The organism is Laspinema sp. D2d (genome assembly GCF_025370755.1).
In the GTDB taxonomy this organism is placed as follows: Bacteria; Cyanobacteriota; Cyanobacteriia; order Cyanobacteriales; family Laspinemataceae; genus Laspinema.
The window spans coordinates 1-115,343 of record NZ_JAMXFC010000016.1 but is presented as its reverse complement, the minus strand read 5'-3'; the positions used below and the strand labels follow the sequence as shown (position 1 = coordinate 115,343).

The 115,343-nt window shown below is 47.4% G+C and carries 83 protein-coding genes and 2 tRNA genes (1 of these 85 running past the window's edge); 42 read left to right on the top strand and 43 right to left on the bottom strand.

The window, feature by feature from the left end:
* The 4 genes from NG796_RS12985 to NG796_RS12970 all read left to right on the top strand — a co-directional run.
* Nucleotides 1-160 carry the 3' portion of a GGDEF domain-containing response regulator gene (locus NG796_RS12985; protein WP_261207247.1) on the top strand. It extends 1,673 nt beyond the left edge of the window, so only the last 160 of its 1,833 coding nucleotides appear in the window; its start codon lies beyond the left edge, outside the window; the stop codon is at nt 158-160.
* A 774-nt stretch (nt 161-934) separates the two neighbouring features.
* On the top strand, nt 935-5,233 hold the full coding sequence (locus tag NG796_RS12980) for a PAS domain S-box protein (protein ID WP_261207246.1): 4,299 nt from the start codon (nt 935-937) through the stop codon (nt 5,231-5,233).
* Nucleotides 5,226-6,839, top strand: a complete 1,614-nt coding sequence (locus tag NG796_RS12975) for an ATP-binding protein (protein WP_261207245.1) — start codon at nt 5,226-5,228, stop codon at nt 6,837-6,839. The genes NG796_RS12980 and NG796_RS12975 overlap by 8 nt, the downstream gene beginning before the upstream one ends.
* Nucleotides 6,840-6,974: 135 nt before the next feature.
* Nucleotides 6,975-7,886 (top strand): carbohydrate ABC transporter permease, encoded by a 912-nt coding sequence (locus tag NG796_RS12970; RefSeq protein ID WP_261207244.1) that lies wholly within the window; start codon nt 6,975-6,977, stop codon nt 7,884-7,886.
* A gap of 136 nt (nt 7,887-8,022) precedes the next feature.
* Here NG796_RS12970 and NG796_RS12965 read toward each other — a convergent pair whose 3' ends face one another.
* From NG796_RS12965 to NG796_RS12955, 3 genes are all read right to left on the bottom strand, one after another.
* On the bottom strand, nt 8,023-8,247 hold the full coding sequence (locus NG796_RS12965; protein WP_261207243.1) for a DUF2283 domain-containing protein: 225 nt from the start codon (nt 8,245-8,247) through the stop codon (nt 8,023-8,025).
* A gap of 2 nt (nt 8,248-8,249) precedes the next feature.
* Entirely contained in the window at nt 8,250-8,504 is a 255-nt protein-coding gene (locus NG796_RS12960) for a DUF4258 domain-containing protein (protein WP_261207242.1), read from the bottom strand.
* Between the two features lie 181 nt (nt 8,505-8,685).
* Entirely contained in the window at nt 8,686-16,356 is a 7,671-nt protein-coding gene (locus tag NG796_RS12955; protein WP_261207241.1) for a translocation/assembly module TamB, read from the bottom strand.
* A 346-nt stretch (nt 16,357-16,702) separates the two neighbouring features.
* On the opposite strand from NG796_RS12955, the gene NG796_RS12950 reads away from it, so the two are divergent.
* The 3 genes from NG796_RS12950 (at nt 16,703) to NG796_RS12940 (ending at nt 19,358) form a co-directional block, all read left to right on the top strand.
* On the top strand, nt 16,703-17,071 hold the full coding sequence (locus tag NG796_RS12950) for a DUF3110 domain-containing protein (RefSeq protein ID WP_261207240.1): 369 nt from the start codon (nt 16,703-16,705) through the stop codon (nt 17,069-17,071).
* A gap of 195 nt (nt 17,072-17,266) precedes the next feature.
* Nucleotides 17,267-18,190: an N-acetylmuramic acid 6-phosphate etherase gene (gene murQ / locus NG796_RS12945; RefSeq protein ID WP_261207239.1), complete on the top strand. Its 924-nt coding sequence runs from the start codon at nt 17,267-17,269 to the stop codon at nt 18,188-18,190.
* A gap of 73 nt (nt 18,191-18,263) precedes the next feature.
* Nucleotides 18,264-19,358, top strand: coding sequence for a RuBisCO accumulation factor 1 (locus tag NG796_RS12940; protein ID WP_261207238.1), 1,095 nt, complete (start codon nt 18,264-18,266; stop codon nt 19,356-19,358).
* Between the two features lie 52 nt (nt 19,359-19,410).
* Here NG796_RS12940 and NG796_RS12935 read toward each other — a convergent pair whose 3' ends face one another.
* The 3 genes from NG796_RS12935 to NG796_RS12925 all read right to left on the bottom strand — a co-directional run bounded on the left by NG796_RS12935 (nt 19,411) and on the right by NG796_RS12925 (nt 23,711).
* A complete protein-coding gene (locus tag NG796_RS12935; RefSeq protein WP_261207237.1) occupies nt 19,411-21,228 on the bottom strand; it encodes a glycosyltransferase family 39 protein in 1,818 nt (605 codons plus the stop codon).
* Nucleotides 21,229-21,275: 47 nt separating this feature from the next.
* The gene (locus NG796_RS12930) at nt 21,276-22,625 is read right to left on the bottom strand and encodes a serine/threonine protein kinase (RefSeq protein ID WP_261207236.1); all 1,350 of its coding nucleotides are present in this window, start codon (nt 22,623-22,625) and stop codon (nt 21,276-21,278) included.
* Between the two features lie 132 nt (nt 22,626-22,757).
* On the bottom strand, nt 22,758-23,711 hold the full coding sequence (locus NG796_RS12925; protein ID WP_261207235.1) for a DUF4349 domain-containing protein: 954 nt from the start codon (nt 23,709-23,711) through the stop codon (nt 22,758-22,760).
* A 185-nt stretch (nt 23,712-23,896) separates the two neighbouring features.
* Between NG796_RS12925 and NG796_RS12920 the strand changes: the two genes are divergently transcribed.
* From NG796_RS12920 to NG796_RS12905, 4 genes are all read left to right on the top strand, one after another.
* Nucleotides 23,897-26,335, top strand: a complete 2,439-nt coding sequence (locus tag NG796_RS12920) for an ATP-dependent helicase (RefSeq protein ID WP_411268808.1) — start codon at nt 23,897-23,899, stop codon at nt 26,333-26,335.
* A gap of 864 nt (nt 26,336-27,199) precedes the next feature.
* A complete protein-coding gene (locus NG796_RS12915; RefSeq protein ID WP_261207234.1) occupies nt 27,200-40,027 on the top strand; it encodes an Ig-like domain-containing protein in 12,828 nt (4,275 codons plus the stop codon).
* Nucleotides 40,028-40,247: 220 nt separating this feature from the next.
* Nucleotides 40,248-40,337, top strand: a complete 90-nt coding sequence (petN, locus tag NG796_RS12910) for a cytochrome b6-f complex subunit PetN (RefSeq protein ID WP_015151762.1) — start codon at nt 40,248-40,250, stop codon at nt 40,335-40,337.
* 137 nt (nt 40,338-40,474) lie between these two features.
* On the top strand, nt 40,475-41,074 hold the full coding sequence (locus NG796_RS12905; protein ID WP_261207233.1) for a DJ-1/PfpI family protein: 600 nt from the start codon (nt 40,475-40,477) through the stop codon (nt 41,072-41,074).
* A 13-nt stretch (nt 41,075-41,087) separates the two neighbouring features.
* Here NG796_RS12905 and NG796_RS12900 read toward each other — a convergent pair whose 3' ends face one another.
* Nucleotides 41,088-41,324, bottom strand: a complete 237-nt coding sequence (locus NG796_RS12900) for a hypothetical protein (protein WP_261207232.1) — start codon at nt 41,322-41,324, stop codon at nt 41,088-41,090.
* Between the two features lie 135 nt (nt 41,325-41,459).
* Here NG796_RS12900 and NG796_RS26460 point away from each other — a divergent pair, with 135 nt between their 5' ends.
* From NG796_RS26460 to NG796_RS12875, 6 genes are all read left to right on the top strand, one after another.
* On the top strand, nt 41,460-41,621 hold the full coding sequence (locus NG796_RS26460; RefSeq protein WP_317619304.1) for a hypothetical protein: 162 nt from the start codon (nt 41,460-41,462) through the stop codon (nt 41,619-41,621).
* 63 nt (nt 41,622-41,684) lie between these two features.
* Nucleotides 41,685-41,900 carry a hypothetical protein gene (locus NG796_RS26455; protein WP_317619303.1) on the top strand — a complete coding sequence of 72 codons (216 nt, stop codon included), beginning with the start codon at nt 41,685-41,687 and terminating at the stop codon, nt 41,898-41,900.
* 3 nt (nt 41,901-41,903) lie between these two features.
* On the top strand, nt 41,904-42,125 hold the full coding sequence (locus NG796_RS12890) for a DUF167 domain-containing protein (RefSeq protein WP_261207231.1): 222 nt from the start codon (nt 41,904-41,906) through the stop codon (nt 42,123-42,125).
* A 36-nt stretch (nt 42,126-42,161) separates the two neighbouring features.
* Nucleotides 42,162-42,986, top strand: coding sequence for an ABC transporter permease (locus NG796_RS12885; protein ID WP_261207229.1), 825 nt, complete (start codon nt 42,162-42,164; stop codon nt 42,984-42,986).
* A 154-nt stretch (nt 42,987-43,140) separates the two neighbouring features.
* Nucleotides 43,141-43,917, top strand: a complete 777-nt coding sequence (locus NG796_RS12880) for a hypothetical protein (RefSeq protein ID WP_261207228.1) — start codon at nt 43,141-43,143, stop codon at nt 43,915-43,917.
* A gap of 38 nt (nt 43,918-43,955) precedes the next feature.
* Nucleotides 43,956-45,128 carry a DNA cytosine methyltransferase gene (locus NG796_RS12875; RefSeq protein WP_261207226.1) on the top strand — a complete coding sequence of 391 codons (1,173 nt, stop codon included), beginning with the start codon at nt 43,956-43,958 and terminating at the stop codon, nt 45,126-45,128.
* 78 nt (nt 45,129-45,206) lie between these two features.
* On the opposite strand, the gene NG796_RS12870 is transcribed toward NG796_RS12875, so the two are convergent.
* Together NG796_RS12870 and NG796_RS12865 are read right to left on the bottom strand one after the other, a co-directional pair.
* Nucleotides 45,207-45,560: a phage holin family protein gene (locus NG796_RS12870; RefSeq protein ID WP_261207224.1), complete on the bottom strand. Its 354-nt coding sequence runs from the start codon at nt 45,558-45,560 to the stop codon at nt 45,207-45,209.
* Between the two features lie 351 nt (nt 45,561-45,911).
* Nucleotides 45,912-46,751, bottom strand: a complete 840-nt coding sequence (locus tag NG796_RS12865) for an energy-coupling factor ABC transporter ATP-binding protein (RefSeq protein ID WP_261207223.1) — start codon at nt 46,749-46,751, stop codon at nt 45,912-45,914.
* 67 nt (nt 46,752-46,818) lie between these two features.
* Between NG796_RS12865 and NG796_RS12860 the strand changes: the two genes are divergently transcribed.
* Entirely contained in the window at nt 46,819-47,781 is a 963-nt protein-coding gene (locus NG796_RS12860; protein ID WP_261207222.1) for an ion transporter, read from the top strand.
* Here NG796_RS12860 and cbiQ read toward each other — a convergent pair.
* The 5 genes from cbiQ to NG796_RS12835 all read right to left on the bottom strand — a co-directional run bounded on the left by cbiQ (nt 47,776) and on the right by NG796_RS12835 (nt 51,011).
* Nucleotides 47,776-48,552 (bottom strand): cobalt ECF transporter T component CbiQ, encoded by a 777-nt coding sequence (gene cbiQ, locus NG796_RS12855; protein WP_261207221.1) that lies wholly within the window; start codon nt 48,550-48,552, stop codon nt 47,776-47,778. The genes NG796_RS12860 and cbiQ overlap by 6 nt on opposite strands.
* A gap of 88 nt (nt 48,553-48,640) precedes the next feature.
* Nucleotides 48,641-49,282 (bottom strand): cobalt transporter CbiM, encoded by a 642-nt coding sequence (gene cbiM / locus NG796_RS12850; RefSeq protein WP_261207220.1) that lies wholly within the window; start codon nt 49,280-49,282, stop codon nt 48,641-48,643.
* Between the two features lie 61 nt (nt 49,283-49,343).
* On the bottom strand, nt 49,344-49,928 hold the full coding sequence (locus tag NG796_RS12845) for a DUF4198 domain-containing protein (protein ID WP_261207219.1): 585 nt from the start codon (nt 49,926-49,928) through the stop codon (nt 49,344-49,346).
* Between the two features lie 62 nt (nt 49,929-49,990).
* Nucleotides 49,991-50,872 (bottom strand): DUF4382 domain-containing protein, encoded by an 882-nt coding sequence (locus NG796_RS12840; RefSeq protein ID WP_261207218.1) that lies wholly within the window; start codon nt 50,870-50,872, stop codon nt 49,991-49,993.
* On the bottom strand, nt 50,805-51,011 hold the full coding sequence (locus NG796_RS12835) for a hypothetical protein (RefSeq protein ID WP_261207217.1): 207 nt from the start codon (nt 51,009-51,011) through the stop codon (nt 50,805-50,807). Before NG796_RS12835 ends, NG796_RS12840 begins: the two co-directional genes overlap by 68 nt.
* Before the next feature lie 478 nt (nt 51,012-51,489).
* Here NG796_RS12835 and NG796_RS12830 point away from each other — a divergent pair, with 478 nt between their 5' ends.
* The 4 genes from NG796_RS12830 to NG796_RS12815 all read left to right on the top strand — a co-directional run bounded on the left by NG796_RS12830 (nt 51,490) and on the right by NG796_RS12815 (nt 54,532).
* A complete protein-coding gene (locus NG796_RS12830; protein WP_261207263.1) occupies nt 51,490-51,924 on the top strand; it encodes a bacterioferritin in 435 nt (144 codons plus the stop codon).
* Nucleotides 51,925-52,113: 189 nt separating this feature from the next.
* Nucleotides 52,114-52,548, top strand: a complete 435-nt coding sequence (locus NG796_RS12825; protein WP_261207216.1) for a ferritin-like domain-containing protein — start codon at nt 52,114-52,116, stop codon at nt 52,546-52,548.
* A 185-nt stretch (nt 52,549-52,733) separates the two neighbouring features.
* On the top strand, nt 52,734-53,729 hold the full coding sequence (locus NG796_RS12820) for an FTR1 family protein (RefSeq protein ID WP_261207215.1): 996 nt from the start codon (nt 52,734-52,736) through the stop codon (nt 53,727-53,729).
* Nucleotides 53,726-54,532 carry an MOSC domain-containing protein gene (locus NG796_RS12815; RefSeq protein ID WP_261207214.1) on the top strand — a complete coding sequence of 269 codons (807 nt, stop codon included), beginning with the start codon at nt 53,726-53,728 and terminating at the stop codon, nt 54,530-54,532. The genes NG796_RS12820 and NG796_RS12815 overlap by 4 nt, the downstream gene beginning before the upstream one ends.
* Before the next feature lie 311 nt (nt 54,533-54,843).
* On the opposite strand, the gene polA is transcribed toward NG796_RS12815, so the two are convergent.
* Both polA and NG796_RS12805 read right to left on the bottom strand, forming a co-directional pair.
* Nucleotides 54,844-57,765 carry a DNA polymerase I gene (polA, locus tag NG796_RS12810; protein WP_261207212.1) on the bottom strand — a complete coding sequence of 974 codons (2,922 nt, stop codon included), beginning with the start codon at nt 57,763-57,765 and terminating at the stop codon, nt 54,844-54,846.
* 135 nt (nt 57,766-57,900) lie between these two features.
* Entirely contained in the window at nt 57,901-59,244 is a 1,344-nt protein-coding gene (locus NG796_RS12805) for a pentapeptide repeat-containing protein (RefSeq protein ID WP_261207211.1), read from the bottom strand.
* 188 nt (nt 59,245-59,432) lie between these two features.
* Here NG796_RS12805 and NG796_RS12800 point away from each other — a divergent pair, with 188 nt between their 5' ends.
* A complete protein-coding gene (locus tag NG796_RS12800) occupies nt 59,433-59,996 on the top strand; it encodes a glutathione S-transferase family protein (RefSeq protein WP_261207210.1) in 564 nt (187 codons plus the stop codon).
* Nucleotides 59,997-60,263: 267 nt separating this feature from the next.
* On the opposite strand, the gene NG796_RS12795 is transcribed toward NG796_RS12800, so the two are convergent.
* The 3 genes from NG796_RS12795 to NG796_RS12785 form a co-directional block, all read right to left on the bottom strand.
* The gene (locus tag NG796_RS12795) at nt 60,264-60,401 is read right to left on the bottom strand and encodes a photosystem II reaction center protein K (protein ID WP_009768893.1); all 138 of its coding nucleotides are present in this window, start codon (nt 60,399-60,401) and stop codon (nt 60,264-60,266) included.
* Between the two features lie 160 nt (nt 60,402-60,561).
* Nucleotides 60,562-61,674 (bottom strand): tRNA guanosine(34) transglycosylase Tgt, encoded by a 1,113-nt coding sequence (tgt, locus tag NG796_RS12790; RefSeq protein ID WP_261207209.1) that lies wholly within the window; start codon nt 61,672-61,674, stop codon nt 60,562-60,564.
* Between the two features lie 146 nt (nt 61,675-61,820).
* Nucleotides 61,821-62,276, bottom strand: coding sequence for a hypothetical protein (locus NG796_RS12785; protein ID WP_261207208.1), 456 nt, complete (start codon nt 62,274-62,276; stop codon nt 61,821-61,823).
* 208 nt (nt 62,277-62,484) lie between these two features.
* Between NG796_RS12785 and cobS the strand changes: the two genes are divergently transcribed.
* Nucleotides 62,485-63,297 carry an adenosylcobinamide-GDP ribazoletransferase gene (gene cobS / locus NG796_RS12780; protein WP_261207206.1) on the top strand — a complete coding sequence of 271 codons (813 nt, stop codon included), beginning with the start codon at nt 62,485-62,487 and terminating at the stop codon, nt 63,295-63,297.
* A gap of 195 nt (nt 63,298-63,492) precedes the next feature.
* Here cobS and NG796_RS12775 read toward each other — a convergent pair whose 3' ends face one another.
* Nucleotides 63,493-64,842, bottom strand: a complete 1,350-nt coding sequence (locus NG796_RS12775) for a hypothetical protein (protein ID WP_261207204.1) — start codon at nt 64,840-64,842, stop codon at nt 63,493-63,495.
* A gap of 392 nt (nt 64,843-65,234) precedes the next feature.
* Between NG796_RS12775 and NG796_RS12770 the strand changes: the two genes are divergently transcribed.
* Complete coding sequence (locus tag NG796_RS12770) at nt 65,235-65,699, top strand: CAAD domain-containing protein (RefSeq protein WP_261207203.1); 465 nt, start codon at nt 65,235-65,237, stop codon at nt 65,697-65,699.
* A gap of 166 nt (nt 65,700-65,865) precedes the next feature.
* On the opposite strand, the gene NG796_RS12765 is transcribed toward NG796_RS12770, so the two are convergent.
* The 3 genes from NG796_RS12765 to aroA all read right to left on the bottom strand — a co-directional run bounded on the left by NG796_RS12765 (nt 65,866) and on the right by aroA (nt 68,835).
* Nucleotides 65,866-66,285, bottom strand: coding sequence for a hypothetical protein (locus tag NG796_RS12765; RefSeq protein WP_261207202.1), 420 nt, complete (start codon nt 66,283-66,285; stop codon nt 65,866-65,868).
* 461 nt (nt 66,286-66,746) lie between these two features.
* Nucleotides 66,747-67,376 carry a hypothetical protein gene (locus tag NG796_RS12760; RefSeq protein WP_261207200.1) on the bottom strand — a complete coding sequence of 210 codons (630 nt, stop codon included), beginning with the start codon at nt 67,374-67,376 and terminating at the stop codon, nt 66,747-66,749.
* Nucleotides 67,377-67,482: 106 nt separating this feature from the next.
* Nucleotides 67,483-68,835: a 3-phosphoshikimate 1-carboxyvinyltransferase gene (aroA, locus tag NG796_RS12755; protein ID WP_261207199.1), complete on the bottom strand. Its 1,353-nt coding sequence runs from the start codon at nt 68,833-68,835 to the stop codon at nt 67,483-67,485.
* Between the two features lie 138 nt (nt 68,836-68,973).
* Between aroA and NG796_RS12750 the strand changes: the two genes are divergently transcribed.
* Complete coding sequence (locus NG796_RS12750; RefSeq protein WP_261207198.1) at nt 68,974-69,465, top strand: hypothetical protein; 492 nt, start codon at nt 68,974-68,976, stop codon at nt 69,463-69,465.
* A gap of 91 nt (nt 69,466-69,556) precedes the next feature.
* Here the strand turns inward: NG796_RS12750 and NG796_RS12745 are convergent, their stop codons facing one another.
* The 3 genes from NG796_RS12745 to NG796_RS12735 form a co-directional block, all read right to left on the bottom strand.
* Nucleotides 69,557-71,116 carry a serine/threonine protein kinase gene (locus NG796_RS12745; RefSeq protein ID WP_261207197.1) on the bottom strand — a complete coding sequence of 520 codons (1,560 nt, stop codon included), beginning with the start codon at nt 71,114-71,116 and terminating at the stop codon, nt 69,557-69,559.
* Between the two features lie 44 nt (nt 71,117-71,160).
* On the bottom strand, nt 71,161-71,640 hold the full coding sequence (locus NG796_RS12740; RefSeq protein WP_261207196.1) for a hypothetical protein: 480 nt from the start codon (nt 71,638-71,640) through the stop codon (nt 71,161-71,163).
* A 228-nt stretch (nt 71,641-71,868) separates the two neighbouring features.
* Nucleotides 71,869-72,669: a M23 family metallopeptidase gene (locus tag NG796_RS12735; protein ID WP_261207195.1), complete on the bottom strand. Its 801-nt coding sequence runs from the start codon at nt 72,667-72,669 to the stop codon at nt 71,869-71,871.
* 1,287 nt (nt 72,670-73,956) lie between these two features.
* Between NG796_RS12735 and NG796_RS12730 the strand changes: the two genes are divergently transcribed.
* The gene (locus NG796_RS12730) at nt 73,957-74,514 is read left to right on the top strand and encodes a hypothetical protein (protein ID WP_261207194.1); all 558 of its coding nucleotides are present in this window, start codon (nt 73,957-73,959) and stop codon (nt 74,512-74,514) included.
* 298 nt (nt 74,515-74,812) lie between these two features.
* Here the strand turns inward: NG796_RS12730 and ychF are convergent, their stop codons facing one another.
* The 3 genes from ychF to NG796_RS12715 form a co-directional block, all read right to left on the bottom strand.
* Nucleotides 74,813-75,904, bottom strand: a complete 1,092-nt coding sequence (gene ychF / locus NG796_RS12725; RefSeq protein WP_261207193.1) for a redox-regulated ATPase YchF — start codon at nt 75,902-75,904, stop codon at nt 74,813-74,815.
* 287 nt (nt 75,905-76,191) lie between these two features.
* Nucleotides 76,192-77,541 carry a pentapeptide repeat-containing protein gene (locus NG796_RS12720; RefSeq protein WP_261207192.1) on the bottom strand — a complete coding sequence of 450 codons (1,350 nt, stop codon included), beginning with the start codon at nt 77,539-77,541 and terminating at the stop codon, nt 76,192-76,194.
* Nucleotides 77,542-77,632: 91 nt separating this feature from the next.
* Entirely contained in the window at nt 77,633-80,473 is a 2,841-nt protein-coding gene (locus tag NG796_RS12715) for a CBS domain-containing protein (protein WP_261207191.1), read from the bottom strand.
* Nucleotides 80,474-80,917: 444 nt separating this feature from the next.
* On the opposite strand from NG796_RS12715, the gene psbZ reads away from it, so the two are divergent.
* From psbZ to NG796_RS12690, 5 genes are all read left to right on the top strand, one after another.
* Complete coding sequence (psbZ, locus tag NG796_RS12710) at nt 80,918-81,106, top strand: photosystem II reaction center protein PsbZ (RefSeq protein WP_015151721.1); 189 nt, start codon at nt 80,918-80,920, stop codon at nt 81,104-81,106.
* Nucleotides 81,107-81,266: 160 nt separating this feature from the next.
* Nucleotides 81,267-81,869 (top strand): 6,7-dimethyl-8-ribityllumazine synthase, encoded by a 603-nt coding sequence (gene ribH, locus NG796_RS12705; protein ID WP_261207190.1) that lies wholly within the window; start codon nt 81,267-81,269, stop codon nt 81,867-81,869.
* Nucleotides 81,870-81,977: 108 nt separating this feature from the next.
* Nucleotides 81,978-82,049: transfer RNA gene (locus NG796_RS12700), tRNA-Gly, on the top strand.
* 345 nt (nt 82,050-82,394) lie between these two features.
* Nucleotides 82,395-82,802, top strand: coding sequence for a hypothetical protein (locus NG796_RS12695; RefSeq protein ID WP_261201355.1), 408 nt, complete (start codon nt 82,395-82,397; stop codon nt 82,800-82,802).
* A gap of 9 nt (nt 82,803-82,811) precedes the next feature.
* Complete coding sequence (locus NG796_RS12690; protein WP_261207189.1) at nt 82,812-84,080, top strand: glutamate-5-semialdehyde dehydrogenase; 1,269 nt, start codon at nt 82,812-82,814, stop codon at nt 84,078-84,080.
* Nucleotides 84,081-84,379: 299 nt separating this feature from the next.
* Here the strand turns inward: NG796_RS12690 and NG796_RS12685 are convergent, their stop codons facing one another.
* On the bottom strand, nt 84,380-85,189 hold the full coding sequence (locus NG796_RS12685; RefSeq protein WP_411268807.1) for an acyl-CoA desaturase: 810 nt from the start codon (nt 85,187-85,189) through the stop codon (nt 84,380-84,382).
* A gap of 303 nt (nt 85,190-85,492) precedes the next feature.
* Between NG796_RS12685 and NG796_RS12680 the strand changes: the two genes are divergently transcribed.
* On the top strand, nt 85,493-86,722 hold the full coding sequence (locus NG796_RS12680) for an aminotransferase class I/II-fold pyridoxal phosphate-dependent enzyme (protein ID WP_261207187.1): 1,230 nt from the start codon (nt 85,493-85,495) through the stop codon (nt 86,720-86,722).
* Between the two features lie 91 nt (nt 86,723-86,813).
* Here the strand turns inward: NG796_RS12680 and NG796_RS12675 are convergent, their stop codons facing one another.
* From NG796_RS12675 to NG796_RS12650, 6 genes are all read right to left on the bottom strand, one after another.
* Nucleotides 86,814-86,993, bottom strand: coding sequence for a hypothetical protein (locus NG796_RS12675; protein WP_261207185.1), 180 nt, complete (start codon nt 86,991-86,993; stop codon nt 86,814-86,816).
* A 262-nt stretch (nt 86,994-87,255) separates the two neighbouring features.
* Nucleotides 87,256-88,209, bottom strand: coding sequence for a succinylglutamate desuccinylase/aspartoacylase family protein (locus tag NG796_RS12670; RefSeq protein WP_261207184.1), 954 nt, complete (start codon nt 88,207-88,209; stop codon nt 87,256-87,258).
* Between the two features lie 142 nt (nt 88,210-88,351).
* The gene (gene rimK / locus NG796_RS12665) at nt 88,352-89,257 is read right to left on the bottom strand and encodes a 30S ribosomal protein S6--L-glutamate ligase (RefSeq protein ID WP_261207183.1); all 906 of its coding nucleotides are present in this window, start codon (nt 89,255-89,257) and stop codon (nt 88,352-88,354) included.
* A 535-nt stretch (nt 89,258-89,792) separates the two neighbouring features.
* Nucleotides 89,793-90,263, bottom strand: a complete 471-nt coding sequence (locus tag NG796_RS12660; protein ID WP_261207181.1) for an ATP-dependent zinc protease — start codon at nt 90,261-90,263, stop codon at nt 89,793-89,795.
* Nucleotides 90,264-90,275: 12 nt separating this feature from the next.
* Nucleotides 90,276-91,130, bottom strand: a complete 855-nt coding sequence (locus NG796_RS12655) for a pentapeptide repeat-containing protein (RefSeq protein ID WP_261207179.1) — start codon at nt 91,128-91,130, stop codon at nt 90,276-90,278.
* Between the two features lie 770 nt (nt 91,131-91,900).
* Nucleotides 91,901-93,106, bottom strand: coding sequence for a Coenzyme F420 hydrogenase/dehydrogenase, beta subunit C-terminal domain (locus NG796_RS12650; RefSeq protein ID WP_261207178.1), 1,206 nt, complete (start codon nt 93,104-93,106; stop codon nt 91,901-91,903).
* A 552-nt stretch (nt 93,107-93,658) separates the two neighbouring features.
* On the opposite strand from NG796_RS12650, the gene NG796_RS12645 reads away from it, so the two are divergent.
* From NG796_RS12645 to NG796_RS12635, 3 genes are all read left to right on the top strand, one after another.
* Nucleotides 93,659-98,746, top strand: a complete 5,088-nt coding sequence (locus NG796_RS12645) for a PAS domain S-box protein (protein WP_261207177.1) — start codon at nt 93,659-93,661, stop codon at nt 98,744-98,746.
* A gap of 149 nt (nt 98,747-98,895) precedes the next feature.
* Entirely contained in the window at nt 98,896-99,387 is a 492-nt protein-coding gene (locus tag NG796_RS12640) for a PspA/IM30 family protein (RefSeq protein WP_261207175.1), read from the top strand.
* A gap of 187 nt (nt 99,388-99,574) precedes the next feature.
* Nucleotides 99,575-100,945 carry a 16S rRNA (cytosine(967)-C(5))-methyltransferase gene (locus NG796_RS12635; RefSeq protein ID WP_261207173.1) on the top strand — a complete coding sequence of 457 codons (1,371 nt, stop codon included), beginning with the start codon at nt 99,575-99,577 and terminating at the stop codon, nt 100,943-100,945.
* A gap of 65 nt (nt 100,946-101,010) precedes the next feature.
* Here the strand turns inward: NG796_RS12635 and psb35 are convergent, their stop codons facing one another.
* The 5 genes from psb35 to chlG all read right to left on the bottom strand — a co-directional run bounded on the left by psb35 (nt 101,011) and on the right by chlG (nt 106,630).
* The gene (gene psb35 / locus NG796_RS12630; RefSeq protein WP_207088968.1) at nt 101,011-101,205 is read right to left on the bottom strand and encodes a photosystem II assembly protein Psb35; all 195 of its coding nucleotides are present in this window, start codon (nt 101,203-101,205) and stop codon (nt 101,011-101,013) included.
* A 252-nt stretch (nt 101,206-101,457) separates the two neighbouring features.
* Nucleotides 101,458-102,222 carry a hypothetical protein gene (locus tag NG796_RS12625; protein ID WP_261207168.1) on the bottom strand — a complete coding sequence of 255 codons (765 nt, stop codon included), beginning with the start codon at nt 102,220-102,222 and terminating at the stop codon, nt 101,458-101,460.
* A 341-nt stretch (nt 102,223-102,563) separates the two neighbouring features.
* Nucleotides 102,564-103,046 (bottom strand): DUF262 domain-containing protein, encoded by a 483-nt coding sequence (locus tag NG796_RS12620; protein ID WP_261207166.1) that lies wholly within the window; start codon nt 103,044-103,046, stop codon nt 102,564-102,566.
* 141 nt (nt 103,047-103,187) lie between these two features.
* Nucleotides 103,188-105,323, bottom strand: a complete 2,136-nt coding sequence (locus NG796_RS12615) for a transglycosylase domain-containing protein (protein ID WP_411268806.1) — start codon at nt 105,321-105,323, stop codon at nt 103,188-103,190.
* Between the two features lie 239 nt (nt 105,324-105,562).
* Complete coding sequence (gene chlG / locus NG796_RS12610; RefSeq protein WP_261207164.1) at nt 105,563-106,630, bottom strand: chlorophyll synthase ChlG; 1,068 nt, start codon at nt 106,628-106,630, stop codon at nt 105,563-105,565.
* A 478-nt stretch (nt 106,631-107,108) separates the two neighbouring features.
* On the opposite strand from chlG, the gene NG796_RS12605 reads away from it, so the two are divergent.
* Nucleotides 107,109-108,698 (top strand): MBOAT family O-acyltransferase, encoded by a 1,590-nt coding sequence (locus tag NG796_RS12605; protein WP_261207163.1) that lies wholly within the window; start codon nt 107,109-107,111, stop codon nt 108,696-108,698.
* A gap of 3 nt (nt 108,699-108,701) precedes the next feature.
* The gene (locus tag NG796_RS12600; protein WP_261207162.1) at nt 108,702-109,691 is read left to right on the top strand and encodes a hypothetical protein; all 990 of its coding nucleotides are present in this window, start codon (nt 108,702-108,704) and stop codon (nt 109,689-109,691) included.
* Between the two features lie 106 nt (nt 109,692-109,797).
* On the opposite strand, the gene NG796_RS12595 is transcribed toward NG796_RS12600, so the two are convergent.
* Both NG796_RS12595 and NG796_RS12590 read right to left on the bottom strand, forming a co-directional pair.
* The gene (locus NG796_RS12595; RefSeq protein ID WP_261207161.1) at nt 109,798-110,895 is read right to left on the bottom strand and encodes an ArsA family ATPase; all 1,098 of its coding nucleotides are present in this window, start codon (nt 110,893-110,895) and stop codon (nt 109,798-109,800) included.
* A 98-nt stretch (nt 110,896-110,993) separates the two neighbouring features.
* On the bottom strand, nt 110,994-111,191 hold the full coding sequence (locus NG796_RS12590) for a DUF2862 domain-containing protein (RefSeq protein WP_261207159.1): 198 nt from the start codon (nt 111,189-111,191) through the stop codon (nt 110,994-110,996).
* Between the two features lie 154 nt (nt 111,192-111,345).
* Between NG796_RS12590 and hisF the strand changes: the two genes are divergently transcribed.
* The 4 genes from hisF to NG796_RS12570 all read left to right on the top strand — a co-directional run bounded on the left by hisF (nt 111,346) and on the right by NG796_RS12570 (nt 114,930).
* The gene (hisF, locus tag NG796_RS12585) at nt 111,346-112,116 is read left to right on the top strand and encodes an imidazole glycerol phosphate synthase subunit HisF (RefSeq protein ID WP_261207157.1); all 771 of its coding nucleotides are present in this window, start codon (nt 111,346-111,348) and stop codon (nt 112,114-112,116) included.
* A 386-nt stretch (nt 112,117-112,502) separates the two neighbouring features.
* Nucleotides 112,503-112,808, top strand: a complete 306-nt coding sequence (locus NG796_RS26450; RefSeq protein WP_317619302.1) for a hypothetical protein — start codon at nt 112,503-112,505, stop codon at nt 112,806-112,808.
* A gap of 154 nt (nt 112,809-112,962) precedes the next feature.
* Nucleotides 112,963-113,035: transfer RNA gene (locus NG796_RS12575), tRNA-Ala, on the top strand.
* Nucleotides 113,036-113,640: 605 nt separating this feature from the next.
* On the top strand, nt 113,641-114,930 hold the full coding sequence (locus NG796_RS12570; RefSeq protein WP_261207155.1) for a Glu/Leu/Phe/Val family dehydrogenase: 1,290 nt from the start codon (nt 113,641-113,643) through the stop codon (nt 114,928-114,930).
* Nucleotides 114,931-115,343 lie beyond the last annotated feature (413 nt).

The following is a 115,343-nucleotide window of genomic DNA, read 5'->3' as shown; positions in this document are numbered from 1 at the left end:
AACCTCCGAAGAATTGGCGGTTTTGTATGAAAATCAATGCGATAATATTCAAGGGTATTTCTTTAGTCGCCCGGTAAAAGCAGAGGACTTTAAACGAATGCTCCAAGAAGATAAGCATTTGGAGCGTCAATCTTACAGTACAAGCCATTTTAAGGATTAGGGCAACACCGAGCAAGGGATCAATCCCTCGTCTAAACTCTTGCGTTCATTAGATGCGCGATCAATCGCCCTAACCCCTGGAGTAAACGCCAATCGGCTTTTTATATTTTTGCAATCCGTTTACTGTAAGGTTGAGGTGTAATGACCTCCCTTGTCAAGTTCCTACAGGGGTCACTATTTCTCAACCTATGGATGGAGAGATTGAACATCAAGAATAAGATTAACTGGGATTGATGGAGACTATTAGAAAACCCCAAGGGTCGAGATAGCGGTTAAAATCCCATTTTTTCCCCCGATCTCTGCTTATTTTGCCACAGATTAGGGCCAGAAATCCAATGGGTTGTTTGAGCCTACATTTCACAGGTTATCCGGAATCCGGTTGTCGGAGGTCTTTTAAACCCTACACTCTCAAGGGTGGGGTGATATGGATGAAGCCTGAGAAGCCCAGACTGAAGCGTAAAATCAATCTTTTACAACCGGATTTGGGATTAGATAGGGTCCTAACGAATTTAGGAGATTTCAGCCTCTATCGAAGGTCCTAATCAACCCTTTAATAAAAATTATTCTTAATAGTCCATCAAAATATTTTATAAGAGTTTTAAGGTCATAACGCTTATGGAATCAAATTTTTAGCGGTAACTACCCAAAAATCTATTGAAAATAGAATATAGATCTATAGAATGTGGGTCTAATCTATTTCATTCTGTACCCAGGTCCTAAGTAATCCATCAGTAGAAGACTCTACAAAGCGCTGCTGGTCTAAAACAACCCAAGTTTGCACCATTTCCTGAAGATGAGCGATCGCCTGAATATCCGATTGAATCTAAGCCTCGAATGCCACCCGTTGAAAGTTCCACCCAATTTCCCCTTAAAAAGGGCGATCGCCCTAATGAACCGAGCGCGATCGAGCTATGTTTTAGTCTTAAACCCTCCCTTAACCCATCCGCCAGAAACCGGCTATGGTCTCTTTACGGAGGAGGATTTCGTCACTCTGTTTGCTGATGGACTTAAGGAAGAATCCCGGCCCATTTCCTCAGTGTTGACCCAATCAATTATTCCGCTCAAAGTGACGGATTCGGTAGATCCATTTTCCCTCTTCTGTTATATGGAAGCGCATCAAATTCCCTATTTGCCAATCCAGGACAGTCAGGGAAAACTACTCGGCGTTGTCACCTATGAGAGTCTTCAGCGAGGGTTACAACCGAGGGAGTTGCGGCAACAGGGACTGGCCGGTGAACGGATGAGTCTGGCGATCGCCACAGCTTCCCCGACGGCTTCCCTTTTACAAGTGATTCAACTGATGGCAATTCATCGCAGCAGTTGTGTGGTGATCTGTCACCGGGAAAAGGAAATATCCAGCCCGGAATTGAACCCAGAGACCCGATTAAATCCCTCCTTTCCTATTGGCATGATTACGCGACGAGATCTAGTCCAATATCATGCCTTGGGATTAGATTTGGCAAATACTCCGGCATCCCAGGTGATGAGCCAACCCTTATTATTTGGAAATCCGAAAGATTCCGTCGAACAGATTCATGCTCAAATGCAAGAGGCTTGGGTCCGACATTGGGTGATTGTTACAGCAACTCGGGAATTAGTCGGGATTGTGACTCCCATTGAAATTCTCCAAGGGTGGAAAGAATGTCTTGAAGCGGAGGGCAATCAAGGGGTGCAAAGTCAGGGGATGGGGAAAGGACCGGCGACGGAAACAGAAGTACCACCGGGGAATTCTGAAGTTGAAACCAGCCACCCCGGAAGATTCCCGGACCAACAGAGACAAAAGTCCCCATTTCGTGAGGCGATCGCCTTTTCTACTGTTGCTTTACAACAGGCATTGGAACAGCAGCAAGCGGAGATTTTTCATCGGCAACTGGCCCAAAAATTACTCCAATTTAGTGAGGAACGATTCCGTCAGCTTGCCGAGACGATTGAGCAAGTCTTTTGGCTGGTTTCCAGTGACTTGAAACAGTTGATTTATATGAGTCCGGCCTTTGAGACGGTGTGGGGAATTTCCCGATCGCAATTAGAGCGTAAGGAAGCCGGGGAATCGGGGAATTATCTGACAATTTTGCAACAGAGTTTTTATTGGGAAGAGGGGCAACCGACTTGGGAGAATTGGCCCCAGCAGGTTCTGGCTGCGGGGGAACTGGAAAATCGGATTGTGCAGCCTGATGGCACTCTGCGTTGGGTGCATTCGCGAGGGTTTCCAGTTTATAACGATCAGGGCGAGGTGTACCGGATTGCCGGGATTACCACGGATATTACCCGTCGCAAAGCGGCGGAAGCGGCAAGGCGGGAGAGTGAAGATCGGTATCGTCAGTTAGTGGAAACGACGACGGATTGGGTGTGGGAAATCGATGCGGCAGGGATATACACCTATAGCAGTCCCAGAATTGGTCAGATTTTAGGGTATGAACCGGCGGAGGCGATCGGGCAACGCCTGGATACCTGGATCGTGCCGGAATGGGCGGAGGAAGAACGGCGCTGGGTTGAGCAATTGGCGACTCAACCGGAACCGTTTAGCTGCAAGGAACGGGTGAATTTGCATAAACAGGGAACAGTGGTGGTGTTAGAAAGCAGTGGGATACCGATTTTTGATGAGATGGGGAAATTAGTCGGCTATCGGGGAATTGATCGGGATATTACGGCGAGAAAGGAAGCGGAAGCAGCGCTGCAGCAGATTAATCAAGAGTTGGAACAGCGGGTGCAAGTGCAAACGGCTGAATTGCGAGAGTTAATTGGACAATTGCAAGGGGAGATTGCCCGTCGGCAAGAGGTTGAGTCGGCCCTCAGAGAGAGTGAGGAGCGCTTGGAGAGCATTTTGGGGTCTTTGAATGATGTGGTTTGGTCCGCTTCAGCGCAGACGGGGGAATTGTTGTATTTGAATCCCGCTTTTGAGAGAATTTATGGGCGATCTCGCCAGGAGTTTTTTGAACATCCGGAGTTGTGGCGGGGGGTGGTCCATCCGGACGATAGCGATCGCGTTCGGGAGTTTTTCGAGGCGTTACTGGTGCAGGGGTCACAAGATGTAGAGTATCGGATTATCAGACCCGATGGCGAGGTCCGATGGTTGGAGGATCGGGCTCATTTAGTTTATGATGCCACTCGCCAAGGGTTCCGCATGGATGGGGTGGCGCGGGATATTACGGAACGCAAACAAGCAGAAGAGGCGATCGCCCTCTCGGAAAGACGGTTTCATGCCATTTTTAACCAAACGTTCCAATTTATGGCCTTGTTGAGTCCCGAGGGGGTGATTCTGGAGATGAACCAGCGGGCATTGGATGTCTGGGGGTTAGCCGGGACGAATCCGATCGGGCGGGCGTTTTGGGAATGTCCCTGTTGGCAGCCTACGGATCCCCAGGAAGGGGGAGAGGGTCTGGGGGAGTCGGGGGAGGAACCTCAGTGTTGTTCGATTCAAGGGGCCAATCGGTTTCGTGGGGCGATCGCCCAGGCAGCGGAGGGAGAGTTATGGCGGGATGAGGTGGAAATTTTTGGACCCCAAAACCAACGAGTGACCATTGATGTCTCGATTAAGCCGGTACGAGATGAAGGCGATCGGGTGATTCAGTTGATTGCGGAAGGTCGAGATATCAGCGATCGCAAGCGCCTAGAAACGGAAATTTTTGAGCGGGAACAACTGCTGAATTCATTTTTTAAAGCCAGTTCCAGCGTTTCTCTCGGACTGGGAATTGTCAATGACCAAATGCAGTTTATCCAAGTCAACGAAGCCCTCGCTGAAGTTCACGGTTTATCTCCCCAAGAACATATCGGTAAAACCGTGAATGAAATTATGCCCGATGTCACCCACCAAGTTCAATCCTTAGTGGACGAATTATTGAAATCCGGGACGCCGATCCTCAACTTGGAACTCTCCAGTGAAAAACCCTGTGAACCCGGGGTTCTCCATCATTGGCTAACTTGCTACTTTCCTGTTCCCCTGAAAAATGGTCGGGCGCGAGGGGTGGGGTTTATCGTCCTCGACATCACTCAACGCAAAAAAGCGGAACAAGCGCTGCGTCAGATTCAAGAACGGTTAGAATATCTGCTGTGTACGAATCCGACAATTATCTATAGTTGTAAGCCTACCGGAGACTATGCCTTGACCTTTATCAGTCAAAATATCCTACGCCAGTTCGGTTATGAGGCGCAGCAATTATTAGATAATCCCAATTTGTGGTTTGAGTGCATTCATCCTGACGACGCAGAACGGCTTTTTGCCCATATCTTTCGTCTGCAAGAACGCACTCAGGAGATTTATGAATATCGAGTGAGACATCAAAACTCGACCTATCGTTGGGTTCGAGATGAACGGCGTCTGGTTTGTGATGCCCAGGGCAATCCTTTAGAGATTGTCGGTTCGATGTATGATATTACCGAGCAAAAAAAAGCCCTCGGACAACTTAAAGCATCCTTGCAAGAGAAAGAGGTCCTCCTCAAGGAAATTCACCATCGGGTGAAAAATAACTTGCAAGTCATTTCGAGCCTGCTTAACCTCCAATCCCGAAGCATTCAGGATTTAGAAACCCGGACTCTATTTCAAGATAGCCAAAACCGCATTCAATCCATCGCTTTTATCCATGAAAAACTGTATCAGTCTCGGGACCTCGCTCAGGTGGATTTTTCTCAATATATTCAAACCTTATGTATCCATTTATTTCGGTCTTATGGTATGAGTCCCCAGCGCATTAGCCTGGATCTTCAAATTGATGATATCTTTTTGAGTGTAGATACCGCAATCCCTTGCGGTTTGATTGTAAATGAACTGGTGTGTAATGCACTCAAACATGGATTTCCCCCGAATGGGACTGGGGCGATCGAGATTACCCTCCATCGCACCTTCCAAGAGGAGGATGATCACAGCAAACGAGATTTTATGATGAGGGTTCGGGACAATGGGGTTGGCTTTCCCAGTGAGATAGACTTTCGGAAAACCCGCTCTTTGGGGATGCAGTTGATTAATACTTTAGTGAAACAACTCAAAGGAACGATTGAGTTGGATCGCAGTAGCGGGACTGCTTTTCAGATTGTCTTTTCGGCCAAACATCATCCGTTGGGAGAGGAGAGACATGAGTAACGAGAAAATTTTGGTCGTAGAAGATGAAGGGATTGTTGCCTTAGATATCCAAACGATTTTAGAAGATTTAGGCTATCAGGTTCCAGTGGCGGTTGCTTCCGGTGAGGAGGCGATTCAAGCAGCGGCTGAAATCCAGCCGGATTTAGTCTTGATGGATATTCATTTGGAGGGCAGCATTGATGGGGTGACAGCGGCGGAACAAATCCGCGATCGCTTCAATATTCCCGTGGTATATCTGACAGCTTATAGTGATGAGGATACTCTCCAACGGGCCAAGCTCACCACCCCTTTTGGGTATTTAATTAAGCCTCTGGAAGCCCGTAGTTTAAAATCTACCATTGACATGGCGATTTATCGTCATCAAATTGAACAGGAACTTAAACAAAGTAAGGAATGGTTTGCTACCACCTTACGTTCCATTGGGGATGCAGTGATTGCAACCGATGAAATTGGACGAATTCGGTTTATTAATCCGGTAGCTGAAACCTTAACCGGGTGGAAACAAGCGGAAGCTTTGGGGAAGGATATTGGGCAAGTCTTTCGGATTACCCATGAAATGTCAGCCGCGATCGCCCAACGGTTAGGAACTGGAGAAGTCCCGACGGAAAATTTAGTAGAAGCTCCCAATGAACGAGTTTTAATTGCTAAGAATGGCAGCAAAATTCCTATTGATGATACCGTCGCCCCCATTGGCGGAGAAAATGATAAAATTATTGGCGCGGTCTATGTATTTCGAGATATTACGTCAAAAAAAGCCACAGAAGTTTTACAAAAAGAGAGAATTCGTTTAGAAACCGAAGTAAAAGAAAGAGCCTTAGCCGAAGCAGAAATCCGGCGTTTATTAGAAATAGAAACAGAATTAAGTGAATTTAAAAGCCGATTAATTACGACGATTTCTCATGAATTTAGAACCCCCATGAGCGTTATTTTATCCTCGGCTGAATTGCTGCAAGTTTATAGTGATACCTGGCCGGAAGACCGCAAAGAGACGCATTATCAACGGATTAAAACTGCCATTGAATATATGACAGGAATGATAGAAGATGTTACCTTAGTGGGGCAAGCCGAAAGCGGACATTTGGAGTTTCAACCGCATCCAGTCGAGTTAGTAGATTTTTGCACTCGGACAGTGGATCAAATGAAAGTAACAACAGGCGATCGGCATCACCTTCAATTAATCGCCCACACCGAAAAAATTTCCGCCCTCATGGACTCCCAACTCCTGCGACAAATCCTTAACAATTTATTCTCCAACGCCATCAAATACTCCCCCCAAGGCGGCGAAATCACCCTAGAACTTAGCACTGAATCCGAACCCGCCACAACCAATCTCCATCAGCCCTCCAGCCTCGTTGTCTTTCGGATTAAAGACCCAGGAATTGGTATTCCCCAACAAGACTTACAACAACTTTTTGAGTCTTTTCAGAGGGCTACAAATGTGGGTGCAATTAGGGGGACTGGATTAGGATTGGCGATCGTCAAAAAATGTGTAGAATTACATGGAGGGCATATCGAAATTGAAAGTGAAATCGACCGAGGCAGCACCTTTATCGTCAAAATTCCCCTCCAAACTCCATCCTACGATGTTATTTTAGCTGAAATATAAAACAGACTTTACTACAACCAGAGTTGGGATTAAACTCGTTCCTAGGCGGAATCTAGGAATCGAAAAAATGACGCTTCCCCTCCTGTTAACAACCCAACAATTATCCATTAAACCTCTCATTTCATTTCACCTTAAATGCTGAAAACCCCCCTATCTCAAATCCTAAAACCCAACTTTTCCTTGACGCCCTATTTATTTCTCTTCCCCGCCCTTTTTATCTTAGGATTAACCGTATTTTGGCCTGCCTTGCAAGCCTTTTATCTCAGCTTCACCCGCTATGGATATGATATAACCGAAGCCCCTAACTGGATTGGACTGGCCAACCTGCAACGCCTTTGGACCGACCCCATCTTTTGGGAAACCCTCCGCAACACCCTACTCTACCTCGCTTGCGTCGTTCCCATCCTCGTCATTGCACCCCTAGGACTTGCCATCCTAGTCAATGGAAAACTCCCCGGAATGAACTGGTTTAGAACTGCCTATTACACCCCAGTTGTTATTTCCATCGTCGTCGCTGGAATCGCCTGGAAATGGCTATATGCAGAAAACGGATTATTGAATCAAATCCTACAAACCCTGAAATTAGTTCAACCCGGTTCAGGCATTCCCTGGCTAACTATTCCCGAACTTGCACTCTTTAGCGTCATGGCCGTAACTATTTGGAAAGGGCTAGGATATTACATGATGATTTACCTAGCCGGACTGCAATCTATTTCTCCAGAATTATACGAAGCTGCTGCTTTAGACGGGTCCGATGGGGCAAGAAAACACTGGGATATCACCGTTCCCTTAATGACCCCCTATCTCCTCTTAGTTGCCGTCATTTCCTCGATTTCCGCCACCAAAGTTTTTGAAGAAGTCTTCATCATGACCCAAGGCGGACCGAGAAATAGTTCTAAAACTATTGTTTACTATTTATATGAAAACGCATTTGAAGAGTTGGAAATTGGTTACGCCTGTAGCATTGGGCTAGTCCTGTTTTTAATGATTTTCATTCTTTCAATTTTAAGATTCATCGTCCCCACTCATAACAGAAACCTGGACTAAATTTCCGTTTCGTAGTAACGATTTGAGTCGTTATCCCAAGCCTATGGGGTAAAACACCCATTACTGTGATCACATCCTCATATATATCTTTAACGGATAATTACTCAGCATTAGATTTGGGAACCAGGTTGAGTATTTACCTACCCAAATTTTCTACTGAGGAACCCGCCTCAATAGAATATTCCAGAGAACGGGGGTTGTCCAAACGCTTTGACGCATCTAAAATTTCCATACCCACCATATTTCCATCTGAGTCATAATCTATAATAACTCCAGGCTTTTCTTCGTCACTTTCTTCAATAACACTGGAAGTAAAAATAATTCGCAATGTATCAACTTCGGGATCATAGATAACTTTCATGACTACATCCAATATTTAGTAATTTTACTGGTGCGATAGGCGGTAATAACAACGGCTGGATCGATGTCATCTGCAACGATAACTCGAACCAAGTAGATTTTACTTCCGCCAAAATCTACTTGGGATTGATAGGCTTTTCTGCCCTCTTTTTCTTCAATGATTTGCTGAAGATTGTTTAAACCTGATTCTACCATATTTTGTTGAAGTCCTCGGCGCTGTAGTTCTTCTAAAGCATGGTTAGAGAATATGAAGTTCATAAGAGTCTAGCATAGGTTTGACGGTCACAGGCAGGTTTTAGGTGAAATGATTTTATTCTAGCTGAGATGTAGGGAAAATGGTTAGGTTAGTAGCTAAACAGTGAAGGCGTCCGCTTCTACCTTTTGAAAGCCTGCTATTCAACAAGAATCCATTCAGGTGAAGACTTATAGAGTTTCTTTCTTAAAACCGGCTTTCAAACTCGAATAGGGCGCGATTATTGTTATCAAAATCGGTAGAACCGCGTAATATTATTTGGTCGTTAATGCGGTAACGAATACTGAATTGATTGGGGCTGTCATCAATTAAAATACGTTCTAAAGAGGCGGATAGGTTGCGGGTGATATCGACTCCGGCTTCTACTTCTAAGGCAAAGCGATCGCCGCTGCGTTCATCGACGAGGGCGGGTCCGACGCGGAATTCACTCAGTCCTAATGCATCGCCGATCGCATCTTGGACGTCTCCGAGAAGGGTTGTGCCCGCAATATTAGCGAGGGCTAAGGTGGTATTTCCTTGTCCAAAGGTATTGATAAATCCACCCCCAATTAATCCTACAATTTCTTGTTCGGTTCTGGCGGGTTCGCTGGTGAGTTCTAAGTTGTCATTTAACTGGGATGCGAACCCATCAACGCGGGCTAAAACTCGCACGCTTCTGACTCGACCCACGTTGGTATCGATCGCCTCGTTGACTTCGGAGGAGGTGGCAACGCTGACTAAATTTCCCCGAACTTCTGGGACAGTTGCCATTAATCTAACATCCACATAAGGATCTAAGGTCCCCTCAAAAATAGCAACATTATCATAGCCGCGCATTAACCTAAATTGGGTCGTAAATAAGTTGATTTCTCCCCGTTCTAGGGTAATGGTTCCCCGTGGTATCAAGTCTTCTAAATAGCCATTAATGGTTAAATCCCCGACGGCTAAAAAACTTAATAGGGGAGGACTTTCAACTTGTAAATTTTTACCCAAAATAACTCGCAATTCATTAAATTCAAAGCCTGCTTCTGCCTCAGTTTCGGTTGTTGTCGTCGCTGTAGTAGCAGTGGCTTCGGGTTCGGTGGGTAAGAGAACTTGTCCATTAGACAGGATAATTTCACCGCCGATTTGGGGTTCTAAGGCAGTGCCTGTAATCAAAACTTGTCCCTGAACTCCGCCTTCATAGAGTCCTTTAAAATTCACGGCAAGTTCATTTAAGGAAACGGTTAAAGGATTATTGGCAACTTCGGTATCAATGGTACTTAGAGGAATCGATATGGGGAGGATTCCAGCAGCAGCAATGGTCCCGTTGCTGAAGACGCCTTGAATGCCTTCGACTAGGATGCGATCGCTCTCAAATCGGGCGGTTCCTGTAACATTAGTAATCGGTTCGGGTAAGGCAGCGGAGTTAATTGTGGCATTTTCAATCTTCGCCTCTCCTTGGGCGACTAACTCCTCTATTTCTCCACTGTCTGGGTTTAGGGTTCCTCTCGCTTGGAAGCTGACTCTACCCGTTCCATCCACCCATTCTACCTGTTGTTCTGAGAGGATATTTACCAGGGTTAAGCCTTCATTTTGGATGTCCACATCGAGACTAATCTCATCGTTTCCTGGGGCAGGAGGGAGAGGAACACTGGCGTTGACTTGGAAGGTTTCTGGGGCAATGCTGCTGAAATTGAGGCGGGAATTACTAAAGCTAAACCCCCCTCGGACTGAGGGAATATCTTCCCCATTAATTGTGCCATCGATTAAAGACACTTCACCGATCGCCTGGGGATTTACCACAGTTCCCGCTAGGTTGGCGCGGACATTAATTAATCCATCAACCTCAAAATTAGGAGGAAGTTCTACAAAATCCCGAATCAAATAAGCTGGTAACTGTTCAACCCGTAACTGTCCCGACTGGGTTTCTCCTCCGAGAGTCCCCGTAAAGGCGATCGTACTCCCTTCGGCCTCAATTCGCAAGGGCAGGAAAGTCACCGCCCCCTCAGCGACATTTCCGCGAATTCTGACGCGATTAATATCTAAAGTGCGGCCTTCTTGACGCACAACCTCGCCTCCAATAATTGCCGGATAGGGGGTTTGGGTAAACCAAGTTAAATTTTCTCCTTGGATATCAAACCCGCCCTCTACGCCCGTCTCGACAGAACCGGCAAAGGTAATCTCACCGCCGAGAATGCCTCGAATATCCACCCGTTCCGGGATGCCTGGGGCTTGTTGTGCCCGGGCGTTGAGTTGCACAAGCTGACTAATTTCAGAAAACCGTCGCAGTTGGGCAATCAGGGAGGTGTCCGGGAGTCCGACATCTACGGGTTGCACTGTTTCAGGAGTGGCATATTCCGGGCGTTGTAGCCCCCGTTGCAAGTCGGCGACGGTAAAAATTTGTAGGGTCTGAAGTATATCTTCAACTTGACCCCGGACCACTTCAATTCGCCCTTCAAAATTGGGGTCGTCATCCAAGACAGCCTTCGCTTGGATTAAATACTCACTTTGTCCAAACCGTAACGCCCCGCCATTTAAGGTCCCGACCCCATCGGCAAAGGAAATCTCACCGACGATTTCGTTAAACTGGACGACTCCAAGGCTAGGTTGGCGGATTTCGAGTTGGGCAGTTGCTGCCTGGGTATCTAGGTTAACTTGACCCTGGGTGAAGAGTAAACCCCCCACGGGTCCTTGTTCTGGGGGAATAACCACATTGAGAATGGCAAGGGGAAATTGTGAGATTTCAAAATTGAGGAGATTGCCGTTATCAATTGTCCCTTCAGCTACCGCTTCCCCTGCTTGTACTAAGAAGGATTCCGGGAAAAAGTTTTCATCCAGGGTAACGGAAATGGCATCCTGACTTCCCTCAATTGCAATTTGTACCTCATCGGAATTGACACGAATCGGTCCAGTTAAGACGGGTTCAAATTCTAAGGTAGACAGGGCAAATTGGTCGAGTCGCACATCCCCAATGACATTGATATCAAAGGGTGAAGGTTGGGGGGACTGAGGCGCAGTTCCGGTAATTTGTCCGGCAAAATTCACAGTTCCAGCAATGAAGGGTGGCAGGGGTTCCCCGGTTGCGGTTTCCGTGGGGAGGTTGGCAAGGGGTAGGGGTAATCCGGCTAGATTAAAGTCAGTGACATTCAGGTTAAAGTCAAATCCGGTGACTTGCGGGGCTTGAATTCCAGCGACATCTACGAACACTGTACCCTGGGCGGTTAATCCCGGGGCTGATATTTGGGAGACTTCTAAACGGTTCCCTGTCCATTGGAAAGCGCTGGTTAGGGGGGAAATGCTGGCGGCAAAGGGGGATAAAGGGGAGTTAGGACTCAGAGAGTCTAAGATGAGTTCTGCCTCTCCTGTGGCGCGAATATCGGCCAATTCAAAAGAATCAGCGGTTCCCGCGAGGCTGATGCTTCCGGTGGAGAGGGCGAGGGGTTCTTGCAAGTTTGGGGCAAAGGCATTTAGGGGAAGTTCTGATGCCTGTAAGACGGCATTCCAGGTTCCGCCATCTAACCCAAAGGTGCTGGTGACAGTTCCTCCAGCCACTCGTAATCGGGCATCTCCGGATACATCCAAATTCTGGGGTTGTAATTGGGCGATATTGCCATCGATGCGGAAGTCGGCATTGGCGAGTTCCACCCACACGGGTAAGTCTGGGGCGAGTTGATTGACTTGGATGCCGGTGGAGTTGACGAAGGCACTCACATTGCCGTTATTTAATGTAGCATCTGCTTGTATGCGACCGTTGGCAAGGGCGAGTTGTGCTTCGGCAGTGGCGGTGATTCCGGCAGGGGTGAAGGCGGTGATACTTCCGGCTAATCCCACTCGACTATCAGAGATTTGGAGGTTTGGGTTGAGATTGGGGGCGAATTGATTTAAGCCGAAGTCATCGGCGAGGAGGGTAGCCTGGAATTGTCCATTTCGCAGGAATCCTTCTCCGGTAACTGCGGCATTGGAGACGAGTAACTGGAATTGGGTTGTGGCATCCAGGTTAAGGGGGTTGAAGTTAGTGAGGTTGGCGCGAACGGTGGTTTTCGCCGAGGCGATCGCCACCGGAATCCCCAATTCCGGCGCAAACTGATTCCCATCAATGCCGGTGGCATTAATTACCGTTGTGAGTTGACCCTTCTGAACCGTACCCGTTCCGGTGAGATTGCCATTGGCAAGGGCGAGTTGTAATTCCGCCTGGGCATCAATGCCTTGAAGTTCCAACGCCTTAATCTGGCCCGATGCCGCCAATCGTCCGTCCCCAATCCGTAAGGTTTTGGGTAAATTTTGGGCCAATTGACTGCCCTGAATGTTTTTTGTAGTCACCAATGCGTTAAATTGTCCATTGCGGACTGTAGCAGTTGCCACGCCTCGGGCATCGGCTACATCCAGATTGGCATTCAAAGTGAGGTTTAAGGCCCGGGGTTCTAAGGTGGCAAGATTCCCGGAAACGGCCAAATTGCCCTGATTCACAACAACGGGGACAGGTAACGGGATTAAAGGATTAACAGCAATGCGATCGCCGGTTACCGTGGCGGAGAACAGTCCTTGATTTACACGCCCCTCCCCTTGCAGACTGCCTCCCGGGGTTTCTAATCTCACTTGCCCTGTAGCATTCACCGTCTCGGGACCGACATTGGCGAGATTCCCCCGCGCTATCACTTGACCCTGCTGGAGTTGGATTCCCGCCAGGTTTGGATTGAGTTGTGCTAAGGCTAATTCCGCCCCATTCACCGTCGCCTCAAATTGGCCGCGAGTCACCGTAGAACGGGCCGTGACTGTCCCTTCCAACAGTTGTACCTCACCTTCCAAATTGGCATTAATATCTTCCGGGGCAAAACTCCCAAACCGTCCCGTTGCCGTTATTCTTCCTCGTCCCAGCGTGATGGGAACCGCAGCATCCGTCGCCCCAGGAACACCGGATAAAGGACTACTCACAATTGACCCTCGAAAATTACCGTTTTGCAGTCTAGCGTCGGCCACTGCGGTTCCGTTAGCGAGATTCAATCGAAGTTCTGTGGTGGCATTGAGGGTATCGGGCGTGAGATTAGCTAAATTTCCGGCAATATTAACTCGACCTTGGGCAAGTTGGACCGGCAGGGGTAAGACACCGGGAAAGAGGCGATCGAGTTGCAGGTTATCCGCAGTGAGAGTGCCTTGGAGGTTGCCTCGGCGAACGGTAGCATTGGCATTCAGGGGAGCACCGGCAATATTGAGGTTAAATTGACCAGTCGCATTCACGCCGTTGAGTTCCAAAGTATCCAAGGTGCCCGTCACCGTTCCTTGACCATTGGCAACATTGACAGGACCCGGTAAGTTAGGACCGAGGAAGGGTTCTAAAGGAACATTGGACGCATTGAAACTGGCATCAAAAGCCCCATTCACCAATCGCCCATCCAGGGTAACCGGCGCATTTCCAACCCGTAACTGAATTTGCGTCGTGGCTAAAATATCCTCGGGATTTAAACTAGGTTCAACTCCTGATAAGTCTGCCGAGAGATTCACCCGCCCGGTTGTGAGAACCACCGGCAGGGTTTCCGGTTGGGGAAGGAAAGGCGCTAAGGGGATTTCCGAGGCATTGAGGGTGGCGATTAATTGACCGTTGTTGAGTTGACTGTTGGCGGTGAGGGGATTTCCGCCTACATTCAGTTGCACTTGACTGTTAGCCGCGATCGCACTTAAGGCCAAATTCTCCAAATTCCCCGACAGATTCACCCGTCCTTGGGCGATCGCCACCGGGACCGGCAGGAGTCCGGGGGCCAGGGAATCTACGGTGAATCCTGCCGTAGTCGCAATGACCTCAAACTCCCCCTTATTTAATCCCGCATCCGCATTTACTGTTCCCCCGGGAGTCTGTAACTCACCCTGGACGGTTGCTTGGAGATTGTTCGGGTCTAAAGTTCCCGCCAAAGTGCCACCCAGGGTCAGATTCGCCGTGGGTAGGGTTGTGGGAACTGCCAAATTAGGGATAAATGTTCCTAAATTCACTTGGGAAGCTTTGACATTCGCCTGCCATTGGCCGTTATTCACTGTAGCATCGGCAGTGAGAGTTTCCACCCCGGGAGTCTCCACCGAGGACCGGGCGATCACGGCTAGTTCGTTGGCATTGAGGTCAAGGTTGCCTTCTGCTTGAACTCGGGCGGTTAAAATCGCTGGAATTGCAGGAGGGGCAGTCGGTCCCGGTGTCCCGAGTTTAGTGAGATCCACTCCTTGGGCGTTGACAAAGGCACGCCATCGGTCATCGGTGAGACTCCCATTGGCTGTCACAGTGCCTCCAGCGACTTGAAAGCGGGCATTGGGAACGACCACCGTATCGGAGAGAACAATAATTTCCCCTTGACCGGGATAGGTTGCTTGAGGTAACTCCCACTGAATTAACGTGGTCGGACTTTCTGGGGATCCGGTAATTTTAGCCGTGGCATTGGCCGAACCGAGGACAAGGGGGAGGGGGGATTCTAGGTAAGGTTGGGCGATCGCATCGGCGGGAATATTTCGCGCCTCAATTTCCAAAGCGAGGGCCTGCATGGGTTCTAGGGGAATAATCCCCTTCCCAGTAATTTGGCCTCCCGCTAACGGTTGGGCCAGAAATTGGTTAACCGTGAGGGTACTTTGTTCCACGGCAATGGTCACATTGGCTTGCAGTACCCCCAACAGCACTTGGTCCACGGCGATCGGTTGCGTATTCTCCACCGCAGCATTCACAATCGGCGCTTCCAAGCGTCCCGTGAGTTGGATTTCCCCGGCCAATTCCCCTACAATATCTAAGGGGACATCGAGTTCCAAGGTCTTAATAAACTCCTCGGTACTCACGGGCAAAATTTCAATTCCTAACTTGTATTCTCCTTCTCCGGCGGTATCAATGACCCCTTGAGCCTTAGCGGGAATTGTCCCATAAAAAGCACTGGCATTTTCAAACCCGACACTTAACTCGGAAAAGCGCAATAAACCCCGCCCTTGAGTCAGGTCTTGGGGTAACCCCACTAACTGTCCATGAATATCCCAAAAACTGGCAACCCCTTGCCATCCAAATAACTCTTCATTACTCAAATGAATTGTCAAATTAGCATTTAATCTACCTTGATAGGCCACCAAGGGTAAATTAGGAATTAACGGGATCACATCTGGGGCATTCAGATTATTTCCCTGAATTCGTAAGCGCGTTTCTGTGCTTTCTAGTTGGGTTTCTCCACTCACCACCAAGTTGGGATTAGGACCGCGTTTCCCTTGAATTTCTACCCGGGGATTGGCCCGGACTTGATAGGCTACCCGAGTTTGGTCATCCAAAAACTTAGCATCCCCTTCGACATTTTCGATCGCCAGGGACCGAGGCGGGGGTACCGTTTCTAAATTTTCAATTTCTGCCCGCAGTCCCGGAGAAGGCACCAACACCAAAAGTCCCGACTCGAAGCGAATCGCGTCTACCTGAATCTTGATTGGACCGGGTTCATCATCACTGGGATGCAGGGTGGTTTCTAACCATACTCCGTCCCGATTTTGTTCCAAATAAATATCCGGTGCAACCAAGTTAATATCTAAAGCAAGGGTGCGACTTTGTAAGAACTTCCAGAGATTAAAGGAGACCTCTACCTTTTCAATCGTGGCGCGATCGGGATCCGTGGAAGTCGCAGGAACACTGGATTTCCCCAGGTTAATAGTAGAGAGGGAGAAGCCGGTGACCGGACCCACCGCAACCGGGCGCTTAATGAGCTTCGTGAGTTCTTCGCTAACCAGGGGGGAGAGTTTATTCATCACGAAATACCACCCATAGACCGCACCGGCGGCCCCCCCAACAAGCAAGAGAGCACCGACAGTCAGGCTGGTCTTTTTGAGTAGCGGACCCCAGGGACGGGAGGGAGTCCGAGGATCGGGCTTAGGTTGGGGAGAGTTGGGGGAGTGGGTCATCTGGTGATATCAACAGCGCTTAATCTACATACACTGCGAGACTTGATGGTTTCGCCGGAATAAACTGCGTAAAATCCAAATCCCCCAATTTTAACGGAAGACTTTCGCAGGAAATGGGTGATTTCTATCCCAAGGAGTCAAACCCAGGAGACTTGAGACTCATCCGATGTAGCTTTAGACTGGGTAAAGACTCGGGTTGATTCGGGCAAAGAGTGGGAGGGTTGATTTTTTACTTTAATCTAAGGGGTTTCGTCTGCCGTCTACCTAGAGGATAGTCCCTAGACAGATCGCGCTCGCCCCGTCTTAAAGATAAACTACTCAAAGTTTAGAAATATCGTTTGAGCTTATGCGAGTATTCGTGTTACTCTTTAATCCCCGCACGGAGAATGAAGGGATCCACACCTTACGGATTGGCGATCGCAACACGATCCTGATGTTTGAGTCGGAAGATGACGCCACCCGTTATGCCCTGTTATTGGAGGCCCAGGATTTTGCTAGTCCCATTCCTGAACCCCTCGACTCAGAGGAGATTGAGGAATTTTGCCGGGATGCGGGGTATGACTCCAAACTGATCCATGAAGGAGAGTTAGCCATTCCCCCAGAAACGAATCTGGATGAACTGGACTGGCAACCGGAGACCCCGAAACCCGAGGATGATAATTTGCCCCAGTCAGAACTCGATCGCATTCGTCGGCAGTTGGAAGGATTGCTCTAAATCGGTACTTTTTTCGTTCAGGGTAGCGCCTTCTGCGCTCCCTGCTCTATCAGGGGAGGGCCGGTCAAAGGCTTTCCCCGGGCCGATCGCCATTGGGTGAGGGAGATTAGCGCTGTTTTGGTCCAAGCCGCCTCCCGAACCCCATCCTAAGTGCCCATCCAGAATTTCTAATTATTCACTACCTATGGCTTAATCATGACAAACTTGGAGGAACGGGGACATCTACTTACAGAGCAGGTGAATCCCAGTAGCGCAAATCTCGACCGACTCAGTTCCCTGGAATTGGTGGATCTATTTAACCAGGAGGATGCCAAAACCTTAGCGGCGATCGCCAGCGCCCGGACTCAACTCGCCCAAGCGATTGACCTCGCCGCAGACAAACTCCGGCAAGGCGGACGTCTCTTTTATATTGGGGCCGGGACCAGTGGACGTCTCGGAGTCCTGGATGCTGCCGAATGTCCCCCCACCTTCTGCACACCCCCGGAAATGGTCCAGGGGATCATTGCTGGGGGTGCGGGAGCTTTAATCCGCAGTTCTGAGGACCTAGAAGACCGGGCCGAAGATGGGGAAGATGCGGTAGTCCGCCGCCACCTCACGGACTTAGATGTACTCGTGGGCATTACCGCAGGGGGGACCACGCCCTTTGTCCAAGGGGCGTTACAAGCGGCCCGTCGTCGGGGGACCAGTACAGTTTTTATCGCCTGTGTTCCAGCCGAACAGGTGGAGGTGCCGGTGGATATCGACATTCGCCTGCTGGTAGGGCCGGAAATTTTAGCCGGTTCCACCCGGTTAAAAGCGGGAACGGTGACCAAAATGGCCTTAAATATCCTCTCAACTGGGGTAATGGTCAAGCTCGGAAAGGTCTATGGTAACCGCATGGTTGATGTTTCGGTCACCAATAAAAAGCTCCAAGACCGCGCCTTGAGAATACTGGAAGATTTGACCGGATTGAGTCGCCAGGAGGCGGGGTTTCTGTTAGAAAAAAGCGGGAGATCGGTCAAACTAGCCTTAATCATGCATTGGACTCATCTCAACAAAGAAGAGGCTCAACAGTTGCTAGAAACTCATAACGGACAACTACGACTGGCGGTAGATAGCCTAAAAAACCTGGCCCCGTAAACCCCTAAAATCTTTCCCCCTCACGACCTCTCCAACCTGCTCACTTTGACGCTGAATTATTAATTGAGAACCCATGACAGATAGCTCACCTGAAATGTCCAAGCCCAATACAGAAGCGGCTTTATCCCCCGAAGAAATCGAAGATTTAATCCGATTACTGCGCCGTAAAGAAGGAAACTGGGTGGGCTGGGGAATGGCCTGCCAACGCTTACAAAAAGCCGGTTATAATTCCCAACAAATTTTTGAAGACACCGGCTTTGAGCAGATTCAACAAAATCAAATTATGGTGGGTTATCAAGTTTATAACTCCATCATCGCCACTGGAGTTTCGGAAGATACTCAGGCGTATTTTAATCGCAAAGGTAGCGATATTCTTTATGAATTGCGCATCCTCAGTCAAGAAGAACGGGCTAAAGCTGCCGAGTTTATTGTAGGGAAAAACCTTGATGTTGACGAGACTCACGAACTTGTTAAAGCGATGAAAGATTTATCCCGACTCTCTAAAATTCCGGAAGCTTTTTCCACCCATCCTGGGGATGCTGTCGCCTATCAATGTTGGAAACTGGCGCGTCAAAAATCCGATTTCCAAGAGCGATCGCGCTTAATTGCCCGAGGATTATCTTTCGCCCATACAGTCACTGCCCGTAAACAAGTTGAACAACTGCTCACCGATTTTACCGTCACCTCGACTCGATCTGCACCCACCCTATCCGTTTACCGTTTAGAATCCGCTGAAGAACTGCCTAAAATCCTCCCCGTTGTCGGCAGAATGCCCCTTACCGTGGAAGATTTACAAGCAGTTCCCCTGATTGAACCTGAAGAACCCTTTGGCATCGTCAAATCCTCTGGAAATGCCGCCTGGGTTCCCGTTCCCAGTTGGCAAGTTCTCTTACGCGCCGAGGACCCAGTGACGATCCTTTGGCATAGCGATGATTTACCGATTGACCTACCGGGAAAAGCGGAAGAAGTTCTCGTTTTAGTCGATCGCGCTGCCCGCCAATGGGACCCGAATGGGTATTTTTTGTGGGAAGAAAATGGAAAACTCAAAATGCAGTGGTTTGAACAAGAACCGGAGATTAAATTTCTCGGTCAAGTGTTGTTAGTGCTGCGTCCTAAGAAATTTTTTGATGAAGATTTCACTAAGGAAATGTGGCAAATGGATGAATAAAACCCCACACCCTCAAGGGTGGGGCTATAGGGACCAAGCCCGCCTGCGCGGGCTAATTTTCCTCTCTTGCACACCGATAAAGTTGATAGGGAATTCCTAGCCGATAATACTGACTAGGGTCAAGATTACAGAGGCGATCGCCTAACATCAATTGAGGCGGATATTCTCGCTGACGCAAACCCGGGGCCACAATCCATAAATTAACCGCAGAAGGCGGTATTTTTGAGATTTTAGCCAGATTTTCCCAGACGGATTGATAACTGGGCGATCGCATCATAAATGCCCATCCCGTCTCGGGTGAATTCCGGGTTCGGATTTTATCTAATTCCAAAGCAAAACTTAACCCCAAAGCCACCTCTTGCATATTCTCATATCCCACCACCACCACCAAGGGAACCGACGGTTCTAAATTGAGCTGGTGCGCTACCCCTGCGGGATCATAAGACTTTTGAAATACCCAATTTGACACCACAAAAATACTACTGATCAGCCCCACAATTAGAAAACTGGGAATTAAATACGAACCTGCACCCTGAAGGGTGGGGCTATACGGAGGAAGCCAGCGGGCGCGGGCTAAGATAGGAAATCGACTGTTAGCAAGCGGATTTGAAAGAACCGGCGCAGACGGGTTTGTTTCTTCTCTCCCCACAGGTTTCATGCTCAAACTCGCGCCCAATAATGCACAAATTCCCGGATAATAGATAAAGTGGTAGCGCACAGCGGAAGTAATATCTTTCCCAAACCCATAAACAATTGTCAAATATTCTAATAAAACAACTGCTGTAAAAAATAGTAAGCTTAGACCCAAAAATCGGGTATTTGGGCTTTTAAAAAGGGCTTTAATTCCAGGAGTAATAGAAAGTAAAAAATACCCGGACCATAGCAGCATGAAAACCACCGAAGGAATAACTATCCACAGGGGTTGATTTTCTACCGGGAATGCCACAATCATCACTAACCAACCAGCTAAGGTTTGAAAAATCGGCGCTATACTATCTACCCATGATGGTTCAAAGGGTTTAAACCAATCGGTTTCGGGACGGTTGAAATGGTTGTGCAGGGTGGGTAACCAAGGGAGATAAAACAACAAGGGCAGCAAACTATACCCCCCCAAACTCAGCCAAGTTACCATCCCTTTAGCCAGTTCAGGGGAGCTTTGTTGCTGTAGTCCCAGTCTTCCAGGATGCAGATATTTCCCCAAACTTAACGCTAAAATCGTCAATAATTCAGCGACCCAAGCTAACAAGAAAAAATAGTGGGTGTAAAGTCCTAATGTATTAAAAATTGCCCAACTGATTCCCACCCAAGGGCGAATTGTTTCCCGATGATGTAAATCTTTTTGAATCTGAATCAATCCCATCAGGGATAAAATAACTAATAGCATCGGTAGGGTATAATGGCGTGCCTCCTGGGAGAGATAAACGGCAAAGGGAGAGACTGCCATTACTGCCGCACCCATGACCCCTGCTTGCCGAGAAAAGGCGATGCGATTTAATCCATACATCGCAGCGATCGCCCCCACGCCAAACCATGCCGAGAGCGATCTCGTTTGCCATATCCAAGACCCCCAATCGCCCCTCAACCATCCATGAGTTAAGCAAAAAAACAGCGGGGGATGAGTCGATTCCCTTGCCACTGTTTCGGCAATTTGTCCACAACTAGAACTTGAATTTAAACGGAAAATATCAACAAATTGTGCTAAAGGAAAAACTGCATCTAACGGAATCTTCTCATAACTTTGTCCCAAACTAAATAACCCGGTGAGAATTTCATCTAACCAGATGGGTTTAGCCTCTAATTGGGCAAACCGCAGGACAGTACCCAGAATGAGGATACCCGCTAAACTTAAATAAGGTCGATACCTGTGCATTTGTCAGCCAGTTTTAGATTCATCCAGTTCTGACCCCTATTTTAGTCCTACTTTGTGATTAATTTAGGTTTTCCGATAAACTCAGCGATTTCTGTTACTAACCAGTCTTGCTCCATTTTACTAAGCCGGGAACCAAAAAAATAAGTCTTCACTCCGCCCTCTTGTAAGGCACAGATGAAGGTACGGCACTTTTTCAGGTCGACAGAGATTTGATAGACTTCTACCTGGGAGATATTCTCAATATTTCCGTCAAATTTGTATTTAATTCCTAGAAAATTTGAAGTAATAGTAAACTTATTTTTAGTAAACTCTAAGTAGTTGAAAGCATAAATATCCCAAAATAAAGAGATTAATCCAAAAATAATAATTAAAAAAAACGGTAGGCCAATAATTCCTATTAAAGATGTTCTAAAACTAATTAAAATAAAATGCCCTAAAATTTTGAAGATTATTAATACAAAAACCCATAAAATTATATGCTCATATTTGAAACCATCCCCAGGAATAGAGATTTTAATCCTACTCTGATCTTTCTGCAACACAACGCGACTCCCAGCCGGTTGGAGATTACCGGGCGATCGCGGCGCAATTCGTTCCCGTTTTCCTTGCAATTCTGCTAAAGCTTCAGCAGCAGACTTGAATCTATCTTCGATGACGGGTTCTAATAAATTATCTAACCAATCGGCAAACTCTGGAGTGATTTTGACATAGGGACGAAAATCAAGTTTCATCCGTTTTTCGGGAAAATCTGCTGGGTCTTTATGGGTTAATAAAAACAACAATGTTGCACCCAATCCATATAAATCCGTCGGCGGTTTAGCTTGCCCTCGAAACTGTTCCGGGGCCATATAGCCATAAGTCCCAACGATGGTACTGCCACTGGTGAAGGTATGGCGATAGGTATCTTGAACGGCCCCAAAATCCACTAAAAATACTTTACCATCGGACTGACGAATAATATTTTGGGGTTTAATATCGCGATGGACAACAGGAGGGGTGAGTTGATGCAAATACACCAGGATTTCTAAGAGTTGTTTGGCAATCTCTCTCACCTCCAATTCTGTTGGACGCCATCCACTTTTTACCCAGTCTTGCAACGATTGACCCGGGGCAATTTCTTGGACAATGTAAAAGCGGCGATCGCCCTCTATATCCAGTTGGAAATAGTCCAGATACTTGGGAATTCCTAGATGATCCAGTTGGGCTAAAACCTTACCTTCCCGTTCAAAGAGTTCCAACGCTTTCCAGTCTTTCAACTGTCGCAGGGATAAGACTTTAATGGCGACTTGTTGGGCAAGATTCAAGTCATCGGCGGCATAAGTTGTGGCAATTCCGCCTTCTCCTAACAGGTCAAGAATCTGATAGCGGTCCTTGATGAGGTCTCCAGGTTGGTGCATGGGTTTTCGCCTCTCTTGCTTATCGGCTGTTTTCTAAAGCCAGAGCGAATCGAGTTCATGCATCTCCTAGACGGGGATTAGGAAGAGAGGCGGTCAGTGCAGCGATCGCGCCCACTTTTCGCCTCTCTTCCTCTAGCTATGATGATTGATGCTGGACTCGTCGGGTTTAGATGGCTTTATTCTGTTATACCCTAAAAAGGCGACTCCGGCAAATAATAGGATAAATGGACTAAATGCCAGCAAATACAGGGTGAATTTGAGCAGTCCAACGGTCACATTTCCTACGGTTTCGGTAGCATTGCCCCAGGTTTTTTGCAGTTCTTTTCCCAAAGATTTTGGAGGAATTTCAGCGGCGGAAACCGGGGATTCTAAGGTTAAATACAGGGTAGAATAGGCGACTTTGTTGCGGAGATTAGCTTGAACTGCATCGAGGCGTTCAATTTGTTCACGAATAGTACCGAGTTCTCGCGCCGCATTGAGGACATCTCCCACAGAACCGGACCGTTCCATGATTTTTAAGACCATTTCTTCTTGTTTACGAAGATTTTTTAAACGGGCATCATTATCAATCAATTGTGCGGAAACATCTTCAGCAGTAATCGAACGATTGATGACGGTACCAAGTTCAGCGATCGCATTAATGGTATTTTCTAACTGTTGTTGAGGAACGCGCAACTGCATCGAAACCACATGGCGGGTATTTTGTGATCGCGGTTTATTGTCTTCAAACTGTAACAAATCCCCTTGTTTTTGTTTGACAATCTGATTAATGGCTGAAATTTGGTCATCGATCGCCTCTACTTCCATCGTCATTGAAGCAGTTTTAATCAATTGCGGTGCCGCTTGGGGAATCTCTGCGGACCCTTGTGCTAGTGGGGCTTCATTGGCAACTGCATCCGATGGCGGCAGGGGTGCTGCTGCGGGGACCATGCCTTGCTGGGCGACAAGGGACTCGTTCCTCATCGCTTTTGAAGTGGGAACCGCACTACAACTGGCGATCGCACCCATCACAATCAACATCGGCAGTAAAATTGGGGTTTGAGCGAGTTTGCCAGGGGTCCGGGACGTGATCGAGTTTGCTTTCATCAGAGTTCTCCTGGGATAGCGAGGGGGTCAAATTACGGTCCGTTGCGGGTTAGTCCTAAGCTAACCTTACGAGTCGGGAAGTGGAGAATCTGCTACAAAAATTGAAACAGAGGCGATCGCCCGTCAGAAACGATACACTCAGAATGACCGCCTGTTATCATCCTTGTCCCCGGTTTAACCTCACGATGTCGAAAGATTTTGAGAACAACTTGCCTGTATCCGTTGCCAAACCTTTGACCCCCTTCGCTCAAAAACGTCAGGAGGCAGAACAACGCATCCGCAATGGATTACGACCGGGACAACAGCAAATGGCCGATTGGCGAGGCGGTCCTTTGGCGGTTTCTGCGGTCCCGGGGGCCGGAAAATCTAAGGGAATGGCGGATGCGGCAGCATTGGCGATCGCTCGTTTTAAATTGCATTATCAGCACAATTTGGTGGTAGTAACCTTTACTCGTTCTGCTGCGGCAAATTTGAAATTAAAAATTCGCGCCGCCTTGAGACAACTGGCGATGCCACAAATTGGATTTACTGTTAATACATTACATGGATTAGCATTGGCGATCGCCTCTCGCCATCCCGAGTTATCCGGTTTGGACCTCGAACACATGACCTTGGTCACCCCGAACCAAAGTAATCGCTTAATTATCCAAAGTGTAGAACGCTGGATTGCAGCTAATCCCCAGCGGTATCACAGTTTAATAGAAGGGTGTCAATTTGATGGCGAGGAAACGGAACGCTTGCGCCGTCAGTCTGTCTTACGAACCGATGTGCTGCCGCAACTCGCACAAACTGCCATTCATGAAGCCAAATCTTCGGGGTTATTACCCCAAGATTTATGGCAAATGTCGGCGGAATCTGAGGGACAAGTTCCTGATGATCCCTATGGGATTTTGGCGATCGCTGCTGGATTATATGAACAGTATGAAACTTTGATGCGATCGCGGCAGTTCATTGATTACGATGACATGATTCTTTCCGCCTTACGCGTCCTAGAAAATCAAAGTGCGTGTTATCTCTGGCAAAAACAAGTCTTTGCCGTATTTGAAGACGAAGCGCAAGATTCCTCCCCGTTACAAACCCAATTGTTAGAGATTTTGGCCCGAAAGTGCGATGACCCCGATGGTCCTCCCAATTTAATTCGCGTTGGTGACCCTAATCAAGCTATTAACTCTACCTTTACCCCCGCTGACCCGATCTATTTTCGCCGCTTTTGTGAAGCTTGCGATCGAGAGAATCTCCTAGCAACAATGGATCGCGCCGGACGCAGTACCCGAATTATCATCAATGCGGCCAATTTTGTCTTAAGTTGGGTCAATCGTCATTATGCCCAGCAGCATCACCTCACCCCGGAGATAGCATCCAGTCAACATCAGGCTAAATTGCCCTTTCGCCTCCAAAATATTCGGACCGTCGAAAGCGGCGACCCCCAACCCGATGCGAATCCGCCTCACACCGGCGGAGGATTGGAGATGTATCAACCTCGGGATATTTATCACACCATCGAACTGATTGCGCGGAGGGCAGTCCAGTTATTTAGTGAGACAACTGAGGAGCGATCGGCAGCCATTTTAGTGAGAGAAAACCGCCAAGGGCGATTTATCCAAGACGTGATGAGCAATCCTCATTTATATGGCATTCAATGTGAGCTAAATAAATATGGAATAGAAGTATTCGATGTATCCGCCAGCGATCGCCGGTCTCAAGTTCCCGCAGAAATGCTCGCCTTATTGCAATTCCTCGATCGCCCCCATTCCCCAGACTATTTAAAAACCGTTTTGCGCGTCTTAGTCGATCGCAACCTAATCCCCTCCCAAGACTTAAACGCCCTCACTAGCTTACCGGAACAATTTCTCTATCCCGGTCCCTTAGAACCCCCTCAACCCCCAGCCGTACTCCAAGCGAGACGCTTCTGTGCCAGCTTACTCACAGCGCGGATAGAACTCCCTTTGTATCAACTGATTTCCTTCCTCGCCTTAGCCCTACATTACGACGCCTCCGAACTCGCCACCGCTGACAAATTGGGCGATCGCTTGGCCCAACAAACCGCCGGAAATCCCTCCATGAGCGGCATTCTCACCGTCCTCAACGAAATCGTTACCTCAGAACGCTTTGAACCCGTCGATACAGAAGATAACGCCGAGAAACTTTATACTCGCCCGCGCCAACTCACCATCGTTACCATGCACAAAGCCAAAGGACTGGACTGGGATTATGTCTTCATCCCCTTCCTGCATGACAACATGATTCCTGGCAAATTCTGGGTTCCCCCACCGGCCCAATTCCTCGGACCCTACACCCTATCGGAAGTCGCCCGCGCCCAAATTCGCGCCCATCTCCACCACCAAAGCGCACCCCAATCCTGGGACAGCGCCCCCTTCCAGTTCCCCTCCATCGCCGACTCCTGGAAACAAGCCGAAGACCTCAAAATAGCCGAAGAATACCGCTTACTCTATGTTGCCATGACCCGCGCTAAACGATTGTTATGGATTTCTGCCGCCAAACAAGCCCCCTTTACCTGGAGTAAACCCGCCAACTTACAAGACATCCCCCCCTGTCCCGTCTTACCCGCCTTAATGGAAGCCTACCCCGATGAAGTCGTGGAGTTATCCGATAGTGATTCTTAAAGGAAAATTTAGTTTAAAGTAGGATTTGGATTTTACTTCGATAAAAAATTATCCGAATTACCCAGAACTCTAATTAATCGGTGCGTGAAGCAAAGCTATTCCACAGGAAATCGTTGCTTAATTTTGTACGGAGTATTGTACAGGAAAAGGGAGAGAAACCACGCCAGCACAGTGGATTCGGGTAGCGATGTTTTTGTGGCGATTTATCTACAGGGGGTTTAATCCCATGTCATGCTTTCCCTGGTTCTCAGGGGTCGATCCATCTTATCCGTGAAAATTGGTGAAATCTGTGGTTCCCACATCCCCCTAAAGAAAAAAGTCGTCTCTGTAAAAATACTGAATTTTTTGCCTTTTGAGTGAAGTATTTACATTTTTTCCATATATTTATCATTGACAAAATTGTAGTCGGTTCAATCAAACCCGTTAAGGCCCCATTGCTTCGTTAAACCTCCCTCAATACCGATTGGGAAAAAGATTTGTATTTACCCAAACTTTACACTAATTCTATTGACACCTTGGAGTATTGAAAGTTATGTTAAAGGTGCCTCAATAAAATTAATTCTTTTGGGAGTTGACAAAAAACTCGTTTTACTGTAAAGGCATTTAATCCTCTACAGAACGCGGCAAAACCCGGGCAGATGAAGGAAACATTTTTCACCCTTTTTGAGGGAAGAACGCCTGGGTTTATGCGATCGCAAAAATCTTATTTTGACTCAAGACTTTCCCCCAATTCAGTTCAAACCGAGCGATCGGCCTCAGTTGATTTCATAGCAGAAGCGATTCCTACTCGCCTCGATATTGTCTGGGGTTGCATCTACCGACATCCCCTATTAACCCAGCCACAGAACAGAAGGACAGACCTCAATGAATGTACTTGAAACCACTCAGCTTGTAGCAAACACCGCCCCCAGCACTAATTCGCATCATCGCCGCATTGTTGTTATTGACGCAGCGTTAGAAAACTGGGAAAGTTTAGCAGCAGGAGTGCTTCCTGGCACTGAGGTCGCAATCCTCCACCGCGATCGAGACGGAGTAACCCAAATCGCCGAACTCCTGGCAAATCGTAGCCACATTCAGGCATTGCATGTTGTGTCTCACGGCCAACCGGGGGGCTTGTATCTGGGATCAGTTCTCCTCAATGCTGATAACCTGGATAGCTACAGCCAGACCCTAGGACAGTGGCGCAACGCCCTGAGTGGAACAGCAGAGATTTTGCTATATGGGTGTGAAGTCGCCGCCGGAGAAATTGGCGAAAGCTTTGTACAGCGTTTCAGTGAAATAACTGGGGCCAATATAGCTGCATCTATCAACAAGACAGGTCATGCAGCCCTGGACGGTGACTGGGAACTAGCAAAAACCACCGGGCAAATTGCTGCGTCCCTGGCTTTTTCCGCACCAGCAATGGCAACTTATGGCAGTGTTTTCAGCCTGCAACCCGAATACGCCTGGGCTAAAAGACTGGGGGGTACGGGTATCGACATTCTCTTCGGCATCACCGTTGACAGCAGTGGCAACGTTTACAGCACGGGCGAATTCAGTGGCACTGCTGATTTCGACCCCGGTGCAGGCACGTTCAACCTGACTACTCCAGGCGATTATGAGAGCTTCATTAGCAAACTGAACCCAGATGGCACTTTCGCCTGGGCAAAGCAACTGGGGGGTACGCTTGGCGAGAGGAGCACGAGTATCGCGGTTGATAGCAGTGGCAACGTTTACACCACGGGTATCTTTAACACTACTGCGGACTTCGACCCGGGTGCGGGCACGTTCAACCTAACTGTCGCAGGATCTAACGACAGTTACATTAGCAAACTGAACCCAGATGGCACTTTCGCCTGGGCAACGAGACTGGGGGGTACCGGTGCCGAGAGTGGTCACAGTATCGCGGTTGACAGTAGTGGCAACGTTTACACCACGGGTATCTTTCAAGGCACTGCGGACTTCGACCCGGGTGCAGGCACGTTCAACCTGACTTCCGCAGGAGGTACCGACAATTACATTAGCAAACTGAACCCAGATGGCACTTTCGCCTGGGCAAAGAGACTGGGGGGTACGGGTAACGACCGTGGTAACAGTATTGCGGTTGACAGCAGTGGCAACGTTTACACCACGGGTTCCTTTAGCGGTAGCGGTACTGCGGACTTCGACCCGGGTGCGGGAACGTTCAACCTGACTGCCGCAGGTGACGGCTCTCAGGCCGACAGTTACATTAGCAAACTGAACCCAGATGGCACTTTCGCTTGGGCAAAGCAACTCGGGAGTACGGGTAGCGACAGTGGGAGCAGTATCGCAGTTGATAGCAGTGGCAACGTTTACACCACGGGTTACTTTACAGGCACTGTCGATTTCGACCCCGGTGCGGGCACCTTCAACCTGACTTCCGCAGGAGGTAACGACAGTTACATTAGTAAACTGAACCCAGATGGCACTTTTGCCTGGGCAAAGCGACTGGGGGGTGGGGCTGGCCACGACGAGGGCAACAGTATCAAAGTTGATAGTAGTGGTAACGTTTACACCACGGGTTTCTTTGTAGGCACTGCTGATTTCGACCCCGGTGCAGGCACATTCTACCTGACTTCTAAAGGCGGCAATGACAGCTTCATCAGTATGCTGGACCCTAGTGGTAATTTCCTTTGGGCCAAGCAACTGGGGGGTCCGGTTGCCGATCTCGGCAAGGGTATCGCGGTTGATAATAGTGGTAACGTTTACACCGGTGGCTTTTTTCAGGGGACTGCTGATTTCGACCCGGGTACGGGTACGGCTAACCTGAGTGAGGCAGGAGGTAACGACAGTTTTATTAGCAAGCTGACCCCCGGAGTTGCGCCCACTGTCACCGCCATCTCTTCTGCGATCGCCGACGGCAGCTACTCAGCCAGTCAACTGATTCCCATTACCGTTACCTTTTCCGAACCCGTCACCGTTACGGGCAGTCCCACCCTCGCCTTAAACACGGGGGCCACCGCTACATACACCTCGGGTAGCGGCACGAATACCCTCACCTTCAACTACACCATCGCTGCGGGTCAAACGACCAACGACCTCGACTATACCAATACCACTGCCCTCAGCCTCAGTGGCGGCACTATCCAAGATGGTGCCACGAACGATGCTATCCTCACGCTCCCCAGTCCTGGAGCCGCAAACTCCCTCGGTGCCACCAAAAACCTAATCGTAGACACCACCGCGCCTACCTCGACTAGCTTCACCCCTGCTGATAACGCGCTTGCTGTCGCAGTAGCGAGTAACTTGGTGTTGCAATTGAATGAAACTGTGCAAAAAGGCACCGGCAACATCGTTATCAAGAAAGTCTCGGATAACTCCATTGCTGAAACCATTGATGTAACCTCCGGTAACGTCACCGTCAGCGGCAGTGCCGTCACCATCAATCCCACTAATAACCTCGTTGATGGCACCGAATACTATGTAGAAATCGTATCGGGAGCAATCAAAGACCTAGCGGGCAATAACTACACCGGCATTACAGGGGCAACCACCTGGAATTTCACCACCGCCGACACCACCGCCCCCACCGTCAGCAGTTTCACTCCGGCTGATAATGCCACTAATATTGCAGTCGGTGCCAACTTGGTAGCCAATTTCAGCGAAACTGTGCAAAAAGGCACCGGCAACCTCGTTATCAAGAAAGTCTCGGATAACTCCGTGGTGGAAACCATTGGCGTCACCTCCGGTAACGTCACCGTCAGCGGCAGTGCCGTCACCATCAATCCTACTAATAATCTGGTTGATGGCACCGAATACTACGTAGAAATTGCTGCAGGAGCCATTCGTGATGCAGCCGGTAATAACTTTGCCGGAATTACGGGTGCAACCATTTGGAATTTCACGACGGTTGATACCACAGCCCCCACCACCACCAGTTTTACCCCTGCCGATAATGCAGTGAATGTGGCAGTCGGGGCCAATTTAGTCATCGGATTCAGCGAAACTGTCCAAAAAGGCACCGGCAACCTCGTTATCAAGAAAGTCTCAGATAACTCCATTGCTGAAACCATTGATGTAACCTCCGGTAACGTCACCGTCACCGGAAATACCGTCACCATCAATCCTACTAATAACCTCGTTGATGGCACCGAATACTATGTAGAAATTGCTGCGGGAGCCATTCGCGATTTAGCCGGTAATAACTTTGCAGGGATTACTGGAGCAACCACTTGGAATTTAACCACCGCTGACACCACCGCCCCTGTTGCCCCGGTCATTGCCAGCATTAGTGATGATAACGGCACTGCCAACGACGGCATTACCAACGACGCCACCCTGATTTTTGCAGGTACTGCCGAAGCCGATAGCACGGTGACCCTCTTCAAAGACGGCACCTCGATGGGTACTGCTACGGCTGACGCCTCGGGGAACTGGACATTTGACTACAGTGGTACGACTTTAACCAACGGCACTTATAACTTCACCGCCACTGCCACCGACGCTGCCAGCAACATCAGCACCCCTTCTGCACCCTTTACCGTTACCATTGACACCACTGCCCCCACGGTCACTATCAACCAAGATGCGGGACAGCCTGACCCCACTGCCGGGACAACCGTCAATTTTGAGGTAGTTTTCTCGGAATCCGTAACGGGTTTTGATGATACCGATATCACAGTGGGCGGCACCGCAGGCGCAACCACTGCTAACATCACCGGCAGCGGCACCACCTATAACGTTGCCGTCACCGGAATGACCGGCCCTGGCACTATTACCGCTTCTGTGAATGCCGGTGCTGTCACCGATGTAGCGGGAAATACTTCTACCGCCAGCACCAGTACCGACAATGAAGTAAGTTATGACGACAGTATCCCCACTGTCACCAGCATTACCCGTGCTGATGCCGACCCTAGTAATGCAGCTACGGTGAACTATACTGTCACCTTCAGCGAAACTGTGACGGGTGTCAATGCTAGTGACTTTAGTTTAGCGGCGGGTAGCATTGCCGATGCCTCCATTACCAGCGTGACCGGATCGGGGACCAGCTACACTGTTGCCGTGGATACAGGTACGGGAGATGGCACGGTACAGCTAAACCTCACCGATGACGACAGTATTATCAACAGCCTCAGTGTCCCCTTGGGCGGTGCAGGCACTGGCAACGGTGATAGTACCGGCCAAATTTATACCCTCGATAAAACTGGCACTAGCATTACCAGCATCACTTCTAGCCTTGCCAATGGAAGCTATCGGGTGGGCCAAGTTATCCCGATCGCCGTCACCTTTGACGAAGTAGTGACAGTCACCGGCACTCCGGAATTAACCTTAAATTCTGGCGGTTCGGCCACCTACACGAACGGCACCGGCACGAATACGCTCATTTTTAACTATACGGTGGCAACAGGTGACAGTGCCACCGACCTGGAGACAACAGCGCTCACCTTAGCGGGCGGGACGATTACAGACGCGGCGGGGAATAATGCCGCCCTGACTTTACCCACGACGGGTTCGGCTTCATCTCTGGGGGGAGGGAAAAATCTGGTTATTGATACCACAGTTCCCACCGTCACCCTCGCATCGACAGCAGCATCCATTGTTAACGCTCCGTTTGAAGTGAGTGCCACGTTTAGTGAAACCGTCACTGGGTTTGCTGCGACTGATATCAGCGTCACGAATGGCACAGTGAGCAGCTTGACTGGCAGTGGCACGAACTACAGCTTTATGGTGACACCGACCGGAAGCGGTATTGTCACGGTCAATGTTCCTACAGGTAGCGCGACTGATACGGCGGGAAATGCCAACACAGCAGCTACAGCGTTAACGCGGACTGCGGATGCCACCGCACCCACCGTCACCCTAGCATCTACGGCGGCATCTACGGTTAACGCCCCCTTTGAAGTGAGCGCAACATTCAGCGAAACCGTGACGGGGTTTGCAGCTACCGATGTGAGCGTCACCAACGGAACGGTGAGCAATTTGACTGGCAGTGGCAGCAACTATAGCTTTACCATAACGCCCACAGGGGAAGGCACGGTTACTGTGAATGTGCCTGCTGGTGGTGCGAGTGATGTCAGCGGCAATACTAACACGGCGGCTGCACCGTTAACCCGCACTGCCAATACTGCCGCACCAATGGCAACCAGCTTCACTCCGGCAGATAATGCCACCACTGTTGCCGTTGGCGCAAACCTAGTCGTCAACTTCAATGAAGCGGTCCAAAAAGGTACAGGCAACATTGTTATCAAGAAAGTCTCTGATAACTCAGTCTTTGAAACCATTGCCGCTACTGATGCCAAAATTACTGTCAGTGGCAGTACCGTTACGATTAATCCCACGGCTGACCTAGCACCGGGAACCGATTACTATGTCGAGATTGCCAATGGCGCAATTAAAGATAGTGCCGGTAACAATTATGCGGGGATTGCGGGTGCAACTCCTTGGAACTTCAAAACAGCGATCGCACCGGATACCACTGCACCCACCGCTAGCAGCTTCACTCCGGCAGATAATGCCACCACTGTTGCCGTTGGCGCAAACCTAGTCGTCAACTTCAATGAAGCGGTTCAAAAAGGTACAGGCAACATTGTTATCAAGAAAGTCTCTGATAACTCAGTCTTTGAAACCATTGCCGCTACTGATGCCAAAATTACCGTCAGTGGCAGTACCGTTACGATTAATCCCGCTGGTAATTTAGCACCGGGAACCGATTACTATGTCGAGATTGCCAATGGCGCAATTAAAGATAGTGCCGGTAACAATTATGCGGGGATTGCGGGTGCGACTTCTTGGAACTTCAAGACAGCGATCGCACCGGATACCACTGCACCCACCGCTACCAGCTTCACTCCGGCAGATAATGCCACCACTGTTGCCGTTGGCGCAAACCTAGTCGTCAACTTCAATGAAGCGGTTCAAAAAGGTACAGGCAACATTGTTATCAAGAAAGTCTCTGATAACTCAGTCTTTGAAACCATTGCCGCTACTGATGCCAAAATTACCGTCAGTGGCAGTACCGTTACGATTAATCCCACGGCTGACCTAGCAGCGGGAACGGATTACTATGTCGAGATTGCCAATGACGCAATTAAAGATAGTGCCGGTAACAATTATGCGGGGATTGCGGGTGCGACTCCTTGGAACTTCAAGACAGCAACAGCGATCGCACCGGATACCACTGCACCCACCGTCACCTTATTAGCATCGACGGCAGCATCCACCGTTAACGCCCCGTTTGAAGTGAGCGCCACTTTTAGCGAAACGGTGACGGGGTTTGCCTCTAGCGATGTGAGTGTCACAAATGGGACGGTGAGCAACTTGACTGGCAGTGGCAGCAGCTACAACTTTACGGTGACGCCCACAGGGAGTGGGACTGTCACGGTGAATCTGCCTGCTGGTGCTGTAACGGATGCCAGTGGGAACAGCAATACTGCCGCTGCACCTTTAACTCCGAGTTTCTCCACTACCTTTTCGGTGTGGAGCGCACTAGATGCTTACCTCCAAAATCAGGGGATTAATGTATCCGCTTCAGTGGAGCAAGTCTTACAAAAGGCGTTGAATGCGATCTCGCCCTTAACGGTTGAGATTCAGGATTCGCAGCTTACGGCGACCTACAATGCCACTGGCTCACTCAACGATGTGCTAAAAGCCTTGGGAGTTCCTGTTGCGAACGGAAGTTCGATTTTCAGTGCTTCCATTGCCAATCCTAGCTTAACCCTCGATACAAGCGAGCCTTCTCCAGCCTATAATTTATCGGGAACCATCAACGGAGTACCTGTTAGCTTTGGCTATCAAAGCGGTCAGGCGGTTACTGCAAGCTATGAGGGAGATGTTTCCCTGTCCGATTTGCTCAGCAGTATAGGGGTGAGTGGGACTCAGGGCAGTTCCATCTTAACCGGGGCGATCGGCAATCCCAGCCTAACGATTGATACCAGCGAGTCTCCTGCGGCTTATACATTTTCGGGTAACGTTAGCGGTAAACCCGTCACCTTTGAGTATCAAAGCGGTCAAGGTGTCACCGTGAGTTACGAGGGAGAGTTTTCCCTGTCCGATTTACTCAGTAGTATGGGGGTGAGTGGGACTCAGAGTAGTTCCATCTTAACCGGGGCGATCGGCAATCCCAGCTTAACCATTGATACCAGCGAGTCCCCTGCGGCTTATACCCTATCGGGGAGCATCAAGGGTCAAACCGTCAGCTTTGGCTATCAAAGCGGTCAAGGTGTCACCGTGAGTTACGAGGGAGATGTTTCTCTGTCCGATTTGCTGAAGCAGGTTGGGTTTGACAGTCGTGGAATAGGAGGCGAGATATTAAATACGCCAGTCAAAAATCCCAGCCTCAAAATTGATACCAGCAAGCCGACTACAGTTTATACGTTTGCTGGAGAGATGAGCGGACAGAACGTCAGTTTTAGTGTTGATAAAACCAGCATTAAGTTTGCCTATCCGAATAATGCATCTTTAAGGGATCTGGTGGATAAAATCCCTGTTGATGCCATTAAAGAAATCGCTCAAGAAGTTACGCCGGATCTGAGGAGTCCTTATTTTACCATTGACAAGTCCAGTGGCACTCCCAAATACATCGCCTCTGGTAAGTTGGACTTGGCTACTGATGATGGACAAGATAATTTTTTCGATTTCATTAAGCAACTAGGCATTAAGGATGTCACCCTAAACGCTGAAGTCAGCCCCCCGAATGCGACTATTGGTGCAAACTTAGGGACAGATATTACCCTCTTTAAGAAAGATTCTTTCAGCGCAATTCTTAAGAATTTGAACTTGAAGGGGGGTTTAAAAAATGCGGAACCCAGCTTTGGAATTGGCGGGAGTCTAATTCTGAAAGGCTACGATCCTTTCCAATCCCGTGAACCTGATTTAACCCTGTCGGGAAGTTTGAATCTTGAACCAGAATCTCTAACTGGCTCATTTGCACTCAAGGCAGGCGCTTCGGGTTGGGTAAATCCCTTTGGCATACCGAATACTAAAATTAATAATTTAGGATTCCAGGTGGGCGGCACTTACCTATTTCCCTATGTTGACAATATTGGATTTGTCGGAGATTTAGAGTTTGGCAAATTGGCTCTCAAGTCCGCTTTTTTGATCGATACCAACGATCCAGATAACTTTGCTCTAGAATTAACAGCCACTAAACCCGTTGGTTTCTTAGATGTTTTAGCTGGCCCAATTTTCTCCTACGGGTTAAACCAAGCTGCTGGTAAAAGCTCTGTGATTAAGCAGGCAGCCGATTTGTTTAACGTAATCAACAATCAAATTACAGTTGTCTCTATCGACAGCCCTAATGATGACGATACAGAACTGGATCCTCTCATCAAATTTGTACCCGTTGAAACCACGATCGCTAATACTACCTTGAGTCAGGGTGTTGGCATCAATGGGCGGTTAAAGATCGGTAATGTATTTGCAGATTTAAATCTTGATGCTAATCCATTTTCATCAGATCCGACCCTCAATGCATCTTTAACAATCCCTGACCTTAATTTATTAAATGGATTAATTAAGATTAAGGGAAAGAGTCAGAAGGCTTTGACATTAGATGTAAAGGTCGATTCTGATGAGCAATATATCCAAGGGAATGGCAGCTTAGAAATATTTGGTCTTAAAGCTGAAGCAGATTTTAAAATTACCCCAACTAGCGTTGACATCAAGAAATCTTCCTTAAACTTAGGAATTGCGAAATTAGCTGTTGATTATTTGTCGGTCAGCCTCAAAGATAAGTCAGCGAAGGGTAAAGGAAATTTAACGCTCTTTGGTCAATCCGTTGCAGGAGTTCAATTTGAGGCTAATTCTAACGGCTTAAAAGTTGAAAATCTTAACTTAGGTTGGGGTTCAGTTCTCTCCCTAAACCTAGATTACTTGAACGTAAATTCAAATGGAACTGGATCAGCAAAAGGCAAGGTTAAGCTGTTCGGACAAGATATTTTCACGGGAGATATCACCCTCACCAATAACTCCCTGACTGTAAATACTAACTTAGGATACAACATCTTGGGTGAAGAGGTTGGTGTTGGTGTTGGTATTACGTTGGGAGGCTCTAATCAAATTACCCTAACAGCTACAGTTCCTTTCTTGAATTATAAGCCATCGATAGCTATTAATCTTAACCAGAATCTTAACCAAATATCTAGCATTACAGATTGGCTTGAAGACTTGGTTGTGGGTGAGATAGGCAGACTTGCTGATAAAGCTATTCAGTACCTTGAAATGGGATTTGATGAAGTATCAAAAGCTACGGTAGCAGCGTGGGGTGAAGTTGAGCAGTTTTTCAAAAATGTGGGTACATCTCTTGAAAACTTCGCTAGTGATGTGGACAACTTCTTTACAACGAGTGGAGGAGAGCTAAATGGTAATAACAACAACAACAAAATTAACGGAACAGAATGGGGTGAAAAAATATTTGGTCACCGAGGTCATGACATACTTTTAGGTCGTGGAGGTAATGACATTATTTATGGTGGATTGGATAATGATCGAATCCATGGTGGATCCGGTAATGATGATCTCCGTGGCGAGGAAGGGGATGACCGAATCTCGGGTGAACAAGGTGGCGACGTTATTTATGGTGGATCCGGTAAAGATTTAATTTATGGTGACGACGGGAACGATTTCCTTAAGGGAGACGAGGGCGACGACCGTATTTATGGGGGACAGGGTAACGACTTGATTGTTGGTGGATCTGTATATAGTTTCAATTTCCCAATTGAGAGAACAGTTACAATTGGATTATGGCCACTGGAAGTGACTAAAACAATAATAGAATACCATTTAGTGTCCATAACCAGTAATGACTCTCTTTACGGCAATGAAGGCAACGATTTTCTTTCTGGGGAAGGAGGTGAAGACCTGTTGGATGGGGGGTCTGGCGATGACACGCTATCTGGTGGTGGAGGAAATGACCGCCTTTTGGGTGAGACTGATAACGATAGTTTGACTGGTGAGAGTGGCAATGACGAATTACATGGCTCTCATGGTCAAGATAGCCTTTACGGTGGCAGTGGTAACGATGTGCTCTACGGCCAGTACGGTCACGATTTGCTTCGAGGGGAAGATGGCAATGATAGTCTCTATGGCGATGATAATGGAAACCAGGGACAATATAGTGAAATGTTATGGAATAATGACACCCTATACGGTGATGGGGGCAATGACTATCTCTTTGGGGGCATAGGGCAAGATTATCTCTACGGCGGTTGGGGCCATGATTTTCTGGATGGCGGGTCTGGCAACGATTTGCTGAGTGGTGAATCGGGGAATGATACTCTCCGGGGTGATGACGGCAACGATACTCTCAGTGGTGGGAATGGTAACAACATTCTCAGTGGTGGGAATGGCAACGATATGCTCGTCAGCCTCCTCCACAGCAACGATACGATTGATGGAGGTGCTGGTGACGATACGTTAGTTTTGGTGGGAACAAAAGCAGAGTATGCAATTACTACGATTCCTACTGGGTTACAAATTCTTCATAAACCCACCGGCATCGTAAAAATAGTCTCTGGCATTGAGACATTTGTATATGAAAGTACAAACTATAAGGCCATGAGTCGAATTGGGCTGTACCCACAAACAGATTACCTAGGTCAGGTCATTGATGGTTATATAGCCGATGGCCAAATCTTCTTTGATGCCAATTTAAACGGTATATTGGATGAGAACGAACCCTTTGCCACCACGAAAGCCGATGGCACGTTTGACCTGGCTATAGATATTGAACAGTTTGATACCAATCAAGATACTGAACTGGATCACACTGAAGGCCAGTTAGTCTTAATGGGCGGGGTAGATATCGCCACAGGTTTACCCTTGGTCACTCCCCTGACTTCTACGCTGCGCTCTACAGTCGTCACCCCATTAACCACGATTATCGCTAATCTGGTGCAACAAGGCACTGACCCAGCCGCTGCCGAAACTCAAGTCAAATCGGCTTTAGGACTCTCTGCCGACGTTGAGTTAGGAGGCTATGACCCCTTAGAGGCAATTACGAATGGGGAGACTGAGGGGGCCTCGGTATTTGGCTCCATGATTCAGGTGCAAAATACGATTGTCCAGATGGCGAAGTTTATGGAAGGGGTTGCGGAAACACCCCTCGCCCAACTGGCTTATAGTGGGATTGGGGCGATCGCCAATCAATTCAAAGCTGCTACTTCAGTCGATTTGGGCAACCTCCAAACGGTCCAATCGATTCTCCAAGATGCCATGACTCAGGCTGCAAAGTCTGACCCCAACATTAACCCCACCCAACTGGCTGCTACTGCGGCTGCTGCGGCTCAAATCATGGCCCTGGGCAATCAAATGATTGGGGAACTGATTTCTAGCGGTGCTTCACCTACAGATATCGTCACTGATATTACCAAATTGCAAGCGGTCTCAGTGGGTGAAATTGCAGTAGGACTGCCGGAACTGGCAGCAGGAAAAGTCTCTATAGAAGAGTTTCTCGCTCAAAATACCAAAGAAGCGATTCTGGCTCGGATGGAGCTTGTCAAGGTGAACGACCCCACGAGTCGTACCCTTGAGGAGAATAACCCTCTGGATGAGGAAGATACCCCTGAGTCATCACAGCCTCAGCCTTCTCCCCAGGGGTTACCTTCTAACGGCAACAGCGAATCGAGCGACAGTGGAGAGAACTCCGACAGCGAGACCAACAGCCGCAATCCCTGGATGTTATTCTTCGATGCAGACTACTATCTCGCACAAAACTCCGATGTAGCTGCGGCGGTGGAAACTGGCGCGTTCCGTAGTGCTGCCGAACACTTCGGTTTCTTCGGCTTCACTGAAGGTCGTGATCCAAGTGAGATGTTTGCAAAGGACTATCTCGCACAAAACAGCGACGTGGCAGATGCGGTTACGAATGGCTCGTTCCGCAGCGGTTTTGAGCATTTTCTCAAGTTCGGTTTTGCCGAAGGTCGCTTCCCCAGCGAGGTGTTGCAAGACTTTGAGATGTTCTATGTCTCGCAACAGGCGGATGCAGCAGAAGCGGTGCGTCAAGCCACTGCTACGAACGGTCTGGAACATTTGGTCACTGTCGGGTTTGCTGAAGGTCGCAATCCGTTCCCGCAGTTTGAGGTAGTAACCCGAACCTTTGACGCTGAATACTATCTGGCACAAAATGCCGAGGTTGCTGAAGCGGTGCAAGCGGGTACGTTCCGCAGTGCGATGGAACACTTTGTCCACTTTGGGATGTACGAAAATCGCGATCCGAGTCAGGCATTCAGCACTAGCTACTATCTGGCGAATAACTTGGATGTGGCTGAAGCTGTGACAGGTGGCGGTTTCCGCAGTGGCTATCAACACTTTATGATGCATGGGATGACGGAAGGTCGTCTGGGTAGCAAGTTGACTGTCAATCTGGGGGGCATGACTCTGGCTAATCTCGGCGATCGCACAGTTGTTGCGGATGAAGATATCGATATGCTCACGGGCATGGATGTCAATGCTGAAAATCCTGAAGTTGACATGATGGTTGGTGGTACGGGTGTGGATACCTTTATTCTGGGGGATGCGAATGAAGTGTATTATCTCAATCTCACTGAGGGTGGGAAAGAATATGCGGCGATCGCGAATTTCAATGCCAATGAAGATATCATCCAGTTGCAGGGTTCGTCGGCGGAGTATCAGCTTGCTGTTTCTGCACAAGGAACGGAGATTTACCGCAAACTGGGCGATCGCGACGATTTAATTGGGATGGTTCAAGATGTTTCTGACCTGACTTTGCAGGAAGGTTACTTTAGTTTCGTTTAATTGAATTAAGGGTGCGTTATGGCTTTCGCTGTAACGCACTCACCAAAAAGGCAACCCAGAGAAGGTCCTCGGGTTGGGGGACTGCGTTAAGCGAGGGACTACCCCACCCCTACCGGAAAACTTTTGACTCGCCTCGTAGCCCTTGCAGTCCATTCCGTCCCGCTTTGACGTATGATTAAAATTTGAAATCCTTCGTTATCATGACTGGCAAAATAAGACTATGGATATTCTGACTGTGGGTTGGGCTGCTTTTTTAGGTGTTTTTACTTTTTCTATCTCGATGGTGATTTGGGGCCGTAACGGTTTCTAGGCGCGTTGTCTTTCCCCTAGTCTCCAGGAGGTAATCACTACCCTCCCCTGATTAAAATGAAGCAAAGTTGACTTGTTACACAGGAAGTCAGCTTTGCTTCATTTTTTGTCTCTTAAATTTTGCCAAGGAGTCCAAACATGACTGGAAAGCGGATTTTAATGTTGGTGGGCGATTATGTGGAAGATTATGAAGTGATGGTCCCCTTTCAAGCGCTGCAAATGGTGGGCCATATTGTTCATGCTGTCTGTCCCGATAAGAGTGCCGGGGAAACGGTTCGGACTGCGATTCACGATTTTGAAGGGGACCAAACCTATAGCGAAAAACCGGGTCATAATTTTACCCTGAATGCGACGTTTGCGGATGTGGATCCGGCGACTTATGATGCCTTGGTGATTCCCGGGGGACGTGCGCCGGAATACATTCGCCTGAATCAGCGGGTTTTGGAAATTACCCGTCATTTTGCGCAGGAAAATAAGCCGATCGCCTCGATTTGTCACGGATTGCAACTGTTGGCAGCAGCAGATGTTCTGCAAGGGAAACGCTGCACTGCTTACCCGGCCTGTGGTCCAGATGTGACTCGCGCTGGGGGGACTTATGTGGCGATCGCAGTAGATGAGGCGATCGTGGATGGTAATCTAGTCACGGCCCCCGCTTGGCCCGCCCATTCCGCTTGGTTGGCTGAATTTCTCAAGGTTTTAGGCACTAAAATCGAACATCGCGACCTAGCGGCAGTTTAACCCTCAATCTGGGTTAAAACCATCCCCACCAGCGCCCCAGAAATTGCCAAAAGCGATCGCCCCATTGGGCCGCACAGAACCCGAAGAGGGTCCCTAATCCCAAACTCCAGGCGATCGCACCTCCGGCATTCATCCCATCCCAAAGGAAGAAAATGGCGATAAATATTCCGGCGATCGCCCCACAGACAAATCGGACAATCCATCCGAAGAGATCCGGGCGACGCTTGGGATGGGGATGTTGCTGAGTCATGATGGATTCCTCTTAATTTGGGTCTTTTGCAGCCTTCTATACCATACTTTTAACAAGTTGGTGACAATGTTTACAAAAATTTATTAACTCCCGCGTCATAATCAGAAGCATAAGAAACCCGGTGAAGGAAAATCTATGAGTTTAACTAAGTCTATTCAAATTCGGCGTTTAGAAACCATGCAGTCTGGAATGACTGAATTTTATACCCCTCAGTCCAGTCATGAAACGATGTTAGTCCAGGTGAAAGCGCGGACCTGGGATGATTTATTCGTCCATCATTTTCAGACAGATCAATAGCGGGTGGTCCGGGACAGTTTTGTGTTAATAGTGTTACAGGACCGTTAATATCTCTATATTCCTTTGAGCGATCGCTATCCGGCAGTAGTCACCATTCCCCCTGGGGTTCCCCATAGTGCGATTAATTTCAGCGATGAACCCTGTCTGGTGGTGAATGCGGTGTTGCGAAATGGGTCCCCCCATCCCCGGGATTATCACCCGATGAAACCTCGGATTCCCTATGATTTACTTGCGGCGCGATCGGCGTTGGAGCAGATGATTAGTCCTATTGTTGCTTAAATTGTGCCACTCTACCGAATTAAAGTTAAACCCAATTCTAAACAGCAGCAGATTACGGAAGAACCTGACGGCAGTTTGACCATTCGTTTAAAATCTCCCCCAGTTGATGGCAAGGCGAATGCAGAGTTAATTAAACTGTTGTCGGATAAGTTTGAGGTTCCTAAATCGGCGGTTGTAATTAAATCAGGTGTTTCTTCTCGAAATAAAGTCGTAGAAGTGTTGTAAAACTGAAGAAGGAAAACAAGACAACAAGCGGGTATTGTGGCATCTGAACTCAAACTAAAATCGGAAGTAACTTTTGGGCGATCGCGATCGCCCCTCTCCACCTTGTGGGACGATAGTATCACAATTTTATGGGGAGACTGGCTAGATTTACGAGTGCGAGTGGTACAAGTGGCGGCCTCGGGACTGGTCTCTCCGTTGATCTATATCCTAGCATTTGGCTTAGGATTAGGAAATACCATGCGATCGGGACTAGATGGGGCGAATAGTTACCTAGAATTCATGTTACCCGGGATGGTTGCCCTTTCTTCCATGACGATCTGTTTTGCGGGAACAGTGTTTTCCATTTGTGGGGAACGCTTATTTACCAAAAACTTTGAAGAAATGCTGCTGATGCCGATTCATCCCCTTTCCTTATATCTGGGTAAAATGATGGCCGGAATTTTGCGAGGGTTGATGACATCAGGTTCCGTCCTTTTGGTTGCCATTCTGTTTACCGGAAAAATTTGGAGTTTCCTTAACCCCCTATTTTTACTGCTGTTGCTGCTCAATTGTGCAGTCTTTTCGGGCTTAGGCGTTTTAGTGGGATTAACTGTGAAATCCTTAGAAAGTGTGGGAGTTTACAACAATTTTATCATTGTTCCCATGTCATTTTTAGGGGCAACTTTTTTTGACCCCGCGCAATTACCGGCAGCCTTAAAAGTGGTGGTTTATCTGTTGCCTTTGACCTATACGAGTATCGGTTTAAGGGCCGCAGCTTACAATATGAACCAGTTTCCCTGGTATAGTATTGTGGTTCTGGCGATCGCGGCTTTAGGATTATCCTTCCTCGGGGCGCGTCAATTTGCCAATCAGCAGGATTAAAAATTCCTGACTCTATCAGCATGGAATTACATCAAAGTAGCCCGCTTAGGCGGGCTCAAACTTTGGTCTTTAATTTAAGCGGGTAAAATTTAAAATAAATATAAGACTATTGGGATAAGAGTTTCAGGGACAACCGGAGGTAATTGTTAGTAAAATGAACGCAAAAATAAAGTTTAATCAACCTCAATGCGTGGATATTTTTATAGCCTGCCATCGTGCCATCATTCGAGGGGCTTTAATCCAGAGAACCAGTCTTCAAGATAAAGAATTTCATTTTCAAAAATGGTTTGAAAATCGATTGGAAGAAGCCGAAATTAACTATAAAAAACCCGGACGAAATCTTTACCCAGATTTTATATTGACTGACCAGCCAGAAGGGTATGAAATTAAAGGTCTAGCTTTCCCAGGAAGAAGCGCCGATTATGACTGTAACAGCCAAGTTCCCATCGGAGATCACAAAGAAAGAACGATTTACTATGTTTTTGGGCGATATCCTGCCCATGTTAAGGAGAATGAGTATCCCGTTCTTGACCTCGTTATCTGTCATGGGGACTTTTTAAATGCCGATCGCCAGTATGTTCATAAAAATAAAAGCTTGACAGGATTTGGAAGTTATGGGGACCTTAAAATTCGGGATAGAAAGATGTATATTGCCCCAACACCTTACGGAATTATAACGGGCACTGAGCAACAAATTACCCTAATTATACCCGATAAACATGAGCCAGATCCACGCCTTAATGTGGTGGGGGAACTCGTGCGTGTAGAAGCCGATCAACAAGTCATAGGCTATTCTTTTGATTTAAGAAGCAATACCTTAACTCCAAATTATCAAAAAAATCCCTCATCGGGGAGAGTTCATCGCTTTTTAGCCTACCGAGTTAAGGGAGTAGAGGGACCCCACGTTACTTTTAAAAAATTCAATTATTAGCTAAAATATTGAAGAAGTTATCTCCGCCATCCTTAACTATGATTTCCCAAAAATCTCCCTATTCAGTTTTGAGTCTATTTGCGGGTGCAGGTGGATTAGATTTAGGGTTTGAAATGGAGGGATTTAGGGTCTTAGAAGCCATTGATATCAATCCTTGGTGTATTCAAACGCTAGAACAAAATAGAAGTCACTGGAATGTCAAATTAGCTGATGTCCGTTCTTACTCTCCCCAGTTATCGGAACAACCGGATGTTTTGCTGGCTGGGGTTCCCTGTCAAGGATTTTCCTTGGGGGGAAACCGTGAAGAAAGTGATCCCAGAAATTTACTCTATCAAGAGGTGATTCGGATTGCGAAAATTTGTCAGCCTCGGATTGTTTTGATTGAAAATGTACTCAATTTGCGAACCATGCGATCGCCTCAGACGGGTTTGCCCTTTAGTGAAACTATTATTCAAGAACTTAATCAAATTGGCTATCAGGTGGTTTCTGATATTTTCAAGGTCTGCTATTATGGGGTTCCTCAAACGAGACGTCGGTTTATTTTTATGGGATTTAAAGATAATTTAGTCTCGGAATATGAGTTACCAAGACCCGGAAACCTCACAACTATTCGAGACTTTATTTACGATTTAGCTCAAGGAGAAGAAAGGGAACTGCCGAACCACAACCCGCAATGGGGATTTAAGAGTAAAGTGCATCGAGAAACCGGGAATTCTTTTAATTTAGATGAGGAAGTCCTGCCGGTTCGGTTATCCAGAACAGCATCTGATGGTCATCCCATTCGGTCTTTTGATGCACCTTTTCCCGCGATAGATTCAGCAACAATTTGGGGATGGGCACAGGGAAATGTGGTGGCGGGACGGTATGAAAAAGATCGAGTTAAGGGTGAGTTTGTCCGGAATTCTCAATCGACAGTTCCTTTGTGGCGAATTGAGGCGTCGCGAATTCGGAGTTTTACCCATCGGGAATATGCGCGATTACAAACCTTTCCGGACGATTGGGTATTTATTGGGGGGAATAAACGGGATATTCATTTGCAGATTGGGAATGCAGTTCCGGTCAAGTTTGCTCAACAGTTAGCCCGGAATATTAAACAAGCGTTGGACTGTCTGGATGAGGGGATTCCGTTTAGGGGTAACTCTACAGAAAAGCGATCGCCGAGTTGTGATGTACAAGAAATGCCTGAGTATCGACAATTGTCTTTATTTTAAGTAGCAAGAGGGGCGATCGCTTTTGGGTTTACCCACTTTAGAAGGAAGTTAGGCGGGGTAATTTTGCCTAGTTTAGGATTAAAGCTTTGCCAACAGGTTAAACAGGATGGAGTTGATAAAGCTGAGGGCTAAGGTCCCGATGAGGGCACTCCAAAATCCCCAACGCAGGCGAAATCCGGTCACTAACCAAGCGGCTAATCCAAAGATAATCGCATTGATAATCAGGCTGAATAATCCCAGGGTAAGGAAGGTAATCGGCAAGGCTAAAACTCGTAAAACGGGACCAATCAGCGCATTTAATATGCCAAAGACAGCAGCAGAAATTAAGGCTTTGTTAAATCCATCTATTTCTACGCCGGTGGGCAGTTTAGAGATAATAAACAAGCTGATTGCGGTTACGATCCAGGTAATGAGCAAGCTAACGATATCCATGAGAATCTCTCCTATTGATCGGCTAAAGGATTATGATACAGGGAAAGCTTGATTTGTGCTTAGACAATTGGATATTCTGTCTTGGCCGGGGAAATCCGCACTTCCCAGATAGGTTATACAGACGGCAGGATGTCTGGTGCAGGTTGCGTAGGGTTGATACAGAACATTTATATAACTGAGGCGATCGCCCCTTTTTCTTGGGGGTCACCACCGGATTAAATGACAAAAAACCGGGTTTCTGGCCCTAATTTCTGGCAAATTACCAGAAAATTGGACAAGAAACCCGGGTTCTAAGTGGGAGTAGCCCTCTGGCGGAGAATTGCGGAAGAATTCTAAGGGTAGAGTCCCCGATTAGGGGTGATGAAGCGGGCGATGGAGGAGGAGGGAGTGGGGTTTTTCCAAACCATGTGCTTCCATCAGGGGTGCATCTGCCATGACAACATCGGGACTGCCGGTGGTGATGATGCGTCCTTCGTCCATGAGAATGACCCGATCGCACACTTCTAGTATCAGTTCTAAGTCGTGAGAGGAAATGAGTAATGTTTCCTCAGAGGTTTGTAAAAAGTGGATTAAACGCCGACGGGCTCGTAAATCTAGGTTGGCGCTGGGTTCGTCATAGAGGATAATTTGAGGTTGCATGGCAAGAACGGTGGCGATCGCTACCATGCGCTTTTGTCCGCCGGAAAGATGGTGAGGGGGACGAGTTTCTAGGTCCCGAACCCCGGTTAAATCGAGGGCGGTTCTAACGCGATCGCTCAATTCTGACCCAGACAGTCCCATGTTTTGCGGTCCAAAAGCAACATCATCCCAGACAGACGCCGAGAATAGCTGATCGTTGGGGTTTTGAAAAACTAAGCCAATTTCTGGATAGAATTCCCCTGGAACTACGGGGCGATTAAAGAGGGTAATTTGACCGGAAGTAGGCTTAAGAATGCCACAAATTGATAAAAATAAACTGGTTTTGCCTGCACCATTGGACCCAATCAGTCCAACGCGATCGCCGGGTTGGATGCGCAAATTAATGTTTTGTAAAACATCAGCTTTATCCGGGTAAGAAAAGCAGAGTTCATGAATGGCGATCGCCATCGTCTCCGGTTCTCTGGCCGCAGGATTCGATGAGACTTCTAAAAGATTTCCCGGTAGATGGTCTGTCCGGTTATGAGCGGTCAAGGGTTCTATCTGTTCTTTCATCGGATATGATAAGATGAGCAATAAGTGCGGTTACTTTTTAAAAGCGTCATGAGCTAAATCACACATCATGAGCCAATCCCTAAAAGCTAGAGTTTATCAAATTCTCGAATCTTCGGACCCGACGGATTTATTAAGCCGAGTTGATGACTGGGCGGTGAGTCTGTTAGTGGTTGTAGACGTGACAGCTTTTATTTTGGAAACTTCAGCATTTATTTCCTCTAATTTTAAGTTGTTCGTAGATGAAATCGAACTGGTGGCCGTAGCCTGCTTTAGTTTATTATATATGATCCAACTTTGGTGCTGTACTATCGATCCACGATATGCTCATCCGGTTTGGGGAAGATTGCGCTATGCGATGACGCCCTTAGTGGTGATTGATTTAATGGCAATCTTACCGTTTTATTTAATGTTATTATTTCCTTTTATTAAGGCAATAAAATTTGCTAATGTTTTCCGCTTATTGCGACTGCTGAAATTAATTCGATACTCGGAAGCCCTCCAAACCATTCTCCGGGTGATTGATTCTAAAAAAAATGAATTAGTCATGACCTTGTTTACCGTATTTATTTTACTAATTTTCGCCTCAAGTTTGATGTTTTTTGCTGAAAGTCAGGAACAACCGGAGGCGTTTCCGAGTATTCCGGCAGCAATGTGGTGGGGAGTGGTAACTTTAACTACCGTGGGATATGGGGATGTGTATCCGGTAACGCCTTTGGGTAAATTATTTGGGGCAACCCTAGCCTTTATTGGGATTGGATTGTTTGCCTTGCCTGCGGGGATTGTTGCGGCTGGATTTTCGGAGGAACTGCAACGAAGAAAGGTCGCCGAGATGAAAACTCCTAATCTATCTCCCTGGGAAGATGCGGAATGGTTGGCGATCGCCCATCATCTTGATCGCTCATCAGATGTGATGAAAACCTGTATTGAAATGGCGAAAACTAAATTTGGGGATAGTTTTGCTAATGAAGAACTAATCCGCGATTTAGCCTTGTCTTTATATGAAGAAGCCTCTCGGAACTTTAAATTATAAACGGCCCGAAGATAGCCAAAATTCCGCTGCCATAAACATACTAGCAAGGCCCAGAACTAATCCTAGACCTAGGGCATCTTTCAATTGCCAAGGCTGACTCTGGGATAAAACGGTTTTTTGACCATAGCCCCGCAATCGCATCGCCTGATAAATTCGTTCCGATTGTTCATAACTTTGGACTAAAAGTGTTCCTGCAACCGAGGCAAAAGTGTGTAAAGCGCGAGGGGTGAGGCGGGTACGTTTAAACCCTCGCAAGCCCATCGCGGATTGCATGGTATGCAGGCGATCGCCGAGTTCAAACAAATACCGATAAAACAGCACCATCATATCGGTTAAAATGGGAGAAATCCCCAGCGATCGCAGGGTTCTAATGGTGGTTAAAAAAGAAGCCGTTCCAAACAAAACCAACGACAGGGTAATAATCGCTAAAAACCGACTGGCAATGCCTACCATTGCCAGCGTTCCTTCTTGATACAGGGCCAGAGGTCCAAATTGAAATAGCACCGTCTGTCCGGAAATAAAGGGGAGAAATCCCACAACTCCCAGTAAAAATAATCCTGGATAGCGCAACCGCGTTCGCCAGTAAGAAATCGGGAGGTGAGACAGGGCATAAATACCCGCACTCACTCCTAACATGGGAAAAATTAAGCGCTGATCCCGCACCATTGCAAAAGCAAAAATTAATCCCATCAACCCCATTAACTTACATCGGGGTTCCCATTGATGTAAGGGGGATTGTAAATGAGCATAATCGTCTAATCCAAATTTCATTGTTGTTCCTTTATAATTCGCTTTAATCCTAAATTCTGGGTTTCAAAGGGTCACCCAACCGCACCCTAAAGGGTGGGGGGATTTTTCCTTAATTTCTAATGAGTTCCGGTTTAACCCGATTGAGAAAGAGGACTAACATAGAGGTAAAGACTCCTTCAATTAGCATCAAGGGCAGGTGAGCTAACATCAGTCCATAAATGGCATTTCTTTCCGTAGTAATATCTAATTCCCCGGGAATAGTGGTGATGATAAGAACAAAAAAGATGGTCGCCGCGAGTCCTAATCCGATGCCACCAGCTAGAAAGGCAAATAAACCGAGGGTAACGTTTCCCCAGCGGGTTTTAAACCAATGGCGCATCTGAAAGATTTGGTAAGCAATTAAGGCGGGAATTCCCATCAGAATGGCATTAACTCCCAGGGTCGTTAGCCCTCCATGACCAAACATAATGGCTTGAAAAAATAACCCAATGAGGATGGCAGGAAAAGCATAATACCCGAGGACAGTGCCTAAGAGTCCATTGAGAACTAAGTGAACACTGACGGGAGGGACGGGGATATGAATCCAAGAGGCGACGAAAAATGCTGCAGTGAGTAAGGAAGCTTTGGGAATTTGGGCTTGGGGATTGCGATCGCGATTAATTTGGCGCAGGGAATACCAAGTAGCGGCCCCGGTTGCGCCATAACCGGCGATACAAAGACTAGCAGGCAGAATACCATCGGGAATATGCATTGAATTAAATCGAAAAGAGAGAATGCCAGAACGGTGAATTTATATTAAGGGAGAGATTTAATTAGGCAACGGAATCTTCTTCTTTGCCAGGACCGCCTCGGGAGTTGCTATTAAACCGGGAAAAAAATAGGGCAGTTCCCACAAATCCCCAGACCCCGGAGGCGATCGCCAAGCCAGTGGGAAGGGGGTTGACTGAGGGACTCTGAGAACTTAGGGTCCCGGAACTAGGCACAACCTCGGGATCGCTGGTGGCATCGGGAGTCGCAACGGCTGCCTCGGGGGGAGGTTCTGGGGCGATCGCCACCGTAATGATGGCTCCGTGCCCCGCTTGCCGGACCCGAACGGCCCAATTTCCCGGGAGGGAGGCATCAGGGGCAAACAAAAACCGCCCGTTTTTGTCCGCAGTCCCTTGCAGCCAGGGCGTTTCTGGGTCTGTGGGGGCATAAACGGTGATTTGGGCATTGGAAATGGGGTCGCCATTATCGAAGAGGGCCTGAACCTCTACGGCTTCTAGGGTCTGATGAGTCAGTTGAACCCCGTGGGCGATCGCTGCCAGAGGATTCCCAAGGGTCCAGGCAAATAATCCACTGGCAAACGCCCAGAGGACTGCCTGTGCAGCAGTTGGGGTAATTGGTCGATTAATCATGGTAAATTTTCGATCCCTGAGTAGATAGTTCCCCTGCAACGAGGGCAGGGTCGGGCTGTCTATCATAATGACGTAGATTCCTGACAATGACCTTCTCCAACGTGACCCAAGGAGGGGAGGAGGGTTTGCAGGGTTTGATAATCTGCCGGGGTGAGGGCTTCTTGGAGTTCTGTAGTGGTCAGATTGACTTGATCCCCGGAGGCTAAAGCAGCGATCGGCTCAAATCCCAAGGCATTGACGTTGATTTCATCCTCTGCCGGTGCATCGGCATCTCCAAAAAGGTGATCAAAATGGAAGGTGGCTTCTAATTGGCCCTGACTGCCGGGGGAAACCCTGCCTTTGCGTTCCTCCCCGACGAACTCGCCGCAAGTGAAAGCCATTTCGCGATCGAGTTTGAGGACGAATGCGATCGTTTGTCCATCTTTTTCTGCCGTTCCATCTAGGATTAAGCTGTAGCCTGCGGTAGGGCCTTGGGTTCCTTTGACCAGTTTCCAGGAGAGGGCATTGTACTGACCCGGAGGCGCAGGGACCTCCGCCAGGACTGGGGTGGAGTTTTCTGGAGTGGCTTTTAAGTCTACGGTTTTCACCCCCTCCAGTTGGACTTGTTGTTTGGATTTAAAGGGACTATTGCTTTCCGGATTGTAGGGGGGATCAGTTTGGTAGGCGGTGACTTCGGCGAGGTTGACATAAACATGATTAAAGTTGATTTCCCAACCCTCTTTGGAGGTAAAGCCTTCTCGCACGAAGTCCTCCCCATTGGCTACAATTTGTAGGGTTCCGGTTTCTCCCGAGGCAGTTTCACTTCCAGGAGTGGCGGGTGGAGAGGATTCTAAGGGGACGGGTTCGGGAGTTGAGGAGATGGGGATGCTATCTCGCTCACACCCCATAAGTAGGGTAGGAACGACTCCGGCTAAGAGGGTGAGAATAATTAAATTTTTCTTCATTTTTTAAGGGTTTAAGGGATGATTGCTTGAGGCGATCGCCACAGCCTGATTCGGAATATTGGCGAAGTTGTTTCGGATTGAGGACAGGTTGCGATCGCTCTAATATCAATAGGAAAGCGCGTTTTTGAAAACTTGACAATGCCCTCCTAGGGGATGAGAATCCCCCTCTAAGGAGAGCATCTAAAGGCTGAAAAGGCTATTGAGTAAGGGGTTTACCCTCAGAACTTTCTCCCTTTGAGGTAGCTAAAAATTGGGCAAAATTTCCCTCAGTTTCTGGATAAGTTAGGAAACCTTAATTTTTCTTTAAACTTGGGTCAACCCGATCGGAATTGTGGAATCAGATTTGGGGTAAAATGGGCAATAGGCTTAAATAATCCCTCCCTAGGAGGATTAAGTTTTTTAGGTATTTTGGTAACTCTATCGACCCTCAAAAAATCTCTCCTTGGTCCAGTTGCGATCGCCCGCTATTTCGGGCTACAACTGTGAATTATTGCAGGTTGGTAATTGTGGGAAGTGTCAAGAACAAATAACCCGTCATAGCCGGGGAATCCCTACTTGATAATTGCTTCCAAAAAATGCTCAAATAATTGAACCCATCTGAAACCCTAGAAAACGACATGAAAGACCTTGACCTCCCAAAAACCATTAACCTGCTCAATACCATTATGGAATTTGAGCTGGCCGGTGTGGTACGCTATACTCATTATTCCCTGATGGTAACCGGCCCGAATCGGATTCCCATCGTCAGCTTTTTTCAAGCACAAGCGGCGGAATCCCTCACCCATGCTCAACAGGTGGGAGAAATTATCACCGGGTTAGAAGGACATCCTAGCCTCAGAATTGCACCCATTGAGGAAAGCGATCGCCATTCTGTCCGTGACATTTTAGAGGAAAGTCTCAACCACGAGAAAAAAGCCCTGGATATGTACAAAGAATTGCTCCATACTGTTGAAAATGCCAGCGTGTATTTGGAAGAATTTGCCCGGACTCAAATTGGACAAGAAGAAATGCACAACATAGAAATCAAAAAAATGTTGCGGGATTTTATCTAAATCCAGTTTAACGGGCGATCGGCTTTCTCAATCGACTCAAGATTAACCCGCACCACCTTGAGGAGTCTTCCCACCCTCCATCCGGTGGTGCAACAGGTCTAAATTATTGCCTTTCATCCTTGCTTCGATTCACAAACCCCAGGCTTTAATAGTCAGGTTATCCGTCTACTGAGTCAACCCCCTAAAAATATGAAAGAACTTAACCTTAACAAAACCCTTGAATTATTGAATAGTAGTATGGAGTTTGAACTAGCTGGGGTAGTGCGCTATACCCATTATTCACTCATGGTAACTGGACCGAATCGGATTCCCATCGTCAATTTTTTTCAAGTCCAAGCTATCGAATCCTTGAATTTTGCTCAACAAGTTGGAGAAATTATCACCGGATTAGAAGGACATCCCAGCCTGCGAATCTCTAACATGGAGGAAAGCCATACCCATTCAGTGAGAACGATTATCCAAGAAAGTATTAATCATGAAAAAAAGGGATTGCAAGGGTATAGAAATTTATTGGATATCGTCAGTAATAGCAGTATTTATTTGGAAAAGTTTACTCGAAAAATGGTAGCTTCCTCTGAAATTAATATCATTGAATTAAAAAAGATGTTGCGAGATATGACGTGAATCAGTCCATTGGGACTGGATGTAGCTTAGTATTCCAGTAGCAAAGCATAGGCAAACAATCCGACTGAGCCTCTCCTAGGGGAGCCAATTTACAAATAAAAGTCTAGGAGAATATCGCTAATTTAACAAGACTTTACAGGGGTAAGCGTTGGAGTTTAAAACACTATTTTATCTAACTTATAACTATGGAATTCAGTGCAGCATTACCCACATTTTTAATTACATTACGGGAGGGAGTAGAAGCCGCCTTAGTGGTGGGGATTGTGTTAGCTTGTTTGAAAAAAGCCCAACAAAGTCAGCTTAATTCTTGGGTATATGCAGGAGTAGGAACTGGAATTGTTGCCAGTGCATTAGTAGGGATTGTCTTCGGGGGAATTCTGCAAGCCGTGGGACAGTCCGATTGGCAGTATGCACCGGCGATCGCACCGAGTTTAAAAGCGGGATTTTGTCTGATTGCGATCGCCATGCTGAGTTGGATGTTAATTTGGATGACAAAACAAGCCAAATCCCTCAAAGGCGAGGTAGAAGGGGCCGTAAATGCCGCTTTATTTGAAAAAAATACTCCCCCCCAACTCCTAGAAGAACCGGGCGAAAACTCCGGAAATTCCCTAGAATATCAAGCTGGTTGGGGCGTATTTACCCTAATTTTTATAGCAGTTCTCCGAGAAGGATTTGAAACCGTCGTGTTTATTTTAGCTCAATTTGAGCGCGGTTGGACTCCAGTATTGGGTGCTTTGTCCGGGTTAATTGGGGCTTTTGCAATTGGCACTTTGCTATTTAAATGGGGGGTAAAAATTAACCTCCGCCTTTTCTTCCAAATTATGGGAGTATTATTACTATTAATCGTTTCCGGATTAGTCATTTCTGCCCTAAAAAATGCTAATCTAGCGGTGATAGAATTCAGCGCGATCGCCCCTCAGTTTAGCAGTTGGTGTCATGCCGGAACCGATTCCTGTATTTTGGGACCGCAAGTGTGGGATGCAACTCAAATTCTCCCAGATAACCGCTTTCCTGGCGTAGTTTTAAAAGCCTTATTTGGATACCGATCGCAACTGTATCTCCTTCAAGCTATCGCCTATCTAATCTTTTTAATCACCGCAGGAAGCTTATATTTTCAAAGCATTACCGGAAAGCAAACGGGAATACAGGGTTCTGAAAGTAAGAGAGGATTAAGTCATTGAAACAAGCTAAAGTTAAACAGTTATTTTCCTATCCCATTAAGGGATTAACACCCCATCCAATCCAAGCTGTCACCCTAGAAGAGAATTGGGGTATCCGAGGCGATCGCGCTTTTGCATTGATGTTTTTAGATGACAGGGAAACTCCACCTGACCCCCTGGTTCCTTGGATGAGTAAAGGAAATTTTGCCGTACAAAATGACTGGCCGAAATTGGCAAAATTGCAGTGTTTATATGACCCCCAGAGTGACTGCTTAACCGTTCGTTATCAGGGAGTAACCCTCCTGGAATCGGCAACAGAAACTCCAGCCGAACGCGATCGCATTAGTGCTTTTTTTACCGGATTTCTCACCGATGCCGAACCCACCCCAGAAGCCCGACATCCTCAGTATTCCCCCTTACAATTAGTCGGGAGTCGCAGTGGAGAAACCCGCTATCCTGATCGGGCACCTGTCCATATTTCTCTGATGAGTCAAGCCACTTTAGATGAGTTAAGTGAAGCTTGTGCAACCTTAGTGGATGTAGGACGATTTCGACCGAATATTTTACTAGAAGAAACGCTACCTTGGGAAGAATTTAATGGAATTGGAGAAGAATTTTATTTAGGAGAAGCAAAGATTGTGATTACGGCTAGAATTGGACGCTGTGCAAATATTGAAGTTGATCCAGACAATGGCGATCGCAATTTAAACTTATTATCGGTTCTAAAAAACCGCTATGGTCATTTACAAACCGGCGTACTGGCTAAAATTATTACACCAGGTTCCGTGAAAATCGGCGATCGGCTTACCGCAGTAGGCAGCTAGGAAATTGGATATTTATACAACTTTCCCAAGGGAGAACCCTGGGTTTCCCCCTTGCCTCCGTAAATGAGATACTTTGTTCTGGACTGGCGATCGCACAGAGGCATAATGTTACCCACCCTGATTAGATGCCAACCTCTTTACTCCAGTGATCAGAAAACATCATCCGAGAGGGCGATCGGCAGCTTGTGAGGGATTCGAGTTTTTAAAATTACACCTCGACCCCCACACACCCCGATATTGCCAATACGGAATTCAAAGTGAGAGGGTTAATCAAGCCCAAGAGTGCAAATTCCGGGTAATTCTAACCCTCCTTACTTCGCTTCCATCCAATTATCTCCCGCATGAATATCCACCATTAACGGAACCGAAAGCGGGACAGCCATTTCCATTGTAGACTTAATTTGGGGTTGCAACTCCTTCCATTCATCCCGAGGAATTTCAAACACTAATTCATCATGAACTTGCAGCAATAACCGGGCTTGATACGCCTTTAAAACCTCGTGCATTTTCACCATTGCTACCTTGATGATATCAGCACTTGATCCTTGAATGGGTGCATTAGCAGCCGCCCGCAAATTCTGAGAATCTTGCATCCCCATCTTCTTATTCAACTTGTCTAAATCGATCGCATCTGGATCGGTTCCTTTAAGCTGATTAAGACTATCTCCTTGGAATTCAAAATATCGCCGCCGCCCTAAAATCGTTTCGACATACCCTTGGGCGATCGCCTGCTTTTGCAACCCATTCAAACATTCAAAAACCTTGCCATAACGTTCATAAAACCGCTTGATGAACAGCTTCCCTTCTTGAGAAGTTTTGCCGATCGCCCGTGCAAATCGGACCGAACCCATCCCATAAATCACCCCAAAATTAATCGTCTTTCCCATCCGTCTTTCTTCTGCCGTTACTGTCTCTTTCTCAAACAGCAATTGCGCCGTCACCGTATGCACATCTCGGTTATTCTGATAGGCTTCAATCAATACTGGTTCTTGACTCAAATGCGCCAAAATCCGTAACTCAATTTGGGAATAATCTGCTGATACCAATAACCACCCCGGTTCTGGCAAAAACGCCGACCGAATTTGACGTGAAAACTCCGTTTTAATCGGAATAGTCTGCAAATTTGGGTTAGAAGAAGACAATCGTCCTGTTGCCGTTGCCGCTTGGTTAAAATTTGTATGCACCCGCTGAGTATCTTTCCGTACCATCTTGGGGAGTGCATCAACATAGGTTGATTTTAATTTGGCTAAGGTGCGATTCTCAATAATTATATCTATCAAGGGATGTTCCCCTTGTAAACGTTCCAACACTGCTATATCTGTCGAGTAACCTGTCTTCGTTTTCCGAGATTTACTAATTGGCAAATCTAATTTTTCAAACAAAATATAACTCAGTTGTTTAGGAGAGCCTAAATTAAATTCTTCCCCTGCCTCTTGATAGGCTCTTGTTTCTATTTCCTGCAATTGGTCCTCTAACTGCTCGGAAAAAGTCTCTAAATAGTCGCTATTAATTCTAATTCCCGTATATTCCATCTCTGCTAATACGGGTTCTAAGGGTTGTTCCACCTCTATTAACAGTTGATGCAGTGGTGATTTATCCGCCAGTTCTACTTGCAGTTTCCCCACTAGCTGATAGGTTGTAAACACATCTAATCCACAATATTGGGCTACTTTGTAAATAGCTAAATCAGCAATGGTTTGGCCTTTTGTCAAGTCTAAATTTTTATAACTTTCTGCGGTAACTTCTAAATATCGCCTTGACACATCGGTGAGATTATGTGTTGTTTCCGGATTAATCAAATAACTCGCCAGCAGCGTATCAAAGACTACTCCGGCGAGTTTAATTCCCTGACAGCGCAACACAAGACGGTCAAATTTGGCATTATGAAAGGCTTTCGGATAATTGCTATTTTCTAATACAGGACGCAATGCCTCTAGTACCTGAGTTAATGGCAAATTTTGTCCGGTTTTATGTCCCACGGGAATATAGGCTAAATCATCCTCACCGCTTCCCCAACAACAGCCAATTCCCACTAATTCTGAGTCTCGGGGTTCTAAATCCGTCGTCTCTGTATCCCATGCCACAGGATGCGCCGAATCGGTGTAAGTTTTCAGCCGCTTGACTAATTCTTCCAGCTTCTCAGGCGTATCGATAATTGCGGGATTAATCGGCGATGGGGCTACTTCTTTTACCGCTTCTGTTTCTTCTGCTGTCCAAAAAGAGGTATCATCATCGTGGGATGAAAAAGTAGAGGTGATAGGCTGACTTTCAGGAGTTTCTCTCTCTTCCGTTTGGACTAAAGATACTCCCCCAAATCGTTGCTGAAGTTGCTTGATTTTAGGGAGAAATGACTTAAATTCCAGTTGTTCTAAATGAGAGATAACGGCAACTTCATCAAAGCCGCGTAATTGGCATTGGTCTAATTCTAGTTCTAAGGGGACATCAACGACAATTTGGGCCAAATGTTGAGAATGATAGGCTTCGTCTTTTCCTTCTTCTAGTTTTTTCCGATTCGCGCCTTTAATGTCTGCGATCGCCTCATAAATTTTATCCAAACTACCATAAGTCGTCAGCAACTTAATCGCCGTCTTATCCCCAATCCCTTTTACCCCCGGAATATTATCTGAAGCATCGCCGCAAAGAGCTTTATAATCTACCACCAATTCCGGCGGAATTCCCATCTTTTCTTGCACCTGTTCTGGCCCAAATTCCTGGGATTTTGCCCTCCCAGAACGCCCGAAGGCATCGCGACCTAAATAGAGGACACTGATTTGTTTTTCAGCATTCACAAGCTGAAATAAATCGCGATCGCCCGTTAAAATCTTTACCTGAAAACCCGCCTCACTTGCCTGGGTTGCCAGCGTTCCTAACACATCATCCGCTTCATAACCCGGGGCTGTAACAATTTGCAAATTCAGCGCCGTGAGCAATTCTTGTAAATATTTAAGGTCCGTAATAAAATCTTCTGGAGTTTCCGCGCGATCGCTCTTATAAGTATCATCCGCTTCATGGCGAAACGTCGGCAACCCCAAATCAAAAGCCACTGCCAAATATTGCGGGTCCTGAACCGCCATCACCTCAATCAGCGACTTGAGAAATCCAAACGAGACACTTGTGGGAATCCCTGTTGAGGTACTCAAACCCCCATCCCGACTTTTTGCCAACGCATAATAGGAGCGAAACGCCAAAGAATGACCATCAACCAGGATAAAAGTAGGAGAAGTTGCAGACACGATCAATCCGTCCCCGTCAGAAATATACTAAACCATTGTATCGAACTTCAAGCCGGGGAGACCCCCAGATAGCACCCCTCGTAAGACAAAAGCGATCGCACCCCACTCCCAAGACTTCCCTAAACTCCTCACCCCTTAGTGAATAATCGTACTGACATCCACATCCGTGAGATTGGCTCCATCCAGATTCGCCCAATGTAAATTCGCCTTTGTCAAATCCGCCTCTCTTAAATCCGCCCCGCTCAAATTGGCCCCGCGCAAATCAGCCCGGGTTAAATCCACCCCCCGCAAATCCGCCTCAACCAAATTGACCTGATTCAAACTGGCCCCCGTTAAATCCGCCTCGCGCAAATCCGCCCATTTTAAATTAGCCCCGCGCAAATCAGCCCGAGTTAAATCCGCCTCGCGCAAATCCGCTTGAGTCAAATTCACCTTATTTAAACTCGCGCCAATCATATCCGCACCCCGCAGATCTGACCCTTTCATATTCGCATCCGCTAAATAGGCTTTTCTGAGGTTCGCCCGGGACAAATCCGTTCCCGTCATATCCGCTTCGCTTAAATTGGCACTACTTAACGTTGCCCCTCGTAAATCCGCCCCACTGAGGTCCACCCCTACGAGATTCACTTCCGACAAGGAGACATTCGGAGCAATCCAGTAGGCTCCTGCCAAACTCAAATCAATCCCTTCGCTAAGGATGGTTTTTAAATCGTAAACCGCCTTTTGCAGGTTCGTGCTTTTAAAATTGACCCCAGTGAGATTGGCACCACTCAAGTTTGCCCTAAAGAGATTCGCCCCTTCTAAATTTGCCCCGATTAACTTGGCATAGCGCAAATTCGCCCCCCTGAGATCGGCGCGTTTCAGGTTAAATCCGGTCAAATCTACCCCACTCAGATTGGCTCCAGGGAGGGAAACATCAGAACCAATTAAATAAGCGCCGGTGGTTTCCGGGTCGAGACCCTCACAGAAGCGGGTTCTCAAGTCATAAACCGCCTTTTGCAGAATCGTCCCCCGCAGATCAGCTTCACTGAGATCCGTTCCGCTGAGGTTGGCACCACTGAGATTCGCTTCCGCAAGTTTGGCCCCAATTAAATTAGCACCCTTGAGATTGGCACCGCGTAGATCCGCCTCACTCAGATCAGTGCCGACTAAGAGTGTTCCTTTGAAGTTAGCCCCAGTTAAGTTGCTCTCACTGAGATTTGCTAAGTTTAAGTTGGCATCGCTCAGATCCGCACCACTCAGGTTTGCTCCTTTTAAATCGGCCCCAATCAAGTCGGCATAACAGAGAATCGCTTCGCTTAAGTTAGCGCCACTGAGTTTGGCATCTCGCAGATAGGCTCCGCGTAGGGATGCACCAATCAGGTCTTTATTGCGTAAATCGTGGGCCAGAAAGTTCGGGTTTTGGCTTTCCGAGCTTGGGTTAGCTGGATTGGGTAATTCTGGTGGGACGCGAAAGAAATTTTGGCTATTGTCTTGCATAACTCCCGAAGCTTGGCAACCGATCGCAGTTATCTACCACTGTAAATCAATGGGGTTTGGGTTTTGAACCGTCCCCGACTGCTGGGGAACCCCGGGCGATCGCCCTTTTATGTCATCTATCAAGGTGACGTTCTCTGGACGCCTTAAAATTTTGAGAATAACCTATCGCAACAGATGGAGTCATCACAGTGGCGTTAAAACTTTATGGCGGTGCGCGTTCTCGCGCATCAATCGTCCAGTGGTATTTGGAAGAATTGGGGATTCCCTATGAATTTGTGCTGCTAGATATGCAGTCCGGGGAACACTTACAGCCGGAATATCTAAAGATTAACCCCGTGGGAAAAGTCCCGGCCATTGTAGATGGTGAGTTTCAACTCTGGGAATCCGGGGCAATTTTAGTGTACTTGGCCCAAAAATACGGCAATGCGGGGAAATCCCCAGAAGAACAAGCGACCCTGAGTCAGTGGGTGATCTTTGCTAATGCCACATTCGGTCCCGGAATTTTTATTGAATCCAACCGCGATCGCGAATTGGGTCGATTAATGAAGCCCCTGAATCAAATTTTTAGCACTCATCCCTTTTTGTTGGGTGAAGTGTTTACCGTTGCCGATGTCGCCGTCGGTTCCATGTTGGCCTACAGCCAAATGATGCTCAAGTTGGATCTGAGCGAATATCCAGCCGTGGTTGAGTATATCAAACGCATCGGCGATCGGCCCGCTTTTCAGAAAACCATCGGTTCCCGTGCTCAGTAGACTTCTTGCAAAATTCTAAAAAACCGATTGGCGTTAATAAGGGGGAGTTGGGCGGATCAAATCCATAGCTTGGAAGACATCTAGTAAACTTATTGCTTTCATCCCGAATTGATCCCCCTCCCGTCCCCCTTCAAAACAGGGAAGCCAAAAGGCATTTAGAGGGAGGAACGGCTAGACTGAACGCTGTTGTTTAGATCGGGAAAGGGGCGCTCAACTGAGCGCCCCTTTCCTTGTTGATAACCTTGAAATTGGATGGAAGTCGGTAATTTATCTGAAACCGACCGCTGCTTGCCACACGAAAGCCAGCAACAAGAAAAACACGGGGATAATTGGCAAAACATCTACCAGGGGATCGAAAATCGAGTAGGCTTCGGGTAGTTTTGCCAGTAATAGTGCTGCTTCCATGTTGATATCTCCCTCTCAAACAGAAATTTCATAATCGACACAGATTTTAACATAAGGGAGGATGGGGATATCATTTTTCTGCCAGAGCATCGGCACAAAACCCGGGTTTCTTGTCCTTGGGGTCTCAAACGATCGCGAACTCCTCCCCGAACCCTAGGCCCTAGGGCGTCGGTTCCAACCAGTGAGCAAAGTCTGTCGTAAAGCGATCGCTCAGAATTGACTCCCGAATCCGCTTGGTAAATCGAATCAGTTCCGTGAGATTGTGAATCGAGAGTAAGGTATAGACCAGAATTTCCCCAGATTTCCACAAATGATTTAAGTACGCCCGTGAAAAATTTTGACAGGTGTAACAAGAGCAAGTCTCATCTAGGGGGGTAAAATCTTCCCGAAATTGAGCATTTTTAATGTTCCACCGTTCCCCTTGGACCATAACGGCCCCATGTCGCGCCCATCGGGTGGGGATAACGCAGTCAAATAAATCGACCCCGGAGGCGATCGCCTGGGCCATTTCTCGATAAGTCCCGACTCCCATCAAATAGCGCGGTTTCTCTACCGGCAGTTTTGGCGCAGTGGCCCTGACGATTTCTGAGATGGTTTCCCCCGGTTCACCCACGCTGACCCCGCCGATGGCATAGCCCGGTAAGTCTAACTTAGTCAGGGCCTCCACCGCTTGCAAGCGTAAATCGAGGTAAACGCCCCCTTGCACAATCCCAAATAAGGCTTGATCGGACCGACTATGAGCCTCGATACAGCGTTCTAACCAACGGTAAGTTCGGGCAGTTGCCAACTCTACCGCTTCTCGGGATGCGGGATAGGGGGGACATTCATCAAAGGCCATAATTACATCAGCCCCCAGTTTGTTCTGAATTTGAATCGAACGTTCTGGGGTGATTTCTATCTTGCGTCCATCCCGGGGCGATCGAAAGGTCACCCCTTTTTCAGTAATGGTCCGCAGTTCACTTAAACTAAAAACTTGGAATCCACCGGAATCGGTCAGAATCGGGCCATCCCACACCATAAAGCGGTGTAACCCTCCCGCTGCAGCGACAATATCTTCTCCGGGTTGGAGGTGCAGGTGGTAGGTATTCGCCAAAATCATCTGAGCGCCCGTTGCCTCTAACTGGGCCGGTGTAACGGTCTTCACGGTAGCTAAGGTTCCCACAGGCATAAAGATGGGCGTTTCTACCGGGCCATGAGGCGTCATCCAGACCCCCGCCCTAGCGTGAGTGTGGCTGCATTTACCCTGACACTGAAACGTAAAATCGCGACCCAAAATTAATGATTACTCTGTAAATTTCGACTCATTATACCAGCATATTGGCAATATGTTATTTTTCAATCATAGTCAGTAGAATGTGGGTTTAAGAACGAGGAGAAGGGCGGAAAAATTAAGGTTAAACGGGGATGCGCGATCGCCACTCAAAAAGGTAGCATTCCCTCATCATCAATTTCCGCATCTAATTTAGCAATGAGCACCTCTCGCAAGACAGCCTCTAACGCAGCTGCACTATCGAGGGTTCGCGTAGATTGCTCCTGAAGTGGGTTAGAGACGGGAAGTAACCGTAATTGTCGGTCATCTTGAACGAGATCGAAGTAAGATTCAGATTCAGAAGATTGTTTGAGTTCTAAACAATCAAAACTCTGCACATTGATATAGAGACGATGATTGGCGATCAGGGTTGAACGTTGAGGATCAGCAAAAACTTCCATGACATAGCCTTCCCCTTGGGTTTGGAGATGACCCTCTTGGAAATGTGCATAACGGACTCGGCCTAAATCAGCCAGGAGTCTATACATATCTTGTTTATTGACCACAGTACCCGTATCGACAATGCAGGGAGCAGGCAGGCTAGTAGGAGATTGATCTGGCATCATAGAGAAACCGCCCTTAATTTACAATCGAAACCCTCTGTTTGGAATTGAGACCCTCTGTTGGGTGCCCTATAGAGGGAATATTAAGAAAGCTTTGCGCGTCATGCCGAAGGGAGTTCGGCCAAGGATAACGCTCGTCAATTCAATTTTGGCACAGGTTATAAAGTGGATGTATCAGTAGAATGGCGGAAAAAAAATACAAATTTTGACTATGAGGGATAATCGCCGGGTGAGACGGGTTGTTGAGTTTGTAGAGACGAAAGTAGCCCGATTGAGAACTCTCGGTTCGGGATTGGCAGCAGCGATCGCCTTCTATACCTGTTTGCCCGTTCCCCTAAGTTGGACCTTGGAGTTCCGTGGCATTGCTCGGTATGCGCCTTTTGTCGGAGTGGCGATCGGGGCGATCCTGAGCCTCTTGGATCTCCTATTGCAGGGGTTAGCCATGCCGGGACTGACGCGCAGCACCCTAGTGATTGTGGCCTGGATTGGAATTACCGGCGGATTACATCTGGATGGGGCGATCGATACTGGGGATGGATTGGCCGTCCAAGAACCCCATCGCCGCTTAGAAGTGATGGCCGATAGTGTCACCGGCGCATTTGGGGTCATGGCAGCGGTTGCCCTGATTGCCTTAAAAGTCGCAGCCTTGAGTGATTTAAGTACCAATCGGGCGGTGGTTTTAATGGCTGCTGCGGGTTGGGGACGGTGGGGACAATTAGTGGCGATCGCCCGTTATCCCTATTTAAAAGTTTCAGGCAAAGGAGCCATTCACCAGGATTCTCTAGGGTCGCCCTGGGACTTACTTCCCGGTTTTCTATGTTTGGTTGCCTTGAGTGGGGTGCAATTCTTCCTCGATGGCAATTCCTGGATTTTAGCCGCCGGAATGGTCACCGGCGGCAGCGCGATCGCCATCCTCACCGGGGCCTGGTTTAATTACAAACTCGGGGGTCATACCGGCGATACCTATGGTGCCGTCGTCGAATGGACTGAAGCCCTCTTACTCTGTCTCTTAGCCGGACTATAAACCGGCAATTAGAAACCGGGTTTCTGGACAACTTCTGTGGCAAGAAAGCAACAAAAATTATCCAGAAACCCGGTTTCTTCTCTTTGAGTTGGTGCAGAACCCGAGTTTATTGGCAATTTCTGTGACAAGAAAGCAACAAAAGCTATCCAGAAACCCGGTTTCTTGTCCTCTCAATCTAAATCCTGTCCCATTGCCCTACTTGCGATCAATGTGGATTTCAATCCCTTCTACTCGTAGTCCCATGCCACGCCGTCCGCAGAATTCACCATTAGAAAACTCCTGAGTATCTCCCACTCGCTCAATATGCGCCTTGTAATAAACCGCATAATTCGGCGCTTCCGGACCCGTTAATTCGATCGCCAAACCCTCAATCCGCAAACCCGAACCGCGAGCACCAACCCACTCACCCTCAGTCACCCAAGGCGTATCTCCACTCCCTTGGATATGGGCCATATAGCGAATCCCCAATCCAGGAATCGGCGGTTTGATTTCCAGAGCAAAGGCTTCGAGGCGAAGGGCTTTCCCCCGGGTTCCCGCAAATTCATGTTCATGAAACTGGTGATCGCCGATTCGTTCAATATGAACCAAAACATTTAATCCCACCTCGATTCCCACACCGGAAAGCCCTGACATCTTCGGCGGAGTTGGGGCAAAATTCGGGTTCGGGGGAGCAACCTGACTCCGGGAGGGGGAGTCATCGGAACTGGGGAGAATAATCACATCGGGCAAATTAGACGGAGGGGAAACGGGTTGTTGCGAAAGTAAGCGTTCTACTTCCGCTTCCGTATCCGTGGGTTCCACTGCTTCAGTAGACCCGGCAATTACGACCATTTCCGGCGATCGCCGAGGCGGTGATGCTGCTGGGGCCGTCACCTTCGGGGCTGGGGCCGTTACCGTCGGCGCTGGGGCTGTTACGGTCCCCGAAAATTGTAGTTTGCCTCGACTCGCGGCCAGGGTCAAGGGTTTGCCAAAGGCTCGCCCGCAAACCTCCTGCATTCTTTCCCACTCTTCATCGGCGATATTGGCATCCGGTTCAATCAGACTCAGGAAGGTACAACAGGGATGTTGACCGGAAAGTAACGCGGGGACATCCGGGGGAAAATTAGTCGGGGAGGAGTTGAGGATAATGTGGCGTAATTCCCGCGCTTTGCCTTTCGCTTCCTCTAACGGCGCAAAATGCGGTTGATCGCGATGGGTTAGGGATAAAAAGCGATCGATGTAGTACAGGGCTTTTTGGGACTCGTTGACTTCTCCTCCAGACCGGGCGATCGCGTGTAAGACGCCCTGAATATCGTGCAACGAAGAAATCTGCGTCGGTGCTACCACTCCGGGCACGGAGTAAGTTTTTGCCAGCTCGATCGCCCGTGATTTTAGCCCCGCAAACTCCTGCCGATACGCTATCAGTTGCTCGCTGAGTCGTTCATCTACGGGTACTCCTGCTTCTTTCAGTTCCACCGCCGCTTGTGAAAGGCGGCTGCTCAATCCCGGTAAGCGTTCTTTCAGATGGTTGAGTTGTTGTTGCAACTGTTGATAATCTGCATTCATGGTCAAAATAGCGTCTAATCAATTCCCATCTTATTTTGCCTGATCCTTAGCCTTTCACCCGTTTAATCCCCTGGGTAGATCCCCAATGGCTCAATAGATGGATAAGTCCGGTTTATTAGTTCTGGGATAAATCTCTACAAATCAAGAAGACGGACTCTAATTTGCTCAAATTTCCTAGATTCCTTTCTAAAATCAAGGCAACATTGCCACAAAAGAGATCTTTGGGTCTTAAACCGCAAAATTCCCACCCGATAAGCCTGTGGGACTGATTGAGGTCTCAGCCAGATGGCTCTGGACCCGGAATTTCAGCGATCGCAATACCTCTGAAGGTTGGCAAACTGCTCCGGTCACAAGCTACGATCCAGTTATTGTTCGTCAAGGAAAACTATTTTATGAATCCTAAAACTGAAACCGAAGCAATCGCCAGCGCAAAATCTGCCCAGTTAGCTGAGGAAGCGGAACAACTTAGAATCGAGATTAACGCCGCAGAAGGCGGGGCGTTGGCTCCTTTCTCTCCGGCTACTCAAGAACCGAGTCAATTTGAGGAAATCGTCGATAGCGTCACGGGGATCTTAGGGGATCTGCCGCTCTATGTCACCAGTTTTGTCAGTGAATACCAACGACCCCTGGTTACCGTCGGACTGTTTTTGTCGGCATTAGTGACAGTCAGAGTGATCCTCGCCGTGGTGGATGCCGTGAATGATGTTCCCCTGCTTGCGCCATTTTTTGAATTTGTGGGAATTGGATACTCGGCTTGGTTTGTCTATCGCTATTTACTCCGGGCCTCTAACCGTCAGGAGTTAGTCCAGGATATTTCAGCCATCAAAGACCAAGTTATTGGTCACCATTCTTCGTAGTTATTTTCCCGGTCTTGCGGTTTGATGCAAGTCTTGGAAATTCTGGGGTTGGCGATCGCCACGGCGCGTTAACTTCGATGAATTGGGGCGGTCAATTTGTCCGCCCTATGGCCTGAACACTTCCGACTATAGGTGGGATTGAGTTATTTTTGAACCCCTGGACTGCTCACGAAGGCGGACGACTCAGACGATGGAGGCACAGGACCAGATCTTCGATGGTTCCCATCGTTTGGAGGTCAAAGCGATCGCCAATATCTATACCAAACACATCAAAAAAATCGTCACAGAGATAAAGATTCCAGTCAAACCAGGAGACAAGTGTTAACTGTAAATCTTGCTCTAAGCGATCCCCGGGTAACACTCTCCCCATTTGTAAGCCTGAATATTTTTCCAATTGAATATAAACAAAACTCACCACTGAAAAAGAAATTTCACGCGATCGCCAAAAACAGTTAAACCACTCATCTAGGGATAAGTTAGTCCGTTCACATAAAGTCTGATTTACCTGCTTCCTAATGTACAAATCGGGACTGAGATCAGAATATGTCCGCACAGTCGAGAAGATATGTTTGATCTGGCGCAGCATAATTCCGTGCGCTCCATTACCTTACCTTTTTCCCAGTATTCCCATATTTTTTAAGGGTTTCTCATGCAGGAGTTCAATTTGTATATTTTTCTAAAATTAAGTTCTCATTGACCAACCCCATCCAGACTCTAGGGCCGGTTATTAGACCCTTTCCTCCCCATCCCCCTACAGAATTCAAGGTTCTTCGTGGCGGGTCCCCTCCAAGCACCTATAAAAGAGTTAGGGTCGGGTCTGAGCAATTTTTAGGCGAGGGATTTAGACTAGACCTCTTGCAAAATTCTAAAAAGCCCCCCTTAATGAGGGGGGTTGGGGGGATCAATCCGCTATTTTGCAAGAAGTCTATTAAAGGGATTTAGATTAAAAAGAGCAAAAACACAGTTTTTGCTCCTCATTTTCTACGGATGGGCAGAGATTTTATCAAAAAACCCGGTTGTCTTCCAAGGGAATCAACCTTTTAAGGACTAAGGTTTGGGGGTTGAGTCTGTTTTCCCTTCAGTTGTAGGAGTTGTTGAGGGAGATGAGGTGGGCTTTGGGGTCTTTCCAGATTCTGTGGGGAGAGTTTCCTCGGTAGTTGGACTGGAAAGCGTCGGTGTCTCGTCTGTAGGAGTTGCCGAGGGAGACGAGGTGGGCTTTGGGGTCTCTCCTGATTCTGTGGGGAGAGTTTCCTCGGTAGTTGGACTGGAAAGCGTCGGTGTCTCGTCTGAGGGCGAAGTTACTTCGGTTGATCCTTCCCCAGTGGGTGCTTCTGTGGGGTTCCCATTGGGGTTGGGGGAGAAAAAGGGGAGTGCCAACCCACCCCAAGCGGTTGAATTTCCTTGGGGGGAGGTTGCCGGATTGGTGGACTGAGGGCCAACTGCGGGAACTTGTCCGGGATTGACCGTTGAATTGACCGGGGTTTGAGGGGTTTGCTCCCCGGGGGCCAGCTTTTCCGAGGTGGGAGCACTGGTTCCCGTTTCAAAAATATTTAAGCCCCTCTCGGTGCTAGGGAAGGATAATATAAAAATTGTACCTAGGGTCGAAAAAGCCACAAAAATGGCAATGATTTCATCAAACCCCAGGGGGCTTTTTGGGTTAGAACTCGGTTCAGACATTGGATTTCTCCTGATTTGCTCGAATGGATTTTAGAAAAGTTTTTAAATTCCGATCGCCTTAAGTTCATGTTTACCCTTAAAACCGACTTAAACGATCACGTTTGAATCAGCATTCTTCGCAAACTTGTCGCAAAGTCGCTGTAAAATCCGGGTAAGAAATAGCGGCAGCTTCGGCGTGGTGAATCGTGGTTGTTCCATTGGCATTCAAGGCAGCGATCGCCAAACTCATGGCAATTCGATGATCGTCATAACTCTCGACATCCGTCCCACTTAAGGGCGTCCCGCCAGTAATTTCCAACCCATCAGGCAACTCAGTGATTTTCGCCCCCATTTGATTGAGTACCGTTGCCGTCACCGCAAGGCGATCGCTCTCTTTCACCCGCAATTCTGCCGCATCAGAAATCACCGTCTGACCCTCAGCAAAAATTGCCGCCACTGCCAAAATTGGAATCTCATCAATCAGTCTGGGAATGATATCCCCACCAATAGAGCAACCCTTCAGTTGCGAATGACGCACCCGGATATCCGCTACAGGTTCCCCCGCCACTATCCGCTCATTTTCTAATTGAATATCCGCATTCATCATCTCCAGGGCCTCTAAAATCCCGGTCCGGGTGGGATTGATCCCGACATTTTCAATGGTTAAGTCTGAATCTGGGACGATCGCTGCTGCTACAATCCAGAATGCCGCCGAACTGATATCCCCAGGCACGATTACCGATTGCCCTTGAAGTTGAGCCGGTCCCGTAATCATCACGCTTTTCGTGTCGGGATCCGTTGTAATTTCTGCCCCAAATGCCTTAAGCATCCGTTCGCTGTGGTCCCGCGAGACTGCCGGTTCCGTGATCGTGGTTGTTCCCTCTGCCATCAAAGCTGCAAGTAAGATACAAGACTTAACCTGAGCCGAGGCGATCAGTGAGTGATAATGAATGGGCCGTAAGGATTGACCTTGAACGGCTAGAGGAGCCAGGGAACCGCCATTGCGACCCCAGATTTGAGCACCCATTTGTTGTAAAGGCTTAACCACCCGAGACATGGGGCGCGATCGCAGGGATTTATCCCCCGTTACGGTAAAAAATCGGTCAGGATGACTCGCCAGGATGCCCAGCATCAATCGCATCGTCGTCCCAGAATTTCCCGCATCTAATATATCCGTCGGTTCAATTAATTGACCGACCCCAACACCACGCACCCGCACCCGTTGTTCATTCAAGGGAGAAATTTCTGCCCCCAATGCCTGAAAACATCGGGCGGTACTCCGAGGGTCTTCTCCCAATAGCAGCCCCTCAATCGTGGTTTCACCCTTGGCGATCGCCCCCAACATCAAAGCTCGGTGGGAAATTGACTTATCACCCGGCACTCGGATCCGTCCTTGCACGGATAAACCCTGCGCCGGTCTATCGATGGTTAATTGTTGCTGAGATTCCGTAATTCTTACATTTACTATCGAACTGGGCATTGGGCTAAACTGTGATGGGATGGCTTAGGGCAATCCTACACTGTTCTTGACTCTGCTGACATACTAAAATTGAAGCGGTACGACCCTAGTCTTGTCGATTGTTGGAAAACTCTTCACACGCTGTTCGTTACAACCCTCATGCTGACCCATCGCCGCAAACCTGTAAGCCTTTGCTTGATCTCGACTGACCTCCCCCTCTGGTCTGTCGTGGAAACCGCTGCTACGCTTTATCAAAAAGACCAAGAGCGATTTCATTTACTCCTCACTGAACCGGCACTGAGCGATTTTCAGGAGTCAGCTTCGACTTCGGAAGTCAGTCCCGAACCCACTGCGATTACTTCGAGACTCTTGTGGTTAGAAATTTCTCCCTACCGAGTGATTATGACGATGCAGGGGAATGGTCAATTTAGCTATCGTCACCAGTGGGAACGCGGAATGTATGGAACGAGCCGCTATTGGTTACAAAATGAAACCGACGGCAGCAACGGCCAGTTACGAATGAGAAATTATACTCGCAGCTTAACCCTGTCCGGTCGCCCGATTCCTGAACATTTGCGCCTCGAATACGAACTTTGGTCCCAAAATGTTCAGTTAGGGCACTATATTTTAAACCTAGAAATTCATCTTTAAATATTAATCAATTAAGCCAAAAATAGGGAATTTTTTAACCCAAATTCCGGTAAGTTTGGCTTAATTTTGCTTTGGTTTTATTGGATTCAACCTATTGTTTACAGTAGCTATGAATTTGTCCGGCAACTCCATCGGCTGTTTTGGCGGCGAGGGCGGCGGCTCGACCGGCTTCTTCGGCTTTTTTACGGGCAGCTTTTACCTGGTCTAAACCGGCTTTAGATAAAGGGGCGGCATCCACAATGGCGATCGCATCTCCAATTTGCCGAAAGGATAAACTCAATTGTTGGTAACTTTTCCCCAACTGTAGCGGATAGGTTTGAACTTCAGTATTGGATATTTTCATCCCTAACAATTCTTCCGCAAGGCGATCGAGATGTTGGGCCATTTTGTTAGCGGCAGTCGCATCAGTTCCCTCAATTTGAGTCACTTGTTGTCCCCCTTCATCAATCACCGCTAACAATCTTTGGCACTGATAGGCGCTACTGGTTCGCGTGAGTAAAAACCACGAACCCATTCCCCCAACTAATCCAATGATGGCCCAAATCCCTAACACTCCAGCCAATCGCCACCCTTTGCGATCGCCTTTCCAACGCGGTGTCGCCTCAATAGTTTCCACCCCAGTCCCCGGGAGGAGTTGAGGAAAGCTAGGCAGTTGCAACCCGGGCAAAACTAGAGTCCCAGATCTAACTACTTCTCGACTCAGGGAGGGCGCAACTGCCTCCCGTGACTCCGATCCCCATTCCATCTGCGTCACTTGGGGTTGCAATTCCCTTAATTGCTGTAAAATTTCTTCCGTCGTTTGGATGCGCTGACTCAGGGCCGGATTCATCAGGCGATCAATCAAATCCGCCACCCGTTCGGAAATTTGCGGTGCGCGATCGCGCCAAGAAAAGTCGGAAGTCTCTGGATTATAAAAGCTTAACGGGTCCGTAGCGGTGAGCAAATACACCATCGTTCGTCCCAAAGCAAAAAAATCCGACTGCGCTACCGCTTCATGTTTGAGTTGTTCCGGTGGCGTATAGCCTCCCGAGTCAATACTCTTCAGACGAGGAGAGAGTTCCACTGTGCGTAAATAACTCGCACTCACCTGTCTAGCAGTACCAAAATCAATCAAGACCAATTGTCCTGAATCCGTCAGGATAATATTACTGGGCTTAATATTCAGGTGTAAATAAGGGGTTGCATGAATCGGCTGTAAAATTTCGGCAATTTGTTGGAGCCACTTGAGCGCTAAGTCTTGAGAAATCCGTTGATAGCCGCGATTTTTCATCCACTGCTCTAAATTGAGACCCTCAATTTTTTCCATCAACATCCCATGCACCGCCGTGGCACTATTCGTCGCGGCAAAGCTGAAGTATCCGCCTTGTTGGAGTTGGGGAATTCCTGGATGTTGAATTTTTCCTAACAGTAAAGCTTGTTGTTGAAACAGAGTTACGGCTACGGGATCATCAATTTGGAGAACCTTCAAAATTTTGGCGGTTCCCGCTTCAGTTACTTCAAAGGTTTTTTCATAACTGTTGCTACCCAGGAGTTGCAGCGCTCGACAGCGTTCTGCTACTAATAAATCAGAGCCACACTCGGAGCAATAGCGGGTATTTTCATTGACGGGATCGCTGGGATTGGGGCATCTTGGATTCAGACAGTAACTCATGATGGGGGAGATGGGGGAGATGGGGGAGATGGGGGAGATGTTAGTTAGGGTTGGGATTGGGGGAGGCAGTATTGCTCGATTTCAGCGAGTAGGACGGTGGCATCTTGGGTGGATTGTTCGATGGAGGCGATCGCTGAGGCGACTTGCGCTTTAGCCGTGTTTCGGGTTTGTAACCCTTTCGGCGTGGGTTCGAGATTGCTCACCATTGTGGCAATGCCGCTCGTTTCTCGCAAAGTGGTCGCGATTTGTTGGTAAAGGGCGACTGCCCGGGTTTGAAAGCTAATAATGGTTTCGTCTGTTAATTGGACGGTTTTGATCCCTTCAATGGAGCGTTCCACTGCATCAGCAGCCGGACTTCCAGTCATCGGCGTGAGTTCTAAGCGGTTCAAGGTGGTCGTACCTTGGTCTAGGGCTTGAATTAGGCGGCGGCACTCACTGGTTTTCCTCGGGGTGCAACTGGCTAATAACAGGAGGAGCAGCACGTAAAGGGAAAGACGGAATGGGTGGGGAGATGAGTGGTTCATGGGAGCGGGTGCGATCGCAAGAATCGCCCTTGATTTTAACGAAGCCGGTCTGATTTGTCAGCCTTAACGGTAGCGATGCTAAACCCCCTAAAAAAAAGCGGATAACTTCTACAGAAGTTACCCGAATTGGAGTAGGACACAGGAGCTTTGAGTGGGTTTCCGGAAGTTGACGCCCTAAGGATCTGGAAGGATACAGGGCGATCGCACACCCACTCAAACCCTGGGACATTACCGAACCGATGCAGTAGGCACCGATGCTCTAGGCAATCGAGCAGATAATCCCGATTCGGGAAGATAAGCCAGGGGATTGACAGATCCTTGTTCAGGAAGATGGACTTCAAAGTGCAAGTGGGGTCCAGTGCTAAAGCCGGTACTGCCCATTTCCGCGATTAATTGGCCCCCCTGGACTTGATCCCCTTTGTTGACCAGGATGCGATCGTTGTGGGCGTAGAGGGTAATACTGCCGTCAGAATGTTCGATTTCCACGAGGTTACCATAGCCTCCCGTGTGCCATTCTGCCGTAATCACCACCCCACTGGCGGCAGCCATGATGGGAGTGCCGATGGGTCCAGCGATATCAATCCCGTGGTGCATCCGTCCCCAACGCCAGCCATAGCCAGAAGAGAGGAGCCCTTGGGCGGGCCAAAGATAGCCACTCATCGTCGGGGCTAATTCGGGTAAGTAAATGCTGGCAGCCGCTAGGGGCGGTAATTCCGGGGAGATAGCCGGTGCATCGAGGGTCTGAAGCGGGAGGAGCTCGCTGCTAGGGCTAGGGGGGTCCTGGTTATTCAAAAATTGGCTGATAGCAGCGATCGCCTGTTTGTTGATCTCGATGCCTGCCGCAACTCTGGCATTGTGCTGGCGTAGAGAAGGGGTCTGGGTTGAGGGCGTTTTTCTAACCGAATCCGGGTCACGTTTTGAGCTCGCTTGGGTGCGCGTGTCGTAGTTGACACCGGGTTGAGCAGTTACTGAACCTGTAAAGCCAAGTGCAATCACGAGTGCTGTGGTAGACAAAATTCCTGGTTTCATTTTCCTTCACCTGAGAGGGGGTCACCCGCAAGTGAACTGCCCCAGTTAACCTGAAAGCGAGGCGCGATCGCTGGAGATTTTTCACCGCTCAACCCTTGAGTAAAAATGAAGGGGTGAGCTGGTTTAAATTTACGATTGCCATCCAATTTACGTCTCTTGCTTTTCAGCGAGTGGGTCAGTTCATCCGGTTACTTCCTGCAAATTTTTTGTAATGAATGATAAATCAGTGGGTAGTCTGGGATAGACCGACTTTCCCCCTTTAAGATTGGGCATCCAGTTCACTGCTGCCCGTTCTAGTCCGGCGCACCCTGAATTTTAAAGAATGCTTGCTTGTTTCCTCTGAGCAGTAGATTCCCGGGAATTGTGCTCCGTAAAAACCGCAATATTCATGAGCGTTGACCAATGGTAGTTTACTCTAGCACCCTCTAAACGGTTCAATGAAGTTTAGCATTGAATCCCATTCATTTTATTGTCCCTGGAGATTATTATATACGCTAGAGGGAATTGTCAAGGTTGTGCTCCGATCTTGTAAAGTTTCCGTGAAATTTGCTTACGGGATAAGCCTTTAAGCCTAGGAAAAATTTTTCTTCCCTAAAGGCCACACTATTATTCCCAATTTATACCCGTTAATTGCTTTAAATTTAGGGCGATCGCTGTCCAATTTTCTCTCTAAGAACTGGCATCTCTCTTCTTTTGGTATTCTGCACTCCTCATGCTGCGCCCCCAGATCCCCTCTTAAAACATATCCCGATGAAAGTGATCCCAGTCCGATGGGATTAAACTATGATTTTGTATCCCTGCACCCTCCCCCGGTTTCAATTTAATAAAAATTCCCTAAAAAACTGCTGAGTTCATGTTCTGGTCTATTTAATCCTATTTTTTAAATTTCTCCCGCCTGGGCTGAATCCCTGTAGGAGTTCAATTCCCTAAACTGTTTTAACTGGGTGGCCTAAATTACTGAATCAGGCGATGGAATGCTCTACAGCACTCGTTCTAGGCGCGATCGCCTCGTCCGGCATTTTCCCTCATCACCCAGCCAGCCCCTCATTTTCTGATAGATTTATGACAAATTCCTCCGAATTATCCCTGACCCAGAAAAATTTTAATATTTTTTAATCTTCTTTCTTAAAAACTAACCCCTGTTGAGTATAAACTATTACATCAATAGGGGAAAGATTTGTCTAGAATCAGTCACAGTCTAACCGAATCTTAAAGGACACGCTTGCTAAAGTCATACCCCTAAGACCATGCAGGCAAAACTCTATCTATAAACTTTACCTTATAGCAATGCGTACACTGTCCTTATTCTTTCAATGGTTTATCGGTGTGCCTCTCCTTCCCGCTGCCTTGATGCTTGGGGGGTGCGACAGCCGAGAGTCCGGCCTCAACTCCCACAGTTCCTTTAACATTGAACAAGCCACGGCTGAGTACATGGCAAACTCCCACTTTATTAAAGATATTGTCGGAGTAGATGCTTTGGTGAATCGTACCTTTTGCGCGTACCAGGTCTATGGAATAGAAGCCAAAAAACGAGAAATTCATCAATATTTGTGGGTGGTCTGTCATGAATATGATGTGGAAAATAATCAACTCTTCCAGAAGCGAGGGGGTAGTTTTCCCATAGCATTGATTTTAAATAAAAATTCTCAGGGATATCGAATTGTTAATCATAAAATTCCTCGCCAGGGCAAAGAAGGAACTTCTGATTTAACCGCGATATTTCCTGAGTTTATTCTGGAAAATTCCAGTTTTCCGTTAAATAATACCGCTTATAGCGAGTATCTGATTACTCGATTGGGAAATGATACTCAGCAAGCGGCTAAAGATTATTTTGAAATGGAGTAAATCCCCGGGGTACAGCGATGCCGTACCCCTTCTTTTAAAGGAGAAAAACTATCAACTTGGGACCCGCACTAAAAGGGCGATCGCCTCTATAATTTAGCCTCTGGCAACCTGATTCCTTTAAGAGATATAGCCCGTCTAAATCAATTAGACCCTCAATCCAAGACTTTCACTCTTGTACGGCCTCAAGCCTGCGACATCGCTTCGCTTAAGACAAAGCCTGTGAGGAGTGCACTGACATTGAGCTTCGCTATTTCTAGGTCAAAATGATTTAGACGCGCTATATTTCTACCCCTACCGCTTAAACATTAAACCGGAACAGCATTACATCGCCTTCTTGAACCACATACTCTTTTCCTTCACTGCGAATCAACCCTTTTTCCTTCGCCGCATTCATCGAACCTGTACTCACCAAATCCTCATAGGCAACCGTTTCAGCACGAATGAAACCCCGTTCAAAATCCGTATGAATCACCCCGGCTGCTTGAGGTGCTAACATTCCTTCTCGAATGGTCCAAGCCCGGGTTTCTTTCGGTCCAGTCGTGAGAAATGTGCGTAATCCCAATAATTGATACGTCGCGGCAATCAACGACTTTAATCCGCCTTCTTCCACCCCGAGAGAGGCGAGAAAATCTCCCCGTTCCTCTTCCGGAAGGTCCACCAGTTCCGATTCAACTTGTGCCGAAATAATTACTACCTTGGCATTTTCGGCTGAGGCAACTTCTCGAACTTTTTCTACCCATTCATTGCCAGTCGCCAAGTCATCTTCCGAGACATTAGCTGCATAAATAATCGGTTTGCTGGTAAGTAAATCAAGGGTCAGAATAGCTTCCGTTTCTTCCGCCGTTAAAGACACTTGCCGCGCTTGTTTCCCTTCATTCAAGGCTGCCGCTAATTTTTCTAAAGCGGCCATTTCAAGTTGACCCTCTTTACTGCTGCGCGCTAATTTCCGAGTCCGATCCATGCGCCGCTCAATTTGTGCTAAATCCGCTAATCCCAGTTCTAAGTTAATGATTTCGATATCCCGAACGGGATCGACAGAACCCGCTACGTGAATGATATTTTCATCGTCAAAACAACGGACCACCTGCACGATCGCATCGACTTGCCGAATATGAGATAAAAACTGGTTACCCAGACCCTCGCCTTTGCTGGCACCTTTGACTAATCCGGCAATGTCCACAAACTCGATGCGCGTGGGGACGATTTGCTCGGATTTTGAGAGTTTTGCCAACAGGGTTAACCGCTCATCTGGCACCGCCACGACTCCCACATTGGGTTCGATGGTGCAGAAAGGGAAGTTAGCCGCTTGCGCTTTAGCATTCGCAACTAAGGCATTAAATAAAGTAGATTTTCCCACATTTGGGAGTCCGACAATTCCGGCTCTTAGCATTTTAGACGTTACAAGTAGAAGTTTCGGTATGGGCATTCAACCGGAGACTGACTCCGAATGAAATACTCTAGCAAACATTGGTCTGTGAAGGCTATCTAGGGGGTGAACAGGATAGCGGTTAAAAACCGGGTTTCTCAATAAAATTTATACCTATTAGCAACCAATCGAGAACAGAAACCCGGTTTCTTGTCCTAGGGATTCACGACTGTTCCAAAGCTCTAGGCAGGCTGTAGGGGTTCAATCCCGCGCCGGTTGTGGGGATCACTTTACCGATCGCCTAGGGATGCCTAGGGATGAATTGACCCATCTGGCATTGTAGCGCCCGCGAGGTTGGCATGGCTCAGATTGCTGCCGGTGAGGTTCGCGCCATAAAGGTTAGCACCTTTGAGGTTAGCCCGATAGAAATTCGCCCCGGTTAGGTTGGCATTCCGCAAGTCCGCTTGACTTAAATCAGCCTCACTCAGGGAAGTGGGTTGCCGGTTTTGCTCATCCTGCAATTCCAGTTCATCCCCGTTGAGAATTAACAGAAAAGGTCCGATGCGAATTCGGGCTCCATCGGGTAACACCATTGATTCCTCGATTTGCTGGTCATTGACAAAGACCCCATTCGTGCTGTTATGGTCACGAATAATATATTGTCCATTCTCTTCGATATCGATGGAAGCATGACGACGGGAGACAAACGGGGAATAAATCTGTAAGGAAACGCTGGGATCGCGACCCAGCATGACAGATTTTTTATTTTTGAGGGACAAGGACCGCTCGGCGATCGGCTCTCTCTTGGGACTCGACAGATCCGCTCCTAGTAAATTCGCTTCGCTGAGGTTGGCGCGACTGAGATTAGCATCACACAATTTGGCCCCGCTGAGGTTTGCTTTCCGTAAAGTCGCTTCACTGAGGTTCGCTTCGGTCAAATTGGCTTCACTCAAACTGGCTTCACTGAGGTTGGTGCGACTCAGATTACTTCCAGACAGATTCGTTCCATCGAGCTTGGCTTTGCTCAAATTGGCTTCACTAAATTTGGCGTTGCGTAAGTCGGCTTCTACTAAATTAGCTTCAATTAATTTAGCGGCGAATAGTTCAGCATTTCTCAAGTCTGCTTTTTCTAATTTAGCTCCAGTGAGGTCACTATCAAAGAGTCGCGCTTCACTTAAATTGGCCCCGTTCAATTTGGCCCCATGTAACTTGGCATTATTCAGACTGGCAAAAGAAAGATTACTATCGCTTAAATTAGCTTGATTTAAGGTGGCTTCATTCAAATTAGCCCGAGTCAGGTTGGCTCCACTGAGGTCGGCGCGGGTGAGATTAGCGCGATGAAGGTCCGCATCGCTGAGTTCAGCTCGAAATAAATCCGCCCGAAACAAATCGGCCCGACTGAGGTCGGCATAGCTTAATTTAGCGCCAAAGAGCTTGCCATTACTCAAGTCCGCACGGCTCAGGTGAGCATTTTCTAAATTGGCTCCACTGAGTTTGATGCCACTGAGTTTGGCCTCAAACAGGTCAGCACAACTTAGGTCGGCATCGTATAAATCCGCCAGACTGAGTTCAGCAAACATCAAGTCAGCACGGACTAAGTAGGCACCCCGAAAATCCCTTTCTCCTGCTGCATACCGCTTCAGCAGTTCGTTAGCATCCATATTGGTTTAGTGGTAGAGAGTTAGCAAGGAAAGCTGTATCTAAAAATCTTCCCAAAACAGAACCCTTTTGACTGCCTGAATTGAAAATCCCCTAGGGTCGTTGAATGGAGTCCCGGGGAAAATATTGGCCTAGATACGCCTCGGCATCAGAGCGGCTTTGAATTTGCCCGTCTAGGGTGGCCGCAAGCAGGCTGTCTAAAATGGTCTTAAAGTGGGGTCCGGGTTTGTAACCGAGGGCTTTGAGATCATTGCCGTTGAGTAAGGGTTTAGCATTCATCCAGTGATGGATATATTGCCAGATTCGCCGCCTGACCACTTTGGGACTCATAACGGCGATCGCCATCAACAACGTCCGGTCATAACGGCTTAACAATCGGACTACCTCGCTGGGTCGGGAAATCTCCTGCACCGGAGTAACGGCGATCGCCGCCGTTGCCAACTGTTCTAAGCGCTCAATGCTATCGGTACTCATTTGCAAATTTTGGGCCACTTCTCCCCGCCATTGCGGCTCTAAATGAGCAATTAGCAGTTCTAGGCGAATCTGCCACGATTCGGGAAGGGTTTTAAGCGGCGATTCGGCTCCATTCACCGTACCCTGAATTTGACGAATCCAGCGATCGACCGATCGCAGTTGCTGCCATAAATCCCGGTCTAATTTTAAGCTGGGATGGATACAGCGTAATGCATCAAAGGAGTCTAATAATTGCAAAGCCCGTTGCCAGTAAGGGGCTTGTAAAATATATTTCAGTTCATTCTTCAGTCTGGTTTCCAATGCAGGCACGCGCCGAGTTAACTCCGGCGATCGCAAATACACCCCACTCTCCATCGCCAGCCGAATATACCCTTGAGTCTGAGGTTCAATCTCGAATCCCAACCGCACCGCAAACCGCACCGCCCGATAAATCCGCGTCGGGTCCTCAATAAAACTATTGGCGTGTAACACCCGAATCTGTCCCGCCTGTAAATCTAACCAACCCCCAAAGAAATCTAAGATTTCCCCGCGACGATTCGGCCCCGTGAGCCTCACAGCGAGGGCATTCAAGGTAAAATCTCTGCGGTAGAGGTCTTGCCGAATGGAGGAGGCTTCAACTTCGGGATTTGCCGCTGGATAGGGATAAAATTCCGTCCGTGCTGTGGCAATATCGACCCATAGAGAATCTAACTCCGGGTCTTTATGCCACAACAAGGCAGCAGTTTGAAATTGGCCGTGAATATCTAAACGAGCCGTAGGATAAAGTTTTTGAAGTTGTTCAGCCAGTTCGACCCCGGCAGCATCATCGGCACGAGAATCGAACCCATCCACAACGAGATCAATATCTGTTAGCAGCAGGGGTGCGCGATCGCCTTCGGGTTCTTTCCGGCTCTCCTCTTTCTCTAATAATTTAAACCCCGCGCTCCCCTCTTGGTGATAAATTGCCCAGAGGATGTCCCGCACCGCTCCACCGACGAGATAAAGATGCCACCCCCGTTCTTCCGCCAATTGGGCCGCCCGATTGAGGAGGGTCCCCAGTTGCGGCGCGAGGCGATTAGCCAACAGGGAGGCAACTTCCCGAGGTAAGGGACAATAGGGCGGACTTCCAGTGGTTAAATTGCTCTTAGAGCCGATCGCACTATCTTGGTGCAGTTGTCGCAAGACATCAGTGCGGGTCACAATTCCTTGCAATGCCCCTTCAGACAACACCGGCAATCGACCGATATCAAAGGTTACCATCAGGTCCTCAATCTCCGGTAAAGGCGTATCCGGGGCGATCGTTCTAACATTGCTACTCATATAGCCTTTAACTGGGGCATGACCCAATCCATGATGCAGGGCAATATCCAGGTCCCGGCGACAAATCACCCCCACGAGGGTTCCTGCTTCATTCACCACAGATAACCCCGAATGTCCGTAGCGCAACAGAATCCGTTGAGCTTCATGAATGGTAGTCTCGGGTCGAATGGTCCGGACTGGAGAAGACATCAATTCTCGGGCGACAGGTTGATGTGGAATTTGTGTTTTAAAGTCTTCGAGGATTTCCTGGAAGGTAGCTACCGGGTCCGTGAGGCGCAAACTAACCGAACTGGCACGGGGATGTCCCCCACCCCCCCAAGGGGTGAATAGAGTTTGGAGATTGGTCCTGGCAATGCGCGATCGGCCAATCACCATGAGCCGATGTTCATCAGAGCCTTTAATGGGATAGCGATTTCCCAACAGCAGCGCTTCCGTGTCGGTAATCTCCATGATTTGCGCTGCAACACTAGATAATCCAGCAATGTATTCCGGGGTTTCCAACAGCACCGTAGAAACGGGATGACCCTGGATGGTTTCGGTGTGTAGGGTGTCTAAGGCAGTGGTGAGTAGGTCCTGGAGTCGGGGGGATAATCCCGGTTCGATATATTCGGCAATCACCGATAAGGAAGCGCCTTGTTCCATTAACCAAGCTAAGGCGATCGCATCCCTAGGGGTTGTATGGTCAAAGGTTAAAGACCCCGTATCCACATGAATACCCAGGGCCATGACTGTTGCTTCAGCCACATTCAAAATTGGTCCGTTGGGATGAGGGTCTAATCCTAGGCGAAGCTGTTCCACGATCGCCGTCGTCGTGGCTCCTAGGGCTTCAATATGAGTCTCTGTCGCTGGAATATCGCTGTGAACATGAGGGTGATGATCCCAGACTGAAATCGGGACGGGCAAATCTAACCATTCTGCGGTTTTACCCAGGCGATCGCGCTGTTGGGTATCCACTACCGTCACGGACCGAATGCGATCGGGATTGACCGATCGCCGTTCAATCAAGGGGTACTCATCCCGATGTAACGCCAAAAATTGCCGCACTCCCGGATGGCAACCCCCCGCTAGTACAATTCGACTTCCCGGGGATAACCGAGTCACTCCCACCGCAGCCCCCAAGGTATCGAAATCTGCCGTGGTATGACACAAAATAATGTCCATTTTTCTTGTCATGTGTTTGTTAGGGAGATGGGGAGGATGGGGGAGATGGGGAGGATGGGGGAGATAGGGAGGATGGGGGAGATGGGGAGATTTCCTCCTGTCATGACTGTGCCATGATACGCACAATCAGCAGCTTAAGCGCCTGTATAGGGACTGGAGGCAGAACCTTCTAAAAGCGTGACTTGCTTAAGCTAAGTCACGAGGAAACGACTGAAGTCGTTACTACAAAAATCCCCATCCTCCCCATCTCCCCCATCCTCCCCATCTCCCCCATCCTCCCCATCCTCCCCATCCCCCCCACCTCCCTAACAATAAAGCCTGTACCCCCTCTATGAGAGTGGGTCATTTTTTGGTAGGTTAGGAATCAGAGCGATTAATTAACCTTAGTTTGCTCTAGTTTCAACCCTGATTACTAGACCACTGCTGTCAAAGGAAGAAAAAAAAATGACAATTATTTTTCAACTGGCTCTTGCCGCTCTGGTTTTCTTGTCTTTTGTGATGGTCGTGGGCGTTCCTGTCGCTTATGCCTCTCCCCAAAACTGGGATCAATCTAAACCCCTGCTGTTCATTGGTTCGGGTGTTTGGTTTGCTCTGGTGATTCTGGTGGGAGTTTTAAACTTTTTGGTGGTATAAGCGCCAGGATATTTCGGGCAGTGATCGGAAGGTTCAATGGGCGATCGGTGTGATTCCGATGGTCTTTTGTCCTTTCGATTCCCGATCGCCCATTCCACAGGGGGAGCATGAAGGCTTACCCCTACAACTTTATCGATAATCAATTAGACCTAAAACTAATATGGCCGTTTTTGAGGGAACGTTTACCCAGACTGAGGGCTTGCGGTTTGCGATCGTGATCAGTCGCTTCAATGATTTGATTGTGGGCAAACTGTTACAGGGCTGTGAAGATGCTCTGAAGCGTCACGGTGTGGATGTGGATCCCCAGGGGACTCAGGTAGATTATGTATGGATTCCCGGGAGTTTTGAAGTGCCCATTGTGGCGCGTCAACTCGCTGTTTCTGGGCGCTATGATGCGGTGATTTGCTTAGGTGCAGTGATCCGAGGTCAAACCCCTCATTTTGATTATGTGGCAGCAGAGGTCTCGAAAGGGATTGCAGCGGCGGGATATCAGACGGGAGTACCGGTGATTTTTGGCATTATTACGGCGGATACGATGCAACAAGCCCTAGAACGGGCAGGGGTGAAAAGTAATAAGGGCTGGGATTATGGCATGAATGCCCTGGAAATGGCGAGTTTGATGCGGTGCTTAAATCAGGTAGGTTCTGGGGAGGGGAATGCCCCTCAGAAAGCGGCCCTAGGCGGTGGCGATCGCTCGTTACCAGCTTCTGCATTAAAACAACCTCGATCCGCCCAGGTTTCTTCGGATGCCGAACTGGAATAAGGCTTGTCTGCCCATCGTTTCAGGGCTTTGAGCGACGCTCAAAAATTTTTTGAGCGATCGCCTTGACAAACCCTGGTGAATCTGCCATACTAATAAAGTCAAAGATTTGCGGGTATAGCTCAGTGGTAGAGCGTCACCTTGCCAAGGTGAATGTCGCGCGTTCGAATCGCGTTACCCGCTTTTTAAACTATCCATGAATTATCTGATCAAAAATAGCTTTTGCGATCGGGAATTCCCTTGAGAATCCCGATTACAGTTGTTATGATCCAGTTGCAAGCCTGAGTGTAAGTTGCCAGCAGGGCGAACGCTCAAGTCAAAAAACGATGTTAAGATCCGGGCAGATAACCTCAAGGTGATGAAAACTCCCGAATGCTACAATCAGTCCTGTAATATAAACGGGAAAAATGGAGCATTAAGCTCCTATCGTAAGCTGTCAAAATTTCCAGGCGATCGCCGAGGATCATCGATCGCAGAGATTGGCAAGTCTATGTTGTAAAGTCGTGGAATTTTTATGGATTAGCGCCTGTGCCATCTCAAAAATCCCAAAAGATCGACCTCAATGCAGAGTACCCCTGTCCCTGTAGGCGGCGGGGACGTTTGGTCCCGATCACCCTAACCGAAGCCTTGGGGTGCGATCGGTGTCAAAATATTTTTGTGGTTACTGAAGATGGACAGGGAATCGAGCAACTCCCGACTAACTCACCCTATAAACGGTGTTGGAACTGGAACGGCAATCAGTGGTGCGTCACCAATACCCGACTGAGGGAGAGTTACTTACCCATGTCCCTCGTGATTGTCATCGGCCTAGTGGTATTCTGGTTACCCTACGCTTTGGGGTTACCCCTAGGCCCCAGTGTGATCCCTTGGGTCATTTTAGCGGTGTTGCTGGCAACCTTGCCAGCCTTAATGGTTTGGTTGGCTTACAGGCGATAGATGAGCTCGATGACAACAGATTCTACTTTTCCCCCAAATCCTGATGCGATGGCAGTCGTGGAGAGCGTCTATCAAGCTTCTTTGATCATGGCGCAGACTTCCAGCCAACAACGAACCCGTGCTTTGGAGGAGATGGCGAAATCCCTCAAGCAAGCCTCGGATGATATTTTAGAAGCCAATACCCTCGATTTGGAAGCGTCGCGGGAAATGGCAGTGCCTGATTTAATTCTGGAATGGCTCAAGTTGACCCCAGAACGAATCCAAACAACGGTGCAAATTCTGCAACGGTTGGCGGAATTATCCGATCCGATGCGCCGGGTTATGAATGCCTCCTACCAGGTGGAGGGGTCACAATCTTACTGCCAGTTGATGCCTTTAGGGGTAATCAGTTTAGTCTATGAAGCGTTACCAGATTTAGGGGCGATCGCCGCCGGGTTATGCATCAAAACCGGCAACTGTCTGATTCTCAAAGGCGGAATGTATGCAGCCCACTCCAACACTGCGATCGCCGATGCCTTGCAACGCGCCCTATTCAAAGCAGATATGCCCGAAGGCTGTCTGGAAATGATTCCGGCAGAAATGGGGGTTTCCACCCGCGATTTAGTCCGCCAAGATAAATATATCAATTTAGTCATCCCTTACGGTCGCCCTAGTCTCGTCCAGCAGGTGATTCGTCAAGCAACGGTCCCGGTACTCAAATCCGGCATGGGTAACTGTTACCTGTATTGGTCCCCCAGCGGGAGTATGGATTTGGCACGCTGGATGATTCAAGACTCCCACCAAAGTGAACCCGATCCCGTCAATGCCATTGAAAAAGTCCTGATTCATCCCAATCAAAAACCCTCCTCCTTAGCAATGTTGTTTAATAGCTTGCAAGATAAAGGGTTTGAAGTTCGGGTAGATGACCTTCTCAGTGAAGAGTTTCCAGACTTAAAAAAAGTAGAAGAATCAGAATGGTCTTCGGCCTATTTAACCAAAACTGTCGCCTTTAAAGTGGTGGATAATCTGGAAGCGGCGATCGCCTGGATTAATCAATACAGCAGTGGTCATGCGGATTGTATCGTCACTGAATCCTATCTGGAAAGTTCTCAATTTGGGGGAGGAGTCAACAGCGCCTCAACCTATATCAACGCTTCGCCTCGCTTTTACCGCTATCCCAAACAGGGAGATGCTATTTTTCTAGGAATGTCCAACCAAAAAGGCCATCGCCGAGGCTTAATTAGCATGGAAAGTTTGACTACTGTCAAACATATTATTCAAGGCAAAGGTCAAGTTTAAACCCTTCCATCTCGGATTCATGAGACCTCTTGCACAATAACGGATGAACCCCCCTTCTCCCCAGGAAATCCCCCTCCCGTCCTCCTTCTTAAGGGGAACGCCAGAGGAATAAATATTGATTTAATGGGGGAAAGCCATAGAAATAAATCCTTAAGCCCCCCTTGTTAAGGGGGGTTTGGGGGGATCAATCCGGTATTCACCAAAAAGTCTATTAAAAATGGGGAGGATAAATTTGATTTATCCTCCCCACTCTTTTTTTCTCAATCCAATCCGAGTTTTGCCGGTTTAAACCTCAGTGGTTATTTCCCAACTAACTTGACATTTTTCGCAAGGCCCAGGGCTTGTAAAATTTGAATCGTCATCCAAGTAAAATCAATTTCCCACCACTGCATTCCATGTCGGGCAGAATATTGATAGGCATGGTGATTATTGTGCCAACCTTCGCCATAGGTGACTAACGCAACCCACCAGCAGTTCGTAGAGCGATCTTCACTGTCATAGGTGCGATAGCCAAACTTATGAGTGGCGCTGTTCACAAACCAGGTGCAGTGAAACACCACGACAAGGCGAACAAAAATTCCCCAAACCACGAAGGACCAGCCAAGTCCGGGAGAAATGGCTTCGCCTAAAAAGTAGAAACTAATACCTAAAGCAATTTGAAGCGGCAGTAAAAACTTGTCGCAAAACTGATAAAACGGATCGTCTGCAATATCTTTTGTTAAGCGAGGGATTTCCGCCTCAGCGGGAGAATGATAGAATAGCCAGCCCATGTGGCTCCACCAGAACCCCTGATTGGAGTCATGGGGATCAGCGGTATTATCCGAGTGGAGATGATGTGCACGATGCAGTCCAACCCAATCGATCGGACTCCCTTGACAGCTGAGGGTGCCGCACAGGATCAGAAAATACTCTAACCACTTGGGTGCAGTAAAGCTGCGATGAGTCACTAATCGATGAAATCCCAGGGTAATTCCCAGACCCCCGGTTACCCAGTGGAAAAAGACCGCTAACCCCACTGCCGCCCAACTAAAGTTGCTTGGCAGGAATGCGAATAGGGCAAAAGCATGAATTGCAATCATGAAAATGATAACCGGCCAGTCAGGCGGCATCCGGGATAGATCTTGCCCTATTGTTGCTTGTGTTTCTTGTGTTGAACTGACAATCGTCATCTGTGACCTTATTGTGACCTTATTACAAATTTTTCTGCCAAAATCTGCTGTGGGATGTTGCAATGGCACCATCACCTATTAAGCGTGAGGTCTAGTCTTTTTGCCCTACAGCGCGATCGCCTCGACTCCCGGTAAGAGTCTGTCAAAACGCCCAAGTTGGCAAAACCCTCGATTGGCTGAGATTATTTTACATCAGGGCAATTTTTTCCCTTAACTTACTGTAACATTTCCCATGAGGTTTTAATGGATCGCTCTCAATGGCTGCAAGAAGCAGAAACCGCGCTGTTTCCTCTATTTTGTCAAATTGATGCTCAGGTCAAGAAAAACCTAGAGCGGGTCCTCGGGGCTTATCGCCGTCACCGTGTAGGGGTTCACCATTTTGCTGGGGTGACCGGATATGGTCATGATGACTTGGGACGCCAGACCCTGGATCAAATCTTTGCTGAGGTGATGGGTGCTGAAGCAGCGACGGTGCGGGTACAGTTTGTTTCTGGAACTCATGCGATCGCTTGCGCCCTCTTTGGGGTCCTCCGTCCCGGAGATGAAATGTTGGCTGTGGCGGGCGCTCCCTACGATACCTTAGAGGAAGTGATTGGGTTACGCGGTACGGGTCAAGGCTCCCTCATGGAATTCGGAGTGAGTTATCGTCAATTGGAACTAACCCCCACCGGAGAAATCGATTGGGTGGCCCTCCAAAGTTCAGTTACGAAAAAGACCCGTTTGGTGTCGATCCAGCGCTCTTGTGGGTACTCTTGGCGTCCCAGTCTTTCCATTGCGGATATTGAAAAAATTATTCATCTCGTCAAGGAGCAAAATCCCGAGACGATTTGTTTTGTAGATAACTGCTATGGGGAATTTATTGAAGATCGCGAACCCCCGGCGGTGGGGGCGGATTTAATTGCCGGTTCTTTGATTAAAAATCCCGGGGGGACAATTGTTGAGGGTGGCGGCTATGTGGCAGGGCGCGCGGATTTGGTCGAAGCGGCCACCTGTCGCCTGACTGCGCCGGGAATTGGCAGTAGTGGGGGGGCGACGTTCGATCGCAATCGGTTACTGTTTCAGGGGTTGTTTCTCGCGCCACAAATGGTGGGAGAGGCGATGAAGGGAAATCATTTGACTGCTTATGTGTTCGATCGCCTGGGATATCCGGTCAACCCGGCCCCCACTGCACCAAGGCGGGATGTCATTCAAGGGATTCAGTTGGGGTCACCGGAAAAACTGATTGCGTTTTGCCGTGCGATTCAAAAGTATTCCCCTATCGGGTCCTATTTGGATCCAGTGCCTGCACCGATGCCTGGGTACGAGAGTCAGTTGGTGATGGCAGGGGGGAGTTTTATTGATGGCAGTACCTCGGAGTTATCTGCGGATGGTCCATTGCGGGAGCCTTATGTGGTGTTTTGCCAGGGAGGAACTCATTGGACTCATGTGGCGATCGCCCTAGAAGCGGCAGTCGCAGCGGTGGGTCCGGCTTAACGGGCTGTCCTCGTCGTTAATACTTCCGGCTGTTATTCAACGAGGGTTGCTTCTCGCTAACGGAACGAAAGAGGGCCTCTGCCCTCTCGGTTCAAGCTACTTGTTGTTGCACCTCGACGAAACTAAAGGAGGATTCCAAGTAACTCTGACGGCAAGTAAAGACGGTGTAGCCCTGAAGTGGCATCAAAGATATAAACTCGCCACAACAATCAATGACCCGATAGTAACGGCCATCCCTGGAAATTAAACAATCTCCCGTTTGGATTTTCATAGGTAGTATCCAAAAAGGCGTACTCAATATTCTATCCGGTTGTTAATTTAAGTTGATTTTCACAAACTTTACTTAATCTTACCGGATATTTTTTGAGGACTGTCAATTATTGTTATAAAAAAAATAAAGTTTTGTAAATAAATCGTTACAATTATCCTCAAGGGTATGGAACCATTAGGGGAGCAAATGCTTCCAGGCTTTAAACCGGATGGGGGAGATTGGAAATAATCAATGATGACTCAACCGGGAAGAGGAGAACAGTTTAGGGTTCAATGGCTGCAAGGTTCAAAATTGCATCGCCTTGATTAACCAAAGGGTTTTGAGTATGACCAATAATCACCCCATCAAAGGGGGCATAAACTTTCATCGTCTGGTCTCCGAAGGCATCACAGATAATCCCTAAGCGCTGTTTTTTGGAGATAGATTGGCCGAGTCCTACTTCTAAATGAAGAATTCCACTAGAGGGCGATCGCACCCATTGGGTTTTTTTCACTTCTAAAGAAGGAGGAAAGGGGGAGGGCGCACCAGCGGAGATCATCCCCAACATTGCCATTACTTGCATAATTCCCCGAGTTCCCACTGCGATCGCCTCCGCATCAAATCTGAGTGCTTCTCCACTTTCATAGAGCAGAACTGGAATTCCCAACTGAGTCGCCGCTTGTCGCAAGGAACCATCCCGAGTCGTCGCATGAATCATCAGAGGTGCGCCAAATGCCTGAGCACAGCGAAACGTTTCGCGATCGTAGAGATTAGCCCGAATTTGCGGTAGATTAATTCGATGATGGGAAGCCGTATGTAAATCAATCCCATGCGTACATCGCATCACCACTTCTTTCATGAACAGATACGCCAAACGAGAAGCTAATGAACCCCTTGCCGAACCCGGAAAAGAACGGTTTAAGTCTCGGCGATCGGGTAAATAGCGCGACTGTTCAATAAACCCGAACACATTCACAATTGGCACCGCGATGATGCTGCCACAGAGTTGACGGGGGGAAATCTGATGCAGCACTTGTCGAATAATTTCCACCCCATTAATTTCATCTCCGTGAATTGCGGCACTCAACCAGAGTCGAGGCCCCGGTCGAGTGCCATTGATGACAGTAACGGGCAGTCCAAGCAGGGTTTGCGTCGGCAGTCGGGCAACCGGCAATTCTAAGCGCCTTTGTTCTCCCGGTGGGATGGTGGCATTGCCGATTTGAATGACTCCAGACATACAGTTTAACGTTCGCTTTGCAAGTCGCTGAGGATTGAAGGGAAGCTGTGAATGCCTTCTAATTTACAATGCTTTGGCCCCCGGTTAAACCCAGATTGCTCCGGGAGTGGGTAGAAATGGCATGGAGTCTGCTCAGTTGTGATTAGGATTGAATGCGATCGCGGGTTTTTTTCGGCGCAGAATTTTTCTCAATAAACTCGATAATCTTGCTCGCTACATCCACATTGGATGCCGCCTCAATCCCTTCTAAACCCGGTGACGAATTCACCTCAATCACCACCGGACCATGATTGGATCGCAAGATATCCACTCCCGCCACCTTTAACCCCATCGTCTTAGCGGCTCTTACCGCTGTTGAGCGTTCCTCTGGAGTCAGCTTGATTTTTTCCGCCGTCCCTCCCCGATGCAGATTAGAGCGAAATTCTCCCGGTTCACCCTGACGTTTCATCGAGGCAACCACCTTATCTCCCACCACAAAACAGCGGATGTCAGCACCCTCGGCTTCTTTAATAAATTCTTGGACCAAAATATTAGCATCCAACCCGCGAAACGCTTCAATCACCGACTTGGCGGCTTGGGTCGTTTCTGCGAGGACCACCCCAATCCCTTGGGTACCTTCCAGGAGTTTAATCACTAGAGGCGCACCCCCGACAATTTCGATTAACCCTTCAATGTCTTTGGTGGAATTGGCAAAACCAGTGACTGGCAGTCCGATCCCCTCCCGTGCCAGCAGTTGCAAACAGCGCAGTTTATCCCGCGATCGCGAAATCGCCTGAGACTCATTTGCCGTGAAAACTCCCATCATCTCAAACTGACGCACCACTGCCGTTCCATAGAAAGTTTTCGAGGCCCCAATCCGGGGGATAATGGCATCAAAGTCTTCTAACGGTTTCTGCTGATAGACCACCGTTGGCCGATGAGAGGCGATATTCATATAACAGCGCAGGTAATCAATCACCTTCATCTGATGACCTCGTTGCTCACCCGCTTCTTTGAGTCGTCGGGTGGAGTAAAGTGAAGCCTTTTGCGACAAAATCGCGATTTTCATAATTTTCTATATTGGATGCTCTGATCTTAAACTGCTGCGATCTACCCTAGGGCGAAGAAGTCCAAGTTGAAAGTATCCCCGAATTCAAACAACCGGGGGGATAAGTTCTATAAACCTTGGGGTCGCGCCCCCACCCAACCTAGGCCAAGTCTGGGGCTGTGGCGGTAATCTACCCTAGGGCGGTTGGTTTTCAGGGGACGCATAGACTTATATTTTTGTTTTAACCCGTTAAAGGGCTTTTAAGCATAAGACTCTTCTCAAAATTTTATTGATTCTACCTAATTTTAAAGCCTTGTCAATCTTCAGCTAGATAAAATAAATTATTAAATTTTGTTTAAGGAAGGAAAGCATTAAACTTTTTTATACCCGTTCACCCAAAGAGCATTCCCCACCCATCTAAACGGGTTTTAACCTAGGGTTTCAAAACATTAACAAATAGGATTTAGAATAAAAAATAGCGCAATCCTTGTCAATTAGACGGTTATCATCTCAAATTTAAGGGGAGCAAGCTGAGGAGATTTTGTAGCAAGATATTCTATCCTGACGGAGGGCAGGAATTTTTCTCTGACTTATGACTGAGTAAAAAAGACTTTCCGGGATCGACTAAAAAGCGATGCCGTAATGCCTGACGTCCGAGCAGCATCCGAAATCCCATAACGTCGCGATTGGTGAGGGTGAGTTCGATGGGCCATTGATAACCTAAAATTTCGAGCTGGGTGACAATGACCAATCTTAACTCAGCCTGACCGCCCGAATTGCGGACTTGTCTGGCATCCACTAGGGGGGACACCGTAGTAATAGTTTGAATGCTATCCCGTTGATACGGATGCACTTTGAAACGAACTAAATGTTTTCCTTGTTGGTTAAAGCTTTCAATATCAAAGGCATGGATGGCACAAGAGCGCGCACCCGTATCAATTTTGGCTTTAATTTTCTCGATTCCTAGCTCAGGCAAGGAAACCCACTCCCGCCAGCCCATTACCGGGAGTTGTGGTTTTTGTTTCATCCAGTTTTATTCCTATTGAACATGGTTATGTTTGGCTATGAGCGCCTCTTTGAGATCACTTTCATAGAGGTTGGCATCAATTAGATTGGCTTGGCTTAGATTGGACAGTTTCCAACAAGTGCCAACACAATCAGTATTTTTTAGATTGGCATTGGTCAGATCCACCCACTTGACATCCGCATCCTGGAGGTTCGCTTGGCTGAGATCGGCTCCATCTAAAAGCGAGCCATTCATTTTGGCACCGTCTAACTGGGCCGAGGTTAAAATCGCCCCGGTCAAATTGGCTCCGTAAAGTATAGCTTCGGTCAGTTGGGTATGACTTAAATCTGCATAGCTCAGATTAGCACCACTGAGGTCCGTATGGCTGAGATCTAATCCGCTTAAATTGGCTCTGGACAGATTGGCATTATGAAAGACAACCCCTGCGATATTTGCTCCTTGTAAGTTCGCGCCCGCAAGGTTAATGCCGCTGAGGTTAAGTCCCTGGAGATTAGCGTGGCTCAAGTTGGCATCGGCGAGGATAACTTGACTAAATATTACTTCGGTGAGATTTGCTTGTTCGAGATTGGCACTGCGTAAGTTGGTTTCAATCAAATCTGCTCGACTTAAGTCGGCTCGTCTTAAATTGGCGTGACTCAAGTCGGTTCGACGCAGATCAGCGGCTCTGAGTGTGATTTCCTCTAAGTTGGCTTCAATGAGTGTCGCTCCCTGAAGAAGAGCAGAGCAGAATTGGCTATGACTCAAGTCTGCACCTGTCAAATTTGTGTAGCTCATGTTAACCCACCCAGCTTTTTGATGAGATAAATCCCAATGGGAAAAATCTCGCGTTCCTGAGCGGTAAAGGGTCTCAAATGTTTCGATCTTCATAAGGAGTCTTTCCTAATTATGTTGTTATCTTTTGATAAATCTTAGTCAAGGGTTCAGACTAACGCCCTCACCCTTTAGACCGATCCCCACTAGGTTTAGAAATATATTTTTTGGGCCGATCGCCTTTAAAACCCAAAATAACAAGACGAGAGGCGAAACTTTTTTTAATCCGGTTTTCAACTCCCGAAGTCCATGCCAGTCAACGGAAATCCCAGAAAGTTTCCGTCAATAATTAAGGTCCAAAAAGTAGTCTAATTCTGAGGGTAGAGCGAGAAAACCCCCTCTACTCAGAGATAGGTTTAGTAAAATCTTGACTCATTTCGGGTTTTTAAACCCAAATAATTCTATAGCTCAAGGGAATTGCATCGGGGTGAAATTGTAGGTCTAAATTGAAGCTTAAGATACCTACAGTTTGTAATAATTTTTGCAAAAAAAATGGTCAAGATTTTGCGAAAGGGGAATTCCTCCATCAAAATCTCCAGATTAGGGAATGGTTCAACTCCGGTGGGTTAGCGCCCTTGTGGCTAATCTCTAGCATCGCCTCTGGCTATCACGAAGGGCACTACACCGCAGAAAAATTTTGATTGCACTGCAACGGCGCAATCTATGGGTGATATTTGAATTTTTGGAGTTCCCTCAATCCACCTTAAAAATTCTGCTTTCGGGAAGTTGTTTTAAGCAGGGGAGCTCAGAGGGAAGAGGAGAGGATAGAGGAGGCAGGGGTGGTTAAGTTAAGGGAAAGCACCCGATCGCCTCCGCAACTAGGATACTCAAGATTCGGGCAATTGATATTGGCTCACAATCTGCTTGGCAAATTCGGGAACATGAGCGTCTAATTTTTCAGGATGATTCCGTTTGACATACAGATAGTTGCGGGTGAAGTGGGAATCAATGGAGAAGCGCGCATACTCTAACCCTTTCGGACCAATTCTTTCGATCGCCACCCCCATCAGTTTCGCGGCCCACATCGGCAGGGTCACGGCTTTGTCATAAGCGGGAATGCTTTGTTGGACAGCGGCGCGGCGATCGCCTCGGGACATCACTGGCTGAGTTTCTAACTGTTCCGTAACCAAATCGAGCATTTCTTGTCCCGTTTGATTGCGAACGACAATCCACTGCCAACCGTATGGTGCACCCATATACCCCACCACTAAATCAGCTAGGGAGTTGACATAATCAAAGCAACTCAAACAAGAGGGTGCAAAAATATCTTTGAGTTCTTTCGTATTCAATCCAAAAAATGGGACTTTCTCGATAGAACCGTCCTCATGTTTAAAATGAATGCGGAAATCTTGCATGAATTCGTAATGCACCACCGTTTCTGGGGATTTGCTGGTGGTTTCTAAAAATTTCTGTAATCCTTCCCGGGAAACATTATCAACACAGGGGGTCCCTAAAACATAGAGTTTTTCTAACCCCAGTTCCTTTTGGACTGCACGCAATGCCTGGATCTGACAACCGACCCCAATCACCAGTAAGCGCTTCATCCCGGACTTTTCGACTTGTTCGAGGACGGACAGATTGGGGGAGAGGGTGGGTTTATTGACTTTGGCGGCGAGGATTTCTTCTTTGGTGCGCGCCAGAATGGGCATGGGTCCGAATCGGTCTTCGGGGGTATTTTGAACGCATACGACCCCTTCAACCAGGCCGCGATCGAGCATTTCACAGGCGATCGTGCTCACGATTCCGGTCCATTGTGCACCGGGGATCGGTTCCTGCTTCCGTGCCGCCATCATTTGTTGATGGACGCCAAAATAGAGTTCATCGGGGTTATCTAAGTTCCGGCTGAGTCCGTGGGCGCTTTCTTCCAGGGCGGCGATTTGTTGGTTGAGAAAGGCGCAGGCTTCTTTAACGTAATGGATGTAATAAGTATCGCAAAGGCCACACTCGCTGCACAATTCTTTCGCGGGAGGACGGCTACCGGGTTTGAGCGCTTTGGATTTCTGGTGCTTGGGGGTTGGCTGTACTGCGGTCATGGAAGGCTCTATCTATCAGAGAGAGGACTTTTAAACACAATACCCTAAAGCTTGGAGGAATGGTAGCTGGAAGTGGGGCGCTGAGATTATTTTTCGGCGTGGGTGTCAGGGGATGTTCTGGGAGATTTTGGGACTGATCCTGATTCCTTGAGTTTTCTGCAATCTTTTAATTTCGGGTTTTGGGATAGGGGAATCGGTGGATTCAACAGGGGGTTTTTGAAAGGAAGAATTGTGAGTTTAGCTTTTCCGATGCGATCGCACTGAAGCGGTCTATTTCAGGTTGGTAAACCGCAACTCTTGGGATTTTAACTTGATTTTTGTAGCCTTTCTTACCGTATTTTTTCGGATTAATGGATTCAACCCTGACCATGCTGGGGTGAGGGTTACGGGAAGGGTGGGGCTAGGGAGAGGCTGCGTGTTTTTCAACTTTTAACCGGAGGAATTGGCAAGAATATAAAAGAATCATTAAATTTAAAGGATTTCAAGCAAAACTATTAGATTATTAGAGGGAATGTTCAAGAATCAGTTAACGGATGGGGATAAGAATCGGTTATGGAGTTTTTAAAGCAAATTCTTGCCTTTGAACCGGACATTTTCTACGGGTATGCATACCTAGGGAATTTAAACGGAATTAAACTCCATCTGATAGATGAGGCGTTGAGAAGCCCTGCTATACTAACGGCCTTCGCCTTTGCTGACTGCTTAATTGGTTTAATTTTTCTCTATTTAATTTACCGCGATCGCCCTCTTCCAAACCCGAAGTTCCCACAAAATGAAACCCCTCGGTTTCGGGAAATTTTTAACTCCAGCTTGCAGTTTATGGCGGTGTTAAATCCCCAAGGGATGATTCTCGATGTCAATCAAACCGCCCTAGATTGGGGGGATTTGCAATTAGACGAGGTGATCGGGGTCCCCTTTTGGCAAACGCCCTGGTGGAGTGAGAATCAGCCGAATGAAGAGGGACTGATTGAGGCGATCGCTGCGGCGGCATCGGGAAACTGCCTACGGTATGAAACGGAAATTGGCGGGTTGAAAAGTCCCCGGCGAACATTGGATTTTTCCATTCGACCTGTGTTGGGCGAAGGGGGGCGCGTCACCCAACTGATTGCGGAAGGTCGAGATATCACGGCGCGAAAAGGATATGAGTCGGAACTGCTGAGGATTCGCAAAGCCGTCGATAGTACCGGGGATGCGATCGCCATCTCAGATTTGATGGGACAGCCGATTTATCAAAATTCCGCCTGCACTCAGCTATTCGGCTATACCCAGGAAGAACTGAATAGTGCCGGAGGTCCCTGGAGGCTGTATCAAGACCCTGCCCTGAGTCGGCAAGTCTTCGAGACGGTTTCCTCGGGGGGTTCCTGGCAAGGGGAAGTCGAAATGAAGTCGAAAGGGGGCGACTGTTTACAGATTGCAGTCCGCGCCGATGCGATCGTGGACGAATACAATCAAATCGTGGGATTTATTGGTATTTATACGGATATCACGGCCCGACGACAGTTAGAAGCGGAACTTCATCACCAAGAAACGGATTATCGTCAGTTAATGGAACAAGCCTCGGAAGGCATTTTCATTATCGATGAACGGGGAAATTATCTGAATGTAAATCCCCGGGCCTGCGAAATGTTAGGGTATTCCCGAGAAGAACTTTTACACCTTAATTTCAAGGCGATCGCCTGTCAACCGGAAATCGAGATGTTCTCCAGTCCATTACAAGGGCTCATGTTGGGAGAAACCCGCAGAAGTGAACATTGGTTACGGCGAAAAAATAATACCTTATTGCCGGTGGAATTGAGTTCAAAAATGCTTCCCGATGGCCGAATGCAAGCGATCGTTCTCGACATTACCGATCGCAAGCGGTCCGAAGCGGCTTTACGAAAATATCAAGAACAGCTAGAGAATTTAGTTGCCCAGCGCACGGCTGAACTCACCCGCGCTAACCGACAATTGCAAAGCGAAATTGTGGCGCGGCAAAAAGCCCAAGCGGAATTAGAACAATTTTTTAAAGTGTCTGCTGATTTGATGGCGATCGCTTCTTTTGAGGGTTACTTTAAGAGAGTTAATCCGGCGATTACGGATATTTTGGGATATAGTCCAGAGGAGTTTTCCCGCCAGTTTTCCCTAGATTGGGTTCATCCCGATGATCGGGAACTCTCGGAGAAAAAAACCAAGCAAATGCTGGCTTCAAAAGAGGCGATCGCCTTTGAAAATCGCTACCTCGCCCAAGATGGGTCTTATAAATGGATTTCTTGGTCTGCTGTTCCAGTTCCCGAAGAACAATCGATCTATTGTGTGGGACGGGATATTAGCGATCGCAAGTCAGTAGAAGATGCACTCCATCAAGAAACCCTTCGAGTTACGGAACTTCAAAATCGTTTCCAACGATTAGCGGATAATTTACCTGGGGTAATTTATCAATATTTGATTACTACTGATGGCACGATTTCTTTTCCCTATGTGAGTTCGGGTTGCCGGGATATTTTAGAATTAGAGCCAGAAGAAATTGAACAAAATGCCCAGTTAATGTGTTCTTTGATTCATCCCGAAGACTCGCCCATTTTTAACGAATCCATTACGCGATCGGCCCAAACTCTCCAACCCTGGAAACGCAAATTTCGGGTAATTACCCCGGGGGGAAAAGTTAAATGGCTGCAAGGGGAATCCCGTCCCGAACCCCAGCCGAATGGAGATATTCTCTGGGATGGCGTTGCGATTGATATTACGGATCTCAAACAGCTTGAGCAAGAATTGTTACACAGTGAAGAACGGTTTAGAACCTCTGTTGAGAATATGCTGGACTGTTTTGGAATTTATTCTGCCTGCCGAAATGAAGCGGGTGAAATCATTGATTTTCGGCGGGAATATGTTAATGCTTCAGCACGGCAACAGTGTCATTGTAGCCGAGATAAAATAACTCACGACTGTTCTTTTTGCCAAGTGATGCCCGATCAGCGCCAAAGCGTTTTGTTTAGTAAATATGCTCAAGTTGTCCAAACGGGAGAACCGTTAAATGAAGAATTAATTTTATATGAAACCGAGGGAAATCCGGACTTAAATGGGATAAAAAATCGTCCCCCTGTCCGGGAAGCTTTTGATATCCGCGCGACGAAACTTGGGGATGGATTTGCCGTGGTGTGGCGTGACATTAGCGATCGCAAGCAGATGGAAACGGCGATCGAACGGGAACGACAACAGTTACAACAGATTGTGAATTGCGCACCCGTGGCGATCGCGATGTTTGATACCCAAATGTGCTACCTCGCCCATTCCAGTCAATGGTTAACTCATCATGGTTTAGACTCTTTTGGGCAACCTCAAACCCCGGGTAGTAACAATGGCACTCAACCCTCGTTAATTGGGCGGAATTACTATCAAGTTTTATCGGATATTCCCGAACGCTGGTGCAAAGCTCACCAACGGGCTTTACAAGGAGAAATTGTTTCCGTTACGGAAGACCTTTGGGAAAAATTAGACGGGTCTTCTACCTACATTCGCTGGACAATTTCTCCCTGGTATCTAGCAGAAGGTGAAATTGGGGGAATTGCCATTGCGATCGATTGCATTGATGAATTAGTAAAAGCCCGGGAAGCCGCCTTAGAATCGGCCCGGTTCAAATCTCAATTTCTCGCCAATATGAGCCATGAAATTCGGACTCCCATGAATGGCGTATTAGGCATGGCTGGCTTGCTATTAGAAACCCCCCTGAGTACCCAACAATACGATTATGCCAAAACTATTCGCGCCAGTGCTCAACATTTACTCAGCATTATTAATGATATTCTCGACTTCTCCAAGCTAGAAGCCGGAGAAATGCACTTAGAACAGTTTGACTTTAATCTCTATGAAAGTGTCGAACAAGTTCTGGATTTATTAGGTGCACAAGCTGAAGCGAAAGGTTTAGACTTAAGTTTCTTGTTTGACCCCAACTTAACCCGAAATTTACAGGGGGATCCCGTTAGACTGGGCCAAATTTTACTGAATTTAGTGGGGAATGCCATTAAATTTACGGAAGTCGGGGAAATTATTATCCAAGCCTCCGCGATCGCAGAAACAGAAGAAACGGCTTCCATTCGTCTGAGTGTCAAAGATACAGGAATTGGCATTTCTCCCGAAGGGCAAAATAAACTCTTTCAATCCTTTTCTCAAGTCGATGCTTCGACAAAGCGTCAGTATGGAGGGACGGGCTTAGGCTTGGCAATTTGCAAGCAGCTTGTAGAAATGATGGGAGGACAAATTGGGGTTGATAGTAAAATCGGTGAAGGTTCTACTTTTTGGTTTACGGCGGAGTTTAAAAAACAACTCCATTTCACTCCTATAGAGGTTAGTCCTCACTGTAAACTGCCCAGTTTACGGGTGTTGGTGGTTGATGATAATCCGCGAATTCGTCAGTCTGTTCGAGAGTTAACCCAAGCCTGGGGAATGCATACCGATGATGCTGCGAATGCCAAAGAAGCTTGGAATGCGTTGCAAGAAACCGTGAAGCTCAATCAACCCTATGATGTGCTGTTACTAGATTTACAATTACCCTCCCAAGAAGGATTACAGCTATTAGAAAGCCTGCATTACAATCGTGATCTATTTGAGTCTCATCTGTTTCCCGAAACTCAGGTCATTTTAATGACCAATCAAAGTCAAAGAGACATTGCCGAATCCCTGTTATCTAAAGGGGTATCCAGTTATTTCTTTAAACCCGTCCGGGCTTCAAGATTGTTTGATACCCTGATTAATGTGGTGAATGGTCCATCCTCCAACGCTTCTCCTCTCGGACCTTTACACACGCAAATTACCCCAGCTTATGCCATTAATATTTTAGTAGCGGAAGATAACCTGATTAACCAAACGGTAATTTTAAGTCAGTTAGAAATGTTAGGGTATCAACCTGATTGCGTTACCAATGGGATAGAAGCATTGGAATTTCTCACTAAAAAAACCTACGATTTGGTTTTGATGGATTGTCAAATGCCGGTGATGGATGGGTATGCGGCTACAAAAGAGTTGCGCCGCAGGGAGGAAGCACAACGACATACTATCGTAATTGCACTGACCGCGAATGCCATGCGAGGCGATCGCCAAAAATGTCTCGATGCTGGGATGGATGATTATCTGAGTAAACCCATCGAACGTGAAGATTTAGCTGCTGCCATCCGCCGTTGGATTCATAAAAAACCGGGACCGGATAACTGTCTACAAGTTCCCTCACCCCTCAAAATTCCTCGTATTCAACCCACGGCAATTCCCACTAGCCTCCTGACTCTGAACCCCGCCTCTCCCTTACCCCTTTCTCTTACTGAATGTCCGGTTAATATGGAACGTTTACTGAAAGTAACCCGAGGAAATTTATCTTTACAACAGCGACTTTTGGGGGTATTTATTGATAAAATTCCGGAAGATATTGAGGGGATTACTCACGCCTTAGTGCAGCAAGATTTACTAACCGTTGAGCATTGTGCACATCGAATTAAAAGTGCTGCTAGTAATGTAGGAATTTTCTCCATGTCTGCGATCGCGGCTCAATTAGAAAGTTTAGCGCGTCATCAAACCTTGGAAGGTACGGCTGAACTCGCTAGTCAGTTGCCGATTATTTTAGAACAAGTCCGATGTTTTTTTGAGGACCATTTTTGTCAGAAAACATCGGTTTAGAATCATCTCCTACCCAATTGAGTGGAAACTAAAAGAATATAGCCCGCGCAGACGGGCTAATTTATGCTTTTTGCAGAGAACAAGAAGCCATTTTAAAAGCTACAATAGAGGAAACTTTTCCCCCGTAACCTACAGCAGGAGATGAGACTATGGCATTAGGCGATCGCATTAATCGGCTGATTCGGTCAAATATCACCGATTGGAAACATCAACGGAAAGACTACCAACGTGAACTCGAACAAACTTTGAAAGAATTCAAGCAAAGCGTTCAAAATGTTGTCTTGAGTCAAGAAGTCCTCTGGCGTAACTATCAGACTGCACAGCAGCAAGTCGATGAATTAGTTGAATCTGCTAAACTTGCCTTAAAACAGCAAAATGAACCCCTCGCCCGGGAACTTTTAACCCGCAAACAAAGCTACACCAAACAGGCAGAAGAACTCAAACAACGACTTGATGAATTAATTCCTACTGTGACTCTTCTCGAACAACAACTCGCTGCCTTAGAATCAGAACGAGATATGTTTCAAGCCAGTCTCGCTTCGGCTAACCTAGAACAAGATTTAGACGCCCTCCCGGATCTGGATTTTGCAGAAATTGACGCCGAATTAGAACAGTTGCGATCGCGCCTGAATCAATTATAAAAAATTCCCATCCTAATTTTACCCGGGACAGTAGGCATTCCCCAAAAAATTTCCTTCCCTGAGTTCAAAACCGTTTATAATTTTAGGTCTGACTGATTCTGAGTACCCATTAAATTAGAACAGCAGAATCTTCGCTCAATTTTTATAAAAGGCGACTGCCTGCTTGACTCTCAACCCTCAATCATAAATGTCTAATCCGCGCCAAATTGCCTTTTTAGCCCTCCGAGATGTCCATCGTCGGGGTGTTTTTGCCGATATTGCCCTGGATAAATGGCTGCAACAAGCCAAACAGCAGGAAGAATCTGCTCTTATTCCCAGCGATCGCAGATTAGCCACCGAATTAGTCTATGGTTGTGTGCGCCGAATGCGAACCCTAGATGCCATTATCGACCAACTCGCTAAAAAGAAATCCGCCCATCAGCCCGATGACCTTCGCATCATTCTTCATCTAGGATTATATCAATTGCGGTATCTTTCCACCATTCCTGTTTCTGCTGCTGTCAACACGACAGTGGAATTAACCAAAGACAATAAATTTAAAGGACTGGCAGGGTTTGTTAATGGATTATTACGCCAATATATTCGATTAGCTGAAGCGGAAAATACAGATCCTTTAGTGCTTCCTGATGATGAAATCTCCCGATTAGGACTCTTGCATAGTTTCCCCGATTGGATAATTGCCCATTGGTGCGATCGCCTGGGAGTTGCAGAAACTGAAAAACTCTGTACCTGGTTCAACCAATCCCCAACCCTAGATTTACGCATTAATCCCTTAAAAACCACCCGCGAAGAAGTCGAAACTGCTTTCCAATCCGCCGGAGTTCAAGTTGCCAGATTGCCCTATTTACCCCAAGCCTTGCGCTTATGTAGTGGTGCCGGTGCCATTGAAAACTTACCGGGATATCAAGCAGGATGGTGGACAATTCAAGACAGTAGCGCCCAATTAGTTGGGTCCTTACTCGAAGTCAAACCCGGACAAGTGGCGATCGATGCCTGTGCCGCCCCCGGAGGAAAAACCACCCATCTTGCAGAGATGATGGGAGATACCGGCACCATTTGGGCTTGTGATAAAGCGCCTTCCCGACTCAAAAAAGTTAAAGAAAATGCCGATCGCCTTCAACTTCACTCCATTCAAACCCTGAGTGGAGACAGTCGCAAGTTCACCCAATTTCATCAAACTGCTGATTGGGTCCTCTTAGACGCCCCTTGTTCTGGACTCGGCACCCTTCATCGTCGCGCCGATGCCCGTTGGCGTCAAACCCCAGAAAATATCCAGGAACTGTCCCAACTCCAGGGGGAATTACTCGAAGAAACCGCCCATTGGGTGAAACCTGGGGGTCACCTCGTCTATGCCACCTGTACCATTCATCCGAAAGAAAATGAAGAGGTGATTCAAGGATTCCTCGCTCATCATCCCACCTGGGAGATAGACCCTCCCACCACCGATTCCCCTGCCGCACACTTTGCTAAACCCGAAGGCTGGATCACCGTTTGGCCCCACCATCATGATATGGACGGATTTTTCATGGTGAGACTGAGGAAACACCAGACAGAGTAATGTCAGGGCGATCAATCGGCGATCGCCCTGACTTAGATTTTATTATGGGGGTATTGACTTAAGTTTTACTTATCAACCTTGGGGACTACATCGGGACGATCTTTATCTTCCCAACCGGGGGGACGCTTGGAGTTATACCAGGCAATCGAACCCAGGGTCACTGCCGCAATAAAGCCTACGACATAAACCAAGGTAAAACTTACAGGAAAATTGTTCGCACTCGCCCCCGCAGCCGCAGAGACTTCCATCAAGATATTCATAAGCGTTTTTCACAAACTACACTTTACAGCTTACGGCAAGAGGGAACCTCCTGTCTCCCTCTAAAGAGGAATATTAGGGGAGATTTAAAAATTAGAAAAACTTATAGTTTGTGGGTTGGCGATGAAGGGAGGTTGCTGGGGGGTGGAGGGGCGATCTCTCCACCAGGTTTGCTTGAGTGGGAGGATGCAGCCTGACTGCATACCAAAATGAATGTATCAGCCGATTCCTTAAAATCCCCGCATTTTACCAATTTACTTAATATCGCAGAGTTCTTTTGCTTTTTGAAATAGCAATTCAGCTCGGATCTGTAAAAAACGATTATAGTCATTCTCTAAAAATGGTTCGATTGGGCAAAAATGCGTTGACATTATTTTTTGAAATGTGATTGGATCGGAGGGCATAGATATACGATATTCATTGGGGGGTGAATCGTTGATTTTATTGTTATCATTCCTAGCAAGTATTGAAAGGTTCGCCAAGCAATTTATATCATTATCAGAGATGCCCAGACTGCTTAAAAAACTTCTTGGGAAAATATGATGAAACTCCTTTCGATTAGCTTGAGACAAAACTTCTCCTAATGAAATTTTTGTGCCTTGAATAAAGTTTAATGGTTCTTCTTGTGCTAACAGCAATACAAATGTATTAGTGATTACTGTAGACATTCTGAAGCGGGTTTTAAGAAATAAGCTATTATCTAAGGATACATCAAAATCTCCAAGTTGATGAGGTTTTCCATCCTTCATTTTTTGTACTTCTGCCAAATCTACGGACGTGCTTTTAGCCCCTCCCCTTGCATACCTTTGAGAAAAACAAGCACGCCAAAACCATCTTTTAATAGCTTCATATTGCTCATGTGATTTGGACGGGAGTTGTTTTTCAGAGAAAGCGAAAAATAACGCTAAAACAGGTAATATGTTGTCCATAGGCAACATTTTTAAAGAAAAAATATTAAGTTCCTTTTTTAAAAAATCAATCGCTGTAAGTATGGCATTTTTAATTGTATCAAAATTCATACTGACTTCATTTCCAGGTAGTTTAATAAAATCCTCTGGATTGACACTTTGCTTTACTACTGCCGAGCAGCATTTTAGGAGTAAATCTGACCCTAATTCTTTGAATCCAAATGGTTCTAGTTCTTCAGAAACTTCTCTAAACTTATCTTGTAAATCAAAATTTTCACTCCAATTCCATACACATAAAAGCTGAAAAATATTTAATTCAACGCCTTGGCGGTTAATCCTTTCAAAAACCGTTGCTACATATTTCGGTTCTTCGCTTTCAAAACGTGCTACAGGAATTTTAGCTCTGTTAAAGCGATGGACTAAATCATCTATCTGGCTTGCTAAACTTTCATCTAAATTTCTTGTAGCCTGTCTATATTTGGGTTGGGGGAGTCAAAAACATACTTAAGTGGAAAATATTTTTGTGGATCGTAATTTTGAAAATCTTCTAAATATTTAAAGGGTACAGATTCAGAACTATTTATTTCAAAAAATAGATTGGTCCAGTAAGTATTTCCGTTTTGTTCGGGAAAAAGAGAATTTTGAAATACCCCAAAAATAGAGGTTATTCTCTGTTGCCCATCAAGAACATAATCTAGGGGATATTCTGGATTATTATCAGGCAGTCTATAAGGACCAAGATTCTTTTCGGTTTTTAAAGGATTTCTAGTTGTCCAAATTAATACAGAGCCAAAAGGAAAACCTTTATAGATACTATCTATAAAATAAAGAACTCGATCGGGATCCCAAACAAAACCTCGTTGGAATGATGGAATTCTAATTCTCCCTCTTTTTACATCATTGATCAAGTCGTCAATGTCAATAGAATCACCCATATTAATCAATTTCCTTTTAATTTAGAAAATCAGGCATTAATTTTTGTTGAAAAGAGCAAGCATGGTAACTCAGTTTCATATCCTACCCCAAGGATTACTCTAGCACATCCTTGGGGTGTTCCTCCATTCTCATCTGCCTAATTAGTAATATCCTTCAGAGTAGTCCCCGGCATTGGCAGAACCCGTTTGAGCATTATCTGGAGTGGTATCTCCATAGAAAATACTATTAGGAATTACCGGCTTAGTTTTGATAAACTCTTTGCGTCCATCTAAGCGTTCGGGGATTTCCGGAAACTCTTTAACGGGCATTCCTTCCACTGCTTTTTCCATGAATTGACGCCAGGTAAAAGCAGCGGTACTGCTGCTTCCCCAGGTGGGATAACTATCATCATTTCCCAACCAAACCCCGGTGACTAATTGAGGAATATAGCCAATAAACCAAAGGTCTCTCGCTTCGTCAGAGGTGCCGGTTTTTCCCGCAACGGGACGGTTACCTAACTGCGCCGCTGATCCCGTACCATATTGGACAACGGGTTCTAACATCCAAGTAACAATGGCAGAGGTTTCTTTATCCAAGGCTTGTTTGGGTTGGGTTTTTCCTTGGTAAATGGTGTCCCCTCGGCGATCAATAATGCGGGTGATGCCGTGGGGTTCGTGATATTTTCCTTCAGCAGCGATCGTGCCGTAGGCGCTAGTTAATTCGAGTAAATTGACTTCAGAGCCACCCAGGGCTAACGAATAAATCGGGTCAAGTTTCGACTTGATGCCCATGTTTTTAGCGAGTTCAATGGTGGGTTCAAAGCCAACATCAATTAACACTTTGACTGCGACGACATTAATAGAATTGGTTAAAGCATCAGCAATAGAAACCCAGCCGCGATATTTTCCTCCAAAATTGCGGGGTTTGTAACCATCAACTTTAAAATTGGCATCTTCATAGCCATCGTAGGGAGACCAACCGGCGGCGATCGCAGCAGCATAAACAAACCCTTTAAAGGTCGAACCCGGTTGCCGTTGTGCCTGAGTGACGCGATTAAATTCGCTTTCCTCAAACGATCGCCCTCCCACCATCACTTTAATTTCCCCCGTATCTGGGGCGATCGCCACCAATGCCGCCTGATCAAATCCTTGGGCAGGTCCATCCAATTCTGCCGCCTCTTTCACCACCTGTTCAGCCATTTTCTGCCATTTCAGATCAATGGTGGTTTCTACTGTCAATCCACCCATTTCTAGGGCTTCTTTTGACACCAACTTCGGTAATTCTTTCTGAATGTAAGAGGTAAAATAAGGCGCTTCAACTTTGAGTCGTTTTGGCGCACTGGCTTGTACCTGTAAAGGTTGTTCTCTCGCTTGATCCGCTGCTTCTGCGGTAATGTATCCGAGTTCAGTCATACGCTGTAAAACAATATTGCGGCGTATGCGGGCATTTTCTTGATTGACTAAAGGCGAGTAAGCTGAAGGTGCCGGGGGTAATCCAGCAATCATTGCCATTTCGCTGAGAGTCAGTTCATTCACGGACTTACTAAAATAAACCCAAGCGGCATCCGCTATGCCATAAGCACCTGAACCGAGATAAACATAATTAAGGTAGCGTTCGAGGATTTGCTGCTTCCTCATGTTTTTCTCAATTTTTCGGGCTAAAAATGCTTCCCGAATTTTGCGTCCCGCTGTTTGTTCTTGAGTTAAAAAGACCATCCGGGCGAGTTGTTGGGTAATGGTGCTGCCCCCTTCAACCACCTCTCTAGCCAGGATATTAGCCACCGTTGCCCGCAGGACCCCTTGATAGTCCAATCCCCGATGTTGATAAAATCGGCTGTCTTCCGAAGCAATAAAGGCTTCAACAAGGGGTGGGGGGATGTCCTGCATTTTCAGCTTGTCCCGAGTGGCGGGCCCGATTTGCTGCAAAATAGTACCGTCTTTAGTGGTAATGGTTAACGTTCCATCCCGGACAAAGGTAAAGATTTCTGAGACATCCGGTAAGCTGCGATCGATTCGCCACCAAACCCAGCCGAGGGTTCCAGCGGTACTACTGACGACGACAACACCCAAACCCACCCAAAAGATGCGACGACGATAGAGGGGTTTTCCGCCCGGGTTAACCCAGAGGTGTTTGAGGGTGGATAGAATATTTTTATTAGGTTTACCGGCTTTGGAGGGTTTGCCCAGTTCCAACGGTCTACCCCCCTCTCCTGGGGCTAAACTGAGGGGAGACCCGGGAAGAGGGGTTGGGTTTGAAGGGTCAACCCCGGGGCGATCGCCTGGGTTTTGCTGACGCAAAGTCCCCGATTTTTTGGGTTTGCTCCCGGTTGCCCTCCCGAATCTCCTGGAGATATTTTTGAGCTTGGAAATAAAATTAGCCACGTCAACTCCTCTCACCGCCACTTACCGAGCCTATTGGGTTTTATTTTAGAGCTTGGGATCAGTATTTGCACTAAAAATACACCGAGGTTAATTTCTTAGCCGGAACCTGTCAGTTCCGGCAGCTTACCAGGGTTAGGATTTAATGATGCCGACCCCTAAATAATATTGGCATGACCGATCGCCAGGGCCGTTACCAACATTCCCAACACCAAAAACGGCTGGGCGGATGCCTGATATTTGACATCATTTTCCAAAGGATTCCGCAGAAAATACATATCCTGGAAGGTAATTTGCGGAATCACCAGCAAAATCAGGATTGCCGCATACAGGTTTTGGTGAATCGCAATCAGGTATCCCGCGATTCCCAATTGAAAGATATCAATCATCAGAACACAGATCCAAGCGGCAGTCCCGACCCCAAACATCACAGGTAAGGATTGCAAACCCAGTTGTTTATCCCCTTCCACGCTTTTAAAGTCATTGACAATGGCAATTCCCAATCCCGCCATACTGTAAATCAGGGTGATCACCATGATTTTGGGACCAATTTCCCCAAATAGGGCTTGTCCCGCCCACCAAGGCAGGGCAATATAACTGGCACCGAGGGCATAGTTTCCTAACCAGCCATTTTTCTTCAGTTTCAACGGGGGGGCCGAATAAATATAAGAAACGAAAGAACCCCCGATTGCCAAGGCAGTAATGGTGGGAAAATCATGACCCGCCCAGATATCCAGGGCGTAGGCAACCCCAATCCCGGCGAGTAACAACACCCAAATTTGGCTAATCACTTGCGGGACGGCGATCGCCCCGGAGGGAATCGGGCGATAGGGTTCATTAATCGCATCTAAATCGCGATCGTAGAAATCATTAATGGTTTGAGTGTAGCCTGCCAGCAAAGGGCCAGACATCAACATACAAGCGGCGGCAATTAAAATATGCTCTAACTTCCATTCGTAGTTACCGGAAGCTGCCGCCCCACACACCACACCCCAAATCAAGGGAATCCAGGTGATGGGTTTCATCAGTTGCAGGCGAATCTTCCAAATGGATGTTTCCTGGACATCCGCCCCTTTCATTCCCAACATCTGCCGAGTTCTAGCATTGCGGTTGGATGACTCAGGGGAAGCACTCGGGATGGGTGTTGCTGAAGTAGCAGCCTCTGGAGATGGCACGCGATCGGGAGAGTTGGACAGATTGGATTCAGATGTAGGAGGGTTAGACATATCAGACTTGGGAGAGTTTCGGTTCGTTAAGTAATTAGTCTAGTTTATTATGCAATCTGACGGGAACTGGAGCCTCTTCAAATATCACCATAGCCCCCCATCAGGATTTAAGCCGGATTCATACCAGTAACAGATCATCCCTTGTTAGGGATTATGAAGTCCCTAGGCTGGGCTTTTTCTTCCTCAGATTCCCTCGTAACCTTGACGTATTTCCACGAAACCCCCTTTCCTTGGATCCAGCCAAGTTTGGATATCCACTCCACCTAAAAATCTGATAAGATAACACTTGTTCTCAGAATTCGTCTTAGGTTTCGTTGTAACTTGTTCTGAATTCATCGCCAAAGGATTAAGCCAGATGCAACCCCATTAAGTTATTTCTGGGATTGTCAGCGGTCTACTTTCCCATCATACCGGAGAGCTTTCAGGAAACATTTGCACAAAACCGGCAGCTCAGTTTACTACAATCGATCTAAATTCTATGCTCTTTAATTCATTAGAATTTATTGGTGTTTTTTTACCTCTGGCGCTCTGGCTCTTTTACCAGCTTGGAAAACGCGGTTATTATCTCTGGGCGATCACTGCCTTAGTTGTAGCATCGTTATTTTTTTATGCTTGGTGGAACCCCCCTTATCTTCTTCTGTTAATATTTTCTATTGGCATAAATTATACAATTGGTCTAGCATTAGAGCGGGACGAAATTGGTGGTTTTATTGTTAATAAAAAAATAATTCTCATTATAGGGCTGGCCGCTAACTTAGCAATTATTAGTTATTACAAATATTTTGATTTTTTTATAAATAATTTAAAATTCATACTCCCCATTGAGTCGCATCAATCTCTCGATTTAATTTTACCGTTAGGGATTTCATTCTTTACCTTTCAGCAAATTGCTTATTTAGTAGATTGCTATCGAGGAGAAGTTGGAAAATATAGTTTATTAAAATATGTACTGTTTGTCAGCTTTTTTCCCCAACTCATTGCTGGACCCATTGTTCATCACAAAGATTTAATCCCTCAGTTTTATAATCGATTAATTTATAAATTTAATTATAAAAATTTTGCGATAGGTTGTACTATTTTTATAATAGGACTGTTTAAAAAAATGGTTTTTGCGGATAATGTGGCTCGATATGCAAATCCAATTTTTAATGCCGCAGCCCAGGGGACCCGCATCCAATTTTTTGAGGCTTGGGGAGGGGCGATCGCCTATTCGTTGCAACTTTACTATGATTTTTCTGGGTACTCGGATATGGCGATCGGTGCTGCACTGTTATTTGGAATAACTTTACCCCTTAACTTTTATTCACCCTATCAAGCAACAAGCATCATCGAGTTTTGGCGGCGATGGCACATTACCCTCTCTAGCTTTCTGCGAGACTATCTTTACATTCCCCTGGGGGGAAATCGTCACGGAGAATTTCGCCGTCAAATCAATTTAATGATTACCATGTTGTTAGGAGGTTTATGGCATGGTGCCGGTTGGACATTTGTGTTATGGGGCGGGTTACATGGAATTTATTTAGTCATCAATAATCAATGGAGAGCGATTTGTAAAAAGTGGAGAGGCGATCGCCAATCTAATCCAGGCTGGACTCGGTTTATCAGTGGCGGAATTACTCTAATCGCTGTGATCGTAGCTTGGGTCTTTTTTAGAGCTAATAACTTAGATACAGCCTTGTTATTAGTGCAGGGAATGATGGGAGAAAATGGTATATCGATTCCCTTAGCGATCGCCAATAAACTCGGATTTATCAAAGCCGGTTTAGCCAGTTTGGGGATTACATTTAAATCTTTTGGGGGGGAACAGTTTATTTGGACTTATATTTGGGGCTTAATCCTGCTAATCATTGCCTTATTATGTCCCAATACTTACCAGTTAATGAAAGGGGATAATCCCCTGCAAACCCAGGAACTAATTTTTTCCAAAATTCCCGAAATTTCCCCCTTAAAATTCCTAGCATGGCAGCCAAATTTCATCTGGGCTATTATTATGGGAATTGCTACATTTATTCTTTTAAAAACATTTTTAGGGGTTCCTGAAAGTGAATTTTTATACTTTAATTTTTAAGATATGAAAAAATATTTAGGCTATTTACGTCTACTTGTTTCTACCTTCTTAATATGTTGGGTGATTTTCTTTGGCTCGGTTTTTTACCAACTGGGAGTTCCTACCACAAAACTATCCAGTTGGATTAACCATCTCTATGTTTATAAATCGCAAATTGCTCGTTCAATCCAAACTCCTAAATTAATCATTGTTTCTGGTTCTAATGGTTTATACGGCATTAGCTGCAAGGCTATCTCTGAAGAGACTGGCCTAGCTTGTGTCAATGGGGGGACTCAGGCCGCAATGGGAACAGATTACCTCTTTAGTAAAGTCCGAGAATGGGCTAAACCCCAAGACATTATTCTTCTTACTCTTGAATATAACTTTTATCGAGACCTCGGTATTCCTAATGATGTTTTGATTGACTATGTAATGAGTTACGATACTGAATATCTATTTTCTTTAAAACCCCTTCAACAACTTCGGCTTATCGGAGGAATTCCATTTGTTCGTTTATTTCAGGGTATTTTTAAAAAAATCAACAGTTCTTTACCCGAAAAACTTCCAGAAAATCCTAGTATTCACCTAAATGAATATGGAGACACCCTTAGAAATAAAGAAGCAGATATCAATGCTAAGTTGATTGAAATCATTGATGCGCTAGAACCGTTTTTACTTCAAGGATATATTGAGCCTAGTTACGGGATGAACAATATCCGTGAATTTGTAAAATGGGCCCGAGAAAATGGTATTCAAGTCCTGGCCACTTGGCCCAATACGGTTAAATTTGACGTTTACCAACAACCCCAGCAACAAGCCTATTTTCAAAGTATCAAAGATTTTTATCACGAAATTGGTGTACCGATTCTGGGTGAACCGAAAGACTTTATGTACGAAAAATCCATGTTTTACGATACAATTTACCATCTTCACGATCGCGGCGTCAGTCAGAGAACTCGCCAAACCCTTGATTTACTTTTACCCTATTTAACTGACCGTAAAGAATTTCCCTAAGATCTACTTACCCTTCTATAGTTTTCTCTCTAAATACGATCGCCCGTCGGATGCCTCCAGTCCAACCGGAACCTCTCCAACGGGCGATCGCACCGTTTAAAACAAATTAAAACGAAATAACTAAGAATTGCTGCTGAAACTTCGCCCCTTTAACGGCTTTCCCCTTTAACTCCGGAGGCAAGGAAATATTACGCCGTTGGTCCCCCGCTTCAATGGTCACTTCTGGACCATATTGCGTCAGCTTGACTTGTTTTTTGTCAAAACCGGGCAAAAATAGCTTCACTTGACTATTCACCCGGTCCACTTCAATCGGTTGGGGGACGCCTGCGGGTTTCTTGAAGTCTGGCAATGCATCCATCAGGGGTTCCCAATTGTTCCCCTCCATCTGAGGAAGGGAAGTTACCGGCAGGGGTGCAAATTGTTCTACCACTTCATCGGTGACTGGGGTTAAATTACAAATCAATCCGCCAATGGTGAGTCCTGCTTGTTGAGCACTCCCCCAGAGATAGCGACTGGTTTCCACCGCAAGGCGATCGCCCGTCGTCACCAAGTAAGCAATCACCCGATTGGGGTCACCCACGGATTGTTTCCCCTTTTCCAATAAATCCGTTGCTTGTTCTGCCGGTTTACCGCCGACATTATCCAAGGACCAGCCCGTATTAAACACGGTACTGGTAACAGGTTGCACAAAGGGTGACAGCGCTTTCCCTAGTTCCGATTCACCCAACACCCCTCGGAAACGACGAATATACCAGCTTAAAATCTCGGGGATTCCCAGCATCCGCAGGGTATCTTTATCCCCTCTGCCGTCGTAAACGATCACATCATATTGATTGCTGGCATCATACTCGCGCAGGGCATTCAGTGCCAGGGCACTATCCATCCCCGGCAACACCCCCAATTCTTCGCCATAAACTTCTTTAAAAAACGGAGTCCGCAGATATTCCGCTTCCAAATCTTTGACTTGCTGCCAACTCCGTTGCAGCAGTACCGCTGATTCCAACTGTACTGCTTTGAGGTTAGCGCCGATTTCTATGGGATCGCAGGTGACGGTCACACCGACGAGTAAACTAAAAGCGGGACTGCTATCCTGGCCGACGAGCAATACGCGCTTACCTTGGGATGCAAATCTCTTGGCAGCAGCGATCGCGACGGTCGTTCTTCCAGTCCCACCCTTTCCTAAAAAGGTCAAAATTAAGGCCATTTGTTTCTGTTTGTTTCCCCGGGACCTTTCTTATGTTAATGGTCGATCGCGGGAGTGACAGGTTGGTTTCCCCACTGTTACCACCGCGATCGCCCCCCTTACAGGGCTTCGACTTCATCCTCAAAGAACCAAGTGGTGATTCCGCTATCCAACTGAACCACCACGCCAACACCGCTGCCATCCGTCATTTTAAAATCTTTGATTGTGCCGACGGGATTGGTTTTAATTTTGGCGACCGTATCAGCCGACAATCTTTCTCTAAGGCGGGTAACTTTGACCTTTTGACCGATTTTCATTTGAAATCCTGTGGGTTTCCTCTGATTGAACCATTCCACAGTTTATCAGTGCTTGTCGCTGATTATGAAGCCTTTGGACAAAGGTTGAGGGAGGAATTTTCTGCCTTGTTCCGTTGTTCCTGCGGTCTTCTCTAGTCCCCTAACCGAACTCATCATGCTTGCCAAACGAATCTTACCCTGTTTAGATGTCAAAGCCGGTCGTGTTGTCAAGGGAATCAACTTTGTCAACCTCAAGGATGCCGGAGACCCCGTAGAACTCGCTCAGGTTTACAATGAAGCCGGTGCCGATGAGTTGGTATTCCTGGATATCACTGCCACTCATGAGGACCGGGATATAATTTTTGACGTGGTGTACCGCACTGCCGAACAGGTTTTTATCCCCCTCACCGTCGGGGGCGGGATCCAATCCTTAGAAACTATTAAAAAATTGTTAAGAGCCGGGGCCGATAAAATCAGCATCAACTCGGCAGCGGTACGAAACCCGGATTTTATTAATGAAGCCAGCGATCGCTTTGGGAATCAATGTATTGTCGTAGCGATCGATGCCCGTCGCCGCACGGATCCAGAAAAGCCCGGTTGGGATGTGTATGTGCGCGGGGGTCGTGAAAATACCGGCATCGATGCGATCGCCTGGGCGAAAGAAGTCGAACAACGCGGATGTGGAGAATTACTCGTCACCAGCATGGATGCCGACGGCACTCAGGCGGGTTATGACTTAGAACTGACTCGTACCATCGCCCAACAAGTCCAAATTCCCGTGATTGCTTCCGGAGGGGCCGGAAACTGCCAACATATTTATGAAGCCCTCACCACCGGCCAATCGGAAGCGGCCCTACTTGCCTCTTTGTTACATTACGGCCAACTCAGCGTTTCTGAGATTAAAACCTACCTCGCCGAACGGCAAGTGCCCATCCGTCAATTGTAAAGGGCAGTCCAAACTGCTTTCAACTTGGGTGGGTTCTGCCTACCTGAAAGCCCCCAACCTCAGCCCGCGCAGGCGGGCTTTGTCCGTATAGCCCCACTTTTAAGGGTGCGGGCTTTTATAGACTTCATCCCGAACGCGATCGCGACCCTGGTATTCATTCCCCCTTAATTCTTTGCCCTCTGTCTGAAGTATGAATATTGTCTTAAGGTTTACCATGTAACCGCCACTCTCTATCCCTGCAAATTGCATTCTAATCCTTACCCTACATAGATTTTTGTTCCCTCTCCTTTCAAATGGGTAGGAGGGGGATTTTTTCTGTAACTCTACCCACTTAATCTGAGAGGATGTTAAAATATGTAAAGTAATCGGGGAATATATGTAAAGTTATGATTCTGATCCTCATAATCGTCATAGCTTTGGTGGCCTGGTCCCTGCACCTGATGCAGCAAGCCGTCGATAAAAATGAATTTTCGCTCATGCTTGCAGGGACCCTAGTCGCAATGGCTGCGGCAGCAATGATGGCTGTCTATTTCCTGATGGGCGACTATATGTTGTATGTCCGAGAAATGGCGAATCGAGGAGTGCTAGAGTCTTATTACACTTCCACCAGCGCGGTGAGTGTGAATCCTTGGATAGAAACGGGGACTATAGAGTATTCTGAAATGAACGATCGCGCCCCACGGCTGCCATAGTTCCGAGATTCCACAAGGTGATCGACTCAGTTTATCCACCCTGAAATCCTCTCTGGGCAAGCATTAGCAGACTTTGACAGAACATTCAAAAAATTTTTTATAAACCTAGTTGACAAATTAATTGGGTTCGTGCCAATATAATAAAGCGCTGAACGGGGCTATAGCTCAGTTGGTAGAGCACCTCAATGGCATTGAGGGGGCCAGCGGTTCGAGTCCGCTTAGCTCCATCTGAAACAAAAAGAGGGACACAGTATTACTGTGTTCCTCTTTTTTTTGTTTTGCATCGGGGACAGGCAAGCTCTCTCTGTTCTCAAGTTGCGCGCTTCAAGACTCAAAACTTTCCCTGAATTTAGCAATAGTCACAGGGCGCTACAGTCTCTGATTATCACCCTTCATAAACCAGCCCTAGCGGCGATCGCACCCTTAGCTCAACAGCAGAAAACGAAGAAAAAAACGACGGAATTCATCACCAACACAGTTTGGAGAGAAACTCGTTCCTCGCGATCCCTATCAACCTTTGTTTATTTCAATCGTGATCCCCAACTCGTATGGGTCATCATTGTCCTGAATTAAATCAGACGATCGCTCGTTGCTCCCTGCGTTCTATCAGTCTTAATACTTAGGCGGAGAAACGTACCAAATTTTCACAATAAAACTGTTACAATTTATACGAAATTTACAATTTATATGGATTTTTCGGTTAGGCTACAAATAACAAGGAAATTAATCAGAGCGTGCTGACATCCCGCGCCACCTCAGCCGCGATCGCCTAACTTTAGTCCGGCACGGGATCATCGATTGCTCCGACCTTCATTCCCCAAATTATAAATCTATGGTTTTATCAACGCCCATAACACAACTTGCGCCCTCTCCGGCCTACATTTGCCCCCACGACCGGGCCTGTACCTACCTCGGACAAGCTGCGATCTCCTTAGAAATGGATCCGAACATTCTGCGGATTCTCGAACAACCCCGCAAAGTCGTCACCGTCTCCATTCCCGTGCTTTTAGATAATGGTGAGGTTCAAGTCCTCGCCGGACATCGAGTCCAACATTGTGACGTTCTGGGGCCCTATAAAGGGGGTACTCGCTATCATCCCGCCGTCACCTTACAGGAATTATCCGCCTTAGCCATGCTGATGACATGGAAATGTGCCTTAGTTGGGATTCCTTACGGAGGGGCCAAAGGCGGCATTGCCATCGACCCCCGACTTTATACCGTTCGGGAACTAGAACGAATTACTCGACGCTATACCAATGAACTGATTAAAGACATTGGACCGGCGATCGATATTCCAGCCCCAGATATTGGCACCTCTTCTCAAGAAATGGCTTGGATGATGGACACCTATTCCATGAACGTCGGTCATGCCGTCCCAGGAGTCGTCACCGGAAAACCGTTATCCATCGGTGGTTCCAAAGGTCGGGCGATGGCAACGGGACGGGGCGTAATGATTACCATCCGGGAAGCATTAGCAGAACGGGGACAAACCTTATCTCAAACCCGGATTGCAATTCAAGGTTTTGGTAAAGTTGGCGCAGCAGCAGCCGCGTTACTCCATGAAGCAGGGGCCAAAATTATTGCCGTGTCTGATATCTCTGGCGCATTTTTCGCCGAAAATGGTCTAGATATTCCGGCACTGGAAGGATATGCCCGAGAGAATAAGGGTAGTTTGGCAGGATTTCCCGACGCAGAACTGATTACTAACTCAGAATTATTAGCCCTACCCTGTGATGTCCTGATTCCAGCAGCCCTAGAAGACCAAATTACTGAAGAAAATGCTGATCAAGTCCAAGCGCAAATCGTGGCAGAGGCTGCAAATGCGCCGGTTACCTTAATGGGCGATCGCCTCCTAGAAGCGCGAGGGGTCACCGTCCTCCCGGATATTTTAGCCAATGCCGGAGGCGTGGTGGTCAGTTATCTGGAATGGGTCCAAGGTCAATCCTACGTCTTTTGGGATGAGGAACGGGTCAATCGCGAAATGGAAGGGTTGATGGTGCGCGCCTATCAGCGAGTCAGCGAACTAGCCCAAAACCGCCAGATTCCCCTGAGGCAAGCGGCCTATATGTTAGGAGTAGGGCGCGTGGCTGAGGCTTTACGCGATCGGGGTCTATATCCATAATCCAGGATTACCCTAAACCCCGGCCTCCCACTGGAGACCGGGGTTTTTTGCTACCTATATATAGATAAAGGCTATAGAAATGTCTGGCTATAGAAATGTCTGGCTGAGGATCCTGGGAGTGTCAATCTCATCTCCCTAGCCCTGGTTTCATCTGCAAGGCGATCACTATTCTCGAAAAACTACATGGGGTAAAGAAAGGCGATCGGACCCTCATCTGTCTGAGGATTGAGCAATTTTATTCAGGGCGATCGGTCTTAACTCAACCTTGCCAACCCATTTCCAAAAAAAGTTCTTTCTTCAAACTCTCCCCGTGAAAGGCTTTCAGACTTTTTTCCAAAAAAGTCAAAAAAAATCCTCAAAAACGCTTGACAAACCCCGGTGGGTTAGTTAAAGTAGTAAAGCGCGGTGAGGAA

Coding starts and splice junctions, on each gene's coding strand:
- NG796_RS12975 (WP_261207245.1), top strand. CDS start 5,226: ATGAGTAACGAGAAAATTTTGGTCGTAGAAGATGAAGGGATTGTTGCC.
- NG796_RS12970 (WP_261207244.1), top strand. CDS start 6,975: ATGCTGAAAACCCCCCTATCTCAAATCCTAAAACCCAACTTTTCCTTG.
- NG796_RS12965 (WP_261207243.1), bottom strand. CDS start 8,247: ATGAAAGTTATCTATGATCCCGAAGTTGATACATTGCGAATTATTTTT.
- NG796_RS12960 (WP_261207242.1), bottom strand. CDS start 8,504: ATGAACTTCATATTCTCTAACCATGCTTTAGAAGAACTACAGCGCCGA.
- NG796_RS12955 (WP_261207241.1), bottom strand. CDS start 16,356: ATGACCCACTCCCCCAACTCTCCCCAACCTAAGCCCGATCCTCGGACT.
- NG796_RS12950 (WP_261207240.1), top strand. CDS start 16,703: ATGCGAGTATTCGTGTTACTCTTTAATCCCCGCACGGAGAATGAAGGG.
- murQ (WP_261207239.1), top strand. CDS start 17,267: ATGACAAACTTGGAGGAACGGGGACATCTACTTACAGAGCAGGTGAAT.
- NG796_RS12940 (WP_261207238.1), top strand. CDS start 18,264: ATGACAGATAGCTCACCTGAAATGTCCAAGCCCAATACAGAAGCGGCT.
- NG796_RS12935 (WP_261207237.1), bottom strand. CDS start 21,228: ATGCACAGGTATCGACCTTATTTAAGTTTAGCGGGTATCCTCATTCTG.
- NG796_RS12930 (WP_261207236.1), bottom strand. CDS start 22,625: ATGCACCAACCTGGAGACCTCATCAAGGACCGCTATCAGATTCTTGAC.
- NG796_RS12925 (WP_261207235.1), bottom strand. CDS start 23,711: ATGAAAGCAAACTCGATCACGTCCCGGACCCCTGGCAAACTCGCTCAA.
- NG796_RS12920 (WP_411268808.1), top strand. CDS start 23,897: ATGTCGAAAGATTTTGAGAACAACTTGCCTGTATCCGTTGCCAAACCT.
- NG796_RS12915 (WP_261207234.1), top strand. CDS start 27,200: ATGAATGTACTTGAAACCACTCAGCTTGTAGCAAACACCGCCCCCAGC.
- petN (WP_015151762.1), top strand. CDS start 40,248: ATGGATATTCTGACTGTGGGTTGGGCTGCTTTTTTAGGTGTTTTTACT.
- NG796_RS12905 (WP_261207233.1), top strand. CDS start 40,475: ATGACTGGAAAGCGGATTTTAATGTTGGTGGGCGATTATGTGGAAGAT.
- NG796_RS12900 (WP_261207232.1), bottom strand. CDS start 41,324: ATGACTCAGCAACATCCCCATCCCAAGCGTCGCCCGGATCTCTTCGGA.
- NG796_RS26460 (WP_317619304.1), top strand. CDS start 41,460: ATGAGTTTAACTAAGTCTATTCAAATTCGGCGTTTAGAAACCATGCAG.
- NG796_RS12880 (WP_261207228.1), top strand. CDS start 43,141: ATGAACGCAAAAATAAAGTTTAATCAACCTCAATGCGTGGATATTTTT.
- NG796_RS12875 (WP_261207226.1), top strand. CDS start 43,956: ATGATTTCCCAAAAATCTCCCTATTCAGTTTTGAGTCTATTTGCGGGT.
- NG796_RS12870 (WP_261207224.1), bottom strand. CDS start 45,560: ATGGATATCGTTAGCTTGCTCATTACCTGGATCGTAACCGCAATCAGC.
- NG796_RS12865 (WP_261207223.1), bottom strand. CDS start 46,751: ATGAAAGAACAGATAGAACCCTTGACCGCTCATAACCGGACAGACCAT.
- NG796_RS12860 (WP_261207222.1), top strand. CDS start 46,819: ATGAGCCAATCCCTAAAAGCTAGAGTTTATCAAATTCTCGAATCTTCG.
- cbiQ (WP_261207221.1), bottom strand. CDS start 48,552: ATGAAATTTGGATTAGACGATTATGCTCATTTACAATCCCCCTTACAT.
- cbiM (WP_261207220.1), bottom strand. CDS start 49,282: ATGCATATTCCCGATGGTATTCTGCCTGCTAGTCTTTGTATCGCCGGT.
- NG796_RS12845 (WP_261207219.1), bottom strand. CDS start 49,928: ATGATTAATCGACCAATTACCCCAACTGCTGCACAGGCAGTCCTCTGG.
- NG796_RS12840 (WP_261207218.1), bottom strand. CDS start 50,872: ATGAAGAAAAATTTAATTATTCTCACCCTCTTAGCCGGAGTCGTTCCT.
- NG796_RS12830 (WP_261207263.1), top strand. CDS start 51,490: ATGAAAGACCTTGACCTCCCAAAAACCATTAACCTGCTCAATACCATT.
- NG796_RS12825 (WP_261207216.1), top strand. CDS start 52,114: ATGAAAGAACTTAACCTTAACAAAACCCTTGAATTATTGAATAGTAGT.
- NG796_RS12820 (WP_261207215.1), top strand. CDS start 52,734: ATGGAATTCAGTGCAGCATTACCCACATTTTTAATTACATTACGGGAG.
- NG796_RS12805 (WP_261207211.1), bottom strand. CDS start 59,244: ATGCAAGACAATAGCCAAAATTTCTTTCGCGTCCCACCAGAATTACCC.
- NG796_RS12795 (WP_009768893.1), bottom strand. CDS start 60,401: ATGGAAGCAGCACTATTACTGGCAAAACTACCCGAAGCCTACTCGATT.
- NG796_RS12785 (WP_261207208.1), bottom strand. CDS start 62,276: ATGATGCCAGATCAATCTCCTACTAGCCTGCCTGCTCCCTGCATTGTC.
- cobS (WP_261207206.1), top strand. CDS start 62,485: ATGAGGGATAATCGCCGGGTGAGACGGGTTGTTGAGTTTGTAGAGACG.
- NG796_RS12775 (WP_261207204.1), bottom strand. CDS start 64,842: ATGAATGCAGATTATCAACAGTTGCAACAACAACTCAACCATCTGAAA.
- NG796_RS12770 (WP_261207203.1), top strand. CDS start 65,235: ATGAATCCTAAAACTGAAACCGAAGCAATCGCCAGCGCAAAATCTGCC.
- NG796_RS12765 (WP_261207202.1), bottom strand. CDS start 66,285: ATGCTGCGCCAGATCAAACATATCTTCTCGACTGTGCGGACATATTCT.
- NG796_RS12760 (WP_261207200.1), bottom strand. CDS start 67,376: ATGTCTGAACCGAGTTCTAACCCAAAAAGCCCCCTGGGGTTTGATGAA.
- aroA (WP_261207199.1), bottom strand. CDS start 68,835: ATGCCCAGTTCGATAGTAAATGTAAGAATTACGGAATCTCAGCAACAA.
- NG796_RS12750 (WP_261207198.1), top strand. CDS start 68,974: ATGCTGACCCATCGCCGCAAACCTGTAAGCCTTTGCTTGATCTCGACT.
- NG796_RS12745 (WP_261207197.1), bottom strand. CDS start 71,116: ATGAGTTACTGTCTGAATCCAAGATGCCCCAATCCCAGCGATCCCGTC.
- NG796_RS12740 (WP_261207196.1), bottom strand. CDS start 71,640: ATGAACCACTCATCTCCCCACCCATTCCGTCTTTCCCTTTACGTGCTG.
- NG796_RS12735 (WP_261207195.1), bottom strand. CDS start 72,669: ATGAAACCAGGAATTTTGTCTACCACAGCACTCGTGATTGCACTTGGC.
- NG796_RS12730 (WP_261207194.1), top strand. CDS start 73,957: ATGCGTACACTGTCCTTATTCTTTCAATGGTTTATCGGTGTGCCTCTC.
- ychF (WP_261207193.1), bottom strand. CDS start 75,904: ATGCTAAGAGCCGGAATTGTCGGACTCCCAAATGTGGGAAAATCTACT.
- NG796_RS12720 (WP_261207192.1), bottom strand. CDS start 77,541: ATGGATGCTAACGAACTGCTGAAGCGGTATGCAGCAGGAGAAAGGGAT.
- NG796_RS12715 (WP_261207191.1), bottom strand. CDS start 80,473: ATGGACATTATTTTGTGTCATACCACGGCAGATTTCGATACCTTGGGG.
- psbZ (WP_015151721.1), top strand. CDS start 80,918: ATGACAATTATTTTTCAACTGGCTCTTGCCGCTCTGGTTTTCTTGTCT.
- ribH (WP_261207190.1), top strand. CDS start 81,267: ATGGCCGTTTTTGAGGGAACGTTTACCCAGACTGAGGGCTTGCGGTTT.
- NG796_RS12690 (WP_261207189.1), top strand. CDS start 82,812: ATGACAACAGATTCTACTTTTCCCCCAAATCCTGATGCGATGGCAGTC.
- NG796_RS12685 (WP_411268807.1), bottom strand. CDS start 85,189: ATGCCGCCTGACTGGCCGGTTATCATTTTCATGATTGCAATTCATGCT.
- NG796_RS12680 (WP_261207187.1), top strand. CDS start 85,493: ATGGATCGCTCTCAATGGCTGCAAGAAGCAGAAACCGCGCTGTTTCCT.
- NG796_RS12675 (WP_261207185.1), bottom strand. CDS start 86,993: ATGAAAATCCAAACGGGAGATTGTTTAATTTCCAGGGATGGCCGTTAC.
- NG796_RS12670 (WP_261207184.1), bottom strand. CDS start 88,209: ATGTCTGGAGTCATTCAAATCGGCAATGCCACCATCCCACCGGGAGAA.
- rimK (WP_261207183.1), bottom strand. CDS start 89,257: ATGAAAATCGCGATTTTGTCGCAAAAGGCTTCACTTTACTCCACCCGA.
- NG796_RS12660 (WP_261207181.1), bottom strand. CDS start 90,263: ATGAAACAAAAACCACAACTCCCGGTAATGGGCTGGCGGGAGTGGGTT.
- NG796_RS12655 (WP_261207179.1), bottom strand. CDS start 91,130: ATGAAGATCGAAACATTTGAGACCCTTTACCGCTCAGGAACGCGAGAT.
- NG796_RS12650 (WP_261207178.1), bottom strand. CDS start 93,106: ATGACCGCAGTACAGCCAACCCCCAAGCACCAGAAATCCAAAGCGCTC.
- NG796_RS12645 (WP_261207177.1), top strand. CDS start 93,659: ATGGAGTTTTTAAAGCAAATTCTTGCCTTTGAACCGGACATTTTCTAC.
- NG796_RS12640 (WP_261207175.1), top strand. CDS start 98,896: ATGGCATTAGGCGATCGCATTAATCGGCTGATTCGGTCAAATATCACC.
- NG796_RS12635 (WP_261207173.1), top strand. CDS start 99,575: ATGTCTAATCCGCGCCAAATTGCCTTTTTAGCCCTCCGAGATGTCCAT.
- psb35 (WP_207088968.1), bottom strand. CDS start 101,205: ATGAATATCTTGATGGAAGTCTCTGCGGCTGCGGGGGCGAGTGCGAAC.
- NG796_RS12625 (WP_261207168.1), bottom strand. CDS start 102,222: ATGAATTTTGATACAATTAAAAATGCCATACTTACAGCGATTGATTTT.
- NG796_RS12620 (WP_261207166.1), bottom strand. CDS start 103,046: ATGGGTGATTCTATTGACATTGACGACTTGATCAATGATGTAAAAAGA.
- chlG (WP_261207164.1), bottom strand. CDS start 106,630: ATGTCTAACCCTCCTACATCTGAATCCAATCTGTCCAACTCTCCCGAT.
- NG796_RS12605 (WP_261207163.1), top strand. CDS start 107,109: ATGCTCTTTAATTCATTAGAATTTATTGGTGTTTTTTTACCTCTGGCG.
- NG796_RS12600 (WP_261207162.1), top strand. CDS start 108,702: ATGAAAAAATATTTAGGCTATTTACGTCTACTTGTTTCTACCTTCTTA.
- NG796_RS12595 (WP_261207161.1), bottom strand. CDS start 110,895: ATGGCCTTAATTTTGACCTTTTTAGGAAAGGGTGGGACTGGAAGAACG.
- NG796_RS12590 (WP_261207159.1), bottom strand. CDS start 111,191: ATGAAAATCGGTCAAAAGGTCAAAGTTACCCGCCTTAGAGAAAGATTG.
- hisF (WP_261207157.1), top strand. CDS start 111,346: ATGCTTGCCAAACGAATCTTACCCTGTTTAGATGTCAAAGCCGGTCGT.
- NG796_RS26450 (WP_317619302.1), top strand. CDS start 112,503: ATGATTCTGATCCTCATAATCGTCATAGCTTTGGTGGCCTGGTCCCTG.
- NG796_RS12570 (WP_261207155.1), top strand. CDS start 113,641: ATGGTTTTATCAACGCCCATAACACAACTTGCGCCCTCTCCGGCCTAC.